Below are 110,207 nucleotides of genomic sequence, written 5' to 3' on the forward strand. Positions count from 1 at the left end.
GGTTGGGGTGGAACACCTCCGGCCTGTGAAACGTACTCGTGGTGTGTCGCGTCACCTCCGCGATTCGCTACCCGTTGATGGAGTCGGCGGCCCGGGACGATCTCCCGAGCGCCGCGGCGAACCGTCCGCAGCACCGCACCACGGGGCCGGTCATGTTTACCCGACCGTTACACAGCGTGACCAGAATCGGATTAAGCTGTCGCGCGTCGCAAAATCCGACGAAATTCGAGAGTGATCTGGAAGTCGACGTGACTACTGCTCTGACGGCACCCGACGGTGCCGATACGGCTTGGCCCGAGCCTCAGCCCGGCGCCGACCCCCTGTCCGGCCAGCTCGACCGCTGGCTCGCTGCCCGGGGAGCCGAGCTCGTAGCGATTCGTCGGCACCTCCACGCCCACCCGGAACGATCACACTCCGAATTCGAGACGGCCGCCCTGATCGCCCGCGAACTGACCCTTGCCGGGCTCTCGCCACGCCTGATGCCGCGCGGAAACGGTGTGATCTGCGACATCGGCGAGGGTGATCGGGTCATCGCGTTCCGCGCCGACCTGGACGCGCTGCCGCTGCACGACCTCAAGGACGTGCCGTACCGCAGCACCGTCGAGAAAGTCGCCCACGCCTGCGGCCACGACGTGCACACCACCATCCTGCTCGGCCTCGGCCTGGCCCTGGCTCAGCTCCACGAGCGGGGCGAACTGCCCGGCCGGGTGCGCCTGCTGTTCCAGCCGGGCGAGGAGGCCATCCCGTCCGGCGCGCCCGAGGTGATCGCCGCCGGCGGGCTCAAGGACGTCGCCGCGATCTACGCCCTGCACTGCTACCCGCAGCTGCCGGCCGGCCTGGTCGGGGTCCGCTCCGGCCCGTTCACCGCCGCCGCCGACACCGTCCGGGTCAAACTCTCCGGCCCCGGCGGCCACACCGCCCGCCCGCACCTGACCGCCGACCTGGTGCACGCCCTCGGCCGGGTCATCGTCGACGTCCCGGCCCTGCTCGACCGCCGCGTCGACCCGCGCGCCGGCGTCTCCCTGGTCTGGGGTTCGGTCCACGCCGGCCAGGCGTTCAACGCCATCCCGGGCACCGGCGAGATGAGCGGCACGATCCGCATGCTCAACCGGGACGCCTGGCGCGAAGCCCCCGAAATGGTCACCAAACTGATCCGCGACGTGGTCGCCGCGACCGGCGTCGAGGTCGACGTCGAATACACCCGCGGCGTCCCCCCGGTGATCAACGACCGGATGGCCACCGCGATCATCGCGGGCGCGGCCGCCGCCGCCCTCGGCACCGACCGGGTCGTCGAAGCCGAGATCAGCATGGGCGGCGAGGACTTCTCGTTCTACCTCGAACACGTCCCCGGCTCGATGATCCGCCTGGGCACGGCCGTCCCCGGCTCCGACGTCCGCCACGACCTGCACCAGGGCGACTTCGACGTCGACGAGACCTGCATCGGCCACGGCATCCGCGTCATGGTCCACACCGCCCTCGGCGCCCTCTCCGCCGGCGCCTTCTAGCCCACCCCCAGGCCCTCTGCCCCACCCACCGACGCATCTCGTCTTCCCGCCGGCGCGTTCCGCCCTGTCAACCGGAGCGTTCCGGCGTCATGACCCGGCGGGCTTCCGCCGGCGCGCTATGCCGGGCATGACCGGGCTGGTCGCTCCCGGCTGGCGGCTTCCGGGTTAGAGCTTTTTCATGTCCCAGGTCCGCTGTGGTCCAGACCGCCGCTCCCGCGGGGACCCTTCCGGGCTGAGCTGGCCGCTGCGCGTCCAAAACACTCAGCCCTCCAGGGCGACGTCCGTGGGTGGTCCAGCTTCAAAGAACCCCGCAAGGCCGCCACCCCTCACTCCCCAGCCGCGCCCCACCCACTCGCCCCTTCCGGTCACCCCACCCCGGCGCACCCCACCCGCCTGCCCCCAGCTGGCGCTCACGGCTGTCCGACCCGGCGTGTCACAACCGCCAGCACCAGCCGCCTGCCCCCAGCTGGCGCTCACGGCTGTCCGACCCGGCGTGTCACAGCCGTCAGCACCAGCCGCCTGCCCCCAGCTGGCGCTCACGGCTGTCCGACCCGGCGTGTCACAGCCGTCAGCACCAGCCACCGGCCCCCAGCTGGCGCTGGTGGCTGTCTGGCGCGGCGTGTCGTAGCCGTGAGTGCCAGCTGTCGGGGTTCGGCTGGTGCTGGTGGCTGTCTGGCGCGGCGTGTTGCGGCCGTGAGGCCGGCTGGTGGGGCTTGGCTGGGGCTGAGGGCTGGGTTAGGGGGTGGTTGGGGTTTGGGCGGGCGGGAGCTCCGGGCGGGTGCGGAGGTAGCGGCGGCGCAGGTGGAGGACGGCCCAGGTGGGCAGGCCGAGGGCGAGGATCCAGGGCAGGAGCGCGCCGAGGACGGTGAGCAGGATCGCCAGGGAGTCGACCAGGGCGTGCCAGCCGTTGGACAGGCCGCCGAGGAAGCCGGGCGGGTCGTTGTTGTCCACGGGGGTCGGAGCATCCGGTCCGAGGAGCACCACGGTGACCGTGCTGAGCGCGGTCAGGTCGGCCAGGCGCCGCTTCTTGGCCTGCAACGAGGCCAGGTCGGACTCCCGGGTGGCCACCTCCTTCTCGAGCATGACCAGGTCGTTCAGGGACTTGGCCTGGCCGAGCAGTTTGCGGCCGCTGTCGACCCGGGCCTGCTGGACGGCGATCCGTGCGTCCAGGTCGACGACCTGTTCGGTGACGTCCTCGGTGTTGATCGCCCGGTTCTTCTCGGAGCCGAGCTTGGCGATCTGCTCCAGCGCGGACGAGAACTTGGCGGCCGGGATGCGCAGTTTCAGCGTGGCCGTGTCGGTGCCGTCGCCACCGCTCTGCCGGTCGTCGCCGCCGATGAATCCGCCGGTGCCGGCGGCGATCCCGGTGGCCTGGGCGGCCGCCGCGTTGACGTCCTTGACCTGGATCGTGATGCTTCCGGTGTAGATGATCGAGCGCTGGTCCACGCTCAGGTCGGGCGCCCCGGCGGGGGTGTCCTTGCCCTCGGTGGTGGCGCCGGCCTGGGCCTCACCCTGATCGGCGGCCCCGCCGACGGCGGGCGCGGCCGCTTTGTCGGCGCCGCTGGACGTGCTGTTGTCGGATGCGCCGTCGGCGCCGCATCCGGCCAGAAGGGCGCCGCTCAGGAGCACGGCACCGAGCCATATATATCCCCGTTTACGCATGGCAACTCCGATCGTCGGTACGACTGACCGCTGGGACGTTCGGCGGCCGGTTCCCGGTTCCGGCAGACTGCGAGTTGACCGGTCACGATTCAGCGACGGAGGAGCACCGTGCGTGTCACGAAGTTCACTCATGCCTGTCTACGGATCGAGGGGGCGGGGGTGCTCGTCGTCGATCCGGGCGAATTCTCCGAGAAGTCGGCTCTGGACGGTGCGGATGCCGTGGTCATCACCCACGAGCACTTCGACCATCTCGACGTCGCGGCGGTCACCGCGGCGGTGGGACGCCGACCCGATCTGCGGATCTTCGCGCACGAGGAGGTCCTGAAAAAGCTCGGCGAGGTCGCCGAGGCGACCACGCCGGTGGTGCCCGGCGAGGAGTTCGAGGCCGCCGGCTTCACCCTTTCGGCGTACGGCGGTCAGCACGCGGTGATCCACGAATACATCCCGCGGATCGCCAACCTCGGCTACCTGATCTCGGATGGGAGCACGAACGTCTACCACCCGGGTGACTCGTTCGTGGTGCCCGAGGGCGCGACCGTCGATGCGCTCTGCGTCCCGCTGAACGCGCCGTGGATGAAGATCTCCGAGGCGATCGGGTTCGTCCGGGCGGTCAAGCCGGGTCGCGCCTTCGCGATCCACGACGGGCTGATCAACGAGCGGGGTGCGGCCGTCTCCGACGGTCATCTGGAGAACTTCTCGCAGACGCGGTACCAGCACCTGGCACCCGGCACCACGCTTGACTGACGTGCCGGACGTGATCGACGACGTGGTCCGGCGGCTCTACGAGGAGCCGCCGGACGGTTTCGTGGCGACCCGGGCGGCCGCGGTCGAGCAGGCCCGGGCGGCCGGTGACCGGGAGACGGCCAAGCGGCTGGGCGCGCTCAAGAAGCCGACCGTGGCCGCGTGGGTGGTGAATCTGCTGGCCCGCAGGCGTCCGGATCTGATCGCCGAGCTGGTGGAGCTCTCCGGGGCGCTCCGGGCGGCCCAGCGTGAGTTGCAGGGCGATCAGTTGCGGGAGTTGTCGCAGCAGCGCCGGGCGTTCGTGTCGGCGCTGGTGACGGCGGCCCGCAAGCTGGCCGTGGCGGCGGGGGCGGGCGCGGCGAAGCTGCCGCTGGGTGAGGTGGAGGCGACGCTGACGGCGGCGCTGGCCGATCCGGAGGTCGCCGGGCAGGTGCGGACCGGGCGGCTGATCAGGGCGGCGGCGTATGCCGGGTTCGGGGAGGTGCCGCGGCCTCGGCTGCGTTTGATCACCGGCGGCGATGACGACGATTCGGAAATTTCCGTTTTGCCGGGCCCGGCGGACGAGGGCTGGGACGAGGAGGGCAGCGGCCCGGCCCAGGGCGGCGTGGCCCAAGGCGGTGCGGCCCAGGGCGGCGTGGGCCAGGGCGGTGCGGGCCGGGGCAAAGGGGCTGGCGAGGCGAGCCGGGAAGATGCGGCTCGGGAGGCGCGGGAACGGGCTGACCGGGAGCGCCGGCGGCGAGAGGCGGAACGGCGCCGGCGGGAGCTGGAACGGGAGCTGAGCGCGGCCGAAGCCGGCGAGCGCCGGGCCGATGACCAGCTGAAACGGGCGGAGTCGGCCGAGCGGGACGCGGAGGGTCTGGTCGACGACCTGGAAGCGGAGCTGGCCGAGCTGGAACGACGGCGCACCGAGGCCGTGGCCGAGGTCGGCCGCCGGAAGCTGGCCCGCCGCACCGCGGAACGCGAGGCCGCAGCCGCCCGCCGCCGGGTCGGCGACGTCCAGGCCGCCCTCGACGAGGTGGACTGATCCGGCGGCCCGGCCGGCGAGGTGGACTGATCCGGCGGCCCGGCCGGCGAGGTGGACTGATCCGGCGGCCCGGCCGGCGAGGTGGACTGATCCGGCGGCCCGGCCGGCGAGGTGGACTGATCGCTGGGGTGGGAGCCGATACGGGGTTCCGGGACCACCCGACCACGTCGCCCTTTCGGGCCTCGCGTTTTGGCCGCGCCAGCGGCCTGCGAGGGTCGGAAGGGTCCCCGCGGGAGCGACGGTCTGTACCCCGGCGGAGATAGGCAATGAAGAATTTGATGTTGATTTTGGCCATCGGCGGACAAGTAGAGCGTTTTCTTAATCGGTCAGGCAGAGCAGAATCGGGCGGTGACCCCCGAACAGGCAGCCGCCAACGCCAGGGCGAGCGTCGCCACCATCGTCGGAGCCTTCGCCGAGTCCCCGCAAACGTTGCGGCGGGCCCGCCTGCTCGGATTGTCCGGCTGGGCCTATCACGTGTCGGCCCGGGCCGGGGCGCTCGGCGACGTGCGGCCGGAGACGGTGGCGGCGGCGATCGCGTTCATCGCGCCCGAGGCGGTCACCGAGGGGTGGGAGGCGACGGCCAAGAGTTCGCAGCCGTCCGAGGTGGCCAACTGGCATCTGCGTGAGCTGTGCACCTGGGGCGCCGAGCAGGTCGGGGGTTTCCCGCGGCTGAGTCGTCTGCTGGAGCTGGCCGAGCGGGTGGTGGGTGCGGTCGATCCGGCCGGGCTGCCGCTGTTCGCGGCGTGGCGGGCGTTGCCGATGCCGAGCCAGGAGCCGGGCGCGCGGGCCGCGGTGCTGCTGCATCTGCTGCACGAGCACCGCCAGGGGGTGTATGTGATCGCCGTCCGGGCCGGTGGCCTGACCCCGTTGGAGGCGATCATCGCCGGGCCGGAGGGGGAGACCGGGGCGGTCGCGTTGGGGTGGCAGTCGCCCTATCCGTCGGCCGGTCCGCTGGTGCGGCGCCTGATGTGGGCCGAGTCGGTGGCGAATTCGCTGGCCGGGCAGGCGTGGGGGAGCCTGGCCGGCCCGGAGCGGATCGAGCTGGCCGGCCTCCTGGAGTCGCTTTCGCACCGGTTTACGCGTTGAGGATGCCCGGCTGGGTGAAATCGATTGGCATCCGGCCGGCGGGCGTGGTCGGATGCCGGGCATGAGCGTGCTGCCGCCCGGATGGACCACTCGCCGCCCCACCCTCGACGACGTGCCACAGATCCTGGGGTTGGTGCACGCCAGCGACATCGCCGCGGTCGGCGAGCCCGACTTCAGCGCGGACGAGGTGCGCCAGGAGCTGACCGGCCCGAACACGGACATTGACCGGGACTGCTGGCTGGCCTTCGACGCGGACGGGGAGATCGCCGGCTGGGCCTATCCGCAGAATCCGACCGGCGGTGCCCGGGACTTCGTCGAGGTGTACGTGTGGCCGGAGCGCGGTGTCCCGGCCCAGCGCCCGCTGCTCGACCTGATCATGGGCCGGATGGCCGAGCGGGCGGCCGAGCTGGGTCACGACGTGTACACGGTGCGGGCGGGCGCGATCCCGAACGAGACGACGTACATCGAGGCGCTGACCGCGGCCGGGTTCACGTTCCTCAAGCAGCACGCGCGGATGCGGATGACCCTGGACGGCGTGTCGCCCGAGGTGCCGGAGCCGCCCGCGGGCGTGACGATCCGGCCGGTGCGCCCGGACGACGACGGGGAGATGCGGCGCTTCCATGCGGTGATCGAGGAGGCGTTCCTGGACTCGGATCACCCTTCGATGGCGTACGAGGACTGGCGGCGCCAGTTCGGGTCGGGCCCGTTCGACGAGTGGTTCGTGGCCGAGGCGGACGGCGAGGTGGCCGGGGTGCTGCAGTCGACCGAGCCGGACGACGACGCGAACGAGGGGTGGGTGCGCTTCCTGGCGGTGCTGCGGCCGTACCGGAAGCGGGGTCTGGGTGAGGCCCTGCTGCGCCGGGCGTTCGCCGTCTACGCCGGGAAGGGCCGCCCGCTGGCCGGGCTCGGCGTGGACATGGCCAACCCGACCGAGGCCGCACGCCTCTACCGGAAGGTCGGGATGTCCCCGCTCTACCGGGCGAACGTGTACCAGACCACGGTGACCGCGGCCGGGAGCTAGGCCGCGGGTCGCGGTCAGACCTCGGGGGACGCCGTCCGGGTCGGGCGGTGGCGCAGGTCGCTGACGTAGTCGTCGGGTGCGCCGGCCTTCTCGGCCGCGGTGGCGATCTCGGAGAGATACCACGCGGTGGGCAGGCCGCCCTCGTAGCCGGCGTAGACGTAGACCCACGCGGGCACCTCACCGTCGAGGGTCGATACACGCACGGTGAGTTTTTGGTACGTCCCGGCGGGCACGCCCTCGACCTCGTCGAGCTGTGAGGCATCCCACGGATGCACGTCGTAGACGGAGACGAAGACGCGGTCGCCGGGTGACTCGGCGATCGTCGTCACCGCACCCTCCCAGCCCATTTCCCCTTCTCCGGCAAAGGTCAGGCGCCAGCCTTCGATCCACCCGACCCCGACCATGGGGGAGTGCGGACAGTAGGCCAGCATGCGGGCTGGGTCCAGGTTCGAGCCATACGCGGCGTAGTGACGCACGGCGACGACGATAGTCCCAATGACGGTCGGTGAGAATATGGAACGTGCGTGTCGGCACACCCCGTGGGTTTCGAAGCGGGTTTTTCCCCTGCGGGGATGGCTCTGCCATTAATTGGAGGTCGGGGAACAGTGAGTCGGATCGTGATCATCGGTGGGGGACCGGGCGGGTATGAGGCGGCCCTGGTCGCCGCCCAGCTCGATGCCGATGTGACCCTGGTCGAGGCGGACGGGCCCGGTGGTGCCTGTGTGCTGACCGACTGTGTGCCGTCCAAGACGTTCATCGCCAGCTCCGAGGTGATGACCGGTTACCGCAACAACGACGCTTTCGGGATCCGTTCGAGCGGCCTGGACGGGGTCAGCGTCGACGCCGTGGCGGTCAACGAGCGGGTGAAGAAGCTGGCGCTGGCGCAGTCCGGCGACATCCAGACCAAGCTGGTCAAGGCCGGGGTGGACGTGGTCCGCGGCCGGGCCCGGCTGGGCGAGGACCGGCTCGGTCACACCCACCAGGTGCTGATCACCCCGGCCGAGGGCGCGGAGTACGCGGTCGAGGCCGACACCGTCCTGCTGGCCACCGGTGCCACCCCGCGGGTGCTGCCGACCGCCCGGCCGGACGGCGTGCGCATCCTCGACTGGCGTCAGGTGTACGACCTGACCGAGCTCCCCGAGCACCTGGTGGTCATCGGTTCCGGTGTGACCGGGGCCGAGTTCGCCAGCGCCTACCTGGCCATGGGCGTGAAGGTGACCCTGGTCTCCAGCCGCGAGCGGGTGATGCCGCACGAGGACGCCGACGCCGCGATGGCGATCGAGCGGGTGTTCCGCGACCGGGGGATGACGATTCTCAGCCAGTCCCGCGGCGACTCGGTGGTGAACACTGGTGACGGCGTGCGGGTGACCCTGTCCGGCGGCAAGGTGATCGAGGCGTCGCACGCGCTGATCGCGGTCGGCGCCGTCCCCAACACGAGCGACCTGGGTCTGGCCGAGTACGGGGTGGCGGTCGGCAACGGCGGCTACGTGACCGTCGACCGGGTGTCGCGCACCAACGTGCCCGGCATCTACGCGGCCGGTGACTGCACCGGTGTGCTGCCGCTGGCCAGCGTCGCCGCCATGCAGGGCCGGATCGCGATCTGGCACGCGATGGGTGAGGCGGTCGCCCCGCTGCGGCTGCGCACGGTGTCGGCCAACGTGTTCACCGACCCGGAGCTGGCCACGGTCGGCGTCTCGCAGAACGAGGTGGATTCCGGGCGCACTCCGGCCCGCCAGGTGATGCTGCCGTTGACCGGGAACGCCCGGGCCAAGATGGCCGGCCTGCAGGACGGGTTCGTGAAGCTGTTCTGCCGCCCGGCGACCGGTCAGATCGTCGGTGGCGTGGTGGTGGCGCCGAAGGCGAGCGAGCTGATCCTGCCGATCACGATGGCGATCGAGAACAACCTGACCGTGGACCAGCTGGCCCACACGATCACGATCTATCCGTCGCTGTCGGGTTCGATCGCGGAAGCTGCTCGTCAGCTGATGCAGCACGAGATTCAGTAGCCGGTTTCTCGGGTTTCCCGCCGAACAGGGCCAGGATCCAGCCGGCCGTCCCGAAGACCAGGGCCGCGCCGGCCGCGATCGCGAACAGCCGCCAGGCGGACTGGGTGACCGCGGTGCCGCCGAGGTGCCCGACCAGTCCGCCGTAGCAGGCCCAGCCGAGCGAGGCCGCGCCGTCGTATCCGACGAAGTATCGGATCGGGTAGCCGGTGCGGCCGGCGTGATAGCCGGATGCCATCCGGCCGCCGGGGACGAACCGGCACAGCAGCATCACGAGTGGGCCGGGGCGTCGCAGACCGCGGGTGAAACGCTCGGCGGCCTGCCGGGCGCGCGAATTCTCACCTTCCTCGCTCCGCGGGGCGAATCGGGCGCGTAACGCGTCGAGCCGATGCCCGGTCGAGCGCCCGAGCGCGAACGCGGCGGCGTCGCCGGTGAACATGCCGAGCGCGCCGATCAGGATCACCAGGGCCAGATGCAGGTCGCCGTAGACGGTCAGCGCGCCCGAAGTGATCATGATGGCCTGGATCGGGATGACCGGGATCAGCGCGTCCACGGCCAGGAAACCGAAGAGCGCGAGGTAGACCCACAGGGGCGAGGTCACCATCGTCAGCAGATCGGTCATCGCCGGGGCCACCTCGCGGATTCAGGGCTCACGGCATTCTCCGTGAGCGCACCTGAGAGAGCGCTGTGCTCAGCATGCGCCTCCCCGTTCCGAACCAGGCCGTGATGCCCGCCACGCTACGACCGAAAGACCCCGTACCGCCCCTGGTTTTCCAAGTGTCCACAACGGCGGGGCGTACCGTTGGGTGTGCCCGCCGGCGCCGGATCCCCCGTTCCGACGCGCCGTGGCCGCGGGCCGCCGGTAGGTCCCGTATCGGCGGCCCGCCCTTTGATTGATCATGAGCAGCTCTCGTAAAGAGCGGAAACACGTCGGCAACGAACCGCCCCTAGATTCCAGCCATGGCGGATCTTTTCGAGGAGTACCGCCTCGGCCCCGGCTGGGACGAGATGTTCTCCGAGCTCGGTGTGCCCCGGGCGAGCTACGAGGCGCTGCACGAGACCCTGCAGCCGCTGTCGAGCGCGGAGCTCGGCGTACGAGCCGAGGTGCTGGCCCGGGCGTTCCTGGACCAGGGCATCACGTTCGCCTTGAAGGGCGTCGAGCGGCCGTTCCCCCTGGACATCGTGCCCCGGATCATCGCCGCGGCCGAGTGGCGCGACGTCGAGCTGGGCGTGGCCCAGCGCATCCGGGCCCTTGAGGCGTTCCTGGCCGACGTCTACGGCCCCGGTCACGCGCTGGCCGACGGCATCGTGCCCCGGCGGATCATCGCGACCAGCGCGCACTTCCTGCGCGCGGCGGCCGGGATCAACCCGCCGAACGGCGTGCGCGTGCACGTCGCCGGCGTCGACCTGATCCGGGACGAGCAGGGCACGTTCCGGGTGCTCGAGGACAACGTGCGGATCCCGTCCGGGGTCAGCTACGTGATGGAGAACCGCCGGGCCATGGCCCAGGTGCTGCCCGAGGTGTTCGCGGCCACCCGGATCCGGCCGGTCGAGTCGTACCCGGCGATGCTGCTGCGGGCGTTGCGGGCGGCCGCCCCGGCCGGGATCAGCGACCCGACCGTGGTGGTGCTCAGCCCGGGCGTCTACAACTCGGCGTACTTCGAGCACGCGCTGATCGCCCGCGAGATGGGCGTCGAACTGGTCGAGGGCCGGGACCTGATCGTGGTCGGCAACGCGGTGGCGATGCGGACCACGGCCGGCGAGCAGCGGGTGGACGTGATCTACCGGCGGATCGACGACGACTACCTGGACCCGGTGCACTTCCGGGCCGACTCGATCATCGGCGTGGCCGGGCTGCTCAACGCGGCCCGGGCCGGGCGGGTCACGATCGCCAACGCGGTCGGCAACGGGGTGGCCGACGACAAGCTGCTCTACACGTACGTCCCGGATCTGATCCGGTACTACCTGAACGAGGAGCCGCTGCTCCCGAACGTGGACACCTACCGGCTGGACGACCCCGGAGTGCTCGAACACGTGCTCGACCACCTGGACGAGCTGGTGCTCAAACCGGTCGACGGGGCCGGTGGGGCCGGGATCGTGATCGGTTCCCAGGCGATGCGGCACGAGATCGACGCCGTACGCGAAAAGATCTTGAAGAATCCTCGTGGCTGGATCGCGCAGCGCGAGGTGAAGCTCTCCATGGTGCCGACGCTCATCGGCGACCGGCTGCGCGGGCGGCACGTCGACCTGCGGCCGTTCGCGGTCAACGACGGCGAGAAGATCTGGGTGCTGCCCGGCGGCCTGACCCGGGTGGCGCTGCCGGAGGGCGCCCTGGTGGTCAATTCCAGTCAGGGCGGCGGCTCCAAGGACACCTGGGTGCTGGCCTCGCCCGACGACGCCGTGCCGTTCGAGGTGCCGGATCGGCCGGCCGAACCGGCGCCGCTACCGACCGCGAGCCGCCCCGATCCGGGCCCCGGGCCGTCGCCGGCCGAAGAACAACAGCAGCAGTGAGGGGTGGGTCGTGCTGAGTCGCATCGCCGAATCGCTGTACTGGATCGGTCGCTACGTGGAACGCGCCGAGGACACCGCCCGGATCCTCGACGTGCACCTGCAGCGGATCCTGGCCGACCCCTGGACCAGCGAGGACTCGGCCTGCCGATCGCTGTTCGGGGTGATGGGCATGACCGTCGAGGAGGGCCCGTTCACCTCGGCCCGGGTCATCGAACTGCTCGGCCTGGACCAGAGCAGTCCCAGCTCGGTGGTGGGCGCGCTGGCCGCCGCCCGGGAGAACGCCCGCGGCTGCCGCGAGATCATCTCGGCCGACCTGTGGGAGTGCCTGAACGCCACTTACCACGGACTCGCCCGCGCGCCCGGCCAGGTCGAATCGCAGGGCGTGCACGCGTTCTTCCGCTGGGTGCGCGACCGCGGCGCGGTGATGGCCGGGCTCACCGACGCCACCATGAGCCGGGACGAGGGCTGGATCTTCCTGGTGCTCGGCCGCAACATCGAGCGCGTCGACATGACCGCGCGGCTGCTGCGCACCCACGAAAGAGCGGGCGGCAGCATCCCGAGCTGGCTGACCCTCTTGCGGTCGTCCGGGGCCTGGGAGACTTTTTTGCGTACGTATCGGGGCGCGCTCGACGACCGGCACGCGGCCGAGTTCCTGCTGCTGGACCGGCTGTTCCCGCGCTCGGTCTTCGCCGCGCTGTCGGTCGCCGAGAGCTGCCTGGCCGACCTCGAACCCGACCCCGGCCGGGCCGGCGTGGCCACCGACGCCCAGCGCATCGTCGGACGGGCCCGCACCGGTCTGGAGTTCCGGGGCGCCGACGAGCTGGTCAGCGACCTGAACGCGGTGCTGGTGAGCCTGGAACGGACATGTTCGCAGGTCAACGAGGCGGTCTCGCGTCGATACTTCCGCCAGACCTCGGCGGTCAACTGGGTGTCAGGAGCGGTGGCGTGACCTCATCGGTCGACAGTTGGCGACTCAAGATCGAACACAAGACCGGTTCGGCGTACGGCGGTCAGGTGTCCTCCTCGTACAACGAGGCGCGGATGTGGCCCCGCAACGACGCCCGCCAGGCCGTGCTCGACGCCAAGGTGGAGGTGTGGCCGCCCGCGCGCACCTACCGGTACGAGGACTACTGGGGGACCGTCGTCACCGCGTTCGACGTGCACGCCGGTCACGAGGAGCTGACCGTGTCGGCCTCCTCGACGGTCGAGACGCTGCCGCCGGGGGATCTGCTGTCCGAGGGGACCTGGGCGTTCGACACCGACCGCTGGTACGAGCTGCTGCTGCCGACCACGCGGACCCGGCTCGACGCGTCCCTGGAAGCGATCGTGGCCGAGCTGCGCGCCCGGCACGACACCCCGCAGGCGGCGGCGATGGCGGTCTGCGAGTTCGTGCGGGCCGAGGTGGCGTACGTGCCCGGCTCGACCGGCGTCCAGAGCGACGCACTGCACGCCTGGGAACAGCGCAAAGGCGTCTGCCAGGACCTGAGCCACCTGGCCGTGGGGATGCTGCGGGCGCTGGGGCTGCCGGCTCGCTACGTCTCGGGCTACCTGCACCCGAAACCGTCGGCCGAGATCGGCGAGAGCGTCGTCGGGCAGAGCCACGCCTGGGTGGAGTGGTGGGCCGGACGGTGGACGTCGTTCGACCCGACCAACGGGGTGCCGATCGGGCTGCGGCACGTGGTGGTCGGGCGCGGTCGCGAGTACGACGACGTGCCGCCGTTGAAGGGCATCTACGCCGGCCCGCCCAGCACCGGCCAGAGCGTGGAGGTCACCATCACCCGCCTACGCTGAGGCATCTTGGCAGTGACTAGTTATCCTGGTTCGGTGACCAGGCAGAGCTACCACCACGGTGACCTCCGGAAAGCGCTGCTGAAAGCGGCCGCCGAAGCCATCGCCGACTCCGGCGTCAACGCCCTGAGCATGCGCGACCTCGCCCGCCGGGCCGGCGTCTCGCACGCCGCCCCGGCCCACCACTTCGCCGACAAGGCCGGCCTGCTCACCGCGCTCGCCACCGACGGCTTCGAACGCCTGACCAAGGCGCTGGCCACCTCGCGGCTGGCCAGCAACAGCCTGCTCGAACTGGGCGTCACGTACCTGCGGTTCGCGCTGGCCGACCGGGCCACCTTCGAGGTGATGTTCCGGACCGACCTCTACCACGCGGCCGACCCGGAACTGCTGGCCGCGCGGCGGCAGGCGGCCGACGCGCTCTACGCCGGCATGACCGACCTGCCGGACGCGCCGCTGGCCGGCCCGACCGCGGCGAGCCCGGCCCGCCCCGCGCGGGAAGGCACCGCCGAGCTCGTCTCCGATGAGGTACGCGAGGTCGGGCTGGCCGCCTGGTCGATGGTCCACGGCTTCGCCACGCTGTGGCTGAGCGGCGCGTTCCCGGAGAGCACCCAGGAGGATCCGGAGGAGGCGGCCCGGCAGATCCTGGGCCGCGTCCGCCAGATGGGTTAGTCGTCGATCGTGCAGACGACCGCGCCGGCGGTGACCGTGGCGCCGACCTCCAAGGACAGGCCCGCGACGGTGCCCGACTTGTGGGCGGAGAGCGGCTGCTCCATCTTCATCGCCTCGACGACCACGATCACGTCGCCCTCGTTGACGACGTCACCGTTCTGCGCGGCGACCTTGACGATGGTGCCCTGCATCGGCGCGGTCAGGCTGGCGCCACTCGCGGTCGTGGCGGCGGCGGCGCCCCGGGGGCGGGCGGTCCGCTTTTGCTGGGGGGTGGCTCCGCCCGTACCGGAAATCAGGTTTTTGGGAAGGCGGACCTCGATGCGGCGGCCGCCGACCTCGACCACGACGGTCTCGCGTTCGGCGGCCTCGCCGCCGGCGGCGGCCGGGGCGCTGAACGGCGGCACCTCGTTGTTCCACTCGGTCTCGATCCACCGGGTGTGCACGGTGAACGGCTCGCCGGTGAACGCCTCGTCGCGCACGACCGCCCGGTGGAACGGCAGCACCGTGGCGATGCCCTCGATGACCGTCTCGTCCAGCACCCGGCGGGAACGTTCGAGCGCCTCCTGCCGCGTCGCGCCGGTGACGATGATCTTGGCAAGCATCGAGTCGAAGTTCCCGCCGATGACACTGCCCGCCTCGACACCCGAATCGACCCGTACGCCCGGCCCGGACGGCCAGGTCAGCGCCGAGACCGTGCCCGGCGCGGGCAGGAATCCGCGGCCCGCGTCCTCACCGTTGATGCGGAACTCGATCGCGTGCCCGCGCGGAACCGGGTCCTCGGTGATCGGCAGCGGGTCGCCCGCCGCGATCCGGAACTGCTCCCGGACCAGGTCGATGCCGGCGGTCTCCTCGCTGACCGGGTGCTCCACCTGCAGCCGCGTGTTGACCTCCAGGAACGAGATCGTCCCGTCCTGCCCGACCAGGTACTCCACCGTGCCGGCGCCGTAGTAACCGGCCTCGCGGCAGATCGCCTTCGCACTCTCGTGGATCTCGGCGCGCTGCTCGTCGGTCAGGAACGGCGCGGGCGCCTCCTCGACCAGCTTCTGGTGACGGCGCTGCAGCGAGCAGTCACGCGTGCCGACCACCACGACATTCCCGTGCGTGTCGGCGATGACCTGGGCCTCGACGTGCCGCGGCCGGTCCAGGTACCGCTCGACGAAGCACTCGCCGCGACCGAACGCGGCCACCGCCTCCCGCGTCGCGCTCTCGAACAGCGCCGGGATCTCCTCGATCGTGCGTGCCACCTTCAGCCCACGCCCGCCACCGCCGAACGCCGCCTTGATCGCCACCGGCAGCCCGTGCTGCTCCGCGAACGCGACGATCTCACCGGCGTTCTCGACCGGATCCGGCGTGCCGGGGACCAGGGGCGCGCCGGCGCGCTGGGCGATGTGCCGCGCGGTCACCTTGTCCCCGAGGTCACGGATCGCCTGAGGGCTGGGCCCGATCCAGGTGATCCCGGCCGCGATCACTGCCTCGGCAAAGTCCGAGTTCTCCGACAAAAACCCATACCCAGGGTGTACGGCGTCGGCTTCAGCCTTTTTGGCGATCTCCAGCAGTTTGTCGATTCTGAGGGACGTGTCGGCGGCGGTCTCGCCGTCCAGTGCGTACGCCTCGTCGGCGAGCCGGGCATGTGGCGCGTCGCGATCACTGTCGGCGTAGACGGCGACGCTGGTGAGGCCGGCGTCCTTGCAGGCCCGGATGACCCGGAGGGCGATCTCGCCGCGGTTGGCGATCAATATCTTCCGCACGGCTAGAGCCTAACGGCAGTTCAGTGCGGCGTCGCGGCCCCTGTGAGTGCTTCTCGTGTTCTTGCCTCTCCGATAGGCAGCCTCTAGGCTGCCTATCGTGGTGCGTGGTATGGACGAAGTGTTCAAAGCGCTGGCCGACCCGAGCCGCCGGCACCTGCTCGACAGCCTGAACCGGCAAAACGGGCAGACCCTGCGCGAACTCTGCTCCGGGCTGGGCATGGCCCGGCAATCGGTGAGCAAACACCTGGCCCAACTGGAGGCCGCCGGCCTGGTCACCACCAGCCGGCGCGGCCGGGAAAAGCTGCACCACCTCAACGTCGAACCGGTCAACGCCATCGCCGACCGCTGGATCAGCCGATACCACCGCGGGCGCGTTCAAGCGCTCGCCGACCTGAAAACCGCGCTGGAGGGAACACCGATGAGCTTCGTCTACACCACGTACATCGCGACCACGCCGGACAAACTCTGGCAGGCCCTCACCGAGCCGGCCTTCACCAGCCAGTACTGGGGAGTCGAATTCGACAGCGACTGGCAGGTCGGCTCACCGATCACCTGGACGGTCGGCGGCCTGGACATCTCCGACCCGGCTCAAGTGGTGCTGGAATCGGTGCCGGGGTCACGCCTGTCGTACACCTGGCACACCTTCACCCCGGAGTTCGCGGCCAAACACGGATTCTCCGACGAATGGTTGAAAGCGGTCACGGCCGAGGGCCGTTCCAAGGTGACATTCGAGATCGAGCCGATGGGCCGCCTGGTCAAGCTGACCGTCACCCACGACGACTTCGACGAGGGCAGCACGGTGCTGGAGAACGTGAGCCAAGGGTGGCCGTCGGTCCTCTCCAACCTGAAGACCTACCTGGAGACGGGCTCCCCGCTACCGACGGAATAGCCCTCGTCGCAGGTCCTGGCCGCGCCGCTTTGTCGTTTTTGCCTAGCGTGTGTGGTCCCGGAGCCGCCCACAATCACGGGCGGCGGAATCACACGATCGGTCAGTTCCGCCAGAGTGTGGTGATCGGAACATCCATCTGCGCGAGCAACGTGCGCAACAGCGGAAGCGACAGCCCGATCACGTTCCCGGGATCACCCTCGATCCGCTCCACGAACGCCCCGCCCCGGCCGTCAAGCGTGAACGCCCCAGCCACCTGCAAAGGCTCCCCGGAAGCGACATAGGCCTCGATCTCGGCATCGGTGACGTCCGCGAAGTGCACCACAGTCGTACCGACCGCCTCCGCCTGCCGCCCACTGACCAGCCCGGTCAGATGATGCCCGGTGTGCAGCACCCCGGACTTACCCCGCATCGCCATCCACCGCTGAGCCGCCTCCCGCGCATCGGCCGGCTTCCCGAAGATCTCCCCTTCGAAAGCCAGCACGGAGTCACACCCGAGCACCAGCGCCCCCGGATCCGCCGGCAGTTCAGCCGCCACGGTCCGCGCTTTCATCCGCGCCAACGCCAGACTCAAGGTGTACGCGTCCTCGGCCTCCACGACGCTCTCGTCCACCCCACTGACGATCACCTCAGCGTCGATCCCGGCCCCGGTGAGCAGTGCCCGCCGAGCAGGGCTGGCCGACGCAAGAATCAGCCGGTACGCGTTGTCACTCTGCACAAAAAGTGAGACTACAAGCCCGCGCCACCCAAAAGTGCACGCAAGCCCCATCTTCCACCCACAAACCCAGCAATCCCCCGGCCCCGGCCCGCCCCGAAGACCCCATCCCGCAACTCAAGTCCGCCGACCCCACACTGCATTTATCCCAGCCCGGGCCGCGTATCTGCATCAACCAGTGCCCAGCCCGCACCTCCGCCGCTCGTGGGGCCATGCGTTCCCCGCTCGCCTGTGCCGAGTTACGCGTCGGCCTGCGCCGAGCCACGTATCTTGCTCGTTCCGAGCCATACCCCTTCCCGCTTGCCTGTGCCGGGTCACGTGTCGCGTCTGCGGAGTTGCGCGCCTTGCGTATGCCGAGCCGTACTTCGTGACCGTCGCGGCAGGCCGGTCGCGCTCGCTGTCCCGGCTCCCGCCCTACAGCTGCTCACGATTCCGTCGCCTAGTTGCCAAGAAAGCAACAAACACCCCACCAGCCAGCATGGCCGCAATCCCGCTGAGCAGCCCAACCTTCAGCTGGTTGCCCTTGTCTAGGGGCTTATCCGCTACCCCTGTCGAAGCGGCCTCCGAACTGCTCACACCCCCACCATCCGGCGGCGGGACATCGGCAGTCAGCGCCTTAATGATGTTGAGCACCCCATAACCGCACTGCTCATCCCATCCGGGCGGTCCAATATCAGTTGCCGTGGCCGTGAGTCGATGAATAACCTCAGGTGCCGACAAGCTGGGAAATTTTGCTCGGACTAGCGCCGCTGCGCCAGAGACAATTGCAGTCGACGCTGAAGTGCCTTCGACGATTCTGTAAGAAGAGTTTAGGCCTGTCGTTACTATTTCAGTTCCGGGTGCGCAAAGCCCTACGTTAGATCCAGGTATAGAGAAGTCTGCAACGGCTCCATCCTTGCCGATCGCCCCGACTGCAAGAACTCCTGGAAGTGCTGCCGGGTAGCCGATTTTGACGGCTCGAAAATCGTTCCCCGATGCGGCCACTACTACGATGTCTGCATCGATTGCCGAGGCGACGGCCTGGCTGATTTCCTGCGACGGGCCACTTCCGGACGAGACATTTATGATCTCGGCTCCGCTCGCGATAGCAAAAGATATGCCAGCCGCAACTTTCGGCTCGAACCCGGGCCCGTTGGACGTCTTTATTGGTATCAACTTCGATTCTGGGGCTATGCCGAGAACGCCGTCACTCTGGCCATGCCCATGGCCGACGATTATTCCGGCCATCTCGGTGCCGTGGCCGACTTTGTCGTTTTCTAATGGATCCGTCCCGCTTTCTATTAGATCAACCCCGCCGCTTAAGTTGCTCTTGAAGTCCCGGTGGCTACGTATTCCGGTGTCGGGCAGGGCGATTGTTATTCCGGCGCCGGTGCTGATGGAGTGAGCCTCTTTGATCGAGAGGGAATCCAAAAACCATTCAGAACTGCGCACTTCGTCTTCTTTTGTGAAGTTGACCGGAGGAAGTGTTGTGATCAGTGCAATGGCGAGGAGAAGGTGGCGTTGAATCTGCATTCTGATCATCTTATGGAAGCCCAATGGCGGGACCGGGGTCGATGTCTCTTTTCTCTGGTGGGAGAAGAACGGGAGCTACGCCTTCTTCGGTTTCCCACGGGTAATCTGGATCCCAGCGGTTTCTATTACCCTTGCCTTCGGATGATTTCGATGTCCGACCCGATCTTATGGGTCCTCCAAGTGTTCCGGGCTGGCCGATAACGCCACCTGCGGGATTTATTCGCTGGGGATTGGATGCGCTTGCGCCGGGCTGGGCGCTACGCGTACCGGTAGGATTGCCGATTACTCCGCCGGGAAAAGAGCCCTGAGTTTTGGCGAGCGGCGACTCCAGAGGCGTGGTTGCTCCGAGGGTAATTTTTGACGTGCCAGGTATCGAGGGTATTGGTGCGACTGGGGTTATTGGCAGCGAGCTAGTTCCGCTCGCCGGGTATCCTCCCGTATTCCCGGGTGGCGTTGATGGGTTTATGGGTGGGGCCGGGGCTGTGATTTCGCTAAGGATCGGCCCAGGCGTAGGTGACGTGGATAAGCCCGGCGGTGGAGTCGATGCTATCGGTTCGTGCGTCGGAGAGTTTGGCGTGGGCGTAGTTGAAGTATTGGGGCTGGAGGTTATCGCCTCTGCTTTTGTGGAGCTGCCGTCCACGGAAGGCTGACCAATAACAGTGTTCTTGGATTGATGAGTGGCGGGCCCTGATGGCGAGTTGAATTCGAAGGGGGTTCCAATCTCGCTGTTGTCTGCAAGAATGTAGCGCGGAGGCGTGGTGATGTTTAGCTGGGCCTGGGCCAGGTCGGTGCTCAAAGCAGACATCACCCCCTGAGCCTGCACCTGCAACTCGAACTGCCGAACCTCCGCCGCCGTCGGTGGGTTGGGGGCGATGAGCCGGTATTTGCCGACGACCTGTTTGTTGGCCTGCAATTTCCGGGCGTACGCCTCCAGGTCCTGCTGGTTCGCCAGGTGCGCACGGTAGATCGACTCCAGCTTCACCCGGGCCCCGACCAGCGCGGAGGTCGCGGCGCCCAGTGCGCGGTGGTTTTCGACGGTGGCCTGGTAGGTGTTGCTCAGATGGGTGATCAGGTCGTCCAGCCGGTCCAGGTATTTTTCGGCGGCTCGGCTCTTGTCCGGCGGCCAGGCTTCCGCCAGGTTGTCCCGGTATCGCTTCACCCGGGAGAGGTGGTCGATCAGCAGTTCGGCGGACTGCAGCCAGGTGAGCAGCAGGTTTTTGTGTGCTGTTCCGTCGTGGGCGGCCAGCATGGACCACATCTCCGGAACGGTTTTCTGTGCCCAGTCCGTCCCGCCGCCGTTGTCGAAGTCTGCGTACATCAGGCTCCTCCTTTGGGCGGCGAGGGTTCCGCCGCCGGGTTGAACGGGACGGATTTGTCGCCGAAGGCGCGGGCCAGGGAATCCGAAGGCGCGGAGGTGGGAGGCGGTGCCGGGGGCGCGGATGGCGGTAGCAGCCCGGCGGTCACCAGCGCCGATTCCACGTCGCTGAGGCGGGCGCGGGCGAAGGCATCCGACCCCCGATACATCCCGCTGACCTGTTCAGCAGCCTTCGCGAACCCGTGGGTGCCGTTGGCGAAGTTGTAGATGTTCTGCTGACAGGTGTCTTGGGCCGATGCCAGGACTGTCGTGAAGGCGTGCAGTTCGCCGAATTGGCGGTCTGCTTCGGGGAGGCCGGCCAGCATCCGGTTCGCCAGGGTGTCGGCGTGCGGCGCGTAGTGGTCGTCGACGTCGGCCAGAAGTTTTTTGGCGAAGTCTTCCATCGCGGTGATGTCGGCCGAGATGTGACCGTCGTCGCGCCAGAGGTCGTCGTTGGGAGCCACGCAGCGAGGCTAACCGCTCACGTCACGCTATATCGACCCCTGTGGAAGGAGCCTGTGGACAGACTAGTGGCGGGGGAGGGCGGACGACTTCCAGGAGCGCGCGCCGGCCGACGGAAGCCCTGATCGGATCCAGTCTGAGCTGGCCCGAGGCGGGGTTGAGGAATTGACCGAGGTGGATCGGACTGCGAGGATGGCGACCAGAGCGGCCAGCTCATGATCGTCTAGGCTTCCACGTACGACTCCGACCAGCGGTTCCTCATTCATTGGCCGAGCGTACGACGGGTGCCCCGGCTTCCGGTGACACGTGTCCCACACTCGGCTGATCAATTCGCGGCCGCTCGACAGAACCAGGTATTTTCTGCGTGATGTCTTCTTCTCCCCCGCTCATTGTCGCTGATCGGTACCGGCTCATTGCGCCGCTCGGTCAGGGCGGGATGGGTCGCGTCTGGCGGGCGACCGATGTCGTCCTGCACCGCGAGGTCGCCATCAAGGAACTGGTGCCCCCGCCCGGCCTGACCCCCGCCGAGCGGCAGGAGATGCGCGAGCGTTCCCTGCGTGAGGCCCGGGCCATCGCCCGTCTCAACAACATCAACGTGGTCCGCGTCTTCGACGTGCTACGGACGGACGCCGACCCGTGGATCGTCATGGAGTATGTGCCGTCCCGCTCGCTGCAGGACACGCTCGCCGCCGACGGGCCGTACAACGCGGTTCGCACCGCGGAGATCGGCCTGGGCGTGCTGAACGCGTTGAAGGCCGCGCACCGTGCCGGTGTCGTGCACCGCGACATCAAGCCGGGCAACGTGCTGATGGGTGGCGACGGCCGCGTGGTGCTGACCGATTTCGGTCTGGCCACCGTTCCCGGTGACCCGAACGTGACGCGCACCGGTCTCGTCCTGGGCTCTCCGGCGTATATCGCTCCCGAGCGCGCCCGGGACGGGACGGCCGGCCCGGCCGCCGACCTGTGGTCGCTCGGCGCCACGCTGTACGCGGCGGTCGAGGGTCAGTCCCCGTTCGCCCGGCCGTCGGCGATCGCCACGCTGGCCGCGCTCGCCACCGAGAATGTGCCGCAGGCGCGGAATGCGGGACCGCTCAAGCCCGTACTGAATGGGCTGTTGCGGAAAGATCCTGCGCACCGCATCGACGCTGATGAGGCTGAGCGCCTGCTGGCCCGGGCGGCCGGGCGCCGTTCGAAGATCAGCTTCCCGATGAGCCCGACCATGCGCCGGCCCGGTGTGGGTCGTGAGCGGCCGTCGCTGCCGAGTGGTCCGGGTGGTCCGCCGGTGCTGCCGGGCAGTGGTTTCGTCACGGCGACCGGTTCCGCGCCGGTCGTGCCGACCCCGCGCCCGCCGGCCGGCTCTCGTCCGGGCGACGTGCCGGGTCGTTCGTCGAGCGGCCCCAACGCTGTGGGCAATAACGGTCAGGGTCGTCCCACGATCCTGCCCGCGCCGCCGGTCGGCCGGTCGAGTTTCGCGCCGGGCCGCGCCACTGTCGGCAATCCGCAGCCTCAGCAGCCCCCGGCCCGTCCGGGTCAGAAGCCGCTGGACGCGACGAAGGTCGACGGTCCCGCGGTCCGCGACGAGCCGAAGGGCCCACGCCAGCCGGGAAGTCCGGCCGTGCCGCAGGGCTCCCGCCAGCCCGGGAATCCGGCCGCGCCGCAGAGCCCGGCCGGTTCGCAGCCGGCGCCTCCGGCCAATCTCGCTGGTCAGCGCCAGGCACCCCCGACCCCGCCGCGCGACTCGCGTCCGGGTTCGACTCCCGGCCGGGCCACCCCGATCGACCCGGCCGCCCCGATGGTGAACACTGCTCGCGTCGGTTTCACGGCCGCTGACATCGCCGCGAACCGTCGCAAGCAGGCCGCCCCGGAGCACGAGGCGTCCCTGGCCGCCGCCACCGGCGCCTACCCGGTCGTGCAGCCGTCCGCGGAGACCCCCGAGGACGAAAACACGTCGCAGCCTGCGGAGACGCCGGCCGCCGAGTCCGCCGCGGAATCGACGCCCACGCCCGAGAAGCCGGAAAAGTCAGAATCAACGCCGGTCCCGGCCGACGAGAACGTTCCGGCTGAGGCGGCGGCTGAGAAAACCACGACTGAGACGTACGAGGCCGAGCCGCGCGAGTCCGAAACCGACCAGGCCGAATCGGACAGTCCCGAGCCGGCCGAGTCCGAGCCGGACACCCCCGAGGCGTCCGCGACCGCGCAGTCCGACAGCCCCGAGGACGCTCCCTCAGCCGAGGAACCCGCCGCGCCGGAGACCCCGGAGCCGGTCGAGGCCGAGCCGGCCCCGGAGCCGGAGCCGCCGGTGCAGGCGGCCGAGGCGAAACCCACGACCACACCCCAGCGTCCGGCCACCGCGCTCACCCCGGGCCAGCGACCATCCTCGGCCCCGGACGAGGACCGGACCTCGGTCGTCGACTTCGCCGCGATCGCCCCGAGTTCCCCGGCCTCGGCCGTGCCGGACGACGGCGCCACCCGCGTCGTCGGCGCGCTGCACGGCCAGCCCGGGATGCACGGCCAGCCCGCGCTGCACGGACAGCCCGCGGTTCCCGGGTTCGCCCCGTCGAGCCGTCCGGCCTGGACCCCGATGCCGACCCGCCCGACGGTCCGCCCGATCGACGGCATCACGATCTTCGGCACCACGCTGACCCGCCGCCAGGCGATCATCGGCGCCTCCATCGTCCTGACGTTCGTGCTGCTCGTCGGCATCATCCTGGTGCAGGCGCTCGGTGGCGGCGACGACAAGCAGACCGGCTCGCAGGGCACCGACAAGCCGGTCGTGACCGGCTCCAAGTCCTCGACCGCCCCGGCGCAGTCGAACAGCGGATCCGCCACCAGCCCGGCGGCCAAGCCGTCGGCGGCGGCGTCCAGCGCACCGGTTGCCGCCGGCGGCGTCCCGGCCGGCTGGAAGTCCGTCTCGCTGGGCGGCTATTCGATCGCGGTTCCGGCGAACGTCGAGGTCCGCAACGGGGACGGCGGGAGCAAACAGGCCGATTGGAACGGCCGGCAGCTCTACATCTTCCAGTACAACGGCGACGAGGACCCGGCGTCGATGTTCCCGCTGAGTCCGCGCCCGTCCGGGTTCCAGCAGCAGATCAGCCTGGAACAGACCACCTACCAGGGCCGGCCCGCGGCCGACTGGCATTACTACCGGAGCACCAGCAACGGCGGGAAGCAGCATGTCCTGCGCCGGGGCTTCAACGTCGGCGGCAAGACGTACCAAATCTGCTGGTACACCATGCAGGACGACTGGGATGCCTCGCAGAAGGATCTCGCCGGAGTCTTCGCCGGTTTCAAGATCGGCTGAGGCGGCACGCCGGGAACGTGAACTTCATGCGTGATTCCTCGCCGACGCGGGTAGTTGGTGAGGATCACGGATGGAGGTACGTCATGAACTGCCGACCGCACGGCAGGAAGCCCACGCTCGCGCTGTGGATGCTGATCGCCCTGGCCGACGTCGCGATCCTCACGACCGCCGCCGGCCTGGTCACGATGCTTTTGCTCATGGCCGGCCTGCTCGTCGTGGCCGCCGGCTTCTTCGCGGCCCGCGGCCTCAGCCGTCCGGCACCGACTCCGGCCAAGGCCAGCGCCCGGCGCCGCTGAAGATCAAAGCCAAAACCGATTTGCGCGTACGGGCGAGCCCCGCGAAGCCCGCTCAGCATGAGTACCTGTCGATGAACGACAGCCGGTGCGACGCGACTCATGGCGAGATCGGCTACAGTCCCGGGCGTGTTGTCGATCGACGGTGTGAGCGACCTCTGGGACCAGCTGCTGGGTGCCCAGCCCGACCCGCCCGGCCTTCTGGTGGCCCTGACGGCGGTGGCCGGCTTCCTCGCGGTCGCGTTCCGGCCGGCCTGGCGGGTGGCCCGTAACGCGGTGACCATCGCGCACGAGGGCGGCCACGCCCTGTTCGCGCTGCTCACCGGCCGCCGACTGCGGGGCATCCGGCTGGAGTTCGACACGTCCGGCCTGACCCTGTCGTCGGGCCGTCCGACCGGCATCGGCATGATCCTCACCCTGCTCGGCGGCTACATCGCGCCGTCCCTGGTCGGGGTGCTGGGCGCGTGGCTGCTCGGCGGTAACCGGATCACGCTGCTGCTCTGGCTGGCCGTGGCCCTGCTGCTGCTCATGCTGATCAACATCCGGAACCTGTTCGGCGTGATCTCGCTGCTGGTCACGGGCGCGATCGTGTTCGCCGTGTCCTGGTACGCGTCGCCCGAGGTGCAGTCCGCTTTCGCGTACGCGGGCGTCTGGTTCTTGCTCTTCGGCGGTGTGCGGCCGGTCTTCGAGCTGCAGAGCCTGCGCAGCCGCGGCCGGATGCGTGACTCGGACGCCGACCAGTTGGCCCGGATCACCCATGTGCCCGCGCTGTTCTGGGTCGGCGTCTTCCTCGTCGTCAACCTGGCCGCCCTGGTCACGGGCGCGTTCCTGCTCGCCGGCCAGTGGCTGCCGGCCACCGCCTAGCAGATCCGCCCGCCCGCCGCGGGTTATCCACACCAGGGGTTGTCCACAGGCCATCAGCATGATCTTGGCCAAACGCGCGACAATGGCATGGGGACGCCCCCCTGGGAGCGGCGGGGACCGCGAATTTTTGGTCAGAGCGGAATGTTGCCGTGTTTCTTCGGCGGCAGGGTCTCCCGCTTGGTGCGCAGCATCCGCAGGGCCCGCGTGACCTGCGCCCGGGTGTCCGACGGCCGGATCACCGCGTCCACATAACCGCGTTCCGCCGCGATGTACGGGTTGGCCAGCGTGTCTTCGTATTCCTGGATCAGTTCGGCCCGCCGCGCCGCCGGGTCTTCAGCCGACGCCAGTTCGCCGCGGTAGAGGATGTTGACCGCGCCTTGGGCGCCCATCACGGCGATCTGCGCGGTGGGCCAGGCGAAGTTCATGTCGGCGCCGATGTGTTTGGAGCCCATCACGTCGTACGCCCCGCCGTAAGCCTTTCGGGTGATGACGGTGACTTTGGGGACGGTGGCCTCGGCGTAGGCGTAGATCAGTTTGGCGCCGCGCCGGATGATGCCGTCCCATTCCTGTCCGGTGCCGGGCAGAAAGCCGGGCACGTCGACGAAGGTCAGGACCGGGATGTTGAACGCGTCGCAGGTGCGCACGAATCGGGCGGCTTTTTCGCTGGCCGCGATGTCGAGCGTGCCCGCGAAGTGCATGGGCTGGTTGGCGACCACGCCGACGGGTCGTCCTTCGACGCGGCCGAAGCCGACGACGATGTTCTGGGCGTAGAGCGGCTGCACTTCGAGGAAGTCCTCGACGACGGTCTCGACGACGGTCTTGATGTCGTAGGGCTGGTTCGGCGAGTCGGGGACCAGCGTGTCCAAAGCCAGGTCGGCGTTGCTGGAGGCGAGGTCGGAGTCCTCTTCGTAGACGACCGGCTCGTCGAGGTTGTTGCTCGGAAGATAGGACAACAGCGCGCGTACGTAGTCGATCGCGTCTTCTTCGTCGGAGGCGAGGTAGTGGGCGTTGCCGCTGCGGGTGTTGTGGGTGCGGGCGCCGCCGAGTTCTTCCATGCCGACTTCTTCGCCGGTGACGGTTTTGATCACGTCGGGTCCGGTGATGAACATGTGGGAGGTCTGGTCGACCATGACGGTGAAGTCGGTGATGGCGGGGGAGTAGACGGCGCCGCCGGCGCAGGGGCCCATGATCAGGGAGATCTGTGGGATGACGCCGCTGGCGCGGACGTTGCGGAAGAAGATGTCGGCGTAGAGGCCGAGGGCGACGACGCCTTCCTGGATGCGGGCGCCGCCGGAGTCGTTGATGCCGATGATCGGGCAGCCGATCTTCATGGCGAGGTCGAGGACTTTGACGATTTTTTCGCCGAAGACTTCGCCGAGGGAGCCGCCGAAGATGGTGAAGTCCTGTGAGAAGACGCAGACCTGGCGGCCGTCGACGGTGCCGTGGCCGGTGACCACGCCGTCGCCGTAGGGCCGGTTCTTGTCCAGGCCGAAGGCGGTGGAGCGGTGCCGGGCCAGTTCGTCGAGTTCGACGAACGAGTCCTTGTCGAGCAGCAGCTCGATGCGTTCCCGTGCGGTTTTCTTGCCGCGGGCGTGCTGCTTCTCGACGGCACGCGCGGAAGCCGCGTGGACCGCCTCCTCGGACCGGTTCGCGAAGTCGGCGAGCTTACCGGCGGTGGTGTGGATGTCGGGCTGCGTTGTCACGATGGTCTCCACATACGGGCGGCGATGCACTCCCGATGATCGTAGCCGCGTCCCGGGCGCGCGCAGGGGGCGTCGCTACGCGTCCGTTTCACACCTCTTGTCTTATTCGTTACGTCTCACGTGACGAACTGGATGACCGCGGCCGGGCTCGCATTCATCGCGGGGGGCCTCGCCACACTGATCAGTTTCCGCGCCGTGCTGTTCGGTAGCGGAGACGAGGACGAGCCCCAGCCCCGCAGGGTGCCGCCGCCCCGCCCGCGGCGACTCACGTCGGCGACGCCGCGGCGCGTGGCCGGCCTGGCCTCGATCGGCCTGGTCGGCGAGGGCGATCCCGGAGCGCTGCCGGTCCGCCGGGGCGAACGATCGTGGCCCGGCGAGCCGTCGCAGCACGGCGAGCGGTCGCAGTACGGCGAACCGCCGCAGCCGCGGCGCGAGCAGCCGTCGCAGCGCCGGCCGCGACGTGAAGAGCAGTTTGACGAGCAGCGCGAAGAGCAGTCGTGGCACCGCGAGGACCTGCCCGACGAGGTCTTCGACGGCGAGCGCGACTACGACTACCAGGAGGAACCCGAGTTGTCCCGGTTCATCGACAACACCGCCTGGCGGTCGGAGCGCGAGCCCGACCAGGACGACTGGATTCTGACCGGCAACGATGAGGTGTACGACGGCCCGCCGCCCCGCCCGGCGCCGATCGATCGCTCGGACCGGGGCTACGGCGACCGGATCGACGGATGGGTGCGTCCCCGCTATCCCGAGCTGGACGACCGGCCGCCGTCCGGTGACTACTGGACGCCGGTGCCGGACGATCTTTACGTCGATCCGGAGCCGTCGGCCCGCGGGTACGGCTGGCCGGTTCCGGTGGAACGCCTCCCGTCCGTCCCCGACTACGAGCCGGTGACCGGTTTTGATCTGACCCCGGTGCAGGCCGCCGAGCCGACCACGCTCGTGCCGGACTGGCCGCCGGCGCCGGATCACCGGATCCGGCTGCCACGCTCGTGGGCGGCCCGGGACGAGCAGGGGCGCAGCGACGACCGTACGGGAAACCGAATTGATCGTGAGGAATCGCCGCGCGGACCTCGCCCGCGGCCGCGCCCTCGCCCGGCCGCGATCGAGTCGGACTCCGCCTACATAAGCCGCCACGCCGCCGGCCCCCACCGCTGAGGGCGGCCCGGGACCCGAAGGGGAGCGCCGGCTGGGCCGGGGTAGGGGAGGCCGGGGTCGGGAAGGGGCATAGGCTGCCGGAATGGCCGCTTCCGGGTACACCGATCTGGACCGACCGCCGCTCTCCGAGCGTGCCCTCACCCGGGCCCTGGTCCACCCCGGCGGCTTCTGGACCCGGATCGACGTCCGGGCCGAGACCAGCTCGACCAACGCCGACGCCGCCGAGGCGGCCCGCGCGGGCACCCCGGAAGGCCTGGTCGTCGTCGCGGAACAGCAGGTCGCCGGCCGTGGCCGGCGGGATCGGCAGTGGCTCAGCCCAGCCCGCGCCGGGCTCACGCTCACCGTCCTGCTGCGTCCGGGCACGCCGGTCCCGGAGCGGGACTGGCCGGCCGCGAACCCGGGCACGTTCGGCTGGTTGCCGCTGCTGGCCGGTGTCGCCCTGGCCGGTGCGGTGACCCGGGTGGCCGGTGTCGAGGCGGCCCTCAAATGGCCGAACGACCTGCTGGTGGCCGACCGCAAGTGCGCCGGCATCCTGGCCGAGGTGGCCGGCGACGCGATCGTGGTCGGCATCGGACTGAACGTGAGCACGCACGCCGAGGAACTGCCGGAGACCACCGGCGTGCCGGCGACCTCGCTGCGCCTGGCCGGTGCCGAAAGTCTGGATCGGGATCCGCTGCTGCGCGCTCTGCTGCGCGGGCTGGAGCGCTGGTACGGCGGCTGGCGCGAGGCGGGCGGCGACGCCGAGATGTGTGGCCTGCTGGGGGAGTATCGGCGGCTGTGCTCGACGATCGGCCGGGACGTGCGGGTGCTGCTGCCCGGGGGCGGCGAGCTCACCGGCGAGGCGACCACCGTGGACCGGGACGGGCAACTCGTGGTCCGTACGGTGGAAGGCAGTGAACATCGCGTCTCAGCGGGTGATGTTCTGCACGTACGCTGACCGCGTGGCGTTCCCGGCGGAAGTTCTCGCGGAGCAGGAGGAGCTTGTCCTCCACCTGCGCCCGCACGGCAAATCGGTGGTCGGCCCGGCCCTGGTGGTCGCGTTGACCGTGGCCGGCACGATCATGGCCTGGGTGCTGCTGCCGGAGAACGAGGGCGGCCGGATCGGTCTCGGATTGGTCGCCGCCATCATGCTTTACCACGGCATTCGGTACGGGATCGTCCCGCTCGCGCAGTGGCGCGGCACTCACTGGGTGATCACCACCGAGCGCCTGCTGACCCAGCGCGGCCTGCTCGTCCGCGAGCGGCGGGACCTGCCGCTGAACCGGGTCAACGATCACGCGCTGACCCAGTCGTTGCTGGACCGGATGTTCGGCACGGGCACCCTGGTGATCGATTCGATCGGCGAGCAGAGTGCCCGGCTGGCCGGGGTCCCGCGCGCGCAGCAGGTGCAGACCACGCTGTACGAGCTGATCGAGCAGGCCCCGGACGACGAGGACGAAGAGGACGAGGAAGAGGTCAGCTCTTCAGCCGGGCGGCGTCCAGTTCCGCCGCACTCCCCGGCACGTCGATCGCGCTGAGCTCGGCGAACCCGGCGGTCGCGTCCATCTCGGTGATCGCACCCTCGTGGCCGTCGACCGGCGGCTTGAGGAAGACGAACGTCCGGTAGGCCCAGAAGCGGAAGATCGTGGCGATGGCGATGCCGACCAGGGTGACGGCCAGGAACGCGATCTTGTCGTTCTCCTCGGTGAGGCCGAAACCGTACTTCCCGACCGCGACCAGGCCGGACTGGATGACCATGCCGACGAGGTTGAAGCCGAAGAACAGCGCGTACTCCCGGCGGAGCGCGGTGCGCGTGTGGTGCCGGTAGGTCCAGTAGCGGTTCGCCAGATACGCCAGGGTCGTGGTGACGACGGTGGCGATGATGCTCGCCTTGACCGCGCCGATGGGCAGCGCGACGGCGGTGATCGCCAGGTAGAGCAGGGTGTTTCCGGCTCCGATGATGGCGAAGGCGACAGCTTCCGGAGCGAGACGGCGCAGGCGTTCCGTCAGGGGTAGAGCGGAAGGCATTGGGCAACCTTACGGGGGCGAGAGGGGTAATGCCGAATCACGGAAGTGTGGGTGACGACGATGTCACACCGGGGGTCCGGCCCGTGTCGGCCCGGAAAACGAACTTCCGGTAGGACCAGAAGCGGAAGATGGTACCGATCGCGGTGCCGACCAGCTGCCCCGCGATGTTGTCGGCGGTCTGGCTGCGCAGGGCCGGCCAGAAGTGGCCGAGCCCGTAGTGACTGATCGCCAGACAGGACAGGGCGATGCCCAGGCCGATCGCGTTCAGCACGAAGAACGTCGTGTACTGCCGGGCCATGTGGGTGTGCGCCTCGTCGCGCCACGTCCAGAACCGGTTACCGGCGAAGGCCAGGGTGGTGGCCACGATCGTGGAGATCGTCTTGGCCGTCAGGGTCTCGATGTCGTCGTTGCGCAGCAGATTGAAGATGACCAGGTCGACGCTGAACGCGACCGCCCCGACCACCCCGAACTTGCTCGCCTCCCGCGCCAGGGCACGTAACCGGGCACGCACTCCGGCAGGCCGCGGCGAGGGTGGGGGCACGGGACCGAATGTACCGTCGCCGGGCACTCCTCGCTGACCCCGTTGCACAGTCTCAACCAGCGGTGCCGGCATGGTGACGCTGCCGGTACGGCCCGTGACGGAATCCGTCGATCTCGCGGATCTCGGCCAGCCGCCCCCGGCACTCGGCGCAGCGGCCGAGGTGGGTGCGCATCCGGTGCGCGTCACGCGGGGCGAGCCGGCCGCGGACCTGCGGGCCCAGCCGGTCGCCGGCCCACCGGCACTCCGGGTGCTCGGCCGCGGTGACGTGCTGCTGCAGATAGAGGCTGCGCAGCCCCTCCCGCGCGCGGTGGGCCAGGACGGCGACCGCGTTCGGGGTCAGGCCCATCAGCGGGGCGAGCTCGGCCGGGGTGCTGCCCTCCACCTCGGTCTGCCAGAGCACGTCGCGCCAGCGCGGCGGGAGCTGCCGGAAGGCGGCCGCCGCGAAGCTGCGTTCCAGCTGGTCCAGCGCCGGGTCGGTGAACGGCTCGCCGGCGTCGTAGCGGCTCAGGTCGTCGGTGAACTCGAGCCGCCGGTCCGAGCGGGCGCGCTGGTAGCAGACGTGCCGCATGGTGGTGTGCAGGTAGGCGCGGAACGCGACAAGAGGGCCGCGACCGGCCCGCAGCGACGCGAACACCTTGGCGAACGTCTCGGCGACCAGGTCGTCGGCGTCGGCCGGGTCACGGGCCAGGCCGTACGCGAAGAGCCGAGCCGCCGCCCGGTGACGCTCGTAGAGCGTCCCGTAGGCGGCAGTGTCGCCGGCCCGGACGGCGGCGAGTAGATCCGTGTCCGAGTCCACGTCGTTGCCCGGGGTCGTCATTCCGCCTCCTGTGGCAGGAACTGCGAGGAAAGCCCGATTAGGTGAAAGTGTACGGCGCTATGTCCCTTTTGTGAAAGTTGTCGAGAGTGACGGTGTGGCTGGCCCGATTGCGCGCTCGTGCGCTTTGCGGCGAAGAATCAATCGTCATTGCGCACCGCAACCAAAGATTGTGCGGTTGTCCACAGGTTCAGCCGATGAACTGCACGGGCGCGGGGCTTAACCTGATGTGACTCCCATGACAACAGCCGGATTTCTCCGGCCGGTCTGTCATTGGTCAGTGCCGACCGAAGGAGCTTCACTTTGTCTCACCCCCACACCTCGCACCCGCGTCTGCTGGCGTGGATCGACGAGGTCGCCGCTCTGACAACGCCCGACCGGATCGTCTGGTGCGACGGTTCGGACGCCGAGTGGGCCCGGCTGACCGACGAGCTCGTCGAGTCCGGCGCCCTGGTCCGGCTCGACCCGGAGAAGAAGCCGAACTCGTTCTGGGCTCGCACGTCGCCGTCCGACGTGGCGCGGGTCGAGGAACGCACGTACATCTGCTCGGTCGACGAGGCCGACGCCGGGCCCACCAACAACTGGATGGCCCCGGCCGAGATGAAGACCCTGATGACGGAGCTGTACCGGGGGTCGATGAAGGGCCGGACGATGTACGTCGTCCCGTTCTGCATGGGCCCGCTCGACGCCGAGAACCCGATGTTCGGCGTGGAGCTGACCGACAGCCCGTACGTCGTGGCCAGCATGCGCATCATGACCCGGATGGGGGCCGAGGTCCTGAGCGCGATGGGCGACGACGCGGACTACGTGCCGTGCCTGCACTCGATCGGTGCGCCGCTCGGCAAGCACGAGCAGGACGTCGCCTGGCCGTGCAACGAGACGAAGTACATCTCGCACTTCCCGGAGACCCGGGAGATCTGGTCCTTCGGCTCCGGCTACGGCGGCAACTCGCTGCTCGGCAAGAAGTGCTACGCGCTGCGCATCGCCAGCGTGGCCGCCCGCGACGAGGGCTGGCTGGCCGAGCACATGCTGATCATGAAGCTGACCTCGCCCGAGGGCGTCGTCCGCTACATCGCCGGCGCGTTCCCGTCGGCCTGCGGCAAGACCAACCTGGCCATGCTCGAACCGACCCTGGCCGGCTGGAAGGTCGAGACCGTCGGCGACGACATCGCCTGGATGCGCTTCGGTGAGGACGGCCGGCTCTGGGCCACCAACCCGGAGTTCGGGCTGTTCGGCGTCGCGCCCGGCACCGACTTCCACACCAACCCGAACGCGATGCGCACGCTGGCCAAGGGCAACTCGGTCTTCACCAACGTGGCCCTGACCGACGACGGCGACATCTGGTGGGAGGGCATGGGCGAGCCGCCCGCGCACCTCACCGACTGGAAGAACCAGGACTGGACGCCGGAGTCGGAGGCGCCGTCGAGCCACCCGAACAGCCGGTTCTGCACGCCGATCGAGCAGTGCCCGATCCTGGCCGACGAGTACCACGACCCGCGCGGCGTGCCGATCGACGCGATCCTGTTCGGCGGGCGCCGCAAGACCACGATCCCGCTGGTCACCGAGGCCCGCGACTGGGTGCACGGCGTGTACATGGGCGCGACCCTGTCCAGCGAGACCACCGCGGCCGCGGTCGGCCAGGTCGGCGTGGTCCGCCGCGACCCGATGGCCATGCTGCCGTTCATCGGCTACCACGCCGGTGACTACTTCCAGCACTGGATCGACATGGCCAAGGGCGCCTCCGGCGACGCGTCCAAGCTGCCCAAGGTCTTCTACGTGAACTGGTTCCGCCGCGGCGACGACGGCCGGTTCCTCTGGCCCGGATTCGGCGAGAACAGCCGGGTCCTCAAGTGGGTCGTCGAGCGGCTCGACGGCAAGGCCGACGCGGTCGAGACCGCGATCGGGCACGTCGCCACCCCGGCCGCGCTCGACCTGACCGGCCTCGACCTGGACCACGACGACCTGGAAGCGGTGCTGCGGGTCGACAAGGACGAGTGGCTGGCCGAGCTGCCGCAGGTCACCGAGTGGTTCGAGAAGTTCGGCGACAAGCTGCCGGCCGTCCTCTGGGCCGAGCTGGACGCGCTGCGCGCGCGCCTGGCCGACGCCTGATCAAGACTCGGCCCGCGCCCGCCCTCAACGGCGAGGGTGGGCGCGGCCGGCCTTTCTATAACGCTTTTGACAAGGTGCGTCACCCGGACGGCCAGCCCGGTGGTGGCACGAACAGGTTTATCCAGGCCCGGATGGTTCCACCGCACACCGCTACCGCTTGAGTGCGCCGTGAACATGGCTACCCTTGCCGGTGATGAGTGTGCGCTCGCTGGTTTACAGGTTCTACGAACGACGACTCGCCGGGAAACTGGTCGGCAAGCCGGTGCCCCGCCATGTCGGCGTGATGTGCGACGGCAACCGCCGTTGGGCCCGGGAGATGGGTTTCGTCGACCCGAACGACGGCCACCGCGTCGGCGCCGTCCGGGTCAAGGACCTGCTCACCTGGTGTGACCAGGCCGGGATCGAGCACGTCACCCTCTATCTGCTGGCCACCGACAACCTGCAGCGCCCGGCCGCCGAGCTGGATCCACTGGTGAAGATCATCGAGGATCTGGCGACCGAGCTGGCCGAGGAGGGCAACCCCTGGCGCCTGCGCATGGTCGGCGCGCTCGACATCCTGCCCGCCGGCACGGCCGCGACGCTCAAGGCCGCACAGGAGAAGACCCAGGACCGTTCCGGCGGCGTCGAGGTCAACATGGCGGTCGGCTACGGCGGCCGGCGCGAGATCACCGACGCCGTGCGCTCCCTGCTGCAGCAGCACGCCGCGTCCGGCGGCACGCTCGAGGAGCTGGCCGAGATCCTGGACGTCGAGCACATCGCCGAGCACCTCTACACCCGCGGCCAGCCCGACCCCGACCTGGTCATCCGCACCAGCGGCGAGCAGCGGCTGTCCGGCTTCCTGCTCTGGCAGTCGGCGCACTCGGAGTTCTACTTCCACGACGCCAACTGGCCCGACTTCCGCCGCATCGATTTCCTGCGCGCGCTGCGCTCCTACGCCAGCCGCCAGCGTCGCTACGGGGCATAAAACCGCTTATTGGGTACGTCGTGAGCCGCCCGTGGCCAGGCTCCGCCGCATCTCGTGCGGAGCCCGTCCCGAGCCGCACCGGTCCGGCCGGCCGCGTCCCGTGCGGAACCCGCGCGACCCTCGCCGTGCACCGGGCCCGCTGCGCGCGTCCCGGCCCCGGCTGGCTCTCACGGCTGTATCAACCGCTCTGATACAGCCGTGAGGACCAGCCGGCACGGTGAGTCGCGCGGCGGCCCGGGGACGGGCGGACGTCGCGCGCGCACCGACGGGACCGGGCTCACGACGTACCGAATAATTGTCTTAGAAGCGGTTGATGCCGTCGTTGACGAATTTGGCGACGGCCTCGGGCGAGGCCAGGGTGAGGTCGGCCGCGTCGGAGACCTCGGCGCCGGTCTCGTCGTTGGCCACCGCGACCGCCATGCCGAAGAAGTCGGGGTCGACCGACTCGCGCGCCCGCAACGCCTCGAACGCCCGGATGTCCGACATGTCGTCACCGAAATACCACGCCGTGGCGGAATCCTGCACGGCCTCGGTGATGACCATGCCCTTGTCCTGGTCGACCGGGGGCTTGAGCTCGACGACCATGCGGCCGCCCTGGATCTTCAGGCCCTGGCTGAGGGCGCGCTCGCGGGCCCACTGCTCGACCTCGGGGGCCCGCTCCGGGCACCGGCGGAAGTGCAGGGCGACCGAGAGCCGTTTGTATTCCACATCGACCGGCTCGGCGAAGACCTGGCGGGCCTCGGCGGCCAGAGCGCGCATGGGCTCGGCGAACTCCACCGCGGCGGGCTTGGTGACGACCTCGCCCTCGTGCAGCATCTCCAGGCCGTAGAGGCCGTAGAAGTCGACGTGGGTCAGGGTGGGGAAACGGCCGCGGAGGAAGTCGACCGGACGGGCTGAGACGATCGCCACCCGGCCGACCTTGGTGGCCAGTCGTTCCAGAACGGCGGGCACCGCGGCCACAGGTTGTGACTCGCCCGGCGTCTTCGTGATCGGTGAGAGAACGCCGTCGAAATCGAAGAAGAACGTCGTCCGCGACGCGTGGCGGGCGGTGCGTGCCCAAGCGTCGTCAGCGCTGGCGGGATGGGTTTGACCTTCGGTCTGTGCCACGCCGTCAGACTACCCGCGGCGGGTGTCCTTTTATGCCCGGCGGAATTCGCGTGGGGCGAGCGTCACCCACGAGTGCCCGATTTTGCGCACTACCGCAGGAGGCAGTTGACCGCTAGCGTTTGTGTCATGGCACGGGGTTATCCCGAGCCAGCCGGTCGGCCCGGACCTGCGATTACGTGCGCCACAGGGCCCGCAATCCGCCCCTGTGCACGTCCGGCGGCCGGAGGTGGCGGACCGCGGGTGGCGGGTTGCACGCCCGCTGGAGCAGGCCTGTGACATCTCGCCGTACCGATGCCGGTGTCGCTTCTTCTTCCGACCCGGCCGACAAGGTCACCAGGACTCGTGCCACGACGCCGCGCCGCAAGGTGCGGGACCGGCACGCCGACGCCGAGCCGGCCCCGGCCGGCAAGGTCTTCGTCCTGGACACCTCGGTCCTGCTGTCCGACCCGGCGGCGTTCCGCCGGTTCACCGACCACGAGGTGATCGTTCCCCTCGTGGTCATCTCCGAACTGGAGGACAAACGTCACCACCCCGAGCTCGGCTGGTTCGCCCGGCAGTCCCTGCGGACGCTGGACGAGTTGCGGATCAAGTTCGGGCGGCTCGACCGGCCGGTGCTCTGCAACGACGAGGGCGGCACGCTGCGCGTCGAGCTGAACCACGCCGACCAGAGCGTGCTCCCGCAGGGCTTCCGCAACGACTCGAACGACACCCGGATCCTCTCGGTGGCGCTCGGGCTGGCCGCTGAGGGCCGCGACGTCACGCTGGTCAGCAAGGACATGCCGCTGCGGGTGAAGGCCGCCTCGGTCGGTCTGACCGCCGACGAGTACCGGCACGGTCAGGCCAGCGACCCCACCTGGACCGGCATGGCCGACCTGGAGCTCGGCGAGGACCAGGTCAGCGCGCTCTACTCCGGTGACGAGCTCGAGGTCGAGACGGCCGAGAACCTGCCCTGCCACACCGGCCTGGTGATCCACTCGCCGCGCGGGTCGGCCCTGGGCCGGGTCACCCCGGACAAGACGGTGAAGCTGGTCCGCGGGGACCGGGACGCGTTCGGGCTGCGGGGCCGCTCGGCCGAGCAGCGGATCGCCCTGGACATCCTGCTGGACGAGCAGATCGGGATCGTGTCGCTCGGCGGCAAGGCCGGCACCGGCAAGTCCGCGCTGGCGCTCTGTGCCGGCCTGGAGGCGACGATGGAGCGCAACCGCCACAAGAAGGTGATCGTCTTCCGGCCGCTCTACGCGGTGGGCGGCCAGGAGCTCGGCTACCTGCCCGGCAGCGAGTCGGAGAAGATGTCGCCCTGGGCGCAGGCCGTCTTCGACACGCTCGGCGCCGTGGTGCACGCGAACGTGGTCGACGAGGTGATGGCCCGCGGCCTGCTCGAGGTGCTGCCGCTGACCCACATCCGCGGTCGCAGCCTGCACGACGCGTTCGTCATCGTCGACGAGGCCCAGTCGCTGGAACGCAACGTGCTGCTCACCGTCCTGTCCCGCATCGGGCAGAACTCGCGGGTGATCCTGACCCACGACGTCGCCCAGCGGGACAACCTGCGGGTCGGCCGGCACGACGGTGTCACCGCGGTGATCGAGGCGCTGAAGGGGCATCCGATCTTCGCCCACGTCACGCTCACCCGTTCGGAGCGTTCGCCGATCGCCGAGGTGGTTACGGATCTGTTGGAGGACATCCCCCTGTGAGGTGACGCCAGCGCGGATCTTTGTCCCGATTGTAGGGAAAAAGTCGGTGACTAAAGTCACAGATCCGCGCTGGCATTTCACATCCTCTTCACGCTGCGCCATGGTGTCTGGCGAGCATCATGCCGTGGCTGTGTGGTCGGAGATCGACTTGCCGGTGGTGCTCGCGGCACGACCGACCCCTGTGCGTGGGGGCCGTGCCGCGTCATTGCCCCCGACGAAGGGAATCTTCGTGAATCGGCTCTGGAGCCGGCTCGGAGTTCGCACGGCGTCTGTCGGCCTGCTGGTGGCGGGACTCGGCGGCGGTGTGTACCTCGGCCAGGACCGGGACGATCAGCAGCAGAGCAACGCTTCGGCGCTCGTCTTGCAGGCGAATGCCGAAGAGATCGCTCTGCTGAAGGAGCGCCAGAACGAGCACGCTGCTGCTCGGGCCTTCCGCCGGTCGGCCGAGGACGCTGCTGCCGCGAAGGCGGCCACCGAGGCCAAGGCCGCCGCTTCCAAGGCGCACACGCTGGAGGCCAAGGCGATCGCGGCCGACGCCGCCGAGGCCGCGGCGAAGAAGGCGGCCGAGCAGAAGAAGGCCGCCGAGTCCGGTGCCGCGGTGCCGTACACGGGCGAGATCCCGACCTCCTGCAGCGAGTACTCGGGCAGCCGGGGCGTCGGTTGTGCGCTGATGCTGGACGCCGGTTTCAAGATCGACCAGTTCCCGTGCCTCGACAAGCTGTGGAAGCGCGAGAGCGGCTGGAACTACAAGGCCACCAACACCGGCTCCGGGGCGTACGGGATTCCGCAGGCCCTGCCGGGCAGCAAGATGGCCTCGGTCGCGTCGGACTGGAAGACCAACCCGGCGACCCAGATCAAGTGGGGCCTGCAGTACATCGAGGGCCGCTACGACAGCCCGTGCGGCGCCTGGAGCCACTCCGAGAGCACCGGCTGGTACTGACCGGCTGAGCGCCTCGGCGCTGAGCACGCTTGGATAACGGGGCCGCGCGGCACGCCACGCGGCCCCGTTCCACTGTGATCAAATGTCCGTATGATCCGAAATGTCGCCTTGGTGGCACTGGTGGTCGTCCTCGCCGCCGGTAACGTGCCGGCCCGGGCGGGTGATCTGCCGGTCCGGGGCGGCGGCCGGCCGATTCTCGAAGTCGTCGGCGGCAACGAGGCCAAGACCGGCGAATTCCCCTGGGTCGTCCGGCTCTCGATGGGCTGCGGCGGCGCCCTCACCGCGCCCCAGGTGGTGCTCACGGCCGGGCACTGCGTCGGCCCCACCGGTCCGAACAAGAAGATCACGGTGACCGCCGGCGTCGCCGACCTGAAAGCCCGCAACGCCGTCACCGCCCACTCCGTCGAGGTCATCCGCGCGCCCGGCTTCACCACCGAGACCCGCGGCAACGACTGGGCCGTGGTCAAACTCGACCGGGTGCTCGGGCTGCCCACCCTCGACCTCGTCCCGGACGCGACCTCGGACACCGGCGATGTCACCGTGATGGGCTGGGGGCTGACCCGGGAAGGATCGGTGCAACAGGAACAGAGGCTGCACTACGCCACCGTTCCCACCATTCCGGACGACACGTGCGCCAAGGCCTATCTGGCCACGAAGATCACACTGGTCAAACAGGACTCGATCTGCGCCGGGCGGCACGGTGTGGACACCTGCCAGGGCGACTCCGGCGGGCCGATGGTGCGACACGGGCGCGACGGCCGGTGGGCCCAGGTCGGCATCGTGAGCTGGGGACTTGGCTGCGCCCGCGATGCCTATCCGGGGGTTTACACCCAGATCTCCAGATTTCGTACGGCCATCATCGCCGCCACCCGCAAGGCCGCCTGACGCGCGAGTGGCCGGTAGCCCGCGCGCCTGGAACCATCGAGTCATGAGTTACGGGCTGTCCGACCCGCGTTCCGAAGTGACCCCCCAATTCGGCACCGACGCCTTCTACGCCTCCATGGGACGAGCATTCGTCACCATGTGCGCGGTCATCCCGATCCTGTTCCTGATCGAAGCGCTCGACGTGGCCCTCGGCCGCGGCCGCCTCGACATGGCCGGCGGCATCATCCCCCGCCACATCGAGGGCCTGGACGGCGTGCTGTTCAGCCCGTTCCTGCACAGCGGCTGGGACCACCTGTACGGCAACGCGGTGCCCCTCATCCTGGTCGGCACGTTCGCGCTGGCCGGCGGCGCCCGCCGCTTCCTCTGGTCGACCGTGACGATCATGCTGGTCAGCGGGGTCGGCGTGTGGCTCGTCGGCGATCCGAACACGGTCGTGGTCGGCGCCAGCGGCGTGATCTTCGGCTACCTGGGCCTGCTGTTCGCCCGCGGTTTCGTCGAGCGCAGCTGGTGGAGTCTGGCCGTGGCCGCCTTCATCGGGCTGCTCTACTGGTACCAGATCTACAACATCCTGCCGACCGATCGTGCCGTCTCCTGGCAGGGGCACGCGCTCGGCCTGGCCGGCGGCTTCCTCTCCGCGTTCCTGTTCCGCCGGCGGTGATCGTTCGTGGGGAGGGCCGCCGCCCTCCCCACCACGACACCTAGATGACCTGCTCGTCGCCGATCGACACGGTCGGCAGGTGACCGTCGAAGTCGACCGCGGAGTAAAGAGCCAGCTTCTCCAGCCGGTGGTACGAGTCGATGACCCGGATCGTCCCGCTCTTCGACCGCATCACGATCGACTGGGTGTGTGCGCCACCCGAGCGGTACCGCACCCCCTTGAGCAGGTCACCGGAGGTCACCCCGGTCGCCACGAAGAAACAGTTGTCGCCGGTGACCAGATCGTCGGTGGTCAGCACCCGGTCCAGGTCGTGCCCGCCGTCGATCGCCTTCTGCCGCTCCGAATCGTCCAGCGGCCACAACTTGGCCTGGATCATGCCGCCCAGACACTTGATCGCGCAGGCCGCCGTGATGCCCTCGGGCGTGCCACCGATCCCCATCAGCACGTCCACGTCGGACTCGGCGCGGGCCGCCGAGATCGCACCGGCGATGTCCCCGTCCGAGATGAACTTGATGTTCGCCCCGGCCCGGCGCACCTCCTCGACCAGCGCCGCGTGCCGCGGACGGTCCAGGATGCAGACGGTCACGTCGGAGATGTCGGTCCGCTTGGCCTTGGCGATCCGCCGCAGGTTCTCGGTCGCGCCGGCGTTGATGTCGATCACGTCGGCGCAGTCCGGCCCGACAGCGATCTTGTCCATGTAGAAGACCGCGCTCGGGTCGAACATCGCGCCCCGCTCGGCCACCGCGAGAACCGCCACGGCACCCGGCATGCCCTTGCTCATCAGCGTGGTGCCGTCGACCGGGTCGACCGCGACATCCACCTCCGGGCCGGTGCCGTCACCGACCTGCTCGCCGTTGAAGAGCATGGGGGCCTCATCCTTCTCCCCCTCGCCGATGACGACGACGCCCCGCATCTGGATCGAGTTGATGAGCTTGCGCATGGCGTCGACGGCCGCGCCGTCACCGCCGTTCTTGTCGCCGCGCCCGACCCATCGACCGGCGGCCATGGCGGCGGCCTCGGTCACACGGACCAGGTCGAGGGCGATGTTACGGTCGAGATCCTGGGGAATCCGTGCAGGCATGTCGGCCTCCTCGCGTCTTTGCGGGGCTGGTGGATCCTCCGATCCTGGCACCTCAGCCCGGCCAAGTCCCGGTTCAGCGACATGGTTAACAATGAGCACGTGGAACCCGCTGCTACCGAAACCCCGTCGACCGCATCCCCGGCCGCCGCGCCGGCCACGCCCGCGTCGGGTCAGCCGGCTCCCACCACCCCAGCCACGCCGGCCACCACCCCGCCCCCGCCGGCCCCCACCCCAGCCGCGCCGACCGCCGCGCCGGCCGCCGCCGAAGCCTCGGACCGGCCCGATCCGGCCGCGCCGGGTCCGTCCGGCGGGTCGGATGTGCTGGACGCGCTGGCCGTCCCGGTCGCCACCGGGGTGCCGGTCGAGGCCGCCGAGCCCGCGCCGCGCCTGACCAAGCGCGAGGGACGCTCCCCGCGCGACATGGCCCTGTCGCTCGTCGTGCTGATGGTGCCGATCGTGCTGCTGCTCGTGTTCTACCGGGTCGTGCTCGGCGGCGACGAACCCATGACGGTCGACCCGGCGTCCTCGATCCAGCTGGCGTCCCGCGAGTTCACCGTGCTCGCCCCGACCGGCCTGAACTCGGACTGGCGGGTCACCGCGGCCAACTTCAAACGCGAGAAGGACGGCGCCACCCTGCGCATCGGCTACGTCGACCCGGACGACAAGCCGGTCCAGGTGGTGGAGAGCACCGTCCCGGCCGACACGCTCGTCCCGGCCGAGGTGGGCCGGGAGGGCAAGCGCACCGGCGCCTACCGCACCGACACGCGCACCTGGCTGGTCTACAGCGGCCGCCCGGACGAGACCGCGCTGATCTTCACCGAGGCCAACCGCACCGTCCTGATCATCGGCAAGACCGACCGCTCAAACCTGGAAAAGGTCGCCGCCTCCCTGAAGTGACCCCAACACGGCGCAGCCTCCCCCGCACTGAACCCGCAATTCCGCAAAACGCCGCCGGTGATGAGGCAGCTGATTTTTCGACGCCCGCCGGTTTTTGCGGGTGGCGGAAAATCAACTGACTCATCACCGGTTACCAGGCGTTTTGCCGCGGAGCGAAGCGGAGCAATCAGGCCCGAGCTGCGCGGGCGGCGTCGATGCGTTCGCGGGCGCCGTCCAGCCACTTCTGGCAGATGTCGGCGAGCTTCTCACCCCGTTCCCACAGCGCGAGGGACTCCTCCAGACTCCCGCCGCCCTGCTCCAGCCGCCCGACGACGTCGGCCAGTTCGGTCCGTGCCTGCTCGTAGCTCAGACTCTCGTCGCTCATTCGCCCTCTCCCGAAGTAACCACTGCCGTCAACTCGCCCTCGGCCAGGCGCACCCGCACCGGATCGCCCGCACCCACCTCGCCGGCCGCCCGCAGCACGTGCCCGTCGCCGCGCTGGACGATCGCATAACCCCGCTGGAGGGTGGCCAGCGGCGACAGCGCCCGCAGCCGGGCCAGGGTGTGCCGCAGCTCGTCGTCGGCCCGCCGGACCCGATGTTCCAGGCTGCGCCCGGCCCGGTCGCGCAGCGCGGCCACCTCGGCCGCCCGCTGCTCGATCAGTGTTTCCGGCCGGGCCAGCACGGGCCGGGACCGCCACGCGTCGATCCGCTGCCGTTCCCGGTCGATCCGGGTGAGGATCGCGCGGTCCAGCCGGTGACGGGCCTCGGAGATCCGGTCGATCTCATCGGCCAGGTCGGGCACGATCCGCTTGGCCGCGTCGGTCGGCGTGGAGGCCCGGAAGTCGGCCACGTAGTCCAGCAGCGGGGTGTCCGGGTCGTGGCCGATCGCGCTGACCACGGGGGTGCGGGCCGCGAACACGGCCCGGCACAGCGCCTCGTCGGAGAAGGGCAGCAGATCCTCCACGCTGCCGCCGCCGCGGGCGATCACGATCACGTCGACCGTCTCGTCCTCGTCGAGCACCTTGAGCGCGCCGAGGATCTGGGGCACCGCGTTCGGCCCCTGGACGGCGACGTGGGCGACCCGGAACTCGGCGCCCGGCCAGCGCCGGCGCACATTCATCAGCACGTCCCGCTCGGCGGCCGTGTTCTGCCCCGTGATCAGGCCGATCCGGGTGGGCAGGAACGGCAGCGGGCGCTTGCGGCGACGGTCGAACAGGCCTTCGGCCTCCAGCAGTTTCTTCAACCGTTCGAGCCGGAGCAGCAGCTCACCGAGGCCGACCTGGCGGATCTCGTCGGCGCGCAGGCTGAGCGTGCCGCGGGCCGGATAGAACTCGGGCTTGGCGTGCAGCGTCACCCGGTCGCCCTCGGCCAGCTCGGGGGCGCCCGCCTCGAGCACGTCCTCGCTGGTGGTGACCGTGAGGCTCAGATTCGCGGCCGGGTCGCGCACGGTCATGAAGACCAGGCCGCGGGAGCCGGAGCGACGGTTGATCTGGGCGATCTGCCCGTCGACCCAGACCCAGCCGAGCTTGGTGATCCAGGCGCCGATCTTCTGGCTGACGACGCGGACCGGCCACGGATCGTCGGCGGTGCTCTTCGGCGGCGCGGTTCCCGTCGCCGGGGCGGCCTGGGCTTCGTTCACCCGGCCAGACTAGGTCAGCCCACCGACATTTTCGTCGGCGCGATGCTGCGCCACGTATGCGTGCGGCTCGGCGTGCCGGCCCACGTATCCGGTGAGGTCCACCGGCGTACGCCGCTCGGGCATCTGTTTCTCGACGGCTCGCACGACAACCATCGCAAGCAGTCCCGCACACAGCCAGAACACCAGGTCAGCGCCGAGATATCGCAGGTCGGCGTGCACCCCGTCGCCGAGCCCGAGCAGCGGAAACGGGAAGCCGCGGCGCTGCGGATGGTCGGCCAGGCAGCACCGGTCGGTGTCGACGAGCAGCCCGGCGCCGAGCCCGGCGACGGTGATCAGGCCGGCGGTCAGATACCCGGCGCGGCTCGGCCGGATCCGGTGCAGCCCGAGCAGAACCGCCCCTCCGAGGGTCACCGCCACGTGGAAGACCACGAAGACGATGCCGTCGGCGCCGGTCGCCAGGTCGAGCAGTCCGACACCGGACAGGAACCAGCCGGTCATCACCCGCAGCACGGTCGGGATCGAGGGCCAGCCGTCGTCCCGCTCGGCGTCCATGAACCCGAGTATCCCGCCGCTTACCGCCCGTACGGGGCGAAACGGATCAACGGCGGCGTGCGCGGTAGGCCCGCACGGCCAGGCCGGCGGCGACGACGAGCAGGAACCCCGCGGATGCCCAGATCATCACGTCGGTGACCAGGTAGACCGGGTCGGGAGCCCACCCGTCGGCGTACGCCAGCGCGCGCGCCGCCTCGGGTGTGTCGGCGCTGGCCCCGCGGGACAACCACGCGTACGGCCAGCCGCGGGCCTCGGACCAGCCGAACATGCAGCAGAGCTTCTCCGTACGTACCGAAAGGGTCCCGATCGTGCCCGCCGCCGCCCCGGCCACCGCGCCCACGGCGGACCATGCGGCCGAAGGCCGCAGCCGATACCAGAGGACCAGCGCGACCCCGGCCGCGAGCACCACCAGCCCGGACGGGGTGAAGATGGCCGCGAGCAGGCCGACCGCGCACGTGAGGGTGCCGGCCATCACCGCGTACGGATGATCGGCGAGCTTCGAGGTGGTCGTCACGCAGTGATCTCTATCATCCGGGCGCAAAGCTTGTGGCACTGATCGCACGAGGGCGGGCCGCGCGGTGGGGCACGTACCATGGCCGGGTGACTGAAGCTCGTAAGCGGGTGTTGCTCGCCAAGCCGCGTGGCTACTGCGCCGGCGTCGACCGCGCCGTGCAGACCGTCGAGGAGGCGCTGAAGCTGTACGGTGCCCCGGTCTACGTGCGCAAGCAGATCGTGCACAACAAGCACGTGGTCAGCACGCTGGAGGCCCGCGGCGCGATCTTCGTCGAGGAGAACTACGAGGTTCCCGAGGGGTCGACCGTCGTCTTCTCGGCCCACGGCGTCGCCCCCGAGGTCCACGACCAGGCCCGCGAGCGCAACCTCAAGGCCATCGACGCCACGTGCCCGCTGGTCACGAAGGTGCACCACGAGGCCAAGCGGTTCGCCGCCGAGGATTACGACATCCTGCTCATCGGTCACGAGGGGCACGAGGAGGTCATCGGCACCGCCGGTGAGGCTCCCGCGCACATCCAGCTGGTCGACGGCCCCGACGACGTGGCCAACGTGGTGGTCCGCGACCCGTCCAAGGTCGTCTGGCTGTCGCAGACCACGCTCTCGGTCGACGAGACCATGGAGACCGTGGCCCGGCTGAAGACGAAGCTGCCGCTGCTGCAGTCCCCGCCCAGCGACGACATCTGCTACGCCACCTCGAACCGGCAGCACGTGATCAAGGAGATCGCGCCGGAGTGCGACGTGGTGATCGTGGTCGGCTCGACCAACTCGTCGAACTCGGTGCGCCTGGTCGAGGTCGCCCTCGGCGCCGGCGCCCGCGCCGGTCACCTGGTCGACTTCGCCTCCGAGATCCAGGACGAATGGCTGGCCGGCGCGACCACGGTCGGCGTCTCGTCCGGCGCCAGCGTGCCCGACGAGCTGGTCATGGAGGTGCTCGCCCACCTGGCCGACCGCGGCTTCGGCGAGGTCACCGAGTTCACCACGGCCGAGGAGCGCCTCACGTTCTCCCTGCCGCAGGAGCTGCGCCGCGACATGAAAGCCGCCGCTGAGCTTGCTGGCTCCGCTTCGCTCCGCGGGCGATCGCCTGGTAACCGGTGAAGTGGCAGGCGGTTTTCCGCCACCCGCAAACCCCGCGGGCGTCGAAAAACCACTTGCCACTTCACCGGCGGCGATCGCCGGCGTGAGCTGCTAGCTGAGTTCCGGGGCCTGGGGCTGGCGCGGGGCGATCTCGACCTGAGGGGGCTGCGCCAGTTCCTCGTCCGAAACACCCAGATCGGCGAGCTTGCGGGCGCTGACCAGCACCCGCGACTCCAAAGAGCCAACCGCTTTGTTGTACGCGCTGACCGCCCCGTTCAGGGAAACCCCGAGCCGGCTCACGTGGTCACCGAGCGTCGCCAGCCGGCCGTAGAGTTCCCGGGCCAGGGCGTGCACCGCCACCGCGTTGCCGGTCAGCGTCTCCTGCCGCCACGAGAACGCGACGGTCCGCAGCATCGCGATCAGTGTCGCCGGGGTGGCGAGCACGACGTTGCGACGAAACGCATACTCCATCAGGAGCGGGTCGCGCTGCAGAGCGGCGTCCAGGAACGGGTCGGCCGGGACGAACAGCACCACGAAGTCGGGCGAGGACTCGAACGCCGTCCAATACTCCTTGGCCGACAGTGAGTCCACATGCGCCCGCAGGTGCCGGGCGTGCTGATCGAGATAGAGATCCCGGTCACGTTCGTCCCGCGCCTCCATGGCCGACAGATAGCCCTCCAGCGGCGCCTTCGCGTCGATCACCACGCTGCGCCCGCCGTGCAACCGCACCACCAGGTCGGGGCGCACCCCCTGATGATCGGTCTCGCCGCTCACCTGCTCGGCGAAGTCGCAGTGCTCCAGCAGGCCGGCCGCCTCCACGATCCGCCGCAGCTGATGCTCACCCCAACGCCCGCGCACCTGCGGCGACCGCAGCGCCGACACCAACTGCCGGGTCTCGCCGCGCAACTCGGTGGAGACCGCGCCCATGCTGCGAACCTGTTCACGCAGCTCGGCGTACGCATCCACCCGGTCCCGCTCCAGGTCGGCGACGCGCTGCTCATACCGCCGCAGCGTGTCCTGCAGCGGCGCGACGGCCCGGGCCACCGCCTCCTGAGACTGGGCGGTCGCCTCATAGGACAGCGCACGCATCGACTGCTCCAGCCGCTGCTCACCGTCGCGGGTCGCCGCCACCGTCGCCTCCAGCCGGGCGATGTCGGTGGCGGCCCGGGCCCGGGCGGCCAGCCAGCCGAGGGCGGCACCGGCCACGAGACAGACCAGGATCACGCCGAGCGTCGAGTACGTCACCATCGAAGATTGCCAGACCGGTACGACAAGACCGCCGAGGGTACTTTGGAAAACATGAACGGCGTGTTGCTCATCCTGGCGGTCGTCGCGGTCGTCGCCCTGATCGTCGTCGGCGTTCAACGCGGCGGCGGCAAACTCAAGCAGACCCAACTCGAGGACGCCCGAGCCGAGGCGCAGAGGTGGTATGAACGGCTCGGCGGCCAGGTGATGAACCTGCACGCCGACGAGCCGGCCGCCCGGCAGGCCCTGGCCGACGCCGGCGAGCGGTACAACGCCGCCGGCGGCCAGCTGCAGCAGGCGAATTCGGTCCGGCAGTTTGAGCTGGCCCGCGAGTCGGCCCTGGAGGGGCTGGCCTACGTGCGGGCCGCCCGCCTCGCCATGGGCATCGACCCCGGCCCCGACCTGCCGCCGCTCGCCGCCGCCCGCGGCAGCGGCCAGCTCACCCAGGAGCGCGAGGTCAGCGTGCAGGGCCACGCGTACAGGGCCGGCCCGCAGCCCGGCCCCGAAACCCCGTACTACTACCCCGGCGGCCGCGTCCAGGGCCGCCCGGTGCCGGCCGGGTGGTATTCGACACCCGTGTGGAAGACCGCGCTCGGCGCCGGCGCCGGCGTCCTCGGCGGCATGCTGATCTTCGACGCGCTGTTCTCCCCGGCCTTCGGTGACGTCGGCGGTTACGCCGACGGCTACCAGGACGGGTTCGACGCCGGTAACGACTTCGACGGCAACGGCATCGGCGACATGAGCGGCGGCGGTGGCGGGGACGGCGGCGGCTGGGGCGGTGGCGACTTCGGCGGCGGAGATTTCGGTGGCGGCGACTTCGGCGGCGGAGACTTCTGACCGCACCCACCCGGACGGCCCGGCACGTCAGAGCGTGACCACGCTCCCCGAGTGCCGGGCCTGCTCGGCCGCCCACACCACCCGGTGACTGTCGAGGCTGGCCGCCGCGCCCGACCCCAAGTACGACTCGTCCCTGGTCAGCACCGCGGACAGGAACGCCTCGACCACCCCGGCGTCCCCACCGCCGTGACCACCGGCCGCCGTGCCGTCACCGGCGGGCACCTCGATGACCCGCCGGCTGCCGTCCCGGAAGTCCGTGACCGTCATCGACCGGCCGTCGCCCTCCAGACTTCCGTGACTGCCGAAGATCCGCGTCCGGCGATAGCCGTCCGACGGCGTGAACGCGGTCATCGTCAACGACGCCGTCGCCCCGCCCGCGAACTCGAAGTTCACCACCTGGTGATCGACCACGTCGTTGTCACAGCGGTACACGCAACGCCCGTACGGCCCCTCCCGCAACGCCCGCAGCACCCCTGCCTCGGTCGCATCCGAGGTCACCGGCCCGAGCGGCCACCGTTCCCGGCTCGGATCACCGAGACAACCCAGATAAAGACGCTTCGCCGAGTACGGACACTGCGCCTCCACCGAACAGTCCACGCACCGATCCGCGGCCCCCGCCGGCTGCCGCTCCGGCCGGAAATGGGCGAGCCCGCCGAACGACGACACCCGGGCCACCCGGTCCCCGACCACGTGCATGATCCAGTCCACGTCGTGGCAGCTCTTGGTCAGCAGCATCGGCCCCGACCCGGCCTCGGAACGCCAGTTCCCCCGCACGAACGAGTGCGCCTGATGCCACCACCCGACCGGCTCCAGATGCTGCACGTTGATCACATCCCCGAGCGCACCGTCCCGGATCAGCTCGCGGATCATCGCCGTGTACGGCGTGTACCGCAGCACATGGCACACCCCGAAGATCCGCCCGCTGTCCACGGCCGCCGCCGCGATCCGGGTCGCCTCGTCCAGGGTCGGCGCCATCGGCTTCTCCAGCAGCACGTCATACCCGTGCCCGAGAAAAGCCACCGCCGGCTCCACGTGCAGTCGATCCTGCGTCGCCACGATCACCGCGTCGGCCGCGTGCGGACCGTCCAGCAGCCCCGTCCAGTCCCGGTGCACCCCGGCCGCGGGCAGCCCGAACTCGGCCACGAACCGTTCCCGCCGCTCGTCGTCGGGCTCCGCGACGGCGACCACCCGGGCCCGCCCGCTCGCGGCCACCACCCGCGCGTACGTCCCGCCCCGGCTCCCGGCCCCCACCACCGCGACCCGCACCGAATCCGTCATTCCGTACACCCCGTTCGTCTGAGTAACGGCAGGCACCGGCCCTCGATGGCAAAAGCCGCGATCCCCGGAGCGAAGCCCATGGTTCGGTCCACCATAGGAGGCATGCCGATCGCCCCGGAGCAGGTCGAGGCGCCGGCCGGGGACACCACGTTGTTCCGGTCGTCGCCGGCCCGGACATTCATCGCGGTGTTCACCGTGCTGATGCTGTCGTACCTGGCCGTCTCGCCGATCGTGGGCCGCCTGGCCCGCGACACCGGCGACCCCTGGTGGGTGACCACCCTGCAGGCGGTCGTCGTCGGCGGCGCGGTCGCCGCGTTCTACTCCCTGTCCGCGCGGGCCGCGCTCACCACCTGGGTACGCGTCTCCGCCGTCGGCCTCGAACTGGCCGCCCAGGGCAGCGACCCGATCCTGCTGGCCTGGGACGACGTCGCCGCCGTCACGGTGCGCCGCAGCGGCCTGCGCACCGTGCTCGAGGTGACCCCGGTCGACATGGACACCGTCCACCCCGTCCAGGGCTCCGGCGCCGGGTGGCCCGCACAGACCGTCACCGCGCGCGGCCCGGCCTTCGTGGCCGACCTCAGCCAGATCTGGCCCGGACCGCGCGCGCTGCGCCGCGAACTCACCCGCCGCCTGCACCCCTACCCGCGCCCGACCGCGTCCGCCCGGCCGCCGCAACCCTGGTAAGAGCCACTGCAGCCCTGGTGAGAGCCGCCGCAATTCCGGTTGAACAGCGCCGGCCCTCATCTCAGAACGCGCAGGCGATCACCAGTTCCGGGGTCCGATCGCGGAGCAGATCCAGCTTCGCGATGCGGCCGGCGGCCCGGACATCCGCGCCGATCAGCTCCAGCTGATCCAGCAGCGCGGCCGGCCCGAGCGCCTCGGCCAGCGGCACCTCGGCCCGCATCGACAACTTACGGTCCGACTTCGCCTTACGAACCTGCCGCAGCGCGTCACCGGCCAGGTCGAGCAGCGCCGGCACACTCTCCGGCGCGACCCGGGTCAGCTCATACCTCGTCGGCCAGGTCGACTGGTGCACCGATCCATACCGCCACCAGGACCAGACCTCCTCCGTCACGTACGGCAGGAACGGCGCGAACAACCGCAACTGCACCGACAACCCGGTGGCCAGCGCGGCCCGAGCCGAGTCCGCAGCCGGGCCCGACGAATACGCCCGATCCTTCACCAGCTCGATGTAGTCGTCACAGAACGTCCAGAAGAACGTCTCCGCCGCCTGCAACGCGTCGGTGTGCTGGAACCGGTCGAAACCCTCGGTCGCCGCCGTGACGACCTCGGCCAGCCGGCCCAGCATCGCCCGGTCCAGCGGCTCGGTCACCGGCTGCCGCAACGCGTCCGCCGCACCCAGCCCGAGCGCGAACTTCGACGCGTTGAGCAGCTTCGTCGCCAACCGCCGCCCGACCTTGAGCTGCCCCGGATCGAACATCGTGTCGACACCGGGCCGCCCGCTCGACGCCCAGTAGCGCACCGCGTCCACCCCGAACCGTTCCAGCGGCTCACGCGGCGTCTGCACGTTCCCCAGCGAACTCGACATCTTCTTGTGGTCCGGGTCGAGGATCCAGCCGGACAGGACCGCCGTGTGCCACGGCAGCACCCCATCACTCAGCTCGGCCCGCAACACCGACGCGAACAGCCACGTCCGGATGATCTCCTGGCCCTGCGGCCGCAGATCCATCGGGAAGACCCGGCCGGCCAGGTCACCGGCGACGATCCGCGGCGTCAGCGACGACGTGGCCCACGTGTCCATGACATCCGGATCAGCGGTGAACCCGCCCGGCCGGTCCCGCGCCGACTCGTCGAACCCGGGCGGACAGTCCGAGGTTGGGTCGACCGGCAGTGCCGAATCGTCCGGTATGAGAGGCTGAGTGTGGTCCGGCTCGCCAGCGTCGTCGAGCCGGTACCAGATCGGGAACGGCACGCCGAAAAACCGCTGCCGGCTGATCAGCCAATCCCCGGTCAGGCCCGAAACCCAATGCTCGAACCGGTGCCGCATGTGCTCCGGAACCCAGCGCAACTCCCGGCCCCGGGCCAGCAGCCGCTCACGCAACTCCGCATCCCGCCCGCCGTTCCGGATGAACCACTGCCGGCTCGTGACGATCTCCAGCGGCGACTCACCCCGCTCGAAGAACTTCACCGGATGCGTGACCGGCCGCGGCTCCCCGATCAACTCACCCGACCCGCGCAGCAACCCGACGATCTCCCGCCGGGCGGCCTTGACAGTCAGGCCGGCCAGCGGCTGATAGGTCTCCGGGGGAACACCGGCCGGCGCCTCCGGCAGCAGCCGCCCGTCCCGGCCCAGAACAACCCGGGTGTCCAGATCCAGATCACGCCACCACGTGACATCGGTCAGATCACCGAACGTGCAGACCATCGCGATGCCGGTGCCCTTGTCCGGCGCCGCCAGCGGATGCGCGAACACCGGAACCTCCACCCCGAACAGCGGCGACCGGACCGACGTCAACCCGGCGAACCGCACGTCACCGGGATGATGAACCAGCGCGACACACGCCGGCAGCAGCTCCGGCCGGGTCGTGTCGACATCGACCGGACCGGCCGGCCCGTGGAACCGCAACGTGTGGAACGCGCCGGGCCGATCCCGATCCTCCAGCTCGGCCTGGGCGACCGCGGTGCCGAAACCGACATCCCACAGCGTCGGAGCCTCGGCCGAATACGCCTCCCCACGCGCCAGATTCGCCAAGAACTCCCGCTGCGAAACCGCCCGCGCGTGATCACCGATCGTCGTATACGTCAACGACCAGTCGACCGACAACCCGAGCCGCCGCCAGACCGCCTCATACGCCTTCTCGTCCTCGGCGGTCAGCCGCCCGCACAACTCGACGAAATTGCGCCGGGAGACCGCGACCGGCGGCTTCGGCGGTTTCGCGGGCGGCTGCCAGGCCGGATCGAACGGCAACGACGGATCGCAGCGGACACCGAACACGTTCTGCACCCGGCGTTCCGTCGGCAGACCGTTGTCATCCCAGCCCATCGGATAGAAGACGGCCTTGCCGCGCATCCGCTGAAACCGGGCGACCGTGTCGGTGTGGGTGAACGAGAAGACGTGCCCGATGTGCAACTCGCCCGATACGGTCGGCGGAGGGGTGTCGATGGCGAACACGTCCGACCGCCCCTTCCGCCGGTCGAACGTGTACGTACCCTCCTCCTGCCAGCGCGGCGCCCACCGGTCCTCGAGCCCGTCCAGCGACGGACGCTCGGGGAGGCCGGGGCGGCCCGATCCCGTATCAGTCATGCGGCCACCCTAGGCGCGTCGCGACCGGCGCGGCCAGGCGTTTTCCGGGCCTGTGGACAACGCTCCGAAGAGGACCCACGGGCACGGAAGCACCCGCCGTACGCAAATCGCAATGGTGTTTTGATCTGGGGTTTCTCAGGCCGCCGACTCGTGATCCAACAGCCAGGACTTCACCGGAAGACCCCACCGGTAACCGCCCAGCGAACCGTCCGTCCGCAACACCCGATGACACGGCACGATCAGCGCCACTGCGTTGCGCGCACACGCCGCCGCTGCCGCCCGGATCGCCGCCGGACGCCCCGACAGCTCCGCATAGTGCGAATACGTCACCGGGTCGCCCGGCTTGAGATCACGCATCACGAGCCAGGCGTGCGCCATGAACTCGCCGCCCGTGTGCTGCTCCACGGCAATCCCGTCCAAAGCGGTCAGATCGCCGTCGAAATATGCCCGCACGGCGGCCTGAGCAGCACCGACGTCGTCGACCGGCTCCGTGTTCTCCCGCAACGACGGGTGGATCAGACGGATCAGACCAGGCACATCCGTGGTGAAACCGGACGCGCGAACCGCACCCGACTCCGCAACCACCAGGGTGAACGGGCCGGCCGGGGTCTCCATCGTCGAATAGCGCAACATGTTCGTCAGCTCCTTAGTTCGGGGGCACAGCGTGGCGGAAATCCGTGAACCGCGTTTGTCGCCTGTGGACAACGGATTTCGCCTGTGGACAACGCGTTCTGAGGGTGGCGGGCGAGATAGGTTCGGCCTTGCTCAAGCGGCCCGCCACAGCCGGATCAGCGCATACGAACGCCAGGGGCGCCAGCGTTCGGCATGCGCGGCGAGCGCCCTCGCCGAATCCGGGAGGCCGAGCGCGGCGGCGCCACGACGGGCGGCCAGATCAGTAGGGAGAAAGACGTCCGGGTCGCCGATCGCGCGCATCGCGACATAACCGGCGGTCCACGGGCCGACGCCGGGGAGTTCCAGCAGGCGGGCGGTGGTTTCGGCGCGGTCGGCGCCCGGCTCCAGGTCGAGCTTGCCGTCGGCTACGGCGGTGGCCAGGGCTCGGATGGTGGCTCGGCGGGCTGTGGGCATGCCGAACGCGGCGTCGGGAAGGTCGGCGATGACGGCGGCCGGCGGAAAGCCGATCAATTGGTGAGTGGAGGCGGGGGCGGGGGCGGGGCCCGAAGGGCCGACTTCAGCGGGACCGCCGACCTCAGCCGCCGCCCGCACGATCCGCCCCAAAGTAGTCCGAGCCCCGGAAACGCTCACCTGCTGCCCCACCACAGCTCGAACCGCCATCTCGAACCCGTCCACCGCCCGGGGCACCCTTACCCCCGGCTCCGCCGCGACAGCCCCGGCCAGCGCCGGATCCGCCCCCAACATCGCATCCACGGCATCCGGGTCCGCGTCGAGGTCGAACAGCCGCCGGCACCGGGCCACGGCGGGCGCGAGATCCCGCACGTCGTCCAGCCGCAACGTCGCGAAGACCCAGCGGTCGGCCGGCCGCAGCGCCACACTCCCGCTTCCATGCGGAAGGACCAGGCCTCTTCGGTACGTCGTTCCGTCCACTTCGTCCACGCCGGGCAACGTGCGTGCGCCCAGGAATTCGAGCAGTGACGCCGAGTGCAGCGGCGCCCGGTACGCGAGCCGCAGGTTGATCACGCCGGCTTCGCCCCGGGCCACGGGGCGTTTTTCTCGCAGCCGGCTGGGTGACTGCGCGTACACCTCCAGCATCGTGTCGTTGAACTGCCGCACGCTGCCGAAGCCGGCCGCGAACGCGATTTCCGCGAGCCCGAGGTCGGTCGTCTCGACGAGGATCCGTGCGGTCTGCGCGCGCTGTGCCCGGGCCAGGGCCAGGGGTCCCGCGCCGAGTTCCGTGGTCAGCATCCGGTTGAGGTGCCGTTCCGTGTATCCGAGTCGGGTGGCCAGTCCGGTGACGCCTTCCCGGTCGACGACGCCGTCGCCGATGAGGCGCATCGCGCGTCCGACGGTGTCGGCTCGCGCGTCCCATTCGGGGGATCCGGGTGCGGCGTCGGGCCGGCAGCGGCGGCAGGCGCGGAATCCGCCGCGCTGGGCGGCGGCCGCGCTCACGTAGAACGTGACGTTCTGGCGTTTCGGTGTGACGGCGGGGCAGGACGGCCGGCAGTAGATCCCGGTGGTGCGCACGGCCGTGTAGAAGCACCCGTCGAACCGCTGGTCACGGCTGTCGACCGCGCGGTAGCAACGTTCGAAGTCCAGCTCCATGACACCGAGTCTGCTCCGCGCACCCATCCATCGGCTGGCGGGTTTCGGACATGACCGTGCGTCTCGCTCAGAAGAGGGTGACCTGGCCGGGCAGCGGGTCGGTGTTGAGCTGCCACGGGCGCGGACCGCCATGATCGTCCCAGGTCGGCCACGTGCAGGCTCGGCCGAACGGTGTCAACTGCAGTTGACGCCGAGGGTCGGTGTCAACTACGGTTGACGCATGATGGCTTTGGTGAAGACGGACATCCGGTGGCGGGCCTTCGGTGACGGTGGCCCCAAGGTCGTGCTGCTGCACGGCGGCATGCAGAGCTCGGCGAACTTCACAAAACTGGCCCGTGAGCTGGCCGGCGACTTCACCGTGTACGTGCCGGACCGGCGCGGCCGCGGCTTCAGCGGGCCGGTCGGGCCCGGGCACGGGCTGCGGGCCGAGATCGCGGATCTGGCCGCGGTGCTCGACGAGACGGGCGCGCGCAACGTGTTCGGGCTCAGCTCCGGGGCGGTCGTCGCGCTGCGGGCGGCCCTCGACCTGCCGATCGAGCGCCTCGCGCTGTACGAGCCGCCGCTCAAGCACGGCGCTCACGATCCGGTCGCCTGGCTTCCGAGGTATGAGCGGGAGCTGTCCCAGGGGCGCACCGCCGCCGCGTTCACCACCGTCGTCAAGGGCACGGGCGGCGCTCGCTTCCTGCCGCGGGCCGTGATGCGGCCGCTCGCCGGGCTGGCCGTGCGCGGCTCCGAGATCGCGGAGCTGGTGCCGACGATGCGCCTGGACGCGGCCGTCGTCGAGGACGCGTCCGGGCCGCTCAGCACGTATGCGGGGGTGACCGCGGAGACGTTGCTGCTCGGTGGGGACCGCTCACCGACGTACCTCACATCGGTCTTGAATGGTCTTGAACCGGTGCTGCCGAAAGCGTCCCGGGTGACCCTGCCGGGCGTCGGTCATCTCGCCGCGGACAACAGCGGCAAGCCGGCCCTGGTCGCCGCGGAACTGCGGAAGTTCTTCAAATAGCGAACCCGTAGACTGGCGTTCCGTGAGCCTCACCATCGGAATCGTCGGCCTGCCCAACGTCGGCAAGAGCACCCTGTTCAACGCCCTGACCAAGAACGACGTGCTCGCCGCGAACTACCCGTTCGCGACGATCGAGCCCAACGTCGGCGTGGTCGGGCTGCCCGACGAGCGGCTGGGGAAGCTCGCCGAGCTGTTCGGCAGTGAGAAGATCCTGCCCGCGCCGGTGAGCTTCGTCGACATCGCCGGCCTGGTCCGCGGCGCGTCGAAGGGCCAGGGCCGGGGCAACGCGTTCCTCGCGAACATCCGCGACGCGTCCGCGATCTGCCAGGTGGTGCGCGCGTTCTCGGACCCGAACGTGCTGCACGTCGACGGCAAGGTGTCGCCCTCGGACGACATCGAGACGATCAACACCGAGCTCATCCTGGCCGACCTGCAGACGGTCGAGAAGGCGCTGCCCCGCCTGCAGAAGGAAGCGAAGCTCAAGAAGGAGAAGGCGGCCGCCGTGGCCGCCGCCGAGGCCGCGTTCAAGCTGCTCAACGACGGTGTGACGCTCTATCAGGGTGCGGCCGCGGCCGGCGTCGACCTGGATCTGCTGGGCGAGCTGCACCTGCTGACCACCAAGCCTTTCCTGTACGTGTTCAACGTCGATGAAGCCGAGCTGGGCAACGAGACGTTCCTGGACGAGCTGCGCGCCCTCGTCGCCCCGGCCGAAGCCGTGTTCATGGACGCGAAGATCGAGTCCGAGCTGATCGAGCTGGACGAGGAGGAGGCGCTGGAGCTGCTCCAGTCCACCGGCCAGTCCGAGCCCGGCCTGAACCGGCTGATCCGGGTCGGCTTCGAGACGCTGGGCCTGCAGACCTATCTGACCGCCGGCCCGAAGGAGGCCCGCGCCTGGACGGTTCCGGTCGGCGCGACCGCCCCCGAGGCGGCCGGCGTCATCCACTCGGACTTCCAGCGCGGCTTCATCAAGGCCGAGATCGTCAGCTACGACGACCTGATCGCGGCCGGCTCCATGTCCGCCGCGAAGGCGGCCGGCAAGGTCCGCATGGAGGGCAAGGACTACATCATGAAGGACGGCGACGTCGTCGAGTTCCGCTTCAACGTCTGATCGCCGATCACCTGGGGCCTGACTCTTCGGAGTCGGGCCCTGATCCTTTTGGGGGTAGTCAGATGCCGCCCATGGCACTTTTCCTACTCGTTTGACACACTCGGGTGATGGGTGACACGACCTACAGCATCGGGGAAGGGCCGGCGACGAGGGTGAGCTTGTCGCTGGCGGAGGGGACTGCCGAGGCGATCCGAGCCCGGGTGGGCAAACGGGAGTTCTCCGCGTTCATCGCCGAGGCGGTCGAGCGGGAGTTGCGTGGGCAGATCCTTGACGAATACCTGGCGGACCACGAAAAACGCAAAGGCCCGGTCTCCGACCACGCTCGTCGGCAGGCGCGGCAGGTCTTCGACGAGGTGTTCGCTGAGGAGGAGGGCGGATGGCCCGCCGCAGGCTGAGCCACGAGGGGACGCTGATCCTCGACTGCGAGGGCCTCTCGAAGCTGCTCGCCGACGATGAGCGGGTGGTGGCACTGGTGGCCGAGGCGCGTTCGCGCGGCATGGAAGCCGTGATCAGCGCGCTCACCATCATCGAGGCCGTCCACACCCGCACGAACAAGGCTCGCCTGACCTGGCTCCTGTCCGGGCTGCGGGTGATCCCGGTGGGCGACGAAGAGGCCCGGGCGGCGTCCAAGCTCCTGATGGACGCCGGTCTGCACGGGCACAAGTACGCGATCGACGCGGCGGTCGCCGAGGCCGCGCTGCGCCAGCATCGCCCGGTGGTCATGTTGACCTCTGACGTCGACGACCTGCATAAGCTCTGCGGCGATCGCGTCCGCCTCGTGGCGGTATGAGTCCCTGACGCGGCGCGCTGTCGCCTGACGGCGGAGCCCCGTCGAATTCCGCTCCGACGTCTGATTCCGGGCGATCGACGCGTACCGCGGCCGTCTGGTTGGATTCACGATCGTGGAATGGGTGTTCGAGGGCGAGATCGTCGAGTGGCGCGGGCCGGCGCCGTACTTCTTCGTGCCCATGCCGGAGTCGGACAGCGCCGAGCTCAAGGACGAGGCGCGATCACTGATCTACTGGGGTCAGATCCCGGTGCACGTCGTGATCGGGGAGACCCGGTTCCGGACGGCCCTCTACCCCAGGGCGGGCCGCTACATGGTCCCCCTCAAGGCGGCGATCCGGGCCGCCGACGGTCTGGAGGTAGGCGACGTCGTGACGGTGTCACTACGTCCGGCCTGGCCGGAGGAGGACGCTCGTCGGTGACCAGGCCCCCGGAAGGGGGCCTTTGTCATGAGGGCTGACGGGGAGTGCGACGGACGCCCGGCGGCCGGTGGCAGCGTTCGTCGGGTGGACGACGACGAACACAGCCGGGAGGTGGCCGATGTCTGACTGGGTGCTGGTGCCGTGCCTGGTGTCGCTCCGGGCCGAGTTCAACGCGGTGGCGCCGAAGCGGGACCGCAGCTCGGACGGGTCGATCGGGGACGCCAATCACACGTCGGCGTCGGATCACACGCCGGATGAGGACTCGGACATTCTGCGGGATCACGACGCGGATGCGAAGAACGAGGTGCACGCGCTCGACATCGACAGTTCGGGGCCGTGGCCGGGTGGTGCGGCCTGGTTCGACGCGGCGGTGAAGCGGATCGTCGACCGGCATCGCCGGGGCGAGGACAACCGGCTTCAGTACGTGATCTGGAACCGCCAGATCGCGAACCGGGAGATCGGGAACTGGCGGTGGCGGGCGTACACGTCGACCACGGATCCGCACACCGGGCACGCGCATTTCTCGTCCCGGTACACGACCGCGCAGGAGCAGGACACCCGCCCGTGGGGGCTGGAAGGGGATGACATGCCGCTGAACAGTGACGACAAGAGTTTCATCACCAGTGAGGTCCAGGCCGGTTCGATCGCCGCGCTGACGCTGGTGCTCTCCGAGGCGTACCGGGCGGCCAACGGCAAGGCGGCCGGTCCGTCGGCCGAGGATCGGCGGGCCCGCAACTGGCGGGACTACATCCGGGGCATCATGGGCGACTAGTGCGGGCCGCCACCCCCGGGTGATGATCTTCGGGGAAATGGGCACGGCCTGCCAGAATGGGGCGTGATCAACGTCGAGTCGGCCGTGGGCGAGCGGGTCGCTCGCGTCGTTTCCGAGGTTCTCGCGCCCGCGGTGCTCGTCGCGGCGCTGCTCGTCACCGTGGGCTGGCATGCCGGTGACGCGCCGGGGGTCTCGCGCTGGTGGGGTCTGCCGGGCGCGGTTTTCGCCGCGGTCATCCCGCTGGGGTACGTGTTGCACGGCGTGCGGACGGGCCGCCTGACCGACCATCACATCCCGGATCGCGCCGATCGCCGGTTGCCGCTGCTGTTCGGGGTCGCGTCGCTCAGTGCCGGGCTGATCGTGATGGTGCTGCTCGGCGCGCCCCGCGAGGTGTTGGCGCTGCTCGTCGCCGGCGGCAGCGGATTGGTGATCTTCGCGCTGGTCACGCACTGGTGGAAGATGTCGATCCACGCCGGGGTGGCGGCCGGTGCGCTGGCCACGATGACCGCGATCTACGGGCCGGTGGCGCTGCTCGGCGTGCCGCTGGTGGTGCTCGGCGGGTGGGCGCGGGTGCGGCTGACCGCGCACACTCCGGCGCAGGTCGTCGTCGGGGCCCTGGCCGGGGCGATCGTGGCCGGCACAATCTTCCCCGCGTTGCGTTGAGAAAACCGAAATCCCACAATCACACCGCGGACGTACGGTGTCAGCCATGACCTGGATGATCGAGGAGCGCCCCTGGGACGACCCGGACGGGGTTGCGCTCCGGAAGGCGCAGCGCGTCGAGCTGGACGCCCGTTACGGTTCCGACGACCACGAGCCCGGTGGCGCCCCGGCCGCGTCCGAGATCGACGTCTTCCTGGTCGCCACGCGCGACGGCGAGGCGCTCGGCTGCGGCGCGTTGCGGCAGCTCGACGACGAGAGTGCCGAGGTCAAGCGGATGTATGTAGCCCCGGCGAGCCGTGGTTCCGGTGTCGCCACCGCGATCCTGCGCGCCCTGGAGGCGGCCGCGGCCGGGCGCGGCTGGGCGACGGTGCGGCTGGAGACCGGGACCGAGCAGCCCGAGGCGATCCGCTTCTACCAGCGCGAGGGTTACCGGGAGATCCCGTTGTACGGCAAGTATGTGGGCTCGCCGATCTCGAAGTGTTTCGAGCGCCGGGTCGGCTAGTCGGTGGCCATGGCCGAGAACGCGGCGGCCAGTTCTTTGAGGTCGAGCTCGCCCAGGTGGTCGAAGATGTGGCGCCGCACGCTGGCCAGGTGGGTCGGCCACGCCTCGCGCAGGCGTTCCAGGCCGTGTTCGGTGAGCACCGCGTTGGCGCCGCGAGCGTCCTCCTCGCAGCGGATCCGTTTGAGGTAGCCGAGCGATTCCAGTTTCGCCGCGAGCCGGGTCATCCCGCTCAGTGACATGTCGCAGGCGGCCGCGAGTTCGCTCATCCGCATCCGGTGGCCGGGTGTCTCGGACAGGTGCCGCAGCACCGAGTACTCACTGGCGGACATGCGCTGCTCGCGTGTCAGGTCCGCGTCCAGCGCGCGCGGCACGACGAGCAGGAACCGGCCGAGGGCGCGCATCACCGCCTCCTCCTCCGGGGTCAGAGGGACGGGGGGTCCGGATGCTGGCATGTCTGTGATCGTACGGCGGCCTCGCATCCGGCCCGTGCAGGCCGAACGGCGATATTTCCCCTCGTGGAGCGAACGCGTCAGGCGAGTTGCGGGCACGGCGGTCAGCATTTCGAGTGACTGTCGGTGACTTGCCTTTCGTTCCGGACAAGTCACAATGCTTTGGTGCAAAACCAGACAACTAGTGACTCAATGCAGCATCTGCTCGAAGTGCCACGAAAGTCTTGGTGGGCCCGTCTGCCGTTCGGTGTCCGCATGCTCGCCGGGACCAGCGCGCTGCTGGCACTGCTCAGCGGCGGCGTGGCCGGCGCGGCCGTGCTGGGCGCGGGCGACGACCCGGAACGGACCGCCGAGCAGACGCTGGCCGCCGACCCCGGCGCCGCACACCTGGAGCAGGACCCGGAGATCGTCAGCCGGGAGGCCGCGGCCGCCGAGCCGCTGCCGCGACGGCAGGTGCACGTCCCGGTGCAGCCCGCGCCGCCGATCGCCGGCCAGCCGGCCGAGACCGGCACCGAGCTGAGCCGCGCCCGGGACGAGGACCCGGCCGACCGGACCGGGCCGCGCGTGCCCCGCTCGTCGCGGACCGACGCGGAGAAGCCGGGGGCGGCGAGGAAGAAGACCGGCCACGCGCCGGCCGACCCGGTCGTGACCACCCGGACCGACGTGGAGACGCAACCCATCCCGTTCCGTACGCGGGTGATCCGCGACATCACGCTGCCGCAGGGCTACCGCCAGGTGCGGACCCCCGGGGCGCCGGGCGAGCGGACGATCCGCTACCTGGTCACCCTGGTCGACGGGAAGCCGTCCGGCCGGCGGGTGCTGGACACCACGGTCACCCGGCCGCCGCAGCAGCGCGTGGTCGTCTTCGGCATGCAGGAGGACTGCGACGGCGAGCTCGACCTCTGCGTGCCGCTGGCCCGGACGGCGTGCCCGCCGGAGACGACGCCGGCCACCCCGGGCCCGCGGACGACGGTCGACGAGACCCAGGACGGGCCGCCGATGATCACCGACGAGGACCTGGCGCTGTTCGACCCGGAGTCGCTGGCCGATCTGCGGCTGGAACCGGCCACGGTGTGCTGAATCGGGGCGGCCGATCGGGCTAGGGTCGCGGCATGGCACTCTCCGACGCCGTACTGACCGAGATGGCCCAGCGCCTGGTCACCGTTCCCGGCGTGGTCGGCGTCGTGCTCGGTGGCAGCCGGGCCCGGCAGACCCACTCACCGGAGTCCGACACCGATCTGGGGCTGTACTACCGGGTGCCCTTCGACACCGACCGGCTCGGCGCGGTGGCGGTCGAGGTGGCCGGGGACCGGGCCCGGGTCACCGCGCCCGGCGAGTGGGGCCCGTGGGTGGACGGCGGCGGCTGGCTGCGGATCGACGACCACCCGGTCGACTGGATCTACCGGGACCTCGACCGCGTGCATCGGTGCTGGTCCGAGGCGGAGCAGGGCCGCTACGCGTTCCACGCGCAGGGCGGCCATCCGCTCGGGGTGCCGGATTTCTCGTACGCCGGCGAAGTGGCCCTCGGCCGCATCCTGGCCGACCCGACCGGCGAGCTGGCGGCGCTGCGACGCCGCGTCCTGGTTTTTCCGAGACCTCTGGCCGAGGCCCTGGTCTCCGGGCTCTGGGAGGCGGACTTCCTGGTCGGCCTGGCCCGCAAGGGCGTCTCCCGGTTCGACACCAGTTACGTCGCCGGCTGCCTGTTCCGGCTGGTCGGGGTGTGTGCGCACGCGCTGCACGGTGCGGCCGGGCAGTGGCTGATCAACGAGAAGGGCGCGGTGGCCGCGGCCGGGCGGCTGCCGGGTGCGCCGGCGAAGTTCCAGGAACGCGTGGACGCCGCGTTCTCGGCGATCACCGGGGATCCGCTGCGGCTCACGCTGGCCATCGACATCGCCGCCGATCTCGCGCTGGAGACGACCGAGGCGTGCGCGATGATGTTGCGATGACCGCGGACATTCCTACCATTCTGGCCACCAGTGCGGGCTTCCAGCGAGGCCGGCGTGGCAACTTCGACATCCGGCCGGGCCGGATCCACCACTTCGCGGCCGAGCTGGCGAACGCCGCCGAGGCTCCCCGGATCTGCGTGCTGGCCCAGGCCACCGGCGACCCCGACGCCCGGATCGGCGCGTTCTACTCGGCCTTCGCCGGGACCAGGTTCACCATGTCCCACCTGCAGCTGTTCCCGATGCCGAACATCGAGGACATCCGCGCGCACCTGCTCGCCCAGGACGTGATCTGGGTCGACGGCGGCAGCGTGGCCAACCTCTGCGCGGTCTGGCGGGCGCACGGGCTGGACGAGATCCTGCACGAGGCGTGGCAGGCCGGTGTCGTGATGAGCGGCGTGTCGGCCGGCTCGATCTGCTGGCACCGGGGCGGCAGCACGGACAGCTTCGGGCTCGAACTGCGCGGGTTCACCGACGGGCTGGGCTGGCTTCCGTACAGCAACGGTGTCCACTACGACGGCGAGGAGCAGCGCCGGCCGAAGATGCACGAGCTGATCGGGAACGGCACCCTGCCGGATGGCTTCGCCACCGACGACGGCGCCGGGCTGGTCTATCGGGGCATCTCCCTCGACGAGGTCGTCGCGGATCGAGAAGGACCTTTGGGGTACGAGCTCAAGCGCGCCGCCGACGGGACCGTGACCGAGACACCGCTGCCCACCCGGGTCCTTCCGGAATACCCTAACTGACCGTTGTGTCGGCTCTGTCCGGCTAAACTACGCGCGAATCCGCGCAACCACATCGCTGTCGATTCCGTTGTCCGCTGCGGAGTCACAACCTCAAGGGAGACCGATGAACGCGATCGTGAAGCAGCCCGTGTCGCGCGGCGGCGAGGGCGGCAGTTACTGATCCGGCGGTGGGGGTCAGTGCAACGCGACGGTGGCCAGGCCGACGAGCACGGCCGAGAGCAGCAACGCCATCGCGAACACCGTGTTCGCCCCGAGCAGCACGGCCAGCCGATGCGGCTGGCCCCCTTCTCCGCCGCCGAGGGTCGGCATCGGCCCCAGATCGCTGCCGAGCAGCTCGCGGCTCGGCCTCCGGGTCAGCGGCTTCTGCAGATGAGCCAGCACCGGTGATCGCCTCCGGGGGGTCAGGGGCAAAGTCGATAGATTGCGATGAACCTCTCGGGTAGCATGCGGCGCCCCGGTCCGGGCCAGCAATGGTTACCGGTGGGTAACCGTTCCTCGGTAGGCCGGTCTGGCATGCCGTATCCTCCGTCCGGTTTTCGAACATCGGTCGAACAGCCACCCCGAATCGGGCAACGTCACTCTTTGACGTGATTTATCCACCCGGCATCGGTCGGCATCATGATGAGGATGCCGTCCAAGTATCAGACCGTGTTCCGGGGCACCCTGAATGTCCTGGTCATGCTCCTCGGACTGGCCTCCGGCGTCGCCCAGCTGGCCGAGATACCGGCCCGGACCGCCCAGTGGGCGCTGACCGCGGTATTCCTGGCCTGCCTGCTCTACTTCGTGGTCCGGTTCTGGCAGATCGCGTTCGTCCTGAAGATCAAGCAGCTGCGCGACGAGCTGCTGGAGGCCACGAAGGCGCTCGCGCTGCAGCGAGCCGGGCACCAGCACTACCTGGAGGCGATCCAGCGGATCAGCGACCGGGAGAAGCCGCTCTTCCAGGAGACCCTGGAGGTGACCGTCGCGGTCGGTGCCGACGACGACAGCGACCGGATCGTCGAGAAGCGGGTCACCACCCCGGAACCGCTGGTCACGCACCGGACCATGCGGCCGATCGTGCCGACCGACGACGAGCGGATCGTGCGGCTCGACGAGATCGCGTTCAAGGCGCACCGGCAGACGTTCGGCACGATCACCGCGCTGCCGCTGGAGCAGAGCCGGCTGCTGCGGGTCTGGATGATCTTCGACCCGGCGATGATGACGCCGACCGAGTGGCAGGTCGAGTACCGGCCGCGCGGGCTGTGGCGGCCACTGCGCGAGCGCGGCTGGGACCAGCTCGTCTGGGAGGACCGGCTGCCGACCGCGAGCGGCACGCCGTCCGCGTTCACGCGCTTCGAGGTGACGTTCACGTTCCCGGAGAACGATCAACCGCCGAGCGTCAAGGAACGCCAGGGGTACGGCGTCTTCAGCGACCCGGTGCAGGATCCCGCGGGCCGCTGGGAGGTGGTGTGGCGCGACGAGAAGCCCGCCGGCCGCCGGTACGTCTGGGATCTGACGCAGGCGGTCGGCGGGCGCTGAGTCACGCCGATTCAGGAAGCGAGGCTGAGGATGAGGTTGTGCGCGTGGTGAGCCTTCTCCGAGCCGCGGAACTCGACCTCGTAGACGTGCTGACCCACGGTGATCGCGATCTCGCCGCTGGAGAAGAACTGGCCGACCCAGCTCTTGTTGCTGACCACGCTGACCGAGCTCACCTTGTTGTAGGGGATGCTCGTGATCGCGAACTTCTTACCGACGAACGACTTGTCCTGGATGATGATCCGGCGGTTGGTCAGGCCGATGAAGCCGGTGCCCACGCCGATCGCGTCGTAGACCGCGATGACGGTCTCGCCCTCGAGCAGGCCGCTCTGGACCTGCTCCAGCTGAGACTTGTTGTCGTAGATCACGTCTGCCATGCGGCGCAGCGTAGCCCGCGACGGTTACGGGTGCTCCAGCACGGTGCGATAGAAGTCCTCTATGCGGGCGGCCAGAGTGACCTCACCGTCAGTGATGGCATCGCCGTCCCGGTCACCCAGGCAGATCTGGGTGTGCCCATCGACACGCCGTATCACCGGCCGGATCGACAGTGTGTCGGCCGCCACCTTGATCCGCTCGGTCAATGCGGCATGCTGGCTGTCGTCGCAGGCGAGATCGCGGCGCAGCTGCACGCCGTCGCGGGTCCAGCCGCCCAGCAGAGCGAGGGCGTCGCTCAGGTAATCCGAGCCCGTGTTGTTCCGGCGTTTCCTGGCCCGCATGGCACCACCCCCCAAAGCGTTGTTGCCGGCTTGTGGCCGAACTGTCGCCGTGTCGTCATGGTCGGTACGCACAGTCTCGTCCGTTGGGACAGTGATGTCCACGCCCACATATCCGCGTTTGGGGGACGATCGGGGCGGCTCGGGCAACCTGATCGGCGGAGTTTTGTGCGATCTTGTTTCTCATGCCGTCGGAACAGTACGTCAAGCCACAACCGTCACCCAGGGTGATTGTGGCGGCAGTGATCATCGCGGGTGGGCGGGTGCTCGCCTGTCAGCGCAGCGCCCCGCCGGAGGCGGCCGGCAAGTGGGAGTTCCCCGGCGGGAAGGTCGAGCCGGGGGAGACCGACCAGCAGGCGCTGGCCCGCGAGTGCGTCGAGGAACTGGGCATCACGGTCGAGGTCGGCCCGCGGGTCGGACCGGACGTGCCGCTGGCCCACGGCCGGGCCGTGCTCCGGGTCTACGCCGTCGAGGTGCTCGACGGGGAACCGGAGGCGCTGGAGCACAAGGCCCTGCGCTGGCTGGCCGTGGACCAGTTGGACAGCGTCCCGTGGCTGCCCGCCGACGTCCCGATCGTCGCCGAACTTCCGCCCCTACTGACCTGACCCCGAGTACTGCTTGCGCAGCTCCCGCTTGAGGACCTTCATGCTGGGTCCGAGCGGGAGCGACTCGGTGAACCGGACCTGCCGCGGGTACTTGTGCTTGCCCAGCCGCTCGCGCGACCAGTCGATCAGCTCCTGCTCGGTCAGGCCCTTGTCCTCCAGGACCACCACCGCGCAGATCTCCTCACCGTGCGTCGCGTCGGCCACCCCGATCACCGCGACCTGCTGGATGGCCGGGTGCCGGGCGATGACCTCCTCGACCTCGCGCGGGTAGACGTTGAAGCCGCCCCGGATGATCAGATCCTTGGTGCGGTCGACGATGCTGATGAAGCCCTCGTCGTCCTTGACGCCCAGGTCACCGGTGCGGAACCAGCCGTCGATGATCGCCTCGGCGGTGGCCTCGGGTCGGTTCAGGTACCCCGCGAAGATGTTGTGCCCGCGGATCACGATCTCGCCCAGCTCACCGGTCGGCAGGAACTCGATGCGCTCGGGCACCTCGGGACGGGCGATCTCGACCTCGACGCCCCAGATCGGATGCCCGACCGTGCCGGGCTTGGCGCCGTACGCCGGCTGGTTGGTCGTTGCCGTCGGTGACGTCTCGGAAAGACCGTAGCCCTCCCAGATCTGCGACCCGAAGACCTCGGCGAAGCGCTCCAGCACGGCCACCGGCAGCGACGCCCCGCCGGACACGCAGAGCTTGAGCTTGGGCAGGCGCTCGGCCTTGGCCGCGGCTTCGAGCAGGCCGATGTACATGGTCGGCACGCCGTGGAAGATCGACACGTTCTCCCGCAGGATCAGGTCGATCGCGGCCTCGCCGGAGAAGCGCGGAAGCAGCACGAGCGTCCCGCCGAGCCGGAACGTCGCGTTCATCCCGACCGTCTGGCCGAACGTGTGGAACAGCGGCAGGCAGCCCAGCACCACGTCGTCACCGGTGATCGGGTGCACGTCGAACACGTTGACCGCGGCGTTCATGACCAGGTTGAGGTGGGTGAGCAGGGCGCCCTTGGGTTTGCCGGTGGTGCCGCTGGTGTAGAGGATCACCGCGACGTCCTCAGCCTGCCGGGTCACGTACGTGTGCAGCGCCGGGACACCGGCCGCGACCTGCTCCAGCCGCTGCGGCGGGGTCGGCAGATCGGCCGGCAGCGGGCCCACGTTGGCCAGCCGGGTGCCCGAGAGCTGCGCCGCCGCCGCACCCACCTGCAGGAACGCGGAATGGGTGACGAGCAGGTCGGCCTGGCTGTCGGTGAGGACGTAGGCCACCTCCTCCGGCTGCAGCAGCAGCGACACCGGCACCACCCGGGCGCCCACGGCCAGCGCCGCGTAGTAGACCCGGGGGAAGTCGGCGACGTTCGGGATCATCACGGCGACCGTGCTGCCCGGGCCGACGCCGAGTTCTTGCAGGCCGGCCGCGTACTCCCGGGTCTGCTGCCACAACTCGCGATACGTGATCCGGGCACCCGCGTCGACGATCGCGACCTTCTCCGGGTACCGGCGCGCACTCTCCGCCAGAACTGTGGCCAGGGACAGAGTCGTCATGCTGGTTCCCCTCAAGAGTGATGTACGTCGCAGCTTCCGCATAAACTAGCGGCGTAAGTTTTTGCGCGTCCAGTGTTGATTTCTGATTTCCAGGGAGTTGCCAACATGGCCCGGCCACGACAGGCGCTGCTCACCCGGGAGCGCATCGTCGAGGCCGCCTCGACCCTGATCGACGCCGAGGGGCTGGACGCGCTGTCGATGCGACGGCTCGCCACCGAGCTCGGAGTGCAGGGACCGTCGCTCTACAACCACTTCGCCACCAAGGCGGAGATCGTCGACGCGGTCGCCGAGGCGGTCGTCGCCCAGGTCGACATCGACGTGTTCGCCGACTGCGACTGGCGGGAGGGGCTGCGGCTCTGGGCGAAGTCGTACCACGCGGTCCTCGCCGCCCACCCGAACATCGTCCCGGTCCTGGCCACCGGGCCCGGCCGCCGGCCGCACGGGCTGGCCATGGCCGAGGCCGTCTACGGCGCCCTGATCGACGCCGGCTGGTCCCGCTCGCGGGCCACCCACATCGGCGCGCTGATGCGCTACCTGATCACCGGCTCCGCGCTCGGCTCGTTCGCGCTCGGCTTCGAGAGCGACCCGGAGCTGTACGACCGCTATCCGCACCTGCACCGCGCCCACGAACTGTCGGCCCACCGCGCCGCGGTCGACGAGGGCGCGTTCGAACTCGGGCTGGACGCGCTGCTGGCCGGCCTGTCCGACCATTACGACCAAGGGGTACGCCGATGACGTCGGAATTCCGCGAACAGCTCTACATCGGTGGCGCGTGGGTGCCGCCCGAGTCGGGTGACCGCATCGAGGTGGAGAACCCGTACACCGAGCAGGTGATCGGGCACGTCCCGGCCGGCACGCCGGAGGACGTGAACCTCGCGGTCTCGGCCGCCCGGAAAGCGTTCGACAGCTGGTCGGCGTTGCCGATGGCCGAGCGCGGGGCCCACCTGGACCGGCTGCACCAGGCCCTCGCGGCGCGCGCCGCCGACATCGCCCGGACCGTGGGCCAGGAACTCGGCACGCCCCTGAAGATCGCCCAGGCGGTCCAGGCCGGCCTGCCCCTCACGGTCCTCCGGGGGTACGCCGATCTGGCCCTTCAGCCCGTCGACGAGCAGACCATCGGCAACTCGCTGATCGTGCGCGAGGCGGCCGGCGTGGTCGGTGCGATCACCCCGTGGAACTACCCGCTGCACCAGGTCGTGGCCAAGGTCGGGGCGGCCCTCGCGGCCGGCTGCACGGTCGTGCTCAAACCGAGCGAGCTGACGCCCCTGGTGGCGTACCTGCTGGCCGACGCGGCTGACGAGGCGGGCCTGCCGGCCGGCGTGTTCAACCTGGTCACCGGCACCGGTGCGGCCGTCGGCGCGGCGATCGCCGGGCACCCGGACGTCGACATGATCTCGTTCACCGGCTCCACCGCGACCGGCCGCGCGATCACCCACGCGGCCGCCGACCGGATCGCCAAGGTCTCGCTGGAACTGGGTGGCAAGTCGGCCAACGTCATCCTGGACGACGCGGACCTGGTCAAGGCGGTCAAGGTCGGCGTCGGCAACGCGTTCCTCAACTCCGGCCAGACGTGTACGGCCTGGACCCGCATGCTGGTCCACCGCACCCACTACGACGAGGCGGTCGCGCTCGCCGCCAAGACCGCGGCCGGCTACACCGTGGGTGACCCGTTCGACCCGGCCACCCGGCTCGGGCCGCTCGTCTCGGCCGCCCAGCGCGACCGCGTCCGCGGCTTCATCGAACGGGCCGACGCCCGCCTGGTCGCCGGTGGGCTGGACGCGCCGCTGCCCGGCACCGGGCACTTCGTGGCGCCGACCGTCTTCGCCGACGTCACCCCGGACAGCGAACTCGCCCAGGAGGAGATCTTCGGGCCGGTCCTGTCGATCATCCCGTTCGACAGCGACGACGAAGCCGTCACGATCGCCAACAACTCGAAGTACGGGCTGGCCGGCGCGGTCTGGGGCGGCGACGAACACGCCCTCGCGGTGGCCCGGCGCATCCGCACCGGCGCGGTCGACGTGAACGGCGGCTCGTTCAACCCGTTCGCCCCGTTCGGCGGGTACAAGCAGTCCGGCGTCGGCCGGGAACTGGGACAGTTCGGCCTGGAGGAGTTCCAGCAGGTGAAGGCGATCCAGCGATGAGCCACTACATTTCCGGCCTGGTCGTGCGCGAACCCGACGGCCCGGCCACCGTCGAGGAACTACGCCTGCCCGAGATCGGTCCCGGCCAGGTCCGGGTGCGGGTCCGGGCGGCCGGCGTCTGCCACTCCGACCTGTCGATGATCAACGGCACGCTCCGGCCGCCGCACCCGCTCGTCCTCGGCCACGAGGCGGCCGGTGAGGTCCTGGAAGTCGGCGAACACGTCACCCGGGCCGCCGTCGGCGATCACGTGGTGCTCAACTGGCAGCCGCCGTGCCGGCAGTGCTGGTTCTGCGAGCACGGGCAGCCCTGGCTGTGCTCCACGTCGTCCGGCGTGGCCGCGCTGGAGAACGGGATCACCCTCGACGACGCGCCCGTGCACGTGACGCTCGGCCTCGGCGCGTTCGCCGAACAGGTCGTGGCGCCGGAGAACGCCGTCATCGCCGTACCGTCGCAATTGGATTTTGAAGTTGCGGCGCTCCTCGGGTGCTCGGTGCTGACCGGGTCCGGCGCCGTCCGCAACACCGCCCAGGTCCAGCCGGGCGAATCGGTGCTGGTCATCGGCCTCGGCGGGGTCGGCCTGTCGGTCGTCGCGGCGGCCCGGGCGGCCGGCGCCGGGCAGGTCATCGCCGTCGACGTCAGCGAAGCCAAGAAAGGACTGGCCGAAGCGGCCGGCGCCACCGACTTCGTGGTGTCGTCGGACGCGCTCTCCAAGGACGTGCGGGTGCGCACCGAAGGCCGCGGCGCCGACCACGCGATCGAATGCGTCGGCCGGGCGTCCACGATCCGCGCGGCCTGGCGCGCCACCCGGCGCGGCGGGCAGGTCACCGTCGTCGGGATGGGCGCGGCCGACGACATGGTGCAGATCGCCGCCCTCGACATCTTCTCGTCGGCGCGGACCCTGCGCGCCTCCGTCTACGGCCAGGCCGACCCCGACATCGAAGTGCCCGCCCTGGCCCGGGACGTGCTCGACGGGAAACTGTCCCTGGACCACCTGATCACCGACCGGATCGGGCTGGCCGACGTGCCGGCCGCCTTCGAACGGATGGCCCGCGGGGAAGGCGCCCGCTCGGTCGTCCGACTCTGATCACCGTGCACCTCACCGGGCCCCGCCGTCCCGGGCCCGGTGAGGTGCTGCACTTCTCCGAAGATCCCGACGATCAGCCGCTTCGTCCCGCATGTGGCGGCGACCGCTCAGCAGCCGGAACCGTACGTGCGGCCGGGATCCAGTTGCGGCCGTTCGGGGACGAGGTCATCGCCACCGCGCCACACCCCGCTGAGCATGCGGGATTGCTACCTTGGCGCCATGACACCAGCGCTGCCGGAGTGGATGTACCCACCCCGCGACGAGGGGTGGTTCGCCGACGACCTCGACCATCTCCCCGAGGCGCCACGTCATACCGAGCTGATCGATGGGGCGCTTGTCTTCATGCTGTCCCCCCAGCGCTCTTGGCATAGCCAGATCGTCACCGCCCTGGTGAACGCTCTGACCGAACAGGCGCCAGAGCGCATCGTGGTCGAACGGGAAATGACGATCAGACTCGACAAGCTGAATCGTCCCGAACCAGACTTCCTGTTGACGACAGCATCCTTTGACCCGGACCGTACCTTTTACACCCCCGACCAGGTGATCTTGGTCGGCGAAGTGGTCTCGCCCGAGTCGGCGCACCGCGATCGCATGGTCAAGCTCCGCAAGTACGCGGAAGCCGGCGTCACGCACTACTGGCGAGTCGAGGAAGAGGACGGGGCGCCGGCCGTTCATACCTACGAACTCGACGAGCCAACCGGGTCTTATGCGCCGACGGGGGTCCACCGTCATGGGTTGCGTAGCGCGATGCCGTTCGCGATCGCCATCGACCTGGACGGTTTGCTGATCCGCGGCAAGAGGTGACCGGGTCGGGCGGCCCGGTGGTGCGGAACGTGATCGGCATTCTCGGATGTCGGATAGGTGATGGAGGTTGACGGCACCCGATGACATGGTGCGTCGATGGGGGAGAAGTCTGCCGGGAACGGCCTGCTTGAGCGATCCGGCCAACTCGGTGCACTGCACGACGCGTACGCGAAGGTCACCGCCACCCGAAGCGGCATCCTCGTGCTGCTCGGCGGGGAGGCCGGGGGCGGGAAGACCGCGCTGGTGCGGCAGTTCCGGGACGAGGTCGAAACGGTCCGGCCGGTGCTCTGGGGGGCCTGCGATCCGCTCTACACCCCGCGTCCGCTCGGGCCGTTCCTGGAGATGGACGAGCTGATCGAGGCCGGCGCCAAGTCGTACGAACTGGCCGCCGGGATCATCCGGGACGTGCGGGCGCGGCCCGGGCTGATCCTGGTGCTGGAGGATCTGCACTGGGCCGACGAGGCGACCCTGGACGTGCTGAGCCTGCTCGGCCGCCGGATCGGGACGATCCCGGCGCTGATCATCGCCACCTACCGCAGCGACGAGGTGGGGCGCGGGCATCCGCTGCGGCGCCTGCTCGGGGACCTGCAGGGCGATGCGGTGCGGCGGTTGAGTGTGGAGCCGCTGTCCGCCGGGGCGGTGTGTGAGCTGGCGCGGGAGCACGGGCGGGACGGGCAGGCGCTGCACCGGGCGACGGGCGGCAATCCGTTCTTCGTGACCGAGGTGCTGGCACGGGACGACGGGGACGTGCCGCTGACCGTGCGGGACGCGGTGCTCGCACGGGCGGCGCGGCTCAGTGCCGAGGCGGTGGCGGTGCTGGACGTGGTCTCGATCATTCCGCCGTACGCCGAAATGAATGTGATCCTGGAAGAGAGCGGACTCGACGAGGCCCTGCGGGCGGGGATGCTGGAGAGCGTGCCCGGCGGGGTGGCGTTCCGGCACGAGCTGGCGCGGATCACCGTCGAGGAATCCCTGGCACCGCACCGGAAGCGGGAACTGCATCGGCGGGTGCTGACCGCGCTGCTGGACAAGCCGGCCGATCCGAGCCGGGTCGCGCACCACGCCGAGGCGGCCGGCGATGCGGCGACCGTGCTGGCCTGGGCGCCGCGCGCCGCCGAGCAGGCCGCCGCCTCGGGTGCTCATCGGGAGGCGGCCGCCCAGTACGCGCGGGCACTGCGCTTCGCCGCCGACCTGGACCCGAAGGAACGCGCCGACCTGCTGGAACGCCGCTCCTACGAGTGTTACCTGACCGAGCAGACCCCGGACTCGATCGCCGCGCTGCGGGAGGCGATCCGGGAACGTCGCCGGGGTGGTGACCGGCTCGGCGAGGGTGTCGCACTGTCGAACCTGTCCCGGCGCCTGTGGTGCGGCGGCTTCCCGGACGACGCCGCCGAGGCCGGCCGGGAGGCGTTACGGCTGCTGGAGGCGTCGCCCGGGCGGGAACTCGCGGTGGCCTACACGAACCAGGCGTCGATCGCGATGAACATCGAGGAGTACACCGAGGCGATGGAGCTGGGCACGCGGGCGCTGCAGCTCGGCGAGCGGTTCGGCGACGCCGAGGTCGTCGTGCACAGCCTGAACAACCTGGGCACGATGATGATGCTCAACGGCGAACCGGAAGGCATCGGCCACCTGGAGCGCAGCCTGGCCACGGCCGAACGGGAAGGCCTGGAGGAGCACATCGGGCGGGCCTACATCCACGCCGGCTGGGCGATGACCCGCGTCCGCTCGTACCATCTGGCGTCCTGGCTGGACCGGGGCGTGACGATCTGTGACGACCTCGGGCTGGACGGCTGGAAGCACTACGTGCTCGCCCACCGCGCCCGCTACCACCTGGACCTGGGCCGCTGGGAGGCGGCGGCCGCGGACGCCGAGTGGATCCTGGTGAACTGCGGCCCGGTACCACTGCTGCGGATCATCGCGCTGAGTGTCGTCGGCCTGATCGCGGCCCGGCGCGGCGACGGAGACCCGTGGCCGGCCCTGGACGAGATGCGCGCGCTCACCGCCGGGCGTCACGAGCTGCAATACCTGGCCCCGGCGGCGGCCGCGCGGGCCGAAGCGGCGTGGCTGGCCGGCGCCCCGGTCCAACCGGAACTCGCCGACGCCTGGGACCTGGCCGAACGCCGCCGCTCGGCGTGGGTGCTGGGCGAGCTGGCCTGGCTGCGCCGCCTCTCCGGCGAGCCCGACCCCGAACTTCAAGAGACAAAACTGCTTGAGCCGTACGCCCTGCAGCTCACCGGCGACGTGAACGCCGCCGCCGAACGCTGGCGCAAACGCGACTGCGGATACGACGCGGCCCTCGCCCTGGCCGGCAGCTCGGACGAGACCGACCTGCGCACCGCCCTGGCCGAGTTCCAGCGCCTCGGTGCCCGCCCGGCCGCCGCCATCGTCACCCGGCGCCTGCGCTCCCGCGGCGTCCGCGACATCCCCCGCGGCCCGCAACGCTGGACCCGCGACAACCCGGCCGAACTGACCCGCCGCGAGGTGGAGGTGCTGGCCCTGGTCCAGCTGGGCCTGTCCAACGTGGAGATCGCCGAACGCCTGTTCCTGTCGACGAAGACCGTGCACCACCACGTCTCGGCCATCCTCCGCAAACTCGGCGTCTCCCGCCGGGGCCAGGCCGCCGCCGAAGCCGCCCGCCTCGGCCTGACCTGAATCAGCGATCGCATCCGGCTCCGGGCACCGGCCGGCGAAGAGCGGCGGGCCCGGGACCTTCGGGAACCCGCCGCTTCCGTGGCTACTGTGGACTGAGCAGGGCGCGAACGCTGCGGGCGAGCGCCGCCTGGGCCGCCTCCACCGGCAGGTCCATCGCCTCCCGCCAGGTCGACCAGGTCGGCCACTGGCTGATCGCGGTCAGGGCGATGAGCAGACCCTCGTCGGCCCCGATCTCCTCGGGGAACGTGCTGGTCAGTTCGTCGCGGACGCGGGAGACGTGGATTTTGCGATAGCGCTGCAGGGCGGTCGAGAACGGCTCCTTCAGGGCCGATGCCCGGGCCGCCGGCCCGATCTCCTCCAGCATCCGGGCCCGCTGCCGGCAGAACGCGTCGATCCGTTCGGCCAGCGGAAGGTCGGCCGGGATCGGCCGGAACGATTCGTCGCGCTGTTCCAGGACCCGCTGCCCGCTGGCCGCCATCAGCGCTTCCATGTCGGCGAAGTGGCTCCACAGCGCGCGCAGGGAGACCCCGGCCAGCTTGGCGATCCGGTCCGCGGTCGGGCGCAGGTCGCCGTCGGCGATCAGCCGGAGGTGGGCGTCGACGATCGCGTTGCGGGTCCTCTCGGACCGGGCGGTGCGACCGTCGACGCGCGGGGGTTGGGTCACGAGCGGCTCCGGTATCGGTTCAGCTCCCGCCGGGCCAGCGAGCGCTTGTGCACCTCGTCGGGGCCGTCGGCGAGACGCAGCGTGCGGGCCGCCACCCAGAGCTGGGCGAGCGGCGTGTCCTGGCTGGTGCCGAGCGCGCCGTGGGCCTGGATCGCCTTGTCCAGGATCCATTCGACGGTCAGCGGCACCGCGATCTTGATGGCCTGGATCTCGGTGTGCGCGCCCTTGTTGCCGACCGTGTCCATCAGCCACGCGGCCTTGAGCACGAGCAGGCGGGCCTGTTCGATCCGGACCCGGGACTCGGCGATCCAGTCCTGGATGACGCCCTGCTCGGCCAGCGGTTTGCCGAACGGGGTGCGTTCGAGCGCGCGCCGGCACATCAGTTCCAGGCCGCGTTCGGCCATGCCGATCAGCCGCATGCAGTGGTGGATCCGGCCCGGGCCGAGCCGCGCCTGGGAGATCGCGAAGCCGCCGCCCTCGACGCCGATCAGGTTGCTCGCCGGCACCCGTACGTTCTCGAAGATCAGTTCGGCGTGACCGCCGTGGTCGCCGTCGTTGTAGCCGAAGACGGTCATGCCGCGCTTGACGGTCAGGCCGGGGGTGTCGCGCGGGACCAGGATCTGGCTCTGCTGGACGTGCCGGTCGGAGTCCGGGTCGGTCTTGCCCATCACGATGAAGATCTTGCAGTTCGGGTTCATCGCGCCGGTGATGTAGAACTTGCGGCCGTTGATGACGTACTCGTCGCCGTCGCGTTCGATCCGGGTGCCGATGTTGGTGGCGTCGGACGACGCGACCTGCGGCTCGGTCATCGCGAAGGCCGACCGGATCTCGCCCGCGAGCAGCGGCTTCAGCCAGCGTTCCTGCTGCTCGGGGGTGCCGAACTCGGCCAGCACCTCCATGTTGCCGGTGTCCGGGGCGTTGCAGTTGAACGCGGCCGGCGCGATGGCCGGGCTGCGGCCCATGATCTCGGCCAGCGGCGCGTACTGCAGGTTGGTCAGCCCGGCGCCGTGCTCACCCGGCAGGAACAGGTTCCAGAGGCCGGCGGCTTTCGCCGCGGACTGCAATTCCTGAAGTACGGCCGGGGGCTCCCAGCCGTCGGAATGGAACGAGCTTTCCGACGGGTACACGTGCTCGTCCATGAACGCGGTCAACCGCTTGCGGTAGTCCTCGGTGGTCGCGTCGAACTCGAAGTCCATCAGTGTCCTTCCAGCGCTCGGTGGCCCTGTTCGACCAGCTCGGGCACCATCGCGCCCACGGTGTCGAAGCCGGCGCCGACGGTCTGGCCCTTGGTGTAGCGGTAGTGCACGCCCTCCAGGATGACGGCGAGCTTGAACGCGGCGAACCCCACGTACCAGTGCAGGTCGCTGACGTCGCGGCCACTGCGCCCGGCGTAGCGGGCGGCCATCTCGTCCAGCGACGGGTGGCCGGGCAGGTCGATCGGGGCGAACGGCTTACCGTCCTTGAACAGCAGCGGGCGCCCGGCGTAGACGAGCATCAGGGCGAGGTCGCTGAGCGGGTCCCCGAGCGTCGACATCTCCCAGTCCAGCACGGCGTTGACCTGTAGTTCGTCACCGATCAACACGTTGTCGAGGCGGAAGTCGCCGTGCACGACCGCGCCCGGGCCACCGGCCGGGATGTCCGCGGCCAGCCGGGCGTGCAGTTCCTCGATGCCGGTCAGCTCACGGCTGCGGGACGCGTCGAGCTGCTGTTTCCAGCGGCGCACCTGGCGCGCGTTGAAGCCTTCCGGCTTGCCGAAGTCGCCCAGCCCGATCTCGTCCGGGACCAGGGCGTGCAGGTCGGCCAGGGTGTCGACCAGGGTCAGGGTGAGCGCGCCGATGTCGACCTTCTCCAGGTCGGCGGCGTCCCGGTAGATCTTCCCGTCGACGTGCTCCATCAGGTAGAACGGCGCCCCGATGACCTCGGTGTCGGTGCACAGCCGCACCGGCTTCGGCGCCGGGAAACCGGCCCGGGAGAGCGCGTCGAGGACCTTGTGCTCGCGGACCATGTCGTGCGCGGTCGGCAGCACGTGCCCGAGCGGCGGCCGGCGCAGCACCCAGCGGTTCGTCCCGTCGGTCACCGCGTAGGTCAGATTCGACCGCCCACCGGCGAACATCGTCCCGGTCAGCGGGGGACTGTCCAGATAGGCCTGGAGCTTCGCCAGGTCCAGCCCCTTCATGAGCGGGCCTCGAAGCCACGCTGCATCTTGTTCATGCCACCCAGCCAACGGTCCGGATCGGTCGCGCGCAAGCGGTAGTACTCCGCGACTTCGGGATGCGGCAGGATCAAGAACCCATTTTCCCGTACGGACTCGGCGACCAGATCGGCGACCGCGGACGGCTCCAGGGCGCCGTCCGCCAGCAGGGCCGCGCTGCCGCTGCCCCGGGCGTTCCCGCCGGTCAGCATGTCGGTGCGGACGCCCTGCGGGCAGAGCGCCTGGACGATCAGACCCCGATGCGCGTACGTGGCTCGCAGCCACTCCGCGTAGGCCAGTGCCGCGTGCTTGGTCACCGAGTAGGTCGCGCTGCCCAGCAGCGTCAGCAGCCCGGCCGCGCTGACGGTGATGACCAGCCGTTTCGGCGTGCCCGAGTCCAGCCAGGTGGGCAGCAGGGCGCGGGTGACGTGGACGTGCGACATCACGTTCACCCCGAAGTCGCGCTCCCACTGCTGGTCCGGGGTGTTCTCGTCACCGGGGCTGAGGACGCCGGCGTTGGAGCAGAACAGGTCGATGTCGCCGGCGGTCTCGACCAGCCGGCGGACGTCCTCCTCGACCGCCACGTCGGCGGCCACGGCGACCCCGCCGATCTCCGCGGCCACCTTGGCCGCCGCGTCCGCGTTGATGTCACTGACCACGACCTGGGCGCCGTCGGCGGCGAACCGGCGGGCCAGCGCCGCGCCGATGCCGCCACCGGCGCCGGTGACGACGACCCGGGTCACTCGACCACCCCGGTCAGGGTGACGCCACCGTCGATCACGATGGTCTGGCCGGTGATCCACGCGGCGTCCGGCGAGCAGAGGAACGCGACGGTGCCGGCCACGTCCTCGGGCACACCCAGCCGCTTCAGCGGGTAGGTGGCGGTGACCTGCTCCTCGCGCCCCTCGAAGAGCGCGGCGGCGAAGCGGGTCTTGACCACGGCCGGCGCGACCGCGTTGACCCGGATCTTCGGCGCGAGCTCGACCGCCAGCTCCTCGGTGAGGTGGATCAGCGCGGCCTTGGTGGTGCCGTAGAACGCGATGCCGGGCGCCGGGCGGACCCCGGAGACCGACGAGATGTTCACGACCGAGCCGCCCGCCTCGGCCAGGCCACCGCGCAGCGCCTCCTGCACCCAGCCGAGCGTGCCGATCAGGTTGACCTCGGCCATCTTGCGGGCCGCGTTGAGGTCGAGCTGGGCCAGCGGCCCGTACGCCGGGTTGATGCCGATGTTGTTGATCAGGGTGGTGACCGGCCCGAACGCCGCGTTGACCTGGTCGATCACCGCGGCCCGGTGGTCCGCGTTGTCGCCCTTGCCGGCCACCCCGAGGGCGACCTCGGGGCCGCCCAGCTCCTTCACCGCGGCCTGCAGGGCGTCCGCGTCCCGTCCGGTGATCGCGACCTTCACGCCCTGCGCCACGAAGCGTTGCGCGATGGCGAACCCGATTCCCCGGCTTGCCCCGGTCACGACTGCCACTTGGTCCGCCATCGCATTACCTCCTAGTAACTTGCACTCAGAGTGCGGATATTACGCCGCCGGGATCCCGTTCTGCGGCGGTGTCACGGCCTGACCGGTGTAGGGCTGCACGGCGCCGTCGGCGTCGTCCGTGGTGTAGGCCTGCCCGAAGAACACCGCCTTGCCGCCCTGGATCTTGGTGAGCTGTTCACCGCCGTACCCCGAATGATCCTTGTCCGAGAAGCGCAGCGGGACCAGACCCGGGCCCTGGAAACCGTTCTTCTGCACCGCGGCGGTGATCCCGTCCCGGGTCAGATCCTTACCGGCCGACTGCAGGGCCTGCACGAACAGGTAGGCCACGGACATGCCGTAGACGACGTTGTTGTCGAACTCGGCCCCGGCGTTGTACTGGTCGTTGACCTTCTTGAAGAGCTGGATCCACGGGCTGGTGTCGTCCGTGTTGATCGGCAGGTAGTTGGCCGAGACCACGCCCTCCAGCAGCGGTGCGGCCGCACCGAGCGACTTGCCGACCGTGGTCGGGTCGGCGCCCACGTTGCTGACCACGAACTGCGGCTTGAAGCCGATCTTGGCGGCGGTGCCGATCGACAGCGCGGTGAAGCCCGGGATGGTGGCCAGCACGACGACCTCGCAGCCGGCCGCCTTGAGCGCGCCCATCTGCGGGCCGACGTTCGGGTTGCTGGTCACGTACGTCTGCTTGGCCACGACCGCACCCAGGATCTTCTCGACGCCGGCCAGGCTGTCCTGCCCGAAGTCGTCGTCCTGACCGAGGAAGCAGGTCTTCTTGCCGGCCAGGTTCTCCTTGACGTACGTGCCGAGGATCTTGCCCTCGACGGTGTAGTCCGGGTTGAAGCCGAACGTGCCCGGATACTTGTCCGGCTGGTTCCAGCTGCGGCTGCCGCTGGCCACGAAGAGGTCCGGCACCTTGTTGGTCTTCAGGAAGTCGAGCACGCCGGAGTGGGTGGGCGTGCCCAGACCGTTCAGGATCGCGAAGACCTTGTCCTGCAGGACCAGCTCGCGCACCACCTGCTGGGTGGTCGCCGGGTTGTAGCCGTCGTCCTTGACCTTGTAGGTGATCTTCCGGCCGTTGATGCCGCCACCGGCGTTGACGAAGTCGAAGTACGCCTTGGTGGCCGGTGAGATCTTGGAATACCCGGCCGCGGCCGGTCCGGTCAGCGGCATGTGCGTGCCGACGACGATCTCGGAGTCGGTGACGCCGGGGACGTTCCCGCCGCTGGAGCCACCCCCTTGGGAAGCGGAGCCGTCACAGGCTCCGGCGAACAAGAGGACGGAAAGGAACACCGCCGTGGTGCGTTTCATCGTTTCCTCCTGGGAATTATGCGGATTGAGGCCAGGCCGCCCGGGGCGGCGAGCATGACGACCACGAGCACCACGCCGAAGATCACCAAGGCGAGGTTGCCCTCCAGGTGCTGCGAACCGGTGCGCTCGCCGGCCGTCTGGGCCAGAGCCGGCAGCGCCACCAGCAGAACCGCGCCCAGCAACGCGCCGAACAGCCGGCCCAGACCGCCGATCACGATCGCCATCACCAGGAACAGCGACAGGGTGAGCGGGAACGCACCGGGGGAGACGCTCTGCGCGAGGAAGGCGAACAGGGCACCGGACAGGCCGGCGCAGGCGGCACTGACGACGAACGCCAGCACCTGCGTACGGGCGATGTTGATCCCGGCCAGCCGGGCCGCCGTCTCGTCGTCCCGGACCGCCCGCAGATCCCGCCCGAACCGGCCCCGCACCAGCGTGGCCAGCAGGAACACGGTCACCAGGGCGCCCGCCCAGCAGATCCAGGCCTGCCACTGCTCCATCGGGATCACGCCGGGCGGCGGGTCGAGCGCCACCGACAGTCCCATGTCGCTGTTGAACGTCTTGTCGAACGTGCTGGTCACCGACGGGACGACGACCGCCACCGCGAGGGTCAGACCGGCCAGGTAGGGACCCCGCAGCCGGGCCGCGGCCAGCCCGATCACCACGCCCGCCAGAACCGTGGTGATCAGGGCGGCCACGAAGCTGAGCGGCATGCTCAGCCACCTGTTCTGGGCCAGAGCGAAGCTGTACGCGCCGGTGGCCATCAGAGCGCCGTGGCCGAGCGAGAGCTGGCCGTTGAGTCCGGTGAGGACGGTCAGGCCGGCCGTCACCGTGAAGTAGGCGCCGACCGTGGCCAGCTGGTAGTTCCGGAACGGCGGCACGATGTAGGTGAGGGCGGCGATGAGGATCGCGCCGGCCACGACGTACCAAATCGGATTTAAAGTTTTTTTGGGTTTTCTTGTGGTGGGACCGGCTGTGGTCGTGGCGGCTTTTTCCTTCATGTCGGTCATGCCAGCCTCGCCTTCGAACTGGAGAAGAGCCCGCCCGGACGGCCCAGCAGAACCACGACCAGCAGGGCCAGCACCGCCATCGGCGCGACCGTCGCCCCCAGGTAACCGCTGACGTACGAGAGCAGCAGCCCGACGATCAGACCGCCGGTCACCGCGCCGATCGGGCTGTCCAGGCCGCCGACCACCGCCGCGGTGAACGCGGACACGAACAGCACGTCCATCGCGTTCGGATTCAGGCCCAGCTCGGTCGGGACGACCAGCATCCCGGCCAGCGAACCGACCGCCGCGGCCAGCGCCCAGCCCAGCGTCAACATGCCGCCGACCGGCACGCCGAGCAGCCGCGAGACGTCCGGGGCGAACGCGGCCGCCCGCATGCGCAGGCCCACCGACGTACGGGTGAAAAGCACCGTGAGAGCGACGACCACCGCGCCCACCGCGGCGAACACGAACACGTCATAGCGGCTGAGCAGCGCGACCCCGCCCACCTCGAACGCGTCCCGGGCGAACGGGGTCTGCACCGGCCGGAACTCGTTGCCGTAGACGATGCCGAGCACCCCCTGCACCACGAGCACCAGGCCGAGCGCGACGACCACACCGTTGAGCGGCGACGAATGGTCGACGAACCGCATCACCGCCTTCTCCACCGCGATGCCCAGGAGCAGGCCGAACACCAGCGCGGCGGCGAAACCGAGCCAGTACGAACCGGTCTTCTCGGTCACCGAATAGGCGACGTAGACGGCCGCGACCGCCATCGCGCCCTGGGCGAAATTGACGATCCGGGCGGCCCGCCAGATCAACACCAGGGCCAGCGCGAACGCGGCGTACACGGCGCCCCGGCTCAACCCGTCGAAGGTCAGGTAGACGAATCTGTCCATCGTTAGAACCCCAGGTAGGCGTGGCGGAGGTCGGCGTCGTCGCGCAGGTCGGAAGCCGAATTGCGGGTGACCACGCGGCCCAGCGACAGGACGATGCCCTCGTCCGCGATCGCCAGCGCGCTGCGCACGTTCTGCTCGACCAGCAGCACCGCCAGACCGGTGCTCTCCCGCAGGTCACGCAGCAGAGCCAGGATCTGGGCGGTGATCCGCGGAGCCAGACCCAGCGACGGCTCGTCGAGCAGCAGCAGGCGCGGCCGGCCGACCAGGGCGCGGCCCAGCGCGAGCATCTGGCGCTCACCGCCGGACAGTTGGTGGCCGGCGCTGGCACGCCGTTGTGCCAGCGCCGGGAAGAGGTCATAGACCTCGCTCAGGGCGCGGTTCGCATCCGCGCGGTCACGCCGCCACAGGCCGCCGAGCCGCAGATTCTCGTCCACGGTGAGCTCGGTGACCACGCCGCGACCCTCCGGGACGTGCGCGATGCCGCGGCGGACCATCTGCTCGACCCTCGTCTTACGCAGGTCCTCGCCGTCGAAGAGGATCTGCCCGCGATCCGCTTTGACAAGCCCCGAGAGGGTACGGAGGAGAGTGGTCTTGCCGGCACCGTTCGCCCCGAGAACAGCGACGATCTCGCCCGGCTTGACGGTGAGCCGGACGTCATGAAGGACCGGGGCGGCGCCGTAGCCCGCGGTCAGATCGGTGACCTCCAGCAGCGGCTTCGGCTTGAGGTACGGGCGGTCCAGCTGCTCGGCTCCGGGCGCGCTCATGCGGTGGCTCCCAGGGGATTCCGGCGTGACTTCGTGTCGGGCACCGTCATGCGGTCGCTCCCAGGTAGGCCTCGGTCACCTTTTCGTCGGCGCTGATCTCGGCCGGGGAGCCGAGGGCGATCGGCTTGCCGAAGTCCAGGACGAGGATCTCGTCGCAGACCGACATGACCAGGTCCATGTGGTGCTCGACCAGCAGGACCGTCGTGCCCGTCTCCCGGATCAGCCCGGCCAGCCAGTGAATCTCGTCGGCGTCCAGGCCACCGGCCGGCTCGTCGAGCATCAGGATCCGCGGCCGGGAGGCGAGGGCGCGCGCCAGCTCGATCCGCTTACGGATCGCGTAGGGGAGCGCGCCGGGGTGCTCATGCGCATATTCGGCGACGCCGCATCGCTCCAGGGCCGCGAACGCGTCCTGTTCGGACTGTCGTTCCCGTCCCGCTCGCCACCCGCGTCCGGCCGGCCGGACGCCGTCGGCCTCCTGGCCGGCGGCTTTCCCCGGTGCCCGTCCGCGGGCTCCCACCTGCACGTTCTCCAGGACGGTGAGGCCGCTGAACTGGCCCACCCCCTGCAGCGTGCGGGCGATGCCGAGCCGGTTCAGATGGTGCGGCCGGGGCCGCCACGGCTTGCCGTCCAGGGTGATCTCTCCGGACGTCGGCGTGACGAACCCGCAGATGACGTTGAAGAGCGTGGTCTTGCCGGCACCGTTCGGCCCGATCACCCCGACGATCCGCCCCGCGGGCACCCGCAGGGAGACGTCGTCGAGCGCGGTCAGCCCGCCGAAGCGAACCGTTATGTGGTCGAGAAGAAGCTCATGAGCAGGGGTTTTCGTCGACACGGCCACCTCATGCATCCACTGTGGAGCGTGATGGTCAACTATTTACACTAGGAGTGTAACTTTCTGATCGGGATCGTCAACTACTTGCAACATCCCCGTTACCTGAAGCGACCGGTATGTTCGCCATCAGCACCGTGATCAGCGAAAACTTCCGCGTTGTCCGGTGCGGATACCCTGCGGCTTGAGTACATCGACCGCGAGGAGCCCGATGAGCGCCCAGCCTCCGTACCTCGACCCGGACGACCCGCGCTCGCACCTGACCCCACCGGTCGACCCGTGGTCGGCCGCCCCGTTGTCCTCATCGGACCCGCTGTTCCCAGCCCCAGCCCCAGCCCCAGCCCCGGCCGCAGCCCCGGCCCCGGCCTCGCCGCCGCCCGCCGCCGACCCGCTGTCCCCGGCCGCCGGAACCCCCTGGTCGCCGACCACTCAGCCGCCTGGCCCGACCGCCGGAACCCCTTGGGCGCCGACCACTCAGCCGCCTGGCCCGGCTGCCGGCGCGCCTCAGCAGCCGGCATCCGTGCCGTCGCAGCCCTCGTATCCGCCGACGTCGGGCGCACCTCAGCAGCCCATGTATCCGCCGACATCCGCGATGCCGCCCCAGCCGGGTTTCCCGCCGCAGGCCTACCCCGCCCCGGTGCCGGGCTATCCGACCTACCCGGGCCGGCCATCCGCGTATTCGCCGCCGGCCGTCAACGGCATCCCACAGCCCTACGCCCAGGCGCCCTACACCTACCCGCAGCCCTACCCGTCGGGTCCGGTCCGCTCGCTGCGTCTCCCATCCCACCTGGCCATCGGTGGCCTCGCCGCCACCGCGGTCTACTCCGTGCTCCTACAGGTGATCGGGTATTCGATCTATCGCACGTCCTACGCCACCTACGACGACCGCAACCTGCTGAACATCGCCTTCGCCGGCTACGGCGCCGTCTTCCTCTTCACCGCCGTCACGTTCCTGGTCTGGCTGCACCGGGCCTCGGCCAACCTCTGGAACACCGGCCACGCGATGAAGTGGCGCCCCGGCTGGACCATCGGCGCCTGGCTGATCCCGCTGGCCAACCTGGTCCTCCCACTACTCGTGTTCCGCGAGGTCGACCGCTCGGCCCGAGAGCACGGCCCCGGCCTCTTCTCCCTCTGGGCCGTTGCCTGGACGATCGACATCGTCCTGGAACGCGCCTCGTCCAGCACGATCAACCCCTACGGCGGCGTCGGCCTCATCTCCTGGATCAGCCTGCCGGTAGCCGCAGTCGCCGCCATCCTCCTGATCCGCCGAATCACCACCGACCAGACCCACCTCACCCAGCCCCACTGACCACCCGAAGCCCGCGCCACCCGCCGCCCGCGCCACCCCCGCCGCCCGCGCCGCCCGCGCCCGGACCAGCCTCAGGCCGCGCCGCCCCGACCGCAGCCCGGACCAGCCTCAGGCCGCGCCGCGCCGCGCCGCCCCGCCCGCAGCCCGCAGCCCGCAGCAAGCGTGGGCTCGCGCCGAGGGAACCCGCGCAAAACGTAGCCGCCGCCGAGCCCGCTGAAGTCTCTCCTTACGCCACACCCCGAGGCCGGAACTGCACGCTCACCCGAGGCCCCACCGCCCGAGCAGTCTTCGGCACCGCATGTTCCCAGGTCCGCTGGCAGGACCCACCCATCACGATCAGATCCCCGTGCCCCAGCGGAAACCGCAAAGTCTCCCGTTCCCCGGCCCGGGGTCGCAGCAGCAGATTCCGCGGCGACCCGACCGACACGATCGCCACCATCGTGTCCTCGGTCGCCGACCGCCCGAGCGTGTCCCCATGCCAGGCCACACTGTCCCGCCCGTCCCGGTACAGGCACATCCCGGCGGTCGCGAACTCCTCGCCGAGCTCCTCGGCATAGTGCGCGTTCAACGCGGCCCGGGCTTCCACCAGCGCCGGATGCGGCAGCGGCTCCTCTTCCCCGAACCACCGCAGCAGCCGCGGAACGTCGACCACGTCGTCATACATCTTCCGCCGCTCGGCTCGCCAGTCGATCCCGAGCAGCTCCTGGAAGACGGCGTCGGACCCGTGCAACCACCCGGGCAGGACGTCGACCCAGGCGCCGGCCGTGAGCTGATGCCGGGTCGCCCCGGTCAGCGGTTCCAGCGCCGGGCCGGTCCCGCCCGTCATCAGGTCGAGCATCGAAGGTTGATACGTGCTGCTCATACCCCAATATTAGTACTGACGTTCGACGGATCTTCAACCCCTGTGGACAACCCCGGGCGCAGCACCAGCGCCGCCACGACCGCCGCCGCCACACCTCCGACGACGCCCAGCCAGGACGTCGTGGCGATCGCGTCGACGAACGAGTCCTTGGCGATCTGGGCGAGCGACGGATCCCCGATCCGCAGCGCGTCCCCGATCGAGTCCCGTGCCGCGGCGGGCGCGCCGGCCGGCATCGCCGCGCGGTAGGCCGTGGTCAGAACGCTGCCGAGCACCGCGACGGACAGCGCCGCCCCGATCTGCTGGACGGTGTCGTTGACCGCGGATCCGACGCCGGCTCGTTCCTTGGGCAGCGCCCCGAGCAGCGTCCCGACCGCGGCCGGGGTCGCGGTGCCGCTGCCGGCCCCGATCACCACCAGCGCGATCGCCAGTTTCAGATAGCCGTCGCCCGGTGCCAGCGAGGCCAGCACCCCGAACCCGCCGCCCATCAGGAGCAGGCCGAGGGTGAGCGCGACGCGCGTGCCGAGCCGCTTGTCGATGACGACGCCGATCCCGTTGAAGATCAGCCCGCTGACGATCATCGGAACGAACGCGAAGCCGGCCTTGAGCGGCTCGAACCCGAGGACGAACTGCACATACTGCGTGAGGGCCAGCATCACCCCGCCGGCCGAGAACGACAGCAGCACGATGGAGAGGCTCGCCCCGGCGAAGTTGCGGTTGCGGAACAGTGAGAGCGGCAGCATCGGCTCGTCGGTCCGCCGTTCCCAGAGCGCGAAGACGACCAGCGCGATCGCCGCGACCACGAACCCGCCCAGCGTCCGGGCCGAACCCCAGCCCTCCTTGGGTGCCGAGATCACACCCCAGACCAGGGCGGTCATCCCGATCGTGGAGGCGAGCGCGCCGACCACGTCGGGCCGCCCGGCCGGGCCCCGCGACTCCGGGATGATCACGAGCGCGGCGATCACCCCGAGGGCGGCGATCGGGATGTTCATCAGGAAGACCGAGCCCCACCAGAAGTGCTCCAGCAGCAGCCCGCCGAGGCTGGGGCCGCCGAGCGCGCCGAGCATCAGCACCGAGCCCCAGATCGCGATCGCCTTCTTCCGCTCCTCGTCGTCGAAGACCGTGGTGAGGATCGAGAGCGTGCCCGGCATCAGGAACGCCGCGCCGACCCCCATCAGGGCGCGGGTGGCGATCAGCTGGCCGGACGTCTGGCACATGGTGGCCAGCAGGGACGCGCCGCCGAAGACGATCAGCCCGATGACCAGGCCGCGGCGGCGCCCGTGCCGGTCCGACAGGCTGCCCGCGGTGAGCAGAAGACCGGCGAAGACCAGGATGTACGCGTCGATGATCCACTGAATCTGGGCGGTGCTCGCGCCGAGGTCGCGGATCAGGGCCGGGATCGCGATGTTCAGCACCATGTTGTCGATGACGACCACGAGCATCGCCAGGCACAGCACACCGAGGATCAGCCAGCGGCGGGGATTGCGCTCGGGCATGAAAGGCCCTCTCTCGTACAGTGTTCCATGACTCGTACAACGTACCATCGAGTCGAACGCCGTACGAGAGTGGTTAGGATCTGACCATGGCCGAACTGAACTCGGTGTGGGCTCATCCGCCCCGCGCCACCCGCGGTGACCAGCCCACGCTCAGTCGTGAGCAGATCGTGCGGGCCGCCATCGAGCTGCTCGACGCCGAGGGCGCGGCCGGCCTGAGCATGCGCCGGCTCGGCACCCGGCTGGGTTCGGGCACAACGTCGGTGTATTGGTATGTGGCGAACAAGGACGAGCTGCTCGAGCTCGCCGTCGACGAGGTGCTCGGCGAGGTCTACGTGCCCGAGCCCGGCGACACGGACTGGCGCGTCGGCGCGTCGATCCTGGCCAACGGCATGCGCTCGGCCCTGCTGCGCCACCCCTGGGTGCTCGGCCAGCTCGGCGCCCGGCCGACCCTGGGGCCGAACGCGTTGCGGATGGGCGACCGGACTGTCGCGCTGCTCGCGGCCGCCGGTTTCGCCGGTGTCGAGATCTCGTACGCGGGCTCGCTGCTGCATTCTCACGCGATCGGCTCCGCGACGACCGAGTCGGCCCTGACCGCCGCCGCGGCCCGCAGCGGCCTGAGCGCGGGCGAGATGGCCGAGCGGATCGAGCCGCTGGTCGAGAAGACGATCGGTGACTATCCGCACCTCCAGGCCTGGCGCCGGATCAACGGCATCGCCGGGCCCGACCCCGATCACATGCTGGAGCAGACGTTCGCCTTCGGCCTGGAACGCCTGCTCGACGGCCTGTCCCGCTGGCTCGACCGAGAACCGGAAATTCAAAGAGCAGGCTGATTACGTACGTCGGGAAGCCGTTTTTTCTTGAAGAACGTCACCCGATCGGCCCGCGCCTGGCGCTGAGCACCACCAGGTAGCGGCACGTCTGAGCGCCCGGGTTGTGATACTCGCCCGGAGCCGGCGCCCCCAGCTCCAGGCAGTCCCCGGTGTCGAGCTCGTGGACGACGTCCCCCTCCCGGAACCGCAGCCGCCCGCCGAGCACGTAGATCTGGTGCCGGGCCAGCGCATACGAGTCCGCGGGGTAGGCCACCGTGGCCCCCGGCGGCAGCTCCACCTCGACGAGCTGCGCCGGCCCGCCGCTGGGCGAGACCGACCGCCGCCGATACCCGGTCTCCGGGTCGACCCAGACCGCCTGGTCGCTCCGGCGGGCCAGCCGCCGGCTTTCTTCTTCGGTACGGGCGAACAGCTCCGACAGCGTCAGCCCCAGCACCGCCACGAGCCTCCCCAGCAGCGCCGCCGTCGGCTGGGCCGCACCCCGCTCGATCTTCGCGATCATCGCCCGGGACACCCCGGACCGCTCGGCCAGCGCGTTGACGGTCAGCCCCCGCTCGGCCCGCACGTCCCGCAGGGTCGCGGCCAGATCATCGCTCAGATCGTCGGTCATGGGCGTCACTATAGTGTGCACATTTGGTTACTATGATGCGCATGCTGATCCGGGACGCCACTCCCTCCGACGCCGAAGCCTGCGCCGCCATCTACCGGCCGTACGTGCTGGACACCGCGATCACGTTCGAGACCGAGCCCCCGACCGCCCCCGAGATGGCCGCCCGGATCGCCGAGGCCGCCGAGACCCACGCCTGGCTCGTCGCCGAGGACGCCGACGCCGTCATCGGCTACGCCTACGCCCGCCCGTTCGCCGCCCGCGCCGCCTACCGCTGGTCCTGCGAGGTCAGCGTCTACCTGGAAGTCGGCCGCCGCCGCACCGGAGCCGGCCGCGCCCTCTACGACGTCCTGCTCCCACGCCTGACCTCCCGCGGCTACCGGGTCGCGGTCGCCAAGACCACCCTCCCCAACGAGGCCGGCCTCGGCCTGCACCGGGCCCTCGGCTTCGAGCCGGTCGGCACCCACCCCCGAATCGGCTGGAAGCACAACGCCTGGCACGACGTAGCCATCACCCAGCTCTTCCTCACCCCCGCCGTCACCCCTCCGGCCGACCCCGTCTGAAGAACTTCCACGGTAGTGTGGAAGTCATGGAGCCGGCCTACGATGACCTGCCGTTCAGTGAATTCCTGCACAAGCCGACCGCATCGGCGGACAGGCTGGCCTCGGTGCGCGCCCTCCGGCTCCGGCGCCGCGGTGCCGACGATCTCGCGCTGATCCGGGCGGATCAGCTCGACCAGGACGGCATCGTGGTCGACCTGACCGCCCGGCTGCTCGCCGGCCTGGTGCGAACCCAGCCGGAGAACATTCGTGCGGTGCTGGTCGAGGCCCTGCCCTGGGCCACGTTCCTGCCGGAGGAGGATCTCGAGGAGCTGGTGCGCGAGCTGATCGCGGTGGCGCAGGGCGCGGCCTCCCTCGCCAACCTGTCGCCGGTCGCGGTCCTGCTGGCCCAGTGGCGGCACACCGCGGAGGTGTATGCGGATCCCGCTCTCCTGCACGCCCTCACCCGCGAGCCGGAGGGTGACCTCGGCCCGGTGCCCGCGGTGAGCGCCGACCGATGAGTCCGAAGCGCGGCGACCGGGCGGCACCCCCGCCGCTCGGCACGGAGTTCGACCTGCGCTTCGCAACTCGGCGGCCGCCGACGGATGGGAACAGCTCGCACGACACGCCGCCGGCAACCTCCGGCGGGCCTACGACACCATCCGGGCGAATCCCCGCAGCAATACCATGCCGGAGCGTCACCACCGCCTCAAAGGATCGCTGGCCACGGGCGTCTGGAAAGGCCGCCCGGTCGAACGCTGGCAGTACGAGGTCACCGGCGGCGGCCGAATCTGGTATCTCGTCGACGACGAGCGGCGTACCGCGTGGATCACTTATGCCGGCTCCGGCCATCCACGCGAGACGGATTGATGGGTCGTTCATTCGCGCGGTGGGTCAGTCGGTGGTGAGGCGGGCGTGCAGGTGCATGTCGTGCCAGCCGTCGGCATGCCGGGCCTCGGAGCGCTTGACGCCCTCGGCCCGGTAGCCGACCCGCTCGGCCACACGGCAGGACGCCGAATTCGCCGTCGAGTGGCTCAGCTCCAGGCGATGCAGCCCCAGCCGACCGAAGGCCCATGAACTCAACGCGGCCAGGGCCCGTGGCGCGACCCGGCGACCGCGGAACTCGGGCAGCACCCAGTAGGAGATCGCGGCCATTCCCTCGGCGAGGTCGATCCGCCGCAGACCGATCTGGCCGGCCACCGTGCCGTCCACGATCGCCCAGCTGGCGCCGCTCTCGTCCTGCCATTGCCGGGACCAGCCGGTGATCCACTCCACCGCTTCGTCGTCGGTCATGGTCTTGCAGTGCCACCGCTGGATCGCCGGATCGGCATGGGCCGCCACGACCGCCGACCGATCCGTCTCCTGCCAGGGCCGCAGCAGGATGCCCTCCCCGTGGATCTCCGGCTGCTCGGAAGCGGCCAACGTTCCGGCGGTCAGGGCGGGCGTGACGAGCGAAGGCATGCGACGACTCTAGGCCGCTCGGAGAGCCCGCCGCGGGTTATCCACAGTGGGTGGTTATCCACAGCCCGCCGAGCATCGCCCCGCGATTTTCGGAAGAATGATCTGGGTGGGGGCCGCCCCCAGGGAGGGTGGGCTCTGCTCTCCGCGAGCCGCGAGCCGCGAGCCGCGAGACGCGAGACGCGAGACGCGAGACGCGAGACGCGAGACGCGAGACGCGAGACGCGAGGTGGGAGGCGCGAGGCGGGCCCGCCGCAACGCGTAAAGCCCGGCCGCCGACGCGACCGGGCTCGCGCACTCACCGCCGTACGCGAAATTTGGTCTAAGAATGTGCAGGCGGCGGCGAATCCGGCTCCGGGTGGTGGTAGGAGACCCGCTCCGGCGGCAGCGGGAACGTCATGTCCTCCCCGAACGGTGACAGCCCGCCCTGCAGCGGCGCCGCCAGTTCGGCGATTTCGAGGCGTCCGTCCGGCCCGACCGGTGGCCCTTCGGGAAGGCGCTGCCCGGAGGGGGTTTCGCCGGTGACGCGCTGGGCCGGCACGGGCGCCGGGTCTTCCAGCTGATCGCGGCGGAAGATTTTGCGGCCGAGGCGGACCAGGGGGTCGTATCGACGGTCCACCACGCGCTCCTTCATCGGGATGATGGCGTTGTCAGTAATCTTGATGTGTTCCGGGCAGACCTCGGTGCAGCACTTGGTGATGTTGCAGAAGCCCAGGCCTTGGCTCTGCTGGGCGTACTGCTTACGGTCGTTGCGGGCGTCCAGCGGGTGCATGTCGAGTTCGGCGGCGCGGATGAAGAAGCGCGGGCCGGAGAATGCTTCCTTGTTCTCCTCGTGGTCGCGGACCACGTGGCAGGTGTTCTGGCAGAGGTAGCACTCGATGCACTTGCGGAATTCCTGGCTGCGTTCGACGTCGACCTGCTGCATCCGGTACTGGCCGGGGGCGACGCCGGTGGGCGGGGCGAAGGCCGGGGTCTGGCGGGCTTTCTCGTAGTTGAAGGAGACGTCGGTGACCAGGTCGCGGATGACCGGGAAGGTCCGCAGCGGGGTGACCGTGATCGTCTCGTCCGCGGTGAACGTGGACATCCGGGTCATGCAGCCCAGCCGGGGCATGCCGTTGATCTCCATCGAGCAGGAGCCGCACTTGCCGGCCTTGCAGTTCCACCGGCAGGCCAGGTCGGGGGCCTGGGTGGCCTGCAGGCGGTGGATGATGTCGAGGACGACCTCGCCGTCGTTCACCTCGACGTCGAAGTCCTCCAGGTCGCCGCCGGACGAGTCGCCCCGCCAGACGCGGAAGTGTCGGTTCACTCTTCCCCCAGCTCCTCGTCGGTCATGTATTTGGCCAGCTCACTGCGCTCGAAGAGGTCGAGCAGCTCGGGGCGCATGGTCGGCACCGGCTTGCGTTCCAGGTGGACTTCGCCGTCCTCGTCGAGCGAGCAGACCAGGTTGAGCCGCCGCCAGTCGGGGCTCATCTTCGGGAAGTCTTCCCGGGTGTGGCCGCCGCGCGATTCCTCGCGTTCGAGGGCGGCCTTGGCCGTGCATTCGGAGACGACGAGCATGTTGCGCAGGTCGAGGGCGAGGTGCCAGCCGGGGTTGTAGCGGCGCCCGCCGCCGGCCGCGACGTTGGCCACCCGGATGCGCAGCTCGTGCAGTCGCTTCAGCGCGTCGCTCAGTTCGCCTTCGCGGCGGATGATGCCGACGAGGTCGCCCATCACCACCTGAAGATCTTGCTGCAATTGGTACGGGTTCTCGCCCTCGCTCCGGTTGAGCGGCGCGAGCGCGACCTCGGCCGCGGCGGCCACGTCGACCCGATCGGGCTTGGGGCGTTTGGTCAGCGTGTCCAGGTAGGCCGCGGCGTGCTCACCGGCCCGTTTGCCGAAGACCAGCAGGTCGGAGAGGGAGTTGCCGCCGAGCCGGTTGGAGCCGTGCATGCCGCCGGACACCTCGCCGGCCGCGAACAGTCCCTGCACCGTCCCGAACGCGGCGCCCGAATCCGGGTCGACCTCGACCCCGCCCATCACGTAGTGGCAGGTCGGGCCGACCTCCATCGGCTCCTTGGTGATGTCGACGTCGGCCAGTTCCTTGAACTGGTGGTGCATCGACGGGAGCCGCCGGACGATCTGGTCGGCCGGCAGCCGGGAGGCGATGTCCAGGAACACGCCGCCGGCCGGGCTGCCCCGCCCGGATTTGACCTCGTTGTTGATGGCCCGGGCGACCTCGTCGCGGGGGAGGAGTTCGGGCGGGCGGCGGTTGTTGTCGGGGTCGGAGTACCAGCGGTCGGCCTCCTCCTCGGTCTCCGCGTACTGCTTGCGGAAGACGTCGGGGACGTAGTCGAACATGAACCGCTTGTTCTCGGAGTTGCGCAGCACCCCGCCGTCGCCCCGGACCGACTCGGTGACCAGGATGCCCTTGACGCTGGGCGGCCAGACCATGCCGGTCGGGTGGAACTGCAGGAACTCCATGTTGATCAGGGTCGCGCCGGCGCGCAGGGCCAGCGCGTGGCCGTCGCCGGTGTACTCCCAGGAGTTCGAGGTGACCTTGTAGCTGCGGCCGACCCCGCCGGTGGCCAGCACGATCGCCGGGGCCTCGAAGAGCAGCAGGTCGCCGGAGTCGCGGTAGTAGCCGAACGCGCCGGCCACCCGATCGCCGTCGAGCAGCAGCTCGGTGATCGTGGTCTCCTGGAAGACCCGGATCCGGGAGTCGTAGCTGCCGGTCTCGGCGTAGTCCTCCTGCTGCAGCGAGACGATCTTCTGCTGCAGGGTGCGGATCAGTTCGAGGCCGGTGCGGTCGCCGACGTGGGCCAGTCGCGGGTACTCGTGTCCGCCGAAGTTCCGCTGGGAGATCTTGCCGTCCTTCGTACGGTCGAACAACGCCCCGTACGTCTCCAGCTCCCAGATCCGTTCCGGGGCCTCCTTGGCGTGCAACTCGGCCATCCGGAAGTTGTTGAGGAACTTGCCGCCGCGCATGGTGTCCCGGAAGTGGACCATCCAGTTGTCGCGGGAGTTCACGTTCCCCATGGCGGCCGCCGCGCCGCCCTCGGCCATCACCGTGTGCGCCTTGCCGAACAGCGACTTGGAGATGATCGCGGTCCGCTTCCCGGCCGTCCGGGCCTCGATCGCCGCGCGCAGCCCGGCCCCGCCGGCGCCGATCACCACGACGTCGTACAGATGGCGTTCGGTAGTCGTCGTCATCGTCGCCCTCCTAGCCGATGATCCGCAGGTCGGAGAACCAGTGAGCGGAGACCGCCATGATGTAGAAATCGGTCAGCGCGAGCGTCCCGAGCGTGATCCAGGCCAGCTGCATGTGGCGGGTGTTCAGCTTCGACACGAAGGTCCAGAAGCGGTACCGCACCGGATGCTTGGAGAAGTGCTTGAGCCGTCCGCCGGCGATGTGCCGGCAGGAGTGGCAGGACAACGTGTACGCCCACAGCATGATCACGTTCACCCAGAGGATGACGTTGCCGAGGCCGAGCCCGGTGGCCTGGGCCCGGGCGGCGTCCCAGGTGTTGATCAGCGAGATGATGCCGGCGGCGTAGAACGCGTACCGGTGGGCGTTCTGGAAGACCAGCGGGAAGCGGGTCTCGCCGGAATACGTCTTGTGGCCGTCCGGCACTGCGCAGGCGGGTGGCGAGAGCCAGAACGCCCGGTAGTACGCCTTCCGGTAGTAGTAGCAGGTCAACCGGAAGAGCAGGAGGAACGGCAGGGTGAAGGCCGCCTCCGGGATCAGCCAGAAGCTCGGCAGGGGAGTGCCGAACTCGGCCGCGTCGCCGCACCGATCGGTGATGCAGGGCGAGTAGAACGGCGTGAGGTAGTGGAACTCCTCGACGTAGAACCACTTGTGCAGGAAGACCCGGACCGTCGCATACGCCATCCAGGCGCTCAGCCCGAGGAACGTGATCAGTGGCGCCAGCCACCAGCGATCGGTTCGAAGTGTCCGCGCCGAGATCGCCGCGCGCACGCGCCCGGCGCCCGGCCTCGTTGCCGTCGTCGTCATGTCATACCCCTGCCGGTGCCGCGCCAGGTGCACGGGACGACCGGAAGCGGACACAGTGGTGCCCCACCCTCAGCCGTCCTCGTGCGACGGTGATGTGGGGCACACGTTACGCCGAAGGTCCGACTGTTTTGCGGGCCGGGTCACAAAAACATCATCCCGGCCCACAAAGACGATCACCTATACGCTAATGGATCTAGCCCGATGCGTTGCCCGTGATGTTCCACGAAGCCAGGTGCAGGGTCGGGGCCGCGTACCGCGCGCCGCCCCAGGAATCCGGCAGCAGCACCGACTCGGCGCCGATCCCGAGCACCCGGCCCGGGCCCAGAGCCTGCGGATAGGACTGGGTGAAACGCAGGTTCCCGACCGGGCGGGTGATCTCCCCGTCCTCCACCAGCCAGACGCCGTTGCGGGTCAGACCGGTCACCACGAGCGTCTTCGGGTCCAGCACCCGCGTGTACCAGAGGTCGGTCACCAGCAGGCCGCGGCGCATCCGGGCCACGAACGGCCGCGCCGACTCGGTGACCTCGGCCGGCCCGCCGGCAACCCCACCGGCCGGGGCCGGTCCCGCTTCAAGGCGAAGATGCCCGGGGTACGGACCCCAGGAGCGCGACGCGGCCGACGCGTGCCCGGTCGACTCGGCGTCGCCGGCCTCGGCCGCAGACGTCCGGTCGTGGGTCACCGCGCGGGTGACCCCCTCGCGCACCAGCACCAGCGACCGCACCGGGGTGCCCTCGTCGTCGAAGGGCAGGCCGGGCGCCGGCTCCCCGCGACTGCCGAGCGGGTCGTCCACGATGGTCACCGACGGGTCGAACTGCTCCTGGCCGAGCTCGGCGAACGACTGCTTCTGCGCCCACGACTTGCCGTTGAAGCCGAAGACCGAGAAGTTCTGCAGCAGGTCGGCGACCGCGGTGGGTTCCAGGACCACCTCATACTCCCCCGGGGGGAGCTCGATCGGGTCGGCCGCGGCGCGGGCCTTGGCCGCGGCCCGCGCGCCCAGCGCCGCCCCGTCCAGGTCACCGAGCCGGGACGCGAGCAGCCGGGCCACGCCGTCGGCGCCGTTGTTGCGGGCGATGCCGTCCATCGCGGCCTCGGCCGTGCGGCCGTCGACGGCCTGGCCGGCCGTGTTCGCGAAGGCGGCCGACACGTACTCCGTCCGGCAGAAACCGGCCGTCTCCAGGCCGCCGGCCGCGTCGACGAACGCGCGGACCCGCTCGGCCCGCTCGGCCGGGGTGGCCCGGGCGGTCGCCTCGTCGAAGCCGAAGGCCAGCCCGGAATGCTCGCCCGAGCCGGGGTGACAGGCCGAGATGTGCAGCGCGGCCGGTCGCGTGAGACCGGCCCAGCCCGGGTCGGGCGGGGTGACCCGGGCCGCCGCGACGGTGCGCTCGACCAGCGAACGTAGACCGTCGACCCCGGTCAGCGTGGTGGAGCCGCTCGCCGTCCGGCCGTCCAGGTGCAGCCGCAGCCGCACGCCGGTGGTCGCCTCGGCCACGTTCTGATGGATGGCCGAGTTGGCGAACCGGGTCAGCGCGAGGGCGTGGTGCCGCACGTTCACCTCGGCCTCGGCCGACCGCCCGGCCAGCTCCCGGACCAGCTCCACGACCTTGGCCGCGATCTGCAGTTCCGAGCTCATGCCGCCACCTCCGCTGCGCTCCGGCGTCGGCATGAGTTGACAACTGAGCTGGACGATTCGCTCACAAGCTCGCTCATCCGTGCACCCCCACCCGAACGTTGGTGAACCGGGCCGGCGCCGCCGGGTGCCCGGTGTGCCCGATCTGGCCGGGCTGACCCTTACCGCAGTTCGGCGTGCCCCAGGCGACCGTCTCGGACGAGAGCATGTCCATCGACTGCCAGAACTTCGGGCCGATCCCGGTGTAGGTCGGGTTGCGCAGCATCCGGCCGCGCTTCCCGTTCTTGATCTCGTAGCCGATCTCGCAGCCGAACTGGAAGTTCAGCCGGCGGTCGTCGATCGACCAGGACCGGTTGGTCTCCATGAACACGCCGTCGTCGGTGGCCGCGATGATCTCGTCGAGCGTGTGCGGGCCGGGCTCCAGGCCGACGTTGGTCATCCGGACCATCGGCAGCCGGGCCCAGCCGTCGGAGCGGACACTGCCCGCATAGTCCAACCCGGCCACGGCGGCCGAGTCGCGACCGGCCAGCACGCCGACCCAGATGCCGTCGCGGACCGCGTGCCGTTTCGCCGCCGGGGTGCCCTCGTCGTCGAAGCCGAAGCTGCCCAGGGCGCCCGGGAAGCTCGGGTCGATGGTGATGTTCATCAGGTCCGACCCATACCGCAACTCGCCCAGCTTGTTCAGGTCGAGCCAGCTGGTGCCCGCGAACGCGGCCTCCCAGCCGAGGATCCGGTCCAGCTCGATGGCGTGCCCGACCGACTCGTGGATCTGCAGCGCGAGCTGCGAGCCGCCGAGGATCAGGGTGGTCTCGCCGGCCGGGCAGAGCGGGGCGGTGAGCAGCTCACGCGCCTCCTCGGCCAGCCGCGGCGCGTTGCCGACGAGATCCAGCTCCTCGATCAGCTCCCAGCCGCGTGTCCCGTACTGCCCCGGCAGCGAACGGCGCTGGACCTCGCCGTCGCCGATGGCGTTGGCCGTCACCCCGCCCCCGCACTCGCGGATGTGCTGGTCGATGCGGTGGCCCTCGCTGGAGACGAACCACTTGTGGGTGTCCCAGATCGCGTAGTTGGCGTGGGCCAGGTCGGCCCCGGCCTCCTTGGCCGCGAGGGTGGCCCGGACCAGCAGGTCACCCTTGTCGGCCAGCGGCACCGAGAGCGGGTCGACCTTGCAGTCGCTGGACCAGCTCGCGGTCACCGGCGTGGAGTGGGTCAGCTCGACCGGCGGGCCGGGCACCTGGGCGCTGGCCGCGGCGATCTGCGCGGCGCGGCGGCCGGCGGCGCGGGCGGACGGCTCGGACAGGTCCGGGACGGCGTAGAAGCCCCAGCTCGAACCGACCAGGGCACGCACGCCCAGGCCGGCGCTCTCGTCGGAGCCGAGATCCTCGACGGACCCGTTGCGGGCCGTCATCGACTCGGTGCGGCAGACCATGACACGGGCGTCCGCGTAGCGGGCGCCGGCGTCGAGCGCGGCCTGGACCGCCGCGCCCGCCTCATCGAAGTGGCTCATGCCCTCGACCCTACGAGGCCGGTGTGACAAAACCTCCTCAGGCCGCCAACTGTCGCTGTATCCAGATCAATTCGGCCGGCAGGCCGGTCTCCGGACCGGTCACCAGCACCGGGCTCGCCGGCCCGGCCTCGGCCAGTTCGGCGGTCAGGTCGTGGTTGCGGTAGACGTGCGCCGAGTCGGCCGGATCGCCCAGGTAGCGCTCGGCTACCGGCCGGGGCAGGGTCGACCAGTCCAGCACCGGATTCCGGGCCACCGCGCAGCGGAACACCTCCGGCCGGCGCAGCACGGCCAGCGCGGCGAGCCAGCCGCCCAGCCCGCGGCCGTGCGCCGCGACCCGGTTCAGGTCGAGGTCGGGGTGCTTGCCGGTGAGCGCGCGCAGGGCGTCCACCAGGTCGGCCAGGGCCAGGTCGGCGAGTCGCCGGTGGACCGCCTTCTCGAAGCTGGGCGCCACCCCGGGCGTGCCTCGCGGGTCCACGCTGACCACCGCGAACCCGGCGTCGGCCCACCACTGGCGTTGCTGCCAGGCGGGACTCTCGGCCCGTACCTCCTGGAAACCCGGACCGTCGCCCAGCGTGACCAGGACCGGGAGGCCGCCCCCGACGAACCCGGTGGGGTAGAGCACGGCGGCCGGCAGACGGCGATCGGTCACCCTTTCCAGAACCGGCTCCGGACGGTACGGCAGAGCCGCGCGCAACGACCGCAACGTCCCGATCCGCCGGTCGCCCCGCCACACCTCGTCGTCCGCGACCAGGATGTCCCCGCCGGTGGCCAGTTCGGTCCCGGTGAGCGTGGTCAGCCGGGTCACCTCCGGACCGCCGCCGCCCAGGGACGTGCGCACCCGGAACACCTCCCGTGCGGCCGGGTCGCCCAGGCTGCCCTCGACGATGAGGTCGGGCGCCCCGGCCGGCCCGTCGGCGCGGGGCAGCGTGCCGGCCACCCGCCGTACGTAAAGGCCCGGAGGGGTGAGAAGGCTGCCGTCGGCGAACAGGCAGCGCGCGTCGAAGCCGTCGTGGGCCAGTTCGCCGCCGACCAGCACCCGGCCGTCGGGCAGGTGGCGCGGGGTGCCCGGGATCGGCTCGACCCAGCGGGCGTCGGCCAGTTCGGCGTGCACCTGGGTTTCCCCGGTCCGCGGGTCGACCGAGAGGACCAGGCCGTGCTGCTGCATCCGGCGCAGCACGGTGATCAGCGGACCGCCGCCGGACCAGCGGACCTGGGCCAGGTGCGGGTACGTCTCCCGGTCCCAGTGCACGTCCACCCAGCCGTCGTCCAGGTCGAGCAGGTGCAGGCTGGTCGTGCCCGCGGTGCGCACGGCCAGCACCTGGCCGCCGTCCGGGGACCACCACCAGCCCCGGGTCCGCCCGAACTCGGCCGCCCCGGCCCCGGCCAGGCCCCAGGCGATCATGCCGCCGTGCTCGCGCCACGCGTTGCCCGGCTCGCCGGCCAGCAGCCGGTCCCCGTCCGGCCCGGTGACCCGCAGCGAGGCCGAGCCGCCGGGGTCGGTCACGTAGCCGATCCGGACGCCCTGCGGGTCGGGTCGCGGGTCGTGCACCGGGTCGCCGGTCGCCACCGCGGTCACCGTGCCGGCGGCCAGGTCGGCCCGGAACAACCGGCCACCCCGGGTGAACGCGGCGACCCGCACGTCCCGGTCGGCCGCGTACGCCTCGATCGGCCCCGGCGCCACGAGATGTTCCGCGCCGGTCAGCGGGTCGGACACCCAGAGCGCGGCCTCCGGATCGAAGGGGCCCGACGAGCGCAGGAAGGCGACCCGCGCCCCGTCGGCGCCGACCGTCACGGCATGGGGCGCGCCGTGGCTGAAGTCGCCGGTGCGCCCGGCGAGTCCGGGGTAGTCCACGCCCTCAGCATCGCTGATCAAGGTGTGCTCCCGCCGGGTAAACCGTGGGGCTCGTCGAGCGAACCTGTCGGTGGTCGCGCGTACAGTATCGGCCGTGACGCTCGACCGGACCGCTTCCGATTCGCTGCCCGCCCGCCGCCTGCTGCTGGTGCACGCCCACCCCGACGACGAGGTCATCGGGACCGGCGCGACCATGGCGCACTACGCCACCGACGGCGCCCACGTGACGCTGGTGACCTGCACCCTGGGCGAGGAGGGGGAGATCCACGTCCCCGCCCTGTCGCAGCTCGCCGCCGGCCAGGCCGACCAGCTCGGTGGCTGGCGCCTGGTCGAGTGGGAGCGGGCGTGTGACGCGCTCGGCGTCGCCGACCGGCGCATGCTCGGCGGCCCGGGCCGGTACCGGGACTCCGGGATGATGGGCCTGGAGACGAATCAGCACCCTCGCGCGTTCTGGGGCGCCGACCTGGACGAGGCCGCGGCCCACCTGGTCGAGATCATGCGGGAGATCCGCCCCCAGGTCATGATCACCTACGACGAGAACGGGTTCTACGGTCACCCGGACCACATCCAGGCCCACCGGGTCGCGATGCGCGCGGCCGAGCTGGCCGGGGCCGACGGCCCGACGAAGATCTACTGGACGGCCCAGCCGCTGAGCGTTCTGCGCGACGGCATGGAGGCGTTCCGCGAGTCCGAGAGCAACCCGTTCGCCGACGTGGTGAATGTGGAGGATCTCCCGTTCGGCACGCCGGACGAGGAGATCGCGGCCCGCATCGACGGCACCGAGTTCTACTCCAACAAGATCGCCGCGATGCGCGCCCACGCCACCCAGATCCCGGACAACTCCTGGCTGTACGGGATGGCCGGCGACTTCGGCGGCGAGTTCATGGGCATGGAGCACTACACCCTGGTCAAGGGCGAGCGTGGCCCCGGCGAGGGCCCGCACAAGTGGGAGACCGACCTGTTCGCGGGTCTGGACCTGGACAGATGACGGTGTCCGAAGCGCCCGAAGCCGAAGCCCCGGAATCTCCCGAGGCACCTGCCGGCAAGGCCGCCGAGACGGTCGTGCGTCTCGGCGGCGTGCTCGTCAGCATCGTCGCCACCGTGGTCGTCACCCTGATCGAGCTGGAGCTGAGCGTCCTGCGCGTCGGCGGCGTCACCGGCCTGTTCCACGGTGACCTGGCCGTCTGGGAGGGCAACGGGCAGTTGATCGGCCTGTCCATCCCGCTGACCATCGCGGCCAACCTGGCGCTGGCCTGGTTCGCCACGACCACGATCGCCCGCAGTTGGGCGATCGGTGTCCCCTGGGCGCTGTGGACCGTGCTCGTGCTCGGCGCGGCCGGCACCAGGACCACCGAGGGCGACTATCTGCTCGGCGGGGACAACTGGGTCGCCCTCGTGATGATCCTGGTCGGCAGCCTGGCCTTCGCGGTGTATGCGTACCGAATGATCATGAAACCGCTCAAACGCGGCTGACTTTCAGGGGACTCACAGCTCGGCTTTAGGAACTGTCGCGCACCATCCGCGAAGATGACCGGGAGATCGAGCCCCACGGGTTTCCCGGGCGCTACGATCCCGGCCACGCAACGTTCCCCGGGAGGACTGATGAGGCAGCAGCGCTGGTTCCGGATCACGGTTCTGGCGGTCGCCCTGTTCGCGATCAACGCGGTGACCAGATTGGTCGTCCGCATCGGATTCGACAGTACGGATACCGCTCAGGGCCGCGGCTCGGTCGTGATGTTCACCCTGGTCGCGCTCGCTCTGGGCGGCCTGACCTTCGTCTGGTGCCAGCGTCGGCGGCCGAGTGACTGGCTGCCCGACGTCGGCTTCGGCACCCTGGCCGGGATGCTGGTGACCGTCCTGGTGGGTCCGTTCCTGAGCGGCAGCGAGCCGTTCGCGAACGGCAGCGGCGATTTCTTCGCCCAGATCTGGCTCTACGCCGGCTGCGCGATCGTCGGCACGGCGGTCGGCTACTGGATCGCCGTGATGCTCGCGAAGGACTACCGCTCCCGTTCCCTGCAGGCGTACACGCGGGCCAAGACGACCCGCCCGCGCCGGGTCGTCCGCCGATAACGCTAGATCGGCGCTTCCCGGGTGAGGTACGTGTGATGGGTGCCGAACCCGAGCCGCCCGTAAAGCGCCACCGCGGCCGTGTTCCGCTCTTCCACCTGCAGGTAGGCCCGGCTCGCGCCGCGCTGCACGGCCCACGAGGCGAGGCCCCGCACGACGTGCCGGCCCAGCCCCTGACGCCGTGCGGCCGGCGCGGTCTGCAGCAGGGAGATCCCGAGCCAGCGGTCCGGGCCGGTGACCGCGCCGCGGGCGACCGCGACCAGGTCACCGTCGGCGTCGCGGACGTGGGCGAAGACCTTCTCGGGCACGCCGGTGAGGATGCGGATCGCGGCCGGCGGCAACGTGCCCTTGTGCTCGGCCACCATCGCGTACCAGTCGTCGCCGGGCGAGTCGGCCAGGTCGACCGGCGGCAGGTCGACGCGGCCGGGCGCGGCCAGGATCGGGGCCAGGGCCGTGGTCTGCACCAGGGTGAGCGGCCGGGAGGACCAGCCGCGCTCGTCCAGGGTCGCGTTGACCGGCGCGGCCAGCGGCATCGGCGCGTTGATCATCGGACGCTGACTGTGGTCCTTGTACCACTGCTCGACGGCGTCGATCGCCGCTTCCAGGGGCCGGTCCGGGTCGCCGACGGCCAGCGCCGAGTTGGCTCGGCCGGTCCAGTTGTCGGCGGCGCGCAGCAGCCAGCTGCCGAGCCGGGCCCGGACGGGGGCCGGCCAGGCCTCGTCGGCGGCCAGTTCGAGGGCGATCACCGAGGCGGCGTGCGGCCGGCTGGCGGGCGGCACCCGCTTGGCCCGGTGCACCTCGCGCAGCGGCACGCGCAGGGTTCCCTTGTCGGTGGCGAGTGTGAGTTCGGTCTCCGTGAGGTCGACGAGCTCGCCCAGGGCATCCGTGTACAGCGGCCGATCCTCGGATACGCCTACAATTCGCCGTACCACCACACGGTGTCCCACATCCTGCTGTCGGAGCACGTATTACCTCCTTCGGCGGGAATACTAGGCTCTGCATTTGTCGTCGGCGGTCCACGCGGCGTGGCTTTGAAGGGAAAGACCCGTGACCTACATCATCGCTGAGCCCTGCGTCGATGTTCTCGACAAGGCATGCATCGAGGAATGCCCGGTCGACTGCATCTATGAGGGCAACCGGATGCTCTACATCCACCCCGATGAGTGCGTGGACTGCGGTGCGTGCGAGCCGGTCTGCCCGGTCGAGGCGATCTTCTACGAAGACGACGTCCCGGAGCAGTGGAAGGACTACACGAACGCGAACTACGAGTTCTTCGAGGACCTGGGCTCGCCCGGCGGCGCCTCCAAGGTCGGCAAGATCGACAAGGACACGCCGTTCGTGATCGCGCAGCCGCCGCGTGGGGACGCGCACTGAGCGCTCTGTCGTCGGCCCTGCCGGATTTCCCCTGGGACCTGCTGGAGCCGGCGAAGACCCTCGCCGCCTCCCACCCGGACGGCATCGTCGACCTCTCCGTCGGCACGCCGGTCGACTCGGTTCCGGCGGTCATCCGGCAGGCCCTCGTCGAGTCGGCCGACACGCCCGGCTATCCGCTGACCGCCGGCACCGCGAGCCTGCGGGCCGCGATCGCCGGCTGGCTGGCCCGGGAGTGCCGCGCCTCCGGTGACCTCGGGGTGCTGCCCACCATCGGCTCCAAGGAGCTGGTCGCCTGGCTGCCCACGCTGCTCGGCGTCGGCCCGGGCGACAAGGTGGTCATTCCCCAGGTCTGCTACCCGACGTACGAGGTCGGCGTCCGCCTGGCCGGTGCCGAGGTGATCCGGTCCGACTCGCTCACCGCGGTCGGCCCCGAGCGGGTCAAGCTCGTCTGGATCAACTCGCCGTCCAACCCCACCGGCAAGGTCCTGCCCGCCGAGCACCTGCGCAAGGTGGTCGCCTGGGCCCGCGAGCGCGACGCGATCGTGGTCAGCGACGAGTGTTATCTGTCGCTGGGCTGGGAGTCCGAGCCGGTGTCGGTGCTGGCCGACGAGGTGACCGGCGGCGACTACACCGGTGTGCTGGCCGTCCACTCGCTCTCCAAGCGCTCCAACCTGGCCGGCTATCGGGCCGGTTTCGTCGGCGGCGACCCGGCCCTGGTCGGCGAGCTGCTCGCGGTGCGCAAGCACGCCGGCATGATCCCGCCGGCCCCGGTGCAGGCGGCCATGGTCGCGGCCCTGGGCGACGAGGGGCACGTGGCCGAGCAGCGGGCGCGTTACGCCGCTCGCCGGGACACGCTGCGGGCGGCCCTGACCAAGGCCGGTTTCGAGATCAGCCACTCGGAGGCCGGGCTCTACCTGTGGGCGACCCGGGGCGAGGACTGCTGGCAGACCGTCGATCGGCTGGCTCAGCGGGGCATTCTGGCCGCTCCGGGCGCGTTCTACGGTCCGGCCGCCGCGCAGCACGTGCGGGTCGCGCTGACCGCGACCGACGAGCGCGTGGCCGCGGCCGCCGACCGTCTCGCGGAAGGTTTCTGACGTGGAGCGCCTCCCGATCGTCGTCGCCACCGGCGAGGCCGTCCGGGAGGTGCCGCCCGAGCAGGCCGTCGTCAGCGTGCGCACGGCGTCGAAGGGTCGCAGCCGGGAGTCGGTGCTGGAACGCCTCACCCAGCGCTCGGCCGCGATCGGGGCGGTGCTCGACCAGTTCGCCACCGCCATCGAGCGCCGGGAGACTGCCGGGCTGCACATCGTCCCGGAGCTGAAGCGGCGCGGCGAGGAGGTGGTCGCCTATCACGGCAGCATCGCCACCGACGTGATCGTCACCGACTTCGCCGTGCTCGGCGACCTCCTGCTGAGGCTCGGCCGCGAGGAGCTGACCAGCGTGCACGGCCCCTGGTGGCGGATGCGGCCGGACAGCCGGGCCGGCGCCGACGTCCGTCAGGCCGCGGTCGCCGACGCGCTGGAGAAGGCCGGGGAGTACGCGGCGGCCGTCGGCGCCCGCATCGATCGCCTGGTCGAGATCACCGATTCCCTGCACGACGACGGTGGCTTCCGGGGCGGTGCGATGCGCGCGATGGCCGCTTCCGCGGCCGGTGACGGGCTGACCCTGGAGCTGGAGCCGGAGCTGCAGACCGTGCAGGCCACCGTCAAGGTCACCGTCACGATCACCGAGCCGGTCCTCCCGACGGCCTGATCTGCCCGTTCCACGCACGGGCGGCGGCCGGTTGGGCCAGACTCGACCGCATGCGCACGGGCCTGGGTACCCTGCTGCTGCGGGTGGCGAACGTGAATCCGCGCAGCGTGACGACGCATTCGGATCGTGTGCTGTACCGCTCGATCGGCGTCTTCATCCTGCTCTACTTCCTCTACGCCACGATCGGCGGCGCGGCGTTCATCGACGCCAGCAGCGGCTATCGGCACCCCTGGTATCAGTGGCTGGTCGGCCCGCTCGTCGCGATCGGCGTGGTCGCCTACGACCGCGCAGTCGTCGGCCGGGTCGGGATCAGTTACGAGAACCTGGACTCCACCGATCCCCGGCATCTGCTGCGCCCGCCGACACTCGGCCTCTACCTGGGCCGGGTCGGCCTGGCGCTGCTGTTCGCGCTGGTCGTGACCGAGCCGCTGATGCTGGCCCGGTACCGCGGTGAGATCGACGCCCGGCTCGCGGTCACCCACAGCGCCCAGCTCGGACGGCTCGACGAGGGCGGGGCGGTGGCCGGCTACCGGGCCCGGCTGGCCGAGTTGCGGCAGGCGACGAAGGACGACGACGCGGCGGTCCGCACGCTCTCCGACCGGGCCGCCGGGAAGCGCCGCGACGCCCGTACCCTCTATCGCCAGGCCCTGGCCGACTCGGCCGGTTCCGGCGTCACCCACAGCCCCGGCTGCCCCAGCGGCGGTTACTGCGACAACCTGGTCCGCCGGTCCCGGGCCCTCGACGATCAGGCCGCCGCGCTCGACCGTCAGGCCGCTGACCTGCAGCGCGACCAGCGTCCGGAGCGGGCCGCGCGGGCCGCCGAGCAGTCCCGGCTGACCGCTCTGACCGATGCCGAGCGCACGGCCAACGCCGAGGCGGTGCGCGGCGACTCCGGTTTCGGCGCGCGGACCGCCGCGATGTGGCACATGGTCACCGCCGACTTCTGGGGCGTCGGCGTCTACTACCTGGGCATCGCGTTGCTGCTGGTAGCGCTGGACTGCGCGGCGATCGGCCTGAAGTTCGCGTCCCGCGGCAACGCCTACGAACGCAACGAGGCCCGGGCCGCCCGCCTGCGCGAACACGAGGCCGCGCTGATCCACGAGCGTGAGGTGCACGACGCGCGCACCTACGGCGACGCCACGGCCAAGGTTGTCGCCGACGGCATCGAAGCGGCCAGCCACGACGCCCAGCTCGCCCAGGCCGCCACCGAACGCGCCCGCGCCGTCCTGCACACGGCCGTCATCGTCGACCCGGCCGACCTGGAACGTCGCTTCTGGCGCGACCGCATCGACGCCTGAAGATCAACTTCAAATTCTTCATTGCCTATGTCCGCCGGGGTACAGACCGTCGCTCCCGCGGGGACCCTTCCGACCCTCGCAGGCCGCTGGCGCGGCCAGAACGCGAGGCTCGAAAGGGCGACGTGGTCGGTTGGTTGCGGTCACCCCAAAAACCGCGGTCAGAACACCCGGTCAGCGGCGGCCGAAAGCCCACGCCGCGCCCGCCGCGGCGAGCCCGCCACCGACCGCGGCCAGCAGGCCGTGGTGCTGCGAGGCCCACAGCTGCAGGCTGCGCCCGTGCGCCCGATCGTCGAAGCTGCCGTGCGCCCCGGCATCGGTCCGCTGATCGGCCGGCTCCCACAGGTTCGCCGGCTGGTCCGGGGAGCGCCACTCGTCGGTCTGCTGCCCCTTGAACCCGGTCCGGGCCAGATACCGGTCCAGGATCCCGGGCGCCACCGCATTGGCGGCCAGGGTCAGCGCGGTCGACCCGCCCACCCAGTACTCCCGCCGCTTCGGGTGGTCGGCCGCGTACTCCACGGCCCGTGCCGCCACCTCGGGCTGGTAGATCGGCGGCACCGGCTGCGCCTTACGCGGCAGCCGCGACAGCACCCAGCCGAACTGCGGGGTGTTCACCGCCGGCATCTGCACCATGGTCACGTGCACGTTGCTCTTGTCGTGCAGCAACTCGACCCGCAGCGACTCGGTGAACCCCTGGATCGCGTGCTTCGCCCCGCAGTACGCACTCTGCAGCGGAATCCCGCGATAGGCCAGCGCCGACCCCACCTGCACGATCACGCCCTGGTCACGGGTCCGCATCCGGCTCAGCGCGGCCTTGGTGCCGTAGACGTAGCCCAGGTAGCTGACCTCGGTCGTCCGCGCGAACTCGGGCATCTCCATCTCCACGAACGGCGAGAAGACGCTGGAGAAGGCGTTGTTCACCCAGAGCCCGATCGGCCCCAGTTCCTTCTCCACCCGTTCCGCCGCCGCGTCCACGGCCTGGAAGTCGGCGACGTCCACCGCGATCGGCAGCGCCGTGCCCCCGGCCCGCCGGACGTCCTCGGCCGCCCCCTCCAGCCCGTCCTCACCGCGGGCCAGCAGGGCCACGGTGTCACCCCGGGCCGCCAGCCGCCGGGCCACCGCCCGCCCGATTCCGCCACTCGCGCCCGTCACTACCGAAATCCTGGTCATACGAAGGGGAATGACCGGGATCCGCGGGGGAGAAACCTCAGCGCTGCACACCCTCGGCGATCACCGGCACGGTGAAGGTCGCCCCCACACACGCTTTCGGCACCCCATGCGGCATGGTCAGCGCCCCGTCCACCTTGAAAGCGCCCACGGTGTTCCGCGCCACCTCCCAGGAGACCGGGAAAGCGGCCCGGTTCATCCGCACGCCGGGTTCGACACATCCCGCGTCCCGATGCTCCGGGTCGGCGACCACGTTCCCGGGCCCCATCCGGATCGAGGTGATCCGGATCGGCACGCCGTTGTCGTTGCTCACCGTCACCATCAGGTTCCCGGTGTCCCCGGGCCGCAGCGTCCGGTTCAGATCGTTGCGCCCACGCAGCACCATGTCCACGGTGATGGCCGGCGGCGAGGCCACCTCACTGGGCTGGGTGATCTTCCAGTACGCCCAGGCCGCCCCGGCGTTGGCCAGGATCGCCGCGAGCGCCGCCACCCCCAGGATGGTCCGCGACCGCCGGTCGAACCGGCGCTTGCGCGGCGACCGCACCTCCCAGGTCGGCTCCTCGTGGTCCGCGGGATCCAGCTCGATCCGGCCTTCCGGCTGCCCGGTGCCGTGCTGCGAGTTGGTCAGGACATCCCGCCGCATCACGAGCCGGCCCCCGAGGCGGACGCCGCGGGCGGATCGCTCAGATCGGGCATGCGGCTCGCTCCTCCTCGGACGCCGGTGATAGGGCCAGGCTGGCGTTCATACAACATTCCCTGATAGAGATGTCCGATGTGATCGGTTTTCCGTCCGCCGTTGTAGGCGCATAAATCGGAACGATCCACCCAACCGGTTTACCCCGCCCGAGGGATCGGCCACCTCCCAGGTTCCTCGCCACACCGTCCATGTTGCTGCCGGACACGCCCATGAGCTGCACGAATGAGCCGTTAGCGGCTGCCGCCCGGCTACTCAAATCCGCGCTCGTCGAGCCCGCCCGGCACTATCCCGCGGGCGTCGCCGGATCTCCGGCCGCACCCGTGGGCGCCGGCGCCGGATCGGTCGTCGCGGTTGTCGCCGCCGGACTGTCCGGGGTCGGCTCGGCGGCCTTCTCCACGTCCTGCCCGGGGGCCGTCCCGGTGGCGGTCGCCGCGGGTGTCGTCGGCGTGGTCCCGGGCGTCGCCTGCGGCGCCGATCCGCCGGGCCCGCCGCCGGTCACCGGAGGCTTCGCGGCCGCCGGCAGCTTGCCGGTCCCGGTTTCCTTCCCGGGTACGTACGTGACGGGCGCGCTGGCCGGACCGACCCACCCCGACCCGGCCAGCGCGAGCACCACAAAGGTCCCGCCGGTCCCCGCAGCCGGAGTGAACGTGCAGCTCAACTCCCCGGCCAGGGCCTGACAGACGGCATCGCCGGAGCTCTTGCGCACCCGGTATCCACCGACCGGCGCCCCGGACGCGAACGTCGCCGCGTGCCACGAGAACGTGAGAGTCCCACCGGTGGCCTTCACGGCGAACTTCTCCACGGGCGGCATCCGCTCGGCCCGCACGGTCCCCTTCACCGGGGTGGCGCTGACCGCCCAGCTCGCCCAGGCGGTCAGCCCACTACCGGCCGCGATCGCCCCACCCACGATCGTCGCCATCAGGGCGATCGCGTTCCGGCGCCTCACCGCCCCACCGTCCGCGCGTTCCCGCTGACCGCGAGCCGGAACGTGGCCCGCTGGCAGGCGTCGTCCACGGACCCCGGCATGTACACCTCGAACTCCCCGGCCGCCACCTGCCCCCGAGCCGGAACGGTCACCGGCAGCCGCCCATGAAACTCCCGCACCTGCAGATTCCGCGCCGAAGGCCGACACCGCCGCCTGGACGTCGACTCCACCTGAGCCTCAATCCGCCGAACACTGATCGGATACGGATACGGATTGACCACGGTCACCCGACTCCGCCGAACCGCCCCCGGATAAAGCCCACTGACCGACGACGCCCGAATCCCGAACACCTGAGTGTTCCGAGAGACAGGCTCCGGCTCCGGATTCCTCACGGCAGCTGCGATCCCCAGCGAGATGAATCCCACTCCGAGAAGTGCCACCCACCACTGCCCGCCGGGAAGACGCTTAATGCGCATCGCTACGTCCCGACAACGCCAGGGGAATCCCGAACGTGGCGCCTTGGCAGCCGGAGTTCGATGCGTTGGTCATCTTTACCGCGTTGGGCAACACGTGCGATGCCTGTGACCGGGCGGCTACTCCCCAGGTGACGCCGAAGGAGGTGCTGACGAGACTGACACCGGTTTGAACGCAGCCGGCCAAGCGGTGGGGTTCGTCGACGACGATGCTTCCCGTTCCAGATTTGACCAGATTGACAAGGATGGGGAACGAGTTTTCGTTCCGGATAGTCACCCGGATTCCAGCGCGGGCGCCGGGATACAAAGGCTCCTGGGGGTAAGTCGTAGCGGTGGCCTGCAGCGTGATGACGGATCCCGCGGCTGCGGTCGTCCTGCCCTCACCCGCGAACCGCCAGGCAGCCCAGGCCGCACCCCCACTGATGACGAGCGCCGAGGCGATCGCGGTGGCCATTGCCGCTTTGGTCATTCGCATCGTCAGGGGCACGTGGCGCCTCCCGTCTGTTCGTTGCGGACAGTTAAGGGAGCGGGAGGACGCCCGACCGGCGTCTCTCCCGCTCAGCAACAGATCAGGAAGCGGCACTCTCCGCGCCGACAGTGGCCTTGAAGGTGAACGATGCGCCCTGGCACTCGTCAGCCGGGTCGGCGATCATCTTCAGAGATTGCGCGAGAACGACCGACTTCGAGTTCTCGGCGGCGACGGTCGTGCCGGCCGGAACCGTGACGGTCGTAACCTGCTGGATGTTGCTTCCGTCGCAGCCGGTCTTGTTGCTCGCGAAGTCCGAGAAGTTGATGCTCTTGATCAGGACCGGGAACTTGTTCGAGTTGACGACGTTCACGGTGACGTCGCTCTTGGATCCCGGCACAAGAGCCGTGGCGTTGGTGCCAGTGACCGTCAGTTGAACCGCTGTGCCGGCCGCTGCGGTCACCTGGGTGTCGCCGGACAGGCTCCAGGCGGCCCACGCGGCCCCGGCTCCGACGACCGCGACGGCGACGGCGGAAGCGACAACGGCGGAGCGCTTGGTCATCTTGCCCATGGAAAGTTCCTCCTGGAACGTTTTCGAGCGCACGGTCCCATCGGTTGCGGAGCGACGGAAACGGCGGGCGCCTCGTTGATTCGGTGGTCGCCGGAGCCCTGTGTGGCGTCCCGGCGCTGCGACAAAGATGACCGACCCGCCCAGACCCGGCGATAGGGCTTCCAGCCCCCCTGTTACGGATGATCCGCCCACTACCGGTGTCCGATGCGTTTACCCCGCAAGCGTGAACAAACCGCCCGGACCGTAACCGCCTACAGCCGGTGAGCTGCGTCGATGCTCAGGGGCAGCGTCAAGCCCGAGTTCGTCTCATATGGCGGAAACAACCCTGAAAGCCAGCTTGGAGTTGGTTGACGGGCGGAGGAAATTCCGGGCATCGGCCCCGAACGGGGTAAGCCGATCGCCGACCCGTTCCCCTGAAAGAGGCTTTCGCCCTACGCCTCTGTCGGTCGCTGGGCCTGGA

At 70.2% G+C, this 110,207-nt stretch carries 113 protein-coding genes and 1 pseudogene (1 of these 114 running past the window's edge); 57 read left to right on the forward strand and 57 right to left on the reverse strand.

All coding sequences use genetic code 11. From position 1 onward, the window contains the following. Positions 1-248 precede the first annotated feature (248 nt). Positions 249-1,505 (forward strand): amidohydrolase, encoded by a 1,257-nt coding sequence (locus ACSHV8_RS44680; protein ID WP_436526325.1) that lies wholly within the window; start codon positions 249-251, stop codon positions 1,503-1,505. Positions 1,506-2,240: 735 nt separating this feature from the next. Here the strand turns inward: ACSHV8_RS44680 and ACSHV8_RS44685 are convergent. Beyond that, a complete protein-coding gene (locus tag ACSHV8_RS44685) occupies positions 2,241-3,134 on the reverse strand; it encodes a DUF4349 domain-containing protein (RefSeq protein ID WP_436526327.1) in 894 nt (297 codons plus the stop codon). A gap of 141 nt (positions 3,135-3,275) precedes the next feature. On the opposite strand from ACSHV8_RS44685, the gene ACSHV8_RS44690 reads away from it, so the two are divergent. The 4 genes from ACSHV8_RS44690 (at position 3,276) to ACSHV8_RS44705 (ending at position 7,039) form a co-directional block, all read left to right on the forward strand. Beyond that, on the forward strand, positions 3,276-3,911 hold the full coding sequence (locus ACSHV8_RS44690; RefSeq protein WP_436526329.1) for an MBL fold metallo-hydrolase: 636 nt from the start codon (positions 3,276-3,278) through the stop codon (positions 3,909-3,911). A 1-nt stretch (position 3,912) separates the two neighbouring features. Beyond that, entirely contained in the window at positions 3,913-4,932 is a 1,020-nt protein-coding gene (locus ACSHV8_RS44695; RefSeq protein WP_436526331.1) for a hypothetical protein, read from the forward strand. Between the two features lie 348 nt (positions 4,933-5,280). Next, positions 5,281-6,018 carry an SCO6745 family protein gene (locus ACSHV8_RS44700; RefSeq protein WP_436526333.1) on the forward strand — a complete coding sequence of 246 codons (738 nt, stop codon included), beginning with the start codon at positions 5,281-5,283 and terminating at the stop codon, positions 6,016-6,018. A gap of 61 nt (positions 6,019-6,079) precedes the next feature. Continuing rightward, positions 6,080-7,039, forward strand: a complete 960-nt coding sequence (locus ACSHV8_RS44705; protein ID WP_436526335.1) for a GNAT family N-acetyltransferase — start codon at positions 6,080-6,082, stop codon at positions 7,037-7,039. Positions 7,040-7,053: 14 nt separating this feature from the next. On the opposite strand, the gene ACSHV8_RS44710 is transcribed toward ACSHV8_RS44705, so the two are convergent. After that, positions 7,054-7,515, reverse strand: a complete 462-nt coding sequence (locus ACSHV8_RS44710; protein ID WP_436526336.1) for a gamma-glutamylcyclotransferase — start codon at positions 7,513-7,515, stop codon at positions 7,054-7,056. A 129-nt stretch (positions 7,516-7,644) separates the two neighbouring features. On the opposite strand from ACSHV8_RS44710, the gene ACSHV8_RS44715 reads away from it, so the two are divergent. Then, the gene (locus tag ACSHV8_RS44715) at positions 7,645-9,045 is read left to right on the forward strand and encodes an NAD(P)H-quinone dehydrogenase (RefSeq protein WP_436526338.1); all 1,401 of its coding nucleotides are present in this window, start codon (positions 7,645-7,647) and stop codon (positions 9,043-9,045) included. Here ACSHV8_RS44715 and ACSHV8_RS44720 read toward each other — a convergent pair. Further along, complete coding sequence (locus tag ACSHV8_RS44720; protein ID WP_436526340.1) at positions 8,972-9,664, reverse strand: DedA family protein; 693 nt, start codon at positions 9,662-9,664, stop codon at positions 8,972-8,974. The two genes, ACSHV8_RS44715 and ACSHV8_RS44720, sit on opposite strands and share 74 nt — an antisense overlap. A 338-nt stretch (positions 9,665-10,002) precedes the next feature. Between ACSHV8_RS44720 and ACSHV8_RS44725 the strand changes: the two genes are divergently transcribed. The 4 genes from ACSHV8_RS44725 to ACSHV8_RS44740 are packed head-to-tail and all read left to right on the forward strand — an operon-like array spanning position 10,003 to position 14,010. Further along, entirely contained in the window at positions 10,003-11,553 is a 1,551-nt protein-coding gene (locus ACSHV8_RS44725) for a circularly permuted type 2 ATP-grasp protein (RefSeq protein ID WP_436526342.1), read from the forward strand. 10 nt (positions 11,554-11,563) lie between these two features. Then, positions 11,564-12,502, forward strand: coding sequence for an alpha-E domain-containing protein (locus ACSHV8_RS44730; RefSeq protein WP_436526344.1), 939 nt, complete (start codon positions 11,564-11,566; stop codon positions 12,500-12,502). After that, positions 12,499-13,344, forward strand: coding sequence for a transglutaminase family protein (locus ACSHV8_RS44735; protein ID WP_436526346.1), 846 nt, complete (start codon positions 12,499-12,501; stop codon positions 13,342-13,344). Before ACSHV8_RS44730 ends, ACSHV8_RS44735 begins: the two co-directional genes overlap by 4 nt. A gap of 33 nt (positions 13,345-13,377) precedes the next feature. Further along, positions 13,378-14,010 carry a TetR/AcrR family transcriptional regulator gene (locus tag ACSHV8_RS44740; RefSeq protein ID WP_436526348.1) on the forward strand — a complete coding sequence of 211 codons (633 nt, stop codon included), beginning with the start codon at positions 13,378-13,380 and terminating at the stop codon, positions 14,008-14,010. Here the strand turns inward: ACSHV8_RS44740 and ACSHV8_RS44745 are convergent. After that, entirely contained in the window at positions 14,007-15,758 is a 1,752-nt protein-coding gene (locus ACSHV8_RS44745; RefSeq protein WP_436526350.1) for an acetyl/propionyl/methylcrotonyl-CoA carboxylase subunit alpha, read from the reverse strand. The genes ACSHV8_RS44740 and ACSHV8_RS44745 overlap by 4 nt on opposite strands. A gap of 109 nt (positions 15,759-15,867) precedes the next feature. Between ACSHV8_RS44745 and ACSHV8_RS44750 the strand changes: the two genes are divergently transcribed. Next, the gene (locus tag ACSHV8_RS44750) at positions 15,868-16,647 is read left to right on the forward strand and encodes an ArsR/SmtB family transcription factor (protein WP_436526352.1); all 780 of its coding nucleotides are present in this window, start codon (positions 15,868-15,870) and stop codon (positions 16,645-16,647) included. Positions 16,648-16,747: 100 nt separating this feature from the next. Here the strand turns inward: ACSHV8_RS44750 and ACSHV8_RS44755 are convergent, their stop codons facing one another. From ACSHV8_RS44755 to ACSHV8_RS44775, 5 genes are all read right to left on the reverse strand, one after another. Further along, positions 16,748-17,362, reverse strand: coding sequence for a Maf family protein (locus tag ACSHV8_RS44755; protein WP_436526354.1), 615 nt, complete (start codon positions 17,360-17,362; stop codon positions 16,748-16,750). A 411-nt stretch (positions 17,363-17,773) separates the two neighbouring features. Next, positions 17,774-18,871 (reverse strand): S8 family serine peptidase, encoded by a 1,098-nt coding sequence (locus ACSHV8_RS44760; protein ID WP_436526356.1) that lies wholly within the window; start codon positions 18,869-18,871, stop codon positions 17,774-17,776. Positions 18,872-18,881: 10 nt separating this feature from the next. Next, positions 18,882-20,189: a hypothetical protein gene (locus ACSHV8_RS44765; protein ID WP_436526358.1), complete on the reverse strand. Its 1,308-nt coding sequence runs from the start codon at positions 20,187-20,189 to the stop codon at positions 18,882-18,884. Further along, positions 20,189-20,689, reverse strand: a complete 501-nt coding sequence (locus tag ACSHV8_RS44770) for a hypothetical protein (protein ID WP_436526360.1) — start codon at positions 20,687-20,689, stop codon at positions 20,189-20,191. Before ACSHV8_RS44770 ends, ACSHV8_RS44765 begins: the two co-directional genes overlap by 1 nt. Before the next feature lie 63 nt (positions 20,690-20,752). After that, entirely contained in the window at positions 20,753-20,953 is a 201-nt protein-coding gene (locus ACSHV8_RS44775; RefSeq protein WP_436526362.1) for an acyl-CoA carboxylase subunit epsilon, read from the reverse strand. A gap of 101 nt (positions 20,954-21,054) precedes the next feature. Between ACSHV8_RS44775 and ACSHV8_RS44780 the strand changes: the two are divergent. The 3 genes and pseudogenes from ACSHV8_RS44780 to ACSHV8_RS44790 form a co-directional block, all read left to right on the forward strand. Next, positions 21,055-22,257, forward strand: a pseudogene (locus ACSHV8_RS44780) (serine/threonine-protein kinase); the annotation flags it as partial. Between the two features lie 1,814 nt (positions 22,258-24,071). Beyond that, on the forward strand, positions 24,072-24,284 hold the full coding sequence (locus ACSHV8_RS44785) for a hypothetical protein (RefSeq protein WP_436526364.1): 213 nt from the start codon (positions 24,072-24,074) through the stop codon (positions 24,282-24,284). A 126-nt stretch (positions 24,285-24,410) separates the two neighbouring features. After that, positions 24,411-25,145 carry a M50 family metallopeptidase gene (locus ACSHV8_RS44790; RefSeq protein ID WP_436526366.1) on the forward strand — a complete coding sequence of 245 codons (735 nt, stop codon included), beginning with the start codon at positions 24,411-24,413 and terminating at the stop codon, positions 25,143-25,145. A 131-nt stretch (positions 25,146-25,276) separates the two neighbouring features. Here the strand turns inward: ACSHV8_RS44790 and ACSHV8_RS44795 are convergent, their stop codons facing one another. Then, positions 25,277-26,848 (reverse strand): acyl-CoA carboxylase subunit beta, encoded by a 1,572-nt coding sequence (locus tag ACSHV8_RS44795; RefSeq protein ID WP_436526368.1) that lies wholly within the window; start codon positions 26,846-26,848, stop codon positions 25,277-25,279. Positions 26,849-26,968: 120 nt separating this feature from the next. Here ACSHV8_RS44795 and ACSHV8_RS44800 point away from each other — a divergent pair, with 120 nt between their 5' ends. From ACSHV8_RS44800 to ACSHV8_RS44810, 3 genes are all read left to right on the forward strand, one after another. Next, the gene (locus ACSHV8_RS44800; protein ID WP_436526370.1) at positions 26,969-28,006 is read left to right on the forward strand and encodes a hypothetical protein; all 1,038 of its coding nucleotides are present in this window, start codon (positions 26,969-26,971) and stop codon (positions 28,004-28,006) included. 82 nt (positions 28,007-28,088) lie between these two features. After that, on the forward strand, positions 28,089-28,943 hold the full coding sequence (locus ACSHV8_RS44805; protein WP_436526372.1) for a biotin--[acetyl-CoA-carboxylase] ligase: 855 nt from the start codon (positions 28,089-28,091) through the stop codon (positions 28,941-28,943). Positions 28,944-28,947: 4 nt separating this feature from the next. Then, positions 28,948-29,523 (forward strand): PH domain-containing protein, encoded by a 576-nt coding sequence (locus ACSHV8_RS44810; RefSeq protein WP_436526374.1) that lies wholly within the window; start codon positions 28,948-28,950, stop codon positions 29,521-29,523. Here ACSHV8_RS44810 and ACSHV8_RS44815 read toward each other — a convergent pair. From ACSHV8_RS44815 to ACSHV8_RS44825, 3 genes are read right to left on the reverse strand one after another with little or no spacing between them, the layout of a single operon-like run. After that, the gene (locus tag ACSHV8_RS44815; protein ID WP_436526376.1) at positions 29,462-30,013 is read right to left on the reverse strand and encodes a GtrA family protein; all 552 of its coding nucleotides are present in this window, start codon (positions 30,011-30,013) and stop codon (positions 29,462-29,464) included. The genes ACSHV8_RS44810 and ACSHV8_RS44815 overlap by 62 nt on opposite strands. Positions 30,014-30,050: 37 nt before the next feature. Further along, complete coding sequence (locus ACSHV8_RS44820; protein WP_436526378.1) at positions 30,051-30,554, reverse strand: GtrA family protein; 504 nt, start codon at positions 30,552-30,554, stop codon at positions 30,051-30,053. A gap of 52 nt (positions 30,555-30,606) precedes the next feature. Further along, positions 30,607-31,371, reverse strand: a complete 765-nt coding sequence (locus tag ACSHV8_RS44825) for a sigma-70 family RNA polymerase sigma factor (RefSeq protein WP_436526379.1) — start codon at positions 31,369-31,371, stop codon at positions 30,607-30,609. 300 nt (positions 31,372-31,671) lie between these two features. Between ACSHV8_RS44825 and ACSHV8_RS44830 the strand changes: the two genes are divergently transcribed. Then, positions 31,672-33,477, forward strand: a complete 1,806-nt coding sequence (locus ACSHV8_RS44830; RefSeq protein ID WP_436526381.1) for a phosphoenolpyruvate carboxykinase (GTP) — start codon at positions 31,672-31,674, stop codon at positions 33,475-33,477. Between the two features lie 193 nt (positions 33,478-33,670). Next, positions 33,671-34,441, forward strand: a complete 771-nt coding sequence (locus ACSHV8_RS44835) for an isoprenyl transferase (protein WP_436526383.1) — start codon at positions 33,671-33,673, stop codon at positions 34,439-34,441. Positions 34,442-34,741: 300 nt separating this feature from the next. Here ACSHV8_RS44835 and otsB read toward each other — a convergent pair whose 3' ends face one another. Further along, entirely contained in the window at positions 34,742-35,548 is an 807-nt protein-coding gene (otsB, locus tag ACSHV8_RS44840; RefSeq protein ID WP_436526385.1) for a trehalose-phosphatase, read from the reverse strand. 272 nt (positions 35,549-35,820) lie between these two features. On the opposite strand from otsB, the gene ACSHV8_RS44845 reads away from it, so the two are divergent. The 4 genes from ACSHV8_RS44845 (at position 35,821) to ACSHV8_RS44860 (ending at position 39,722) form a co-directional block, all read left to right on the forward strand. Beyond that, on the forward strand, positions 35,821-37,239 hold the full coding sequence (locus tag ACSHV8_RS44845; protein ID WP_436526387.1) for a PhoH family protein: 1,419 nt from the start codon (positions 35,821-35,823) through the stop codon (positions 37,237-37,239). 229 nt (positions 37,240-37,468) lie between these two features. Continuing rightward, entirely contained in the window at positions 37,469-38,179 is a 711-nt protein-coding gene (locus ACSHV8_RS44850) for a lytic transglycosylase domain-containing protein (protein ID WP_436526389.1), read from the forward strand. 90 nt (positions 38,180-38,269) lie between these two features. Next, on the forward strand, positions 38,270-39,064 hold the full coding sequence (locus ACSHV8_RS44855; RefSeq protein WP_436526391.1) for a S1 family serine peptidase: 795 nt from the start codon (positions 38,270-38,272) through the stop codon (positions 39,062-39,064). Positions 39,065-39,107: 43 nt separating this feature from the next. Continuing rightward, entirely contained in the window at positions 39,108-39,722 is a 615-nt protein-coding gene (locus ACSHV8_RS44860; protein ID WP_436526393.1) for a rhomboid family intramembrane serine protease, read from the forward strand. A 40-nt stretch (positions 39,723-39,762) separates the two neighbouring features. On the opposite strand, the gene glpX is transcribed toward ACSHV8_RS44860, so the two are convergent. Further along, positions 39,763-40,803, reverse strand: coding sequence for a class II fructose-bisphosphatase (gene glpX, locus ACSHV8_RS44865; RefSeq protein ID WP_436526395.1), 1,041 nt, complete (start codon positions 40,801-40,803; stop codon positions 39,763-39,765). 99 nt (positions 40,804-40,902) lie between these two features. Between glpX and ACSHV8_RS44870 the strand changes: the two genes are divergently transcribed. Next, positions 40,903-41,700: a DUF4245 domain-containing protein gene (locus ACSHV8_RS44870; protein WP_436526397.1), complete on the forward strand. Its 798-nt coding sequence runs from the start codon at positions 40,903-40,905 to the stop codon at positions 41,698-41,700. Positions 41,701-41,866: 166 nt separating this feature from the next. Here the strand turns inward: ACSHV8_RS44870 and ACSHV8_RS44875 are convergent, their stop codons facing one another. Genes ACSHV8_RS44875 through ACSHV8_RS44890 form a run of 4 tightly spaced genes read right to left on the reverse strand, consistent with a single transcriptional unit; the run spans position 41,867 to position 44,386 of the window. Next, entirely contained in the window at positions 41,867-42,064 is a 198-nt protein-coding gene (locus ACSHV8_RS44875; RefSeq protein WP_436526399.1) for an exodeoxyribonuclease VII small subunit, read from the reverse strand. After that, on the reverse strand, positions 42,061-43,320 hold the full coding sequence (gene xseA, locus ACSHV8_RS44880; protein WP_436526401.1) for an exodeoxyribonuclease VII large subunit: 1,260 nt from the start codon (positions 43,318-43,320) through the stop codon (positions 42,061-42,063). The genes ACSHV8_RS44875 and xseA overlap by 4 nt, the downstream gene beginning before the upstream one ends. A gap of 9 nt (positions 43,321-43,329) precedes the next feature. Then, entirely contained in the window at positions 43,330-43,872 is a 543-nt protein-coding gene (locus ACSHV8_RS44885; protein ID WP_436526403.1) for a hypothetical protein, read from the reverse strand. 46 nt (positions 43,873-43,918) lie between these two features. Then, complete coding sequence (locus ACSHV8_RS44890) at positions 43,919-44,386, reverse strand: hypothetical protein (protein WP_436526405.1); 468 nt, start codon at positions 44,384-44,386, stop codon at positions 43,919-43,921. 41 nt (positions 44,387-44,427) lie between these two features. Between ACSHV8_RS44890 and ACSHV8_RS44895 the strand changes: the two genes are divergently transcribed. Beyond that, positions 44,428-45,480 (forward strand): 4-hydroxy-3-methylbut-2-enyl diphosphate reductase, encoded by a 1,053-nt coding sequence (locus tag ACSHV8_RS44895; protein ID WP_436537241.1) that lies wholly within the window; start codon positions 44,428-44,430, stop codon positions 45,478-45,480. Between the two features lie 90 nt (positions 45,481-45,570). Here ACSHV8_RS44895 and ACSHV8_RS44900 read toward each other — a convergent pair whose 3' ends face one another. Next, complete coding sequence (locus ACSHV8_RS44900) at positions 45,571-46,707, reverse strand: DNA recombination protein RmuC (protein ID WP_436526407.1); 1,137 nt, start codon at positions 46,705-46,707, stop codon at positions 45,571-45,573. A gap of 51 nt (positions 46,708-46,758) precedes the next feature. Here ACSHV8_RS44900 and ACSHV8_RS44905 point away from each other — a divergent pair, with 51 nt between their 5' ends. Beyond that, entirely contained in the window at positions 46,759-47,541 is a 783-nt protein-coding gene (locus tag ACSHV8_RS44905) for a hypothetical protein (RefSeq protein WP_436526409.1), read from the forward strand. A 27-nt stretch (positions 47,542-47,568) separates the two neighbouring features. Here the strand turns inward: ACSHV8_RS44905 and ACSHV8_RS44910 are convergent, their stop codons facing one another. Further along, positions 47,569-48,819, reverse strand: a complete 1,251-nt coding sequence (locus ACSHV8_RS44910; RefSeq protein ID WP_436526411.1) for a Gfo/Idh/MocA family protein — start codon at positions 48,817-48,819, stop codon at positions 47,569-47,571. 102 nt (positions 48,820-48,921) lie between these two features. Here ACSHV8_RS44910 and ACSHV8_RS44915 point away from each other — a divergent pair, with 102 nt between their 5' ends. After that, a complete protein-coding gene (locus ACSHV8_RS44915; RefSeq protein ID WP_436526413.1) occupies positions 48,922-49,503 on the forward strand; it encodes a hypothetical protein in 582 nt (193 codons plus the stop codon). A gap of 61 nt (positions 49,504-49,564) precedes the next feature. Here the strand turns inward: ACSHV8_RS44915 and valS are convergent, their stop codons facing one another. From valS to ACSHV8_RS44930, 3 genes are all read right to left on the reverse strand, one after another. After that, positions 49,565-52,084, reverse strand: coding sequence for a valine--tRNA ligase (gene valS / locus ACSHV8_RS44920; RefSeq protein ID WP_436526415.1), 2,520 nt, complete (start codon positions 52,082-52,084; stop codon positions 49,565-49,567). Between the two features lie 135 nt (positions 52,085-52,219). Then, the gene (locus ACSHV8_RS44925; RefSeq protein ID WP_436537243.1) at positions 52,220-52,717 is read right to left on the reverse strand and encodes a methylated-DNA--[protein]-cysteine S-methyltransferase; all 498 of its coding nucleotides are present in this window, start codon (positions 52,715-52,717) and stop codon (positions 52,220-52,222) included. A 132-nt stretch (positions 52,718-52,849) separates the two neighbouring features. Next, entirely contained in the window at positions 52,850-54,322 is a 1,473-nt protein-coding gene (locus ACSHV8_RS44930) for an AlkA N-terminal domain-containing protein (RefSeq protein WP_436526417.1), read from the reverse strand. A gap of 220 nt (positions 54,323-54,542) precedes the next feature. Between ACSHV8_RS44930 and ACSHV8_RS44935 the strand changes: the two genes are divergently transcribed. The 8 genes from ACSHV8_RS44935 to ACSHV8_RS44970 all read left to right on the forward strand — a co-directional run bounded on the left by ACSHV8_RS44935 (position 54,543) and on the right by ACSHV8_RS44970 (position 59,581). Then, positions 54,543-55,328 (forward strand): alpha/beta fold hydrolase, encoded by a 786-nt coding sequence (locus ACSHV8_RS44935; protein WP_436526419.1) that lies wholly within the window; start codon positions 54,543-54,545, stop codon positions 55,326-55,328. 22 nt (positions 55,329-55,350) lie between these two features. Next, positions 55,351-56,436: a redox-regulated ATPase YchF gene (gene ychF, locus ACSHV8_RS44940; RefSeq protein ID WP_436526421.1), complete on the forward strand. Its 1,086-nt coding sequence runs from the start codon at positions 55,351-55,353 to the stop codon at positions 56,434-56,436. Between the two features lie 107 nt (positions 56,437-56,543). After that, positions 56,544-56,831 (forward strand): hypothetical protein, encoded by a 288-nt coding sequence (locus ACSHV8_RS44945; RefSeq protein ID WP_436526423.1) that lies wholly within the window; start codon positions 56,544-56,546, stop codon positions 56,829-56,831. Then, positions 56,813-57,226 carry a hypothetical protein gene (locus ACSHV8_RS44950; RefSeq protein ID WP_436526425.1) on the forward strand — a complete coding sequence of 138 codons (414 nt, stop codon included), beginning with the start codon at positions 56,813-56,815 and terminating at the stop codon, positions 57,224-57,226. The genes ACSHV8_RS44945 and ACSHV8_RS44950 overlap by 19 nt, the downstream gene beginning before the upstream one ends. 112 nt (positions 57,227-57,338) lie before the next feature. Then, on the forward strand, positions 57,339-57,644 hold the full coding sequence (locus ACSHV8_RS44955; RefSeq protein WP_436526427.1) for a DUF1905 domain-containing protein: 306 nt from the start codon (positions 57,339-57,341) through the stop codon (positions 57,642-57,644). 118 nt (positions 57,645-57,762) lie between these two features. Further along, complete coding sequence (locus tag ACSHV8_RS44960; protein ID WP_436526429.1) at positions 57,763-58,416, forward strand: hypothetical protein; 654 nt, start codon at positions 57,763-57,765, stop codon at positions 58,414-58,416. Positions 58,417-58,479: 63 nt separating this feature from the next. Then, positions 58,480-59,079, forward strand: a complete 600-nt coding sequence (locus tag ACSHV8_RS44965) for a phosphoesterase PA-phosphatase (protein ID WP_436526431.1) — start codon at positions 58,480-58,482, stop codon at positions 59,077-59,079. Positions 59,080-59,125: 46 nt separating this feature from the next. After that, on the forward strand, positions 59,126-59,581 hold the full coding sequence (locus ACSHV8_RS44970) for a GNAT family N-acetyltransferase (RefSeq protein ID WP_436526433.1): 456 nt from the start codon (positions 59,126-59,128) through the stop codon (positions 59,579-59,581). On the opposite strand, the gene ACSHV8_RS44975 is transcribed toward ACSHV8_RS44970, so the two are convergent. Then, positions 59,578-60,033: a MarR family winged helix-turn-helix transcriptional regulator gene (locus tag ACSHV8_RS44975; RefSeq protein ID WP_436526435.1), complete on the reverse strand. Its 456-nt coding sequence runs from the start codon at positions 60,031-60,033 to the stop codon at positions 59,578-59,580. The two genes, ACSHV8_RS44970 and ACSHV8_RS44975, sit on opposite strands and share 4 nt — an antisense overlap. A 252-nt stretch (positions 60,034-60,285) precedes the next feature. Between ACSHV8_RS44975 and ACSHV8_RS44980 the strand changes: the two genes are divergently transcribed. The 3 genes from ACSHV8_RS44980 to ACSHV8_RS44990 are packed head-to-tail and all read left to right on the forward strand — an operon-like array spanning position 60,286 to position 62,719. Next, positions 60,286-61,110: a G5 domain-containing protein gene (locus tag ACSHV8_RS44980; protein WP_436526437.1), complete on the forward strand. Its 825-nt coding sequence runs from the start codon at positions 60,286-60,288 to the stop codon at positions 61,108-61,110. Positions 61,111-61,142: 32 nt separating this feature from the next. Next, positions 61,143-61,976 carry a nucleotidyltransferase domain-containing protein gene (locus tag ACSHV8_RS44985; RefSeq protein ID WP_436526439.1) on the forward strand — a complete coding sequence of 278 codons (834 nt, stop codon included), beginning with the start codon at positions 61,143-61,145 and terminating at the stop codon, positions 61,974-61,976. Further along, complete coding sequence (locus ACSHV8_RS44990; protein WP_436526441.1) at positions 61,973-62,719, forward strand: Type 1 glutamine amidotransferase-like domain-containing protein; 747 nt, start codon at positions 61,973-61,975, stop codon at positions 62,717-62,719. Before ACSHV8_RS44985 ends, ACSHV8_RS44990 begins: the two co-directional genes overlap by 4 nt. Positions 62,720-62,893: 174 nt before the next feature. Here the strand turns inward: ACSHV8_RS44990 and ACSHV8_RS44995 are convergent, their stop codons facing one another. After that, the gene (locus tag ACSHV8_RS44995; RefSeq protein ID WP_436526443.1) at positions 62,894-63,100 is read right to left on the reverse strand and encodes a hypothetical protein; all 207 of its coding nucleotides are present in this window, start codon (positions 63,098-63,100) and stop codon (positions 62,894-62,896) included. Between the two features lie 246 nt (positions 63,101-63,346). Between ACSHV8_RS44995 and ACSHV8_RS45000 the strand changes: the two genes are divergently transcribed. Then, on the forward strand, positions 63,347-64,237 hold the full coding sequence (locus tag ACSHV8_RS45000; protein WP_436526445.1) for a hypothetical protein: 891 nt from the start codon (positions 63,347-63,349) through the stop codon (positions 64,235-64,237). Between the two features lie 11 nt (positions 64,238-64,248). Here the strand turns inward: ACSHV8_RS45000 and ACSHV8_RS45005 are convergent, their stop codons facing one another. Together ACSHV8_RS45005 and ACSHV8_RS45010 are read right to left on the reverse strand one after the other, a co-directional pair. Then, the gene (locus ACSHV8_RS45005) at positions 64,249-64,611 is read right to left on the reverse strand and encodes a PH domain-containing protein (RefSeq protein WP_436526447.1); all 363 of its coding nucleotides are present in this window, start codon (positions 64,609-64,611) and stop codon (positions 64,249-64,251) included. Positions 64,612-64,635: 24 nt separating this feature from the next. After that, a complete protein-coding gene (locus ACSHV8_RS45010) occupies positions 64,636-64,950 on the reverse strand; it encodes a 4a-hydroxytetrahydrobiopterin dehydratase (protein WP_436537245.1) in 315 nt (104 codons plus the stop codon). 182 nt (positions 64,951-65,132) lie between these two features. Between ACSHV8_RS45010 and ACSHV8_RS45015 the strand changes: the two genes are divergently transcribed. Further along, the gene (locus ACSHV8_RS45015; protein WP_436526449.1) at positions 65,133-65,552 is read left to right on the forward strand and encodes a (deoxy)nucleoside triphosphate pyrophosphohydrolase; all 420 of its coding nucleotides are present in this window, start codon (positions 65,133-65,135) and stop codon (positions 65,550-65,552) included. Here the strand turns inward: ACSHV8_RS45015 and ACSHV8_RS45020 are convergent. Further along, positions 65,541-67,085, reverse strand: coding sequence for a long-chain-fatty-acid--CoA ligase (locus ACSHV8_RS45020; protein WP_436526451.1), 1,545 nt, complete (start codon positions 67,083-67,085; stop codon positions 65,541-65,543). The two genes, ACSHV8_RS45015 and ACSHV8_RS45020, sit on opposite strands and share 12 nt — an antisense overlap. A 105-nt stretch (positions 67,086-67,190) precedes the next feature. Between ACSHV8_RS45020 and ACSHV8_RS45025 the strand changes: the two genes are divergently transcribed. From ACSHV8_RS45025 to ACSHV8_RS45045, 5 genes are all read left to right on the forward strand, one after another. Beyond that, on the forward strand, positions 67,191-67,820 hold the full coding sequence (locus ACSHV8_RS45025) for a TetR/AcrR family transcriptional regulator (protein ID WP_436526453.1): 630 nt from the start codon (positions 67,191-67,193) through the stop codon (positions 67,818-67,820). After that, positions 67,817-69,226, forward strand: a complete 1,410-nt coding sequence (locus ACSHV8_RS45030; RefSeq protein ID WP_436526455.1) for an aldehyde dehydrogenase family protein — start codon at positions 67,817-67,819, stop codon at positions 69,224-69,226. The genes ACSHV8_RS45025 and ACSHV8_RS45030 overlap by 4 nt, the downstream gene beginning before the upstream one ends. Then, positions 69,223-70,311, forward strand: a complete 1,089-nt coding sequence (locus tag ACSHV8_RS45035; RefSeq protein WP_436526457.1) for an alcohol dehydrogenase catalytic domain-containing protein — start codon at positions 69,223-69,225, stop codon at positions 70,309-70,311. The genes ACSHV8_RS45030 and ACSHV8_RS45035 overlap by 4 nt, the downstream gene beginning before the upstream one ends. A gap of 219 nt (positions 70,312-70,530) precedes the next feature. Further along, positions 70,531-71,115 carry a Uma2 family endonuclease gene (locus ACSHV8_RS45040; protein WP_436526459.1) on the forward strand — a complete coding sequence of 195 codons (585 nt, stop codon included), beginning with the start codon at positions 70,531-70,533 and terminating at the stop codon, positions 71,113-71,115. A 96-nt stretch (positions 71,116-71,211) separates the two neighbouring features. Then, a complete protein-coding gene (locus ACSHV8_RS45045) occupies positions 71,212-73,770 on the forward strand; it encodes an ATP-binding protein (protein WP_436526461.1) in 2,559 nt (852 codons plus the stop codon). 82 nt (positions 73,771-73,852) lie between these two features. Here ACSHV8_RS45045 and ACSHV8_RS45050 read toward each other — a convergent pair whose 3' ends face one another. The 10 genes from ACSHV8_RS45050 to ACSHV8_RS45095 are packed head-to-tail and all read right to left on the reverse strand — an operon-like array spanning position 73,853 to position 82,912. Further along, positions 73,853-74,434: a TetR/AcrR family transcriptional regulator gene (locus ACSHV8_RS45050; RefSeq protein ID WP_436526463.1), complete on the reverse strand. Its 582-nt coding sequence runs from the start codon at positions 74,432-74,434 to the stop codon at positions 73,853-73,855. Further along, on the reverse strand, positions 74,431-75,630 hold the full coding sequence (locus ACSHV8_RS45055) for an acyl-CoA dehydrogenase family protein (protein WP_436526465.1): 1,200 nt from the start codon (positions 75,628-75,630) through the stop codon (positions 74,431-74,433). Before ACSHV8_RS45055 ends, ACSHV8_RS45050 begins: the two co-directional genes overlap by 4 nt. After that, a complete protein-coding gene (locus tag ACSHV8_RS45060; RefSeq protein WP_436526467.1) occupies positions 75,630-76,610 on the reverse strand; it encodes a phosphotransferase family protein in 981 nt (326 codons plus the stop codon). Before ACSHV8_RS45060 ends, ACSHV8_RS45055 begins: the two co-directional genes overlap by 1 nt. Continuing rightward, a complete protein-coding gene (locus ACSHV8_RS45065; protein WP_436526469.1) occupies positions 76,607-77,368 on the reverse strand; it encodes an SDR family NAD(P)-dependent oxidoreductase in 762 nt (253 codons plus the stop codon). The genes ACSHV8_RS45060 and ACSHV8_RS45065 overlap by 4 nt, the downstream gene beginning before the upstream one ends. Next, positions 77,365-78,111 carry an SDR family oxidoreductase gene (locus ACSHV8_RS45070; protein ID WP_436526471.1) on the reverse strand — a complete coding sequence of 249 codons (747 nt, stop codon included), beginning with the start codon at positions 78,109-78,111 and terminating at the stop codon, positions 77,365-77,367. The genes ACSHV8_RS45065 and ACSHV8_RS45070 overlap by 4 nt, the downstream gene beginning before the upstream one ends. 39 nt (positions 78,112-78,150) lie before the next feature. Further along, positions 78,151-79,416, reverse strand: a complete 1,266-nt coding sequence (locus ACSHV8_RS45075; protein ID WP_436526473.1) for an ABC transporter substrate-binding protein — start codon at positions 79,414-79,416, stop codon at positions 78,151-78,153. Continuing rightward, complete coding sequence (locus ACSHV8_RS45080) at positions 79,413-80,426, reverse strand: branched-chain amino acid ABC transporter permease (protein WP_436526475.1); 1,014 nt, start codon at positions 80,424-80,426, stop codon at positions 79,413-79,415. The genes ACSHV8_RS45075 and ACSHV8_RS45080 overlap by 4 nt, the downstream gene beginning before the upstream one ends. After that, complete coding sequence (locus tag ACSHV8_RS45085; RefSeq protein ID WP_436526477.1) at positions 80,423-81,301, reverse strand: branched-chain amino acid ABC transporter permease; 879 nt, start codon at positions 81,299-81,301, stop codon at positions 80,423-80,425. The genes ACSHV8_RS45080 and ACSHV8_RS45085 overlap by 4 nt, the downstream gene beginning before the upstream one ends. A gap of 2 nt (positions 81,302-81,303) precedes the next feature. Then, positions 81,304-82,065: an ABC transporter ATP-binding protein gene (locus tag ACSHV8_RS45090; protein ID WP_436526479.1), complete on the reverse strand. Its 762-nt coding sequence runs from the start codon at positions 82,063-82,065 to the stop codon at positions 81,304-81,306. 46 nt (positions 82,066-82,111) lie between these two features. Next, positions 82,112-82,912, reverse strand: a complete 801-nt coding sequence (locus ACSHV8_RS45095; RefSeq protein ID WP_436526481.1) for an ABC transporter ATP-binding protein — start codon at positions 82,910-82,912, stop codon at positions 82,112-82,114. Between the two features lie 553 nt (positions 82,913-83,465). Between ACSHV8_RS45095 and ACSHV8_RS45100 the strand changes: the two genes are divergently transcribed. Next, positions 83,466-84,203 (forward strand): DUF4328 domain-containing protein, encoded by a 738-nt coding sequence (locus tag ACSHV8_RS45100; protein ID WP_436526483.1) that lies wholly within the window; start codon positions 83,466-83,468, stop codon positions 84,201-84,203. A 226-nt stretch (positions 84,204-84,429) separates the two neighbouring features. On the opposite strand, the gene ACSHV8_RS45105 is transcribed toward ACSHV8_RS45100, so the two are convergent. Then, positions 84,430-85,065 (reverse strand): alpha-ketoglutarate-dependent dioxygenase AlkB, encoded by a 636-nt coding sequence (locus tag ACSHV8_RS45105; RefSeq protein ID WP_436526485.1) that lies wholly within the window; start codon positions 85,063-85,065, stop codon positions 84,430-84,432. Then, positions 85,062-86,558, reverse strand: a complete 1,497-nt coding sequence (locus ACSHV8_RS45110) for an MFS transporter (protein WP_436526487.1) — start codon at positions 86,556-86,558, stop codon at positions 85,062-85,064. Before ACSHV8_RS45110 ends, ACSHV8_RS45105 begins: the two co-directional genes overlap by 4 nt. An 86-nt stretch (positions 86,559-86,644) precedes the next feature. Between ACSHV8_RS45110 and ACSHV8_RS45115 the strand changes: the two genes are divergently transcribed. Beyond that, complete coding sequence (locus ACSHV8_RS45115; protein WP_436526489.1) at positions 86,645-87,388, forward strand: TetR/AcrR family transcriptional regulator; 744 nt, start codon at positions 86,645-86,647, stop codon at positions 87,386-87,388. A gap of 37 nt (positions 87,389-87,425) precedes the next feature. Here ACSHV8_RS45115 and ACSHV8_RS45120 read toward each other — a convergent pair whose 3' ends face one another. Then, positions 87,426-87,995, reverse strand: coding sequence for a helix-turn-helix domain-containing protein (locus ACSHV8_RS45120; protein ID WP_436526491.1), 570 nt, complete (start codon positions 87,993-87,995; stop codon positions 87,426-87,428). Between the two features lie 41 nt (positions 87,996-88,036). Here ACSHV8_RS45120 and ACSHV8_RS45125 point away from each other — a divergent pair, with 41 nt between their 5' ends. The 3 genes from ACSHV8_RS45125 to ACSHV8_RS45135 all read left to right on the forward strand — a co-directional run bounded on the left by ACSHV8_RS45125 (position 88,037) and on the right by ACSHV8_RS45135 (position 89,401). Then, positions 88,037-88,555, forward strand: coding sequence for an N-acetyltransferase family protein (locus tag ACSHV8_RS45125; protein ID WP_436526493.1), 519 nt, complete (start codon positions 88,037-88,039; stop codon positions 88,553-88,555). 26 nt (positions 88,556-88,581) lie between these two features. Further along, positions 88,582-89,052: a hypothetical protein gene (locus ACSHV8_RS45130; protein WP_436526495.1), complete on the forward strand. Its 471-nt coding sequence runs from the start codon at positions 88,582-88,584 to the stop codon at positions 89,050-89,052. Between the two features lie 166 nt (positions 89,053-89,218). After that, the gene (locus ACSHV8_RS45135; protein WP_436526497.1) at positions 89,219-89,401 is read left to right on the forward strand and encodes a hypothetical protein; all 183 of its coding nucleotides are present in this window, start codon (positions 89,219-89,221) and stop codon (positions 89,399-89,401) included. A gap of 24 nt (positions 89,402-89,425) precedes the next feature. On the opposite strand, the gene ACSHV8_RS45140 is transcribed toward ACSHV8_RS45135, so the two are convergent. The 7 genes from ACSHV8_RS45140 to ACSHV8_RS45170 form a co-directional block, all read right to left on the reverse strand. After that, the gene (locus ACSHV8_RS45140; protein WP_436526499.1) at positions 89,426-89,992 is read right to left on the reverse strand and encodes a GNAT family N-acetyltransferase; all 567 of its coding nucleotides are present in this window, start codon (positions 89,990-89,992) and stop codon (positions 89,426-89,428) included. Positions 89,993-90,311: 319 nt separating this feature from the next. Beyond that, the gene (locus ACSHV8_RS45145) at positions 90,312-91,295 is read right to left on the reverse strand and encodes a succinate dehydrogenase/fumarate reductase iron-sulfur subunit (protein ID WP_436526501.1); all 984 of its coding nucleotides are present in this window, start codon (positions 91,293-91,295) and stop codon (positions 90,312-90,314) included. Beyond that, the gene (locus ACSHV8_RS45150) at positions 91,292-93,178 is read right to left on the reverse strand and encodes a fumarate reductase/succinate dehydrogenase flavoprotein subunit (RefSeq protein ID WP_436526503.1); all 1,887 of its coding nucleotides are present in this window, start codon (positions 93,176-93,178) and stop codon (positions 91,292-91,294) included. Before ACSHV8_RS45150 ends, ACSHV8_RS45145 begins: the two co-directional genes overlap by 4 nt. A gap of 10 nt (positions 93,179-93,188) precedes the next feature. Next, positions 93,189-93,980 (reverse strand): hypothetical protein, encoded by a 792-nt coding sequence (locus ACSHV8_RS45155; protein ID WP_436526505.1) that lies wholly within the window; start codon positions 93,978-93,980, stop codon positions 93,189-93,191. Positions 93,981-94,173: 193 nt separating this feature from the next. Then, positions 94,174-95,610 (reverse strand): TldD/PmbA family protein, encoded by a 1,437-nt coding sequence (locus tag ACSHV8_RS45160; protein ID WP_436526507.1) that lies wholly within the window; start codon positions 95,608-95,610, stop codon positions 94,174-94,176. Positions 95,611-95,683: 73 nt separating this feature from the next. After that, on the reverse strand, positions 95,684-97,111 hold the full coding sequence (locus ACSHV8_RS45165; RefSeq protein ID WP_436526509.1) for a TldD/PmbA family protein: 1,428 nt from the start codon (positions 97,109-97,111) through the stop codon (positions 95,684-95,686). A 37-nt stretch (positions 97,112-97,148) separates the two neighbouring features. After that, complete coding sequence (locus tag ACSHV8_RS45170; protein WP_436537247.1) at positions 97,149-98,903, reverse strand: alpha/beta hydrolase family protein; 1,755 nt, start codon at positions 98,901-98,903, stop codon at positions 97,149-97,151. 154 nt (positions 98,904-99,057) lie between these two features. Between ACSHV8_RS45170 and mshB the strand changes: the two genes are divergently transcribed. From mshB to ACSHV8_RS45185, 3 genes are all read left to right on the forward strand, one after another. After that, positions 99,058-99,951 (forward strand): N-acetyl-1-D-myo-inositol-2-amino-2-deoxy-alpha-D-glucopyranoside deacetylase, encoded by an 894-nt coding sequence (mshB, locus tag ACSHV8_RS45175; RefSeq protein WP_436526512.1) that lies wholly within the window; start codon positions 99,058-99,060, stop codon positions 99,949-99,951. Next, complete coding sequence (locus ACSHV8_RS45180; protein ID WP_436526514.1) at positions 99,948-100,436, forward strand: hypothetical protein; 489 nt, start codon at positions 99,948-99,950, stop codon at positions 100,434-100,436. The genes mshB and ACSHV8_RS45180 overlap by 4 nt, the downstream gene beginning before the upstream one ends. A 129-nt stretch (positions 100,437-100,565) precedes the next feature. After that, positions 100,566-101,033, forward strand: a complete 468-nt coding sequence (locus ACSHV8_RS45185; protein WP_436526516.1) for a hypothetical protein — start codon at positions 100,566-100,568, stop codon at positions 101,031-101,033. A gap of 2 nt (positions 101,034-101,035) precedes the next feature. On the opposite strand, the gene ACSHV8_RS45190 is transcribed toward ACSHV8_RS45185, so the two are convergent. Further along, positions 101,036-101,995: a GNAT family N-acetyltransferase gene (locus ACSHV8_RS45190; protein WP_436526518.1), complete on the reverse strand. Its 960-nt coding sequence runs from the start codon at positions 101,993-101,995 to the stop codon at positions 101,036-101,038. An 82-nt stretch (positions 101,996-102,077) separates the two neighbouring features. On the opposite strand from ACSHV8_RS45190, the gene fdxA reads away from it, so the two are divergent. From fdxA to ACSHV8_RS45210, 4 genes are read left to right on the forward strand one after another with little or no spacing between them, the layout of a single operon-like run. Continuing rightward, a complete protein-coding gene (gene fdxA, locus ACSHV8_RS45195) occupies positions 102,078-102,404 on the forward strand; it encodes a ferredoxin (RefSeq protein ID WP_378068459.1) in 327 nt (108 codons plus the stop codon). Continuing rightward, the gene (dapC, locus tag ACSHV8_RS45200) at positions 102,401-103,498 is read left to right on the forward strand and encodes a succinyldiaminopimelate transaminase (protein ID WP_436537249.1); all 1,098 of its coding nucleotides are present in this window, start codon (positions 102,401-102,403) and stop codon (positions 103,496-103,498) included. Before fdxA ends, dapC begins: the two co-directional genes overlap by 4 nt. Before the next feature lies 1 nt (position 103,499). Then, positions 103,500-104,153 carry an SIMPL domain-containing protein gene (locus ACSHV8_RS45205; protein WP_436526521.1) on the forward strand — a complete coding sequence of 218 codons (654 nt, stop codon included), beginning with the start codon at positions 103,500-103,502 and terminating at the stop codon, positions 104,151-104,153. 50 nt (positions 104,154-104,203) lie between these two features. Further along, a complete protein-coding gene (locus tag ACSHV8_RS45210; RefSeq protein WP_436526523.1) occupies positions 104,204-105,451 on the forward strand; it encodes a DUF4407 domain-containing protein in 1,248 nt (415 codons plus the stop codon). Positions 105,452-105,622: 171 nt separating this feature from the next. Here the strand turns inward: ACSHV8_RS45210 and ACSHV8_RS45215 are convergent, their stop codons facing one another. The 7 genes from ACSHV8_RS45215 to ACSHV8_RS45245 all read right to left on the reverse strand — a co-directional run. Beyond that, entirely contained in the window at positions 105,623-106,618 is a 996-nt protein-coding gene (locus ACSHV8_RS45215) for an SDR family oxidoreductase (RefSeq protein ID WP_436526525.1), read from the reverse strand. Positions 106,619-106,655: 37 nt separating this feature from the next. Then, entirely contained in the window at positions 106,656-107,258 is a 603-nt protein-coding gene (locus ACSHV8_RS45220) for a hypothetical protein (RefSeq protein ID WP_436537251.1), read from the reverse strand. A 337-nt stretch (positions 107,259-107,595) separates the two neighbouring features. Then, the gene (locus ACSHV8_RS45225) at positions 107,596-108,258 is read right to left on the reverse strand and encodes a hypothetical protein (protein WP_436526527.1); all 663 of its coding nucleotides are present in this window, start codon (positions 108,256-108,258) and stop codon (positions 107,596-107,598) included. Further along, positions 108,255-108,416, reverse strand: a complete 162-nt coding sequence (locus tag ACSHV8_RS45230; protein ID WP_436526529.1) for a hypothetical protein — start codon at positions 108,414-108,416, stop codon at positions 108,255-108,257. The genes ACSHV8_RS45225 and ACSHV8_RS45230 overlap by 4 nt, the downstream gene beginning before the upstream one ends. A 286-nt stretch (positions 108,417-108,702) precedes the next feature. Continuing rightward, positions 108,703-109,197: a hypothetical protein gene (locus ACSHV8_RS45235; protein ID WP_436526531.1), complete on the reverse strand. Its 495-nt coding sequence runs from the start codon at positions 109,195-109,197 to the stop codon at positions 108,703-108,705. Between the two features lie 82 nt (positions 109,198-109,279). Further along, positions 109,280-109,738 carry a hypothetical protein gene (locus tag ACSHV8_RS45240; RefSeq protein ID WP_436526533.1) on the reverse strand — a complete coding sequence of 153 codons (459 nt, stop codon included), beginning with the start codon at positions 109,736-109,738 and terminating at the stop codon, positions 109,280-109,282. 440 nt (positions 109,739-110,178) lie between these two features. Next, positions 110,179-110,207, reverse strand: partial view of a class I SAM-dependent methyltransferase gene (locus ACSHV8_RS45245; RefSeq protein ID WP_436526535.1) — the 3' portion only. 721 nt of this gene lie beyond the right edge of the window; 29 of the gene's 750 nt are visible here — the last part of the coding sequence; its start codon lies off the right edge, out of view; its stop codon occupies positions 110,179-110,181.

Origin of the sequence: Actinoplanes sp. HUAS TT8 (assembly GCF_051380535.1) — a bacterium.
Classification (GTDB): Bacteria; Actinomycetota; Actinomycetes; order Mycobacteriales; family Micromonosporaceae; genus Actinoplanes.

What these genes read in the sequence shown, in the direction of transcription:
- ACSHV8_RS44705 (WP_436526335.1), top strand. Translation starts at nt 6,080, where the DNA reads ATGAGCGTGCTGCCGCCCGGATGGACCACTCGCCGCCCCACCCTCGAC.
- ACSHV8_RS44720 (WP_436526340.1), bottom strand. Translation starts at nt 9,664, where the DNA reads ATGACCGATCTGCTGACGATGGTGACCTCGCCCCTGTGGGTCTACCTC.
- ACSHV8_RS44725 (WP_436526342.1), top strand. Translation starts at nt 10,003, where the DNA reads ATGGCGGATCTTTTCGAGGAGTACCGCCTCGGCCCCGGCTGGGACGAG.
- ACSHV8_RS44750 (WP_436526352.1), top strand. Translation starts at nt 15,868, where the DNA reads ATGGACGAAGTGTTCAAAGCGCTGGCCGACCCGAGCCGCCGGCACCTG.
- ACSHV8_RS44760 (WP_436526356.1), bottom strand. Translation starts at nt 18,871, where the DNA reads ATGCAGATTCAACGCCACCTTCTCCTCGCCATTGCACTGATCACAACA.
- ACSHV8_RS44765 (WP_436526358.1), bottom strand. Translation starts at nt 20,189, where the DNA reads ATGTACGCAGACTTCGACAACGGCGGCGGGACGGACTGGGCACAGAAA.
- ACSHV8_RS44775 (WP_436526362.1), bottom strand. Translation starts at nt 20,953, where the DNA reads ATGAATGAGGAACCGCTGGTCGGAGTCGTACGTGGAAGCCTAGACGAT.
- ACSHV8_RS44785 (WP_436526364.1), top strand. Translation starts at nt 24,072, where the DNA reads ATGAACTGCCGACCGCACGGCAGGAAGCCCACGCTCGCGCTGTGGATG.
- ACSHV8_RS44805 (WP_436526372.1), top strand. Translation starts at nt 28,089, where the DNA reads ATGGCCGCTTCCGGGTACACCGATCTGGACCGACCGCCGCTCTCCGAG.
- ACSHV8_RS44815 (WP_436526376.1), bottom strand. Translation starts at nt 30,013, where the DNA reads ATGCCTTCCGCTCTACCCCTGACGGAACGCCTGCGCCGTCTCGCTCCG.
- ACSHV8_RS44825 (WP_436526379.1), bottom strand. Translation starts at nt 31,371, where the DNA reads ATGACGACCCCGGGCAACGACGTGGACTCGGACACGGATCTACTCGCC.
- ACSHV8_RS44835 (WP_436526383.1), top strand. Translation starts at nt 33,671, where the DNA reads ATGAGTGTGCGCTCGCTGGTTTACAGGTTCTACGAACGACGACTCGCC.
- ACSHV8_RS44855 (WP_436526391.1), top strand. Translation starts at nt 38,270, where the DNA reads ATGATCCGAAATGTCGCCTTGGTGGCACTGGTGGTCGTCCTCGCCGCC.
- ACSHV8_RS44860 (WP_436526393.1), top strand. Translation starts at nt 39,108, where the DNA reads ATGAGTTACGGGCTGTCCGACCCGCGTTCCGAAGTGACCCCCCAATTC.
- glpX (WP_436526395.1), bottom strand. Translation starts at nt 40,803, where the DNA reads ATGCCTGCACGGATTCCCCAGGATCTCGACCGTAACATCGCCCTCGAC.
- ACSHV8_RS44875 (WP_436526399.1), bottom strand. Translation starts at nt 42,064, where the DNA reads ATGAGCGACGAGAGTCTGAGCTACGAGCAGGCACGGACCGAACTGGCC.
- ACSHV8_RS44885 (WP_436526403.1), bottom strand. Translation starts at nt 43,872, where the DNA reads ATGGACGCCGAGCGGGACGACGGCTGGCCCTCGATCCCGACCGTGCTG.
- ACSHV8_RS44900 (WP_436526407.1), bottom strand. Translation starts at nt 46,707, where the DNA reads ATGGTGACGTACTCGACGCTCGGCGTGATCCTGGTCTGTCTCGTGGCC.
- ACSHV8_RS44905 (WP_436526409.1), top strand. Translation starts at nt 46,759, where the DNA reads ATGAACGGCGTGTTGCTCATCCTGGCGGTCGTCGCGGTCGTCGCCCTG.
- ACSHV8_RS44910 (WP_436526411.1), bottom strand. Translation starts at nt 48,819, where the DNA reads ATGACGGATTCGGTGCGGGTCGCGGTGGTGGGGGCCGGGAGCCGGGGC.
- ACSHV8_RS44915 (WP_436526413.1), top strand. Translation starts at nt 48,922, where the DNA reads ATGCCGATCGCCCCGGAGCAGGTCGAGGCGCCGGCCGGGGACACCACG.
- valS (WP_436526415.1), bottom strand. Translation starts at nt 52,084, where the DNA reads ATGACTGATACGGGATCGGGCCGCCCCGGCCTCCCCGAGCGTCCGTCG.
- ACSHV8_RS44925 (WP_436537243.1), bottom strand. Translation starts at nt 52,717, where the DNA reads ATGTTGCGCTATTCGACGATGGAGACCCCGGCCGGCCCGTTCACCCTG.
- ACSHV8_RS44930 (WP_436526417.1), bottom strand. Translation starts at nt 54,322, where the DNA reads ATGGAGCTGGACTTCGAACGTTGCTACCGCGCGGTCGACAGCCGTGAC.
- ACSHV8_RS44935 (WP_436526419.1), top strand. Translation starts at nt 54,543, where the DNA reads ATGATGGCTTTGGTGAAGACGGACATCCGGTGGCGGGCCTTCGGTGAC.
- ACSHV8_RS44945 (WP_436526423.1), top strand. Translation starts at nt 56,544, where the DNA reads ATGGGTGACACGACCTACAGCATCGGGGAAGGGCCGGCGACGAGGGTG.
- ACSHV8_RS44950 (WP_436526425.1), top strand. Translation starts at nt 56,813, where the DNA reads ATGGCCCGCCGCAGGCTGAGCCACGAGGGGACGCTGATCCTCGACTGC.
- ACSHV8_RS44960 (WP_436526429.1), top strand. Translation starts at nt 57,763, where the DNA reads ATGTCTGACTGGGTGCTGGTGCCGTGCCTGGTGTCGCTCCGGGCCGAG.
- ACSHV8_RS44970 (WP_436526433.1), top strand. Translation starts at nt 59,126, where the DNA reads ATGACCTGGATGATCGAGGAGCGCCCCTGGGACGACCCGGACGGGGTT.
- ACSHV8_RS44975 (WP_436526435.1), bottom strand. Translation starts at nt 60,033, where the DNA reads ATGCCAGCATCCGGACCCCCCGTCCCTCTGACCCCGGAGGAGGAGGCG.
- ACSHV8_RS44980 (WP_436526437.1), top strand. Translation starts at nt 60,286, where the DNA reads ATGCTCGCCGGGACCAGCGCGCTGCTGGCACTGCTCAGCGGCGGCGTG.
- ACSHV8_RS44985 (WP_436526439.1), top strand. Translation starts at nt 61,143, where the DNA reads ATGGCACTCTCCGACGCCGTACTGACCGAGATGGCCCAGCGCCTGGTC.
- ACSHV8_RS44990 (WP_436526441.1), top strand. Translation starts at nt 61,973, where the DNA reads ATGACCGCGGACATTCCTACCATTCTGGCCACCAGTGCGGGCTTCCAG.
- ACSHV8_RS45000 (WP_436526445.1), top strand. Translation starts at nt 63,347, where the DNA reads ATGCCGTCCAAGTATCAGACCGTGTTCCGGGGCACCCTGAATGTCCTG.
- ACSHV8_RS45005 (WP_436526447.1), bottom strand. Translation starts at nt 64,611, where the DNA reads ATGGCAGACGTGATCTACGACAACAAGTCTCAGCTGGAGCAGGTCCAG.
- ACSHV8_RS45010 (WP_436537245.1), bottom strand. Translation starts at nt 64,950, where the DNA reads ATGCGGGCCAGGAAACGCCGGAACAACACGGGCTCGGATTACCTGAGC.
- ACSHV8_RS45015 (WP_436526449.1), top strand. Translation starts at nt 65,133, where the DNA reads ATGCCGTCGGAACAGTACGTCAAGCCACAACCGTCACCCAGGGTGATT.
- ACSHV8_RS45020 (WP_436526451.1), bottom strand. Translation starts at nt 67,085, where the DNA reads ATGACGACTCTGTCCCTGGCCACAGTTCTGGCGGAGAGTGCGCGCCGG.
- ACSHV8_RS45025 (WP_436526453.1), top strand. Translation starts at nt 67,191, where the DNA reads ATGGCCCGGCCACGACAGGCGCTGCTCACCCGGGAGCGCATCGTCGAG.
- ACSHV8_RS45030 (WP_436526455.1), top strand. Translation starts at nt 67,817, where the DNA reads ATGACGTCGGAATTCCGCGAACAGCTCTACATCGGTGGCGCGTGGGTG.
- ACSHV8_RS45035 (WP_436526457.1), top strand. Translation starts at nt 69,223, where the DNA reads ATGAGCCACTACATTTCCGGCCTGGTCGTGCGCGAACCCGACGGCCCG.
- ACSHV8_RS45040 (WP_436526459.1), top strand. Translation starts at nt 70,531, where the DNA reads ATGACACCAGCGCTGCCGGAGTGGATGTACCCACCCCGCGACGAGGGG.
- ACSHV8_RS45045 (WP_436526461.1), top strand. Translation starts at nt 71,212, where the DNA reads ATGGGGGAGAAGTCTGCCGGGAACGGCCTGCTTGAGCGATCCGGCCAA.
- ACSHV8_RS45055 (WP_436526465.1), bottom strand. Translation starts at nt 75,630, where the DNA reads ATGGACTTCGAGTTCGACGCGACCACCGAGGACTACCGCAAGCGGTTG.
- ACSHV8_RS45060 (WP_436526467.1), bottom strand. Translation starts at nt 76,610, where the DNA reads ATGAAGGGGCTGGACCTGGCGAAGCTCCAGGCCTATCTGGACAGTCCC.
- ACSHV8_RS45070 (WP_436526471.1), bottom strand. Translation starts at nt 78,111, where the DNA reads ATGGCGGACCAAGTGGCAGTCGTGACCGGGGCAAGCCGGGGAATCGGG.
- ACSHV8_RS45075 (WP_436526473.1), bottom strand. Translation starts at nt 79,416, where the DNA reads ATGAAACGCACCACGGCGGTGTTCCTTTCCGTCCTCTTGTTCGCCGGA.
- ACSHV8_RS45080 (WP_436526475.1), bottom strand. Translation starts at nt 80,426, where the DNA reads ATGACCGACATGAAGGAAAAAGCCGCCACGACCACAGCCGGTCCCACC.
- ACSHV8_RS45085 (WP_436526477.1), bottom strand. Translation starts at nt 81,301, where the DNA reads ATGGACAGATTCGTCTACCTGACCTTCGACGGGTTGAGCCGGGGCGCC.
- ACSHV8_RS45090 (WP_436526479.1), bottom strand. Translation starts at nt 82,065, where the DNA reads ATGAGCGCGCCCGGAGCCGAGCAGCTGGACCGCCCGTACCTCAAGCCG.
- ACSHV8_RS45095 (WP_436526481.1), bottom strand. Translation starts at nt 82,912, where the DNA reads ATGCATGAGGTGGCCGTGTCGACGAAAACCCCTGCTCATGAGCTTCTT.
- ACSHV8_RS45100 (WP_436526483.1), top strand. Translation starts at nt 83,466, where the DNA reads ATGTATCCGCCGACATCCGCGATGCCGCCCCAGCCGGGTTTCCCGCCG.
- ACSHV8_RS45105 (WP_436526485.1), bottom strand. Translation starts at nt 85,065, where the DNA reads ATGAGCAGCACGTATCAACCTTCGATGCTCGACCTGATGACGGGCGGG.
- ACSHV8_RS45110 (WP_436526487.1), bottom strand. Translation starts at nt 86,558, where the DNA reads ATGCCCGAGCGCAATCCCCGCCGCTGGCTGATCCTCGGTGTGCTGTGC.
- ACSHV8_RS45115 (WP_436526489.1), top strand. Translation starts at nt 86,645, where the DNA reads ATGGCCGAACTGAACTCGGTGTGGGCTCATCCGCCCCGCGCCACCCGC.
- ACSHV8_RS45120 (WP_436526491.1), bottom strand. Translation starts at nt 87,995, where the DNA reads ATGACCGACGATCTGAGCGATGATCTGGCCGCGACCCTGCGGGACGTG.
- ACSHV8_RS45125 (WP_436526493.1), top strand. Translation starts at nt 88,037, where the DNA reads ATGCTGATCCGGGACGCCACTCCCTCCGACGCCGAAGCCTGCGCCGCC.
- ACSHV8_RS45130 (WP_436526495.1), top strand. Translation starts at nt 88,582, where the DNA reads ATGGAGCCGGCCTACGATGACCTGCCGTTCAGTGAATTCCTGCACAAG.
- ACSHV8_RS45135 (WP_436526497.1), top strand. Translation starts at nt 89,219, where the DNA reads ATGCCGGAGCGTCACCACCGCCTCAAAGGATCGCTGGCCACGGGCGTC.
- ACSHV8_RS45140 (WP_436526499.1), bottom strand. Translation starts at nt 89,992, where the DNA reads ATGCCTTCGCTCGTCACGCCCGCCCTGACCGCCGGAACGTTGGCCGCT.
- ACSHV8_RS45150 (WP_436526503.1), bottom strand. Translation starts at nt 93,178, where the DNA reads ATGACGACGACTACCGAACGCCATCTGTACGACGTCGTGGTGATCGGC.
- ACSHV8_RS45155 (WP_436526505.1), bottom strand. Translation starts at nt 93,980, where the DNA reads ATGACGACGACGGCAACGAGGCCGGGCGCCGGGCGCGTGCGCGCGGCG.
- ACSHV8_RS45160 (WP_436526507.1), bottom strand. Translation starts at nt 95,610, where the DNA reads ATGAGCTCGGAACTGCAGATCGCGGCCAAGGTCGTGGAGCTGGTCCGG.
- ACSHV8_RS45165 (WP_436526509.1), bottom strand. Translation starts at nt 97,111, where the DNA reads ATGAGCCACTTCGATGAGGCGGGCGCGGCGGTCCAGGCCGCGCTCGAC.
- ACSHV8_RS45180 (WP_436526514.1), top strand. Translation starts at nt 99,948, where the DNA reads ATGACGGTGTCCGAAGCGCCCGAAGCCGAAGCCCCGGAATCTCCCGAG.
- ACSHV8_RS45185 (WP_436526516.1), top strand. Translation starts at nt 100,566, where the DNA reads ATGAGGCAGCAGCGCTGGTTCCGGATCACGGTTCTGGCGGTCGCCCTG.
- ACSHV8_RS45210 (WP_436526523.1), top strand. Translation starts at nt 104,204, where the DNA reads ATGCGCACGGGCCTGGGTACCCTGCTGCTGCGGGTGGCGAACGTGAAT.
- ACSHV8_RS45215 (WP_436526525.1), bottom strand. Translation starts at nt 106,618, where the DNA reads ATGACCAGGATTTCGGTAGTGACGGGCGCGAGTGGCGGAATCGGGCGG.
- ACSHV8_RS45220 (WP_436537251.1), bottom strand. Translation starts at nt 107,258, where the DNA reads ATGCGGCGGGATGTCCTGACCAACTCGCAGCACGGCACCGGGCAGCCG.
- ACSHV8_RS45240 (WP_436526533.1), bottom strand. Translation starts at nt 109,738, where the DNA reads ATGACCAAGCGCTCCGCCGTTGTCGCTTCCGCCGTCGCCGTCGCGGTC.